Consider the following 115,343-nt stretch of genomic DNA (forward strand, 5'->3'; position numbering starts at 1 on the left):
TTCTTCTACCCACCCTCGGCGGTGCTCATACGATTTACCCGTGAGTTTATCTTCTCCGCACAAAAATGCACGGCGAACACAACGTGAAACACAATGATAATATCGAGTATCTGACAAACTGATTTGCCGCTTCCTTGCTAATCCCATCGTTCACTCCTTGAACTTAGAATTTGAAATAATTTTGAAGAACTCAAAGCTTAGACAAAACACCCAAACTAACAAGTTAAAGTGGGTGTCCTTTTAAGTTATCTTCTCCGCACAAAAATGCACGGCGAACACAACGTGAAACACAATGATAATATCGAGTATCCGACAAACTGATTTGCCGCTTCCTTGCTAATCCCATCGTTCACTCCTTGAACTTAGAATTGAATGTAAATTTTGAAGAAACTAAAGCTTAGACAAAACACCCAAACTAACAAGTTAAAGTGGGTGTCCTTTTAAGTTTCCATCGTTCACTCCTTGAACTTAGAATTGATTTAATTTTGAAGAACTCAAAGCTTAGACAAAACACCCAAACTAACAAGTTAAAGTGGGTGTCCTTTTAAGTTTTGGTGTCCTTTTAAGTTTTCTTTTAAGTTTTAGAAGTTTTAGCAAAGCCCACTAGAGTGGGCTTTGTATCATCAATTGTCGTTTAAGTTGCAACTGGGTGCCAATTTAACCCCGTTACTGTATTGACTTACTATAGAGCGCATAAAATCATGCAGTGCTGGATCAGTAACTTCATTTTGCAACTCAATTAAAACGCCTATGGATTCTTTGGTACCTATAAGATCCAGAGAGCGAGCAGCATGCTGAGACCAACCCTCTAATTGTTTTTTTACAACTTTTGATAAATATTCAATGTCTTGATTGTTGCCTACAAATCCAAGGTTTCTTATGGCAGCAATCCTCATTCTGGCATTTCGGTCTTCCAGATAATTAACAACAAAAAATCTAAGCGCATTTTTATCGTAAGTAACTATGCACTTATCAATGCCAACTCCTAGGTAGCCCGCCAATTCAATTTTAAATCGAGTAGATTTTAGTAATCCTTTTGAATCAAGAGTATTAAGTTCAGATTGCCCTTCCCATAGCTTAAGTAACTCATTAGACGTATCTTTCTTATTACCAGAAGACCAGTCAATACTCAGCGCGTTGGATGCCCTTACTGCATAAGTAAAAACAAACTGTTCATTAACTTTATTTGTACCCGTTTGAAGATTAAACTCTTCCAAAACTGAATGTACGTTTTTCAAATTTCCCTCATACCCTTGAACAGAAAAACTGTTCAGTAATATGAGTAAAAGCAATGTTTTTATCATCTTCATATTAATAACCATTTGGTGATATTGATGGTGACATATTAACTTTAAGTGGCAGACTATTCGTTCCCAACTTAGGCCCCACCTTGTATTGTCTTAATGGGCCCCTATCAATAGGTACTCTAATAAAATCTGTTCTGAACTTCTGCTCTTCCCACTTGATTGTACGCTTTAACTCAGGACTAAATGCAGACCAGTATCGAGTCCAAGAGTATGTTGTGGCCGTGACGTCATAGGTTGTATATTCACCTAATGTGAGGTCGACTTTTTTCCAATCAAATTGTATTTCAGGTCCAATAGGCATAGATGGGAGCCTCATCATAGGCACACTGGGTAAATTTCCCCCTGCTGTTGGTTTGGGGTTAGTTGGCAAAACTATTGAAGCTTGATCTGCCCCCGGATCTATTTCTGTTTGTTCGTAATTATCAACACTTACAATCTCTTTCTTTCCGTCAACATAATCTGGTATCGCAGAGCGACGGCCTGTAATACCTATTCCCGCAAGATCATCAAAATTCTCTTTATCTGGAGATTCATTTCCGTGATTCGTAATTGATTGCCCAACTTGTTGAATGTTTTGAGAGCTTTGCGACATTAGATCTACTGTCTGACCATTTTTCATGGTGGCAGACATGCCCGTGATTTGAGCACCATTACCCAACTTGCTAGCAACATAACTTGCTACATTTCCTGCAAAGTTACTGTGTTTACTATTCATAGATTTAGTGCCTAGAGATTCCCCTGTATCAGCATCCTTCACTTCAACATCAACACAAGACTTAATCAGAGTTCCCGTTTCAGCCTCACAGTATCCTGTCGGGTCAGTTCCTGCTAATGGATTATTTCTTATATAACTATAAGGGTTAATCCCTTGTGAATCCTCAAAATTCATCAATAGTGGATCCACACTCATAAACCGACCAAGGTTATAGTCGTACACCCGACCGTTCATATGAATAAGCTGTTGCTCATCCAAATGCTCATGGTCGGTAAAACCTCGGTTGGTTTTAGTCAGATCTTTATCTCCCAGCTGTCCAAGTAGTTTTAAGTCACCGCTACTTTCCCTAGGTTTACCAAATGGGTCAAAGTTACGCTCGGCAATCACCTTACCGTTTTCATCCGTGAACAAACGTGCGCTGCCTAACCTATCTCTGTGTGTATAGCGAATGCTATCACTTTCACCGGTAGTACCACTTACAACTGCGATATTACCAATATAAGCGCGCCATGTGATTTTTTCACCCTCTAGCTCTTCTTCATACGCCCCTGCGTAATAGGTTGTTCTACCTTCGCTGGTTTGCTTAAAGCGCATATGGTCAGGGCCATACACAAAAGTACTGGTTACATTCTCTTTGGTGATGAGCGTTGGTTTATCCATAGCGTTATATTGAGCCAGTGTTAATCCATAGCCTTTTGTCATATTACCGCGCGTGTCGTAGCTATACCCATGCCATACACCGCCTTTGTTAATACGTTTAACGGCATTGGCACCACCACCAGTATGGCCACTTGCTCTAACTGAATAATCATAAGTGGATGCAAAATCAGACTTTTTAGTCAAATTACCAACAGCATCATAATCATATGTGATAGTTACAATATTATTCACCGCATTTTGCTTTAAACGGTGTAAGTCATCGTACGTATAGCTTTCACTAAAGCGATGTTGCTCACCCACAGCACCCGTGGTGACGTCCATTTCTTTTAAGTTACCAAAGCCATCGTAACGGGTGTATTCCAACGCCATTAGGTTACCGACATCAGAAACCGTATAACTGGCTTTCATTTGGCTTGACGCTAAGCTGAAATACTGTTGTTGCACGAGTCCATTGCCCAGCTCACTTTCTTCAATATTGCCCAATACGTCCAATTTATCAATCGTTTGATAAACGTAGTCATTAGCCGCATTTTTAACTGCGGTTTGGTAGCCACGCCAATCATAGATGTATTCCAAGGTTAGGTTATTTGGGTAAAGTAGCCCTTTAACACGGCCGTAGTTGCTATCGTACATGGTTGTTGTGGTGTAGCTTTTACCACTCCCCGACACAGTATGCGCAACAGGGCGACCGAAGCTGTCATAACTATACTCATGACTGACACCATTACCACTGGCACTCGTCATTTGACCATAACCATTTTTACTGCTGTTGTCATAGCTATAGGCGAGATCACTTTCACCCGTTGCAGTACGTCGTGTCACACGACCCAGTGCATCGGTATAAAACTTAACCGTATTACCATTACCTCGTGTTTCTTGTTGCAACTCGCCAAAACCATTGTATGCAAAATTAGTGGTGCCTTGGTTTTCATCAAGCACGGTAATTTTTCTACCCATAGTGTTATATCTGGCTTTGATCTTGTTGCCAGCTGCATCTTGAATAACAACTGGTAAACCTTGGCTGTTATAACTGTAATGCGTCTCACCTCCTAAGGCATCACGGGTTTTAACCAACTGCTCTAAGCTGTTATAAGTGCGAGACATTTGTCCAAGCGCAATGCCATAACAGGTTTCTCGGGCATCAATATTGGTGTTTAGACCATCATAGTCATACTCCACTATCATTTGCCCTGTGTGTGTAGGTCCACATTGCTGGTCAACCGTTCTGGTAGCTGGTCGCCCTAGCACATCAAAGCCTGAGTAGTAGGTTCCATAAACTGACTTACCCTGCTCGTACGGCATAGATTCAAAGACTTTTCTTCCTAAGCCATCGTATTGCACGTCCTGAATAATCCAGCTATCGTTAAACGCTTTACTGATGGTACGTACCGTTCTACCCAGTTTATCTTTATACTCTCGGATTTCAGGTGTGCCCGCACTACGACGTACAACTTTGAGCACTGATCTACTCGGCGCTAAGCTGTCATAACCTTTGGACTGCGTCGCCATATATACTGTGGGAGAGCCATCAGTTTTTTGGCTGTAAGGGCGGTTAAAGTCATCATAGCTATACTCTGTTGTCAGCCACTGCGAACTTGATACTTGTACCTGCTGTTTGCTCGGTTGCCCTGTCGCACTAATGGTTTCAGTTCTAGTCATATGCCCTTTCGCATTGGTAACGCTATAAGGGAAGTAGCCATCGCTGGTATAGGTCATCGACGTAAGTCGAGCACTGTCCACCCAGCTTCCTGAAGTATTGAGGACTTTTGCAGTTTCAGTAATAGACGTCGGTAAACCATAGGTGTTAAACACCGTATTCACTCTTTTACCTTTGCCCACTTCTTCGCTCTGTGCACCACTATCTGCAATTTCGCTTGATACGACTAAAACTTGCGGTTTGCGGTTTGCGTGATAACTACTAAAAGCGGTTGTCACTTTATAGGTTCTGTCCAAGCTCGTATCAGCAGATGATAAAGGATCTTCTCCTTTTTTACGTTGAACCTTTAACTTAGCAACGGTTTGGTCATCAAGTTTATTAGGCCACCACGGGCTGGAATCTGCGTAGTCACAGTTAGCATCCTCCGATACCGTGCGTTTTGTTGCGGACGTATAGGTTCCCCACTCATCCTCGCGGATGCTCTTTTGGTGGGTTACGTTAGTACAAACATCAATGCTTTCAACTAACGTGGTATCAGTAAATAACCATGCGCCTTGTTCATCTCGGTGTGTGGTAGTTTGCTCTTGTAAATATACATGGCGACCCATTTCCTGCCACGTACTTTCTTGGTAAGTCAGAGCATTGCTCTCATTTTCAGCCCCAGCCAACGCGCCATCGCCACGAATCGCATAGTCAGACTCTTGGAACTTTGCCTGACGCTTTATACGCCCTTGTTTAGGATAAATTTGGTTAAAATCAGACTGGGTCACCGTGCCAGCGGCAACATCGCGTTCAATGATGCGTTCAAAGCCCATAAAACCACGACCTTGAGTGTTGTATACCGCACCACGATAGGCGAACTGGTACTCACGCTTGTTACCTACCCCATCATCTTGTTCAAACTTGGTGACTACATACATGCTAGAAGCAAAGTTCTGGTAACCTTTTTGGTAATTGGTTCCTTTTGCATAGATATCCCGCGCCCCAGCGATACCAGAGCTCATGCCTGATGACAGTGGGCGGTATTCCCAACGGCTCTCATGCCCTACACCATTCTCTACAGCTTTGAGGATATCAATAGGTGCATAGTAACTACCACTCGCGCCCGTGCCTGAACCATAATTGCGACTGACATTCACGCGTTGCTCTCTAAAGCCCGAAGGCTCAGCACTTTCGAATGCACATCCTGGAGTGCCATTACCGTTTATACTACAGCCATAGTTAAACACCATGTCAAGTAGACCGTCACCTTGTGCATCAAGCAGCTGAGTATGGGTTTTAGCACCATGCATCCCAGTTTCTATTCTAGTAAAACTACCATTTTCAAGCTGTTTGATTGCCCGATAGACATATATATTATGGTTATAACGTTCTGAAATCGAGTTGTGTACCTCTTCTCCATCTATATTTTCGATCAGCTTGCCGTTTACTCTACTGCCACATACCTGTACTGAGCCTGCCCCTTCCCTTACATATACACAGGCCTCAGCCACCATACTCGCAGGGTATAGAATTTCATCTTTACCATCATTGTCGATATCACCAATTCGAACTGAGCCCGCATTGCCATACACATAGTAAATGCTGCCCGATGCTCTTTTTTGATCTTGAACTGGTTTATAATACTTATAGTAAGCACGCTTTCCGGTATATATATCTGTTGCAACTGGGCTGGCAAAACTGCCCCCAGTGTTATAGCGCACAAACAGCATGTCATCATTGGTTTTAGGACGATACCAACCCAACCAATCTTTTAGACCATCACCATTAACGTCTGCAAACGTGTAAAAGCGTGACCAATCCGGTTCTTTTTCGTTTGGCGATCCTGAATCAATATAGTCATCGTCATCATCTCGGGGGAAATTCCGCACAGTGAATACACTAGTACTTTGAAGTGAATGAGGTTTGGTATAATAGACTTTGTTGATCACACCTTGTGATTTTGATGCACTGCCATCACGTTCTCGCTCGTCGGTGATATAAAAATCCGCCAAGCCATTGCCGTCTAAATCTCCAGCATTGACAAAACTTGCAAAGCGACGAAACGCTTCACTTGCGTCGGATTTTGAGATTGTGTAAAGAACTCTTGAATTTGAGGCAGTATAGGGATTCTCGACATTTTTGGTATGGTAGTAGGCAGTTATTTTATCACCCGCAGCTACCGCTGAGTTATTCTCATCAATAACAATATCAGGGTAGGTATCACCATTTAAATCGCCCGCATAAATAATTTCAGCCGAGCGGTTAGGATAAATATTGGTTGGGATTGTTCTTAACACACCCGACTTACTGTTGAGTTTTATCGACAATCTATCATTAGCTCTATCAAGACTATCGGTGTAACCATCAAGGTTCATATCTAAATTATGCGTATAACAATTGACAGCGTTACCACTTGCGCCAACCCCTGTACAATTCGTTTGAGGGTGTGAATTCGGCGTTGACTGCCCCTCTGCATTGATATATTTACCCGGCCAATCAAGAGCTCCATCACCATTTCTATCACCTTGTGGTAATATACTATTGATGCTGTGTGTTGAGTTAAGGCTCAAGTACTCATTTTTAACCGTGATAGCACTGTCTTGCCAAGTAAATTCTGTAGCAGGTAAACAGCTACCGTTATAACCACATAGCTGCACATTACGAAGTAAGTCTCTTTGTGTGGCGTTACTTGGGGCATAGTTAAATGACAATGTGTTTACTAACGAAGAATCATCATGTGTTGTGTATGTTCTAATCTCAGCCAAGCGCATGGTTGATTCATAGAAACCACCTGCAAAATAGCCCGAACGCTTATCTGCTTTTTCTTCGTAATTGAATTTAACCCGACGATGACCTACTTGTGATGCGTCGTTGCCAGTGTAGTAAATTTGACTGATTAAACGCTCGCCCGCACCATACTCTGCATAGGTGTAGTGAATAAAGTTTTTGCCCGTGGCATCGTGTTGGCGTCTTATCAACCAGTTATAAGAAGCGGTTCTACCTTGATGTTTGGTGCGCGAAATTGTGTCAATACCAAACAAAGCAACTGTGCCGTTAGCATATTCAACTGTAAATGACGCGTAGCTAGAGTTTAAAGCACCTGATTGCGTCACTCGCGTCAAGCTTTCTTGCTCAGTGCGGTATATAGTGCCATCTTGTCCGTATACTCCACTTGCCGCAATCAAACGCTGACCATCAAGACATAGCTTGTCATTATCATTATATTGTGGATTTTGGGTTAAACCATCCTGAGCATAGGTAGCGCCACAACGGCTAATTTGCGACCCTGCTGATAGACTAAAACCAACCCCCGCAATACCTGAACCTGAGCGTGATGAATAGTTCACGGAGACACTTGGTTGCACACCATTACGACCCGGAGGTAACGGCATCGGGATGCGATAACTTGCACTACCACCTTGGGCCGTTGCTTCACCAGCTATCGTACCCACTGCGTCTGCAGAAGGAGCAAATACATCAGTAAACGCTGCATCATCAACATTAACCGCTAACTTCTCGCTGAATAGCGGTGGCTTAGTGCTGATCACGTTACTCCAAGCGGCACATACGTTTGACCCAAAGCAAGGCTTAACTCTGAACGCTGACTTTCGGAAATCTTGCTCTGACACGGTGTATGTAAGCTGGTTTAACTGACCACCAACAGGCTGCCAATCTTGTGCTGGAACTTGACCGCAAATTGTACACATCGCCTTTTCAAGTACATAGTACTGGGCGTTTGGAGACTGGGTCCAAGACAACTGACGGTTATCTGGATTAAAACTCAGAGTCACGGGTGCTTTTATTTCAACACTGTTTGACTCTGTCCAGCTGTCCGAGCAATTCATCGAGTTGCCCTTGCCTGAACAAGCTTTCACGCGATATTGGTAGGTGCTGGGCGCGGCATTATAGTAGCTTCTATACGCAATGTTTTGTTTTATTTCGAGATTGTCATCCTCTTCGCTTAAGACTTCTGTGTTGACCCAAGTTGTTCCGCCATCTGTTGAGGCTTCACGCAAGAAGCGATCAGCTCCCATAGGTATATTCCAGCTTATTCTGATTGTATTACCATCATGAACAACCGCTCTCACTTCACCTAGAGCATCCGGTTTAAAATTAACGGTGATAGGGTCAGACTCTTTCCAAAACGGCGAGCAGTCTTTAACATTATCAGGTCCACTACAGGCTTTCACGCGGTAGGTATAGGTATTTGAACCCACATTTTGATAATTAGCTTCAAGCCCGGTATGGTAGCTAAGATTACCCCATGCCCCATCGTTGAGTTTACCTTCACGGATATAACGTGTGGCGCCTTGAGAGGCTGACCATGACACCGTGATATCATTACCATTGTAGATGGTCGCGTTCAAAGTACTCGGTGCGGGTGGTACATAATCGAGATATAGCGGGCTTGACTCAGTCCACTGCACAGAACAGTGGGTGCCATTTGCATTGCTACATGCTTTAACACGATATTGATAGGTATCTGATTTCGCATTGTGGCGAGAAACACTGAGTTTATCTGTAATAACAGCACCTTCCCATTCCCCACCGTTTACTCTTGCTTCACGTACATACGCTTTAGCGCCATCAGCTGACGACCAAGAAATTGTAATATCGTTGCCGTTGTAAACGGTTGCGGTTACCCAATCTGGGCTCTCAGGTGCTGCTACTGTTACCGCATTTGACTCAACCCAAGCTGTACAGCTTTGTGCGTCACATGACTTTACTCGATACTGGAATGTCGCGTCATACGCATTGTCATAATTGACTACAACCTTGTTTTGAGCATCTTTCTCACTGTGTTGTGTTTCATTTTCCCACTGGCCGCCATTTACTCTGGCTTGGCGGATATAGTGAGTTGCGGCATTATTGCCCAACCAAGACAAAGTAATAGTATTGCCGTTGTAAACCGCGGCTGTAACGTTTTGTGGTACACCCAAAACACTCACTTCGTTTGAAGTAACCCAACTAGAACATCCAACTTCATTACAGGCATTAACACGGTACACATACTTGCCAACCGCTTGATTCGCATCTACATCGGACTGAGTTGTTACCGTTTTCGTACCAGTAAACGCCCCCCCATTAAAGCTTACTTGCTTTTGAAAGTTATCAACATTGGTGGCCCCAGCGACGAGCTGCCATGATACAGTGATATCGTCACCACTCACAGCGGCTGTAACAGAAGCTAGCGGCTTTGGTTTTAACACCACCGTTAGTGCGTTGGATTCAACCCAATTTGTACAACTTTGGCTGTCACAGGTTTTGATACGATATTGAAATTTACCATCATAAACATTGCTATAGGTAAAAGAGGTAATGTTATGGCTTGTTTCATTCTTCCACGCACCATCATTTTCTCTCACCTGACGAAGGTAATGCGTAGCATAGGTGCTACCGCCCCAAGACAAGAAGATATCTTCTTTCCAGTCCAAAACAGCTTTTACATTCGTTGGAACAGGCAACACTCTAATTTGTGAGGAGTACGCCCATTCAGAGCAACCAGCGCTATTACACGCTTGTAGCCTATATTGATAAGTGCCCGCTGCACGATTATTCTCTGTTTCGCCAAGCCCATAGACAATCTTTCTATTGGCATAACTGCCACCGTTGAATCTGAACTCTTTATAGTAGTAGGCGACATTCGTTGTATTTTCATGCTTCCATGACGTTTTGACGTCATCACCATTGCTTATCTCAGCATTAACATTCGTTGGAGCTTTAGGCTTCACCACAACAGTGACTGAATTCGAATAAGTCCACGTATCAGGACATCCCTGTGCACTACAACTCCTAACACGATACTGGTAGGTTGCAGGCGGAGCATCTTGCATGGTCACCGTAGTGCTGGTATACGATGTATCATTAACCCATGCACCGCTGTTTACTCTGGCTTGACGAGTATACCTAGTCGCACCACTGACGCTCGACCAGTTTATGGTTATGTCGTTACCATTGTAGATTACAGCCGACACCTGACTTGGTGCCGGTGGAAAAACGGTGACTGAGTTTGAATATGTCCAGCCGGAACATCCCGTTGAATTACAAGCCCTAACCCGATATTGATAGGTATTGAGTGGTGCATCTGGCACAGTTACTGAAGTACTTGTGTATTGTCTATCGTTCACCCAAGAGCCATTGTTGACTCTAGCTTCACGTGTATATTTTGTTGCACCGCTTACACTCGACCAACTAATGGTAATGTCATTACCATTGTATATTGTGGCCTTCACCCAGCTTGGAGCCGAAGGTGCTGCAATAGCGGACGCAGAGAAGCATATGGCGACAAACAAATAGATGCCCGCCAAAATTCCTTTAAACATTTTTTGCCTTTATTTCTATCAGGTTAGGTCTACCACCCAAGATTATCCCAATTTACGGACTAATCACAGGAACACAAAGCGCGGGATTGTACATTATTGGTACAATGCTGGCTACATAATATTTAACCATGTTGAAAAAATGTGATGTTCAGCCGAAATGCCCTACGCACAAAGCGTTACACACAATGATAATACGCAGTATCTAACAAACTAATATGCCGTTTCTTGGCCAATCCTACCGTTCACGCTTTGAACTTAGAATTTGAAATGATTTTGGGGAACCAAAGCTTAGGCAAACCGCCCCCAACGTGTAAATTTGAGTGGATGTCCATGTGATTTGTAGTATTGTTTTGTATAGAAATATGGCTAATACATTGCCATGTCTTTCCATAGTTTACCGAGTAAAAATGGGGTTTACGCACACGTCCAACCATATCCCATTTCAGTGCAACAACCTCTCGAAACCACGGTGACTTATACCCTGCATCCGTAACGATAATGGGGCGGTAACCTTGCGGTAACATGGTCTGCAATATTTCCAGAAAAGCCTTATGCGTCGCGGGTTTTTCCTTGGTTTTATTGGTATGCACTTCTTGATAGAGCGTAATCGGTCGGCCCTTCACGGTGATCGCCGCTCGTAAAAGAAAATGCCTTTTACAATCGTCTAAATCTGACCAATTAACTGAGATAACCGGACGCTTAGCGGTACAAAATAGATGGCACAACACGGCGTAAATACGCGGTATTTCTCGCTGTAAATGGGTATTCGATAACAATCGGTCGGCACGCTTGATGCGGTGCTTTTCAAATGCTTTAGAAAAGATCCCTCGGCCAATACTGGTGACCGTAGCGGCATTCCCATGCAAAAGGCTGTTTACACAGCTGATCAACGCATTGCGTCGCGTTTTGCGCATTTTATAGCTGACAAGTGACAGGATATTGGTCAATATAGTTCGGGCATTCATGGCGTTTTCTGTTTTGATGTTTTTGGCGAAAGATCTGATCACCAAATGCCATGAATGTTCCCTAACCATATGAATTTATCTTGTTTATTTGTGGGGATGCCTCAGACTCTGACCCCATTGATTGCAACTTCTCCTCGTTTCGCAACATCACTCTGCGACAACAGACAACATATCTGTCGTTGACTTCGCACTATTAACATTCGCACTCTGCTGTTGCACACCATTATTCAGATTCGCATAGGTCGCAGCCATGGCATTTGCCACAACAGACTCGCCCATCATGCTCGCTTGCATACCTGCACTTTGCTCTTTAAAGCCTCCCTCACTGGTACTGAGTTTCGCACTGCTTGTTCTACACAAATAGCAACGCCATAAGCCTCTGGGCCTTGCAAATGATGAAATCATTAAACCCCTTCGTACACTTTAATACCCCTAGAGCGGCGGATACTATTACCTACCACCTATCCACAAATGGGGATATCTAATACGGCGAATCTCTCTAAAATAAAATGACTCAATGAACAAAGGAGCATGAAATGAATATAGCGCAAAGTACTATTCAAGAGCTCGCTGTAAATATCCCAGGTGCTACCGAGCTATTTGACTCTTATCAGATTAATTATACAAAGCAACAAGGATTGTTATTAAAAGACATCGCTGAAACAGCAAAGATAAGCCTGTTCGATTTAATCGATAAATTGGAGTCTTTACTACGAGCTGGTCCTCACTCTGATAATGAACAATGGCGCACTCGCCCTGTTTGCGATCTCATTGCACATATACTTGAGAATTTCCATGAAAAACATAGAGTTCAACTCTCAGAGGCAATCAGATTAACGCAAAAAGTAGCAAATGCACATGGTGATCATCCAAACTTTCCATATGAACTTGAAGCCCTACTGACAAGTATGCAATTCGATCTTGAAGAGCATATGATTAAAGAAGAAAGGATCCTATTTCCCATGATGGAATCAGGCATGCATCCGAGTGGACCAATTTCTGTGATGATGTCTGAGCATGTTGATCATGCTAAAACTCTTGAACAGCTTAAACTGACAACAAACGCATTTTCTCCTCCCGCTGAGGCTTGTAATAGTTGGACTACATTATATAAAGATTTACAAGCACTCTATTTCGACTTAAAAGAGCATATCCACCTAGAAAACGATATTCTATTTTCGTCAAAAAGCGAACTATTTCAAATATAAGAGGGAAAAACACAACCTATCCACCTGCGAATAAATAAGTAGCTAAAGGAGTGAAGCAAATTATCGCTGACAAAGAGAAAGGCCACCCAATTAATTGCGTGGCCTTTCTCTTAGCTAATTTTGAGCGTGACTTTGTCGATGATAATGTCGCAAGGCGTGCTCACACCTTCTTCCCTGACTAAATGCAGAGACTCGCTTGAGGTAACCAATAACACGGGTCCCAAAATCAACATTGGCTGAACCACACTCTTTACACAGAGTCCGAGTTTGTTTCTCAATATGCCCACAACTGTTACATATTGTAATTTTCACATTGATACAGAAATAGTTACATCCCGTCTTTGCGGCAACCTTAAACAAATGCAGATACTGCTGCTCGTCTAGGTGCTCTTCTAAATTTAAATGTAGCGCTGAGCCACCATCTAAGTATTGAGTTAACGCTTTGCCATGTAATATAAACTTATCTAAGTGATTTAAGTTGTCATCTTCGACTCGATAGAAATAGCTGTTATAACACTGGCGAGGCACAACATAGCCTGCTTTTGCATCCCATTTTGCATTCTTGATCCCTAAATTTTCTGCCGGTACAAATTCCGTATTGAACAAAAACCCAGTCTCTTGTGATACTGCGCGATTCTCTTGGTAAATAACCTTTAACTGCGATTCAACCCATTCGATATAGTCATCATTTACACTCACATCGATGCCGAGAAACTCAGCAGCCTCAACTAAGCCATTAATCCCTATCGTTAAAAACTGTTTATCGAAAGAAATAAAGCCAGCATCATACACAGGCAATAGCCCCGCCAATTGGTATTCTTCCATCAATAAGCGATAAGCAATTTGATACTTATGAATTTTTCTAACTTCTGTCGCGAGATCCCTACCATCTTGGACAAGTCGATTCATGTTTAGCGTGATCACGTTGATTGACCCAGTGGCAACGCCTCCAGCTCCTAGGCTATACGAAAAACTATGGTCATTGATTTCGTTTCTTAACCGACAGCAAGATGCCAAAGAATCTGCATTTTCAGACTGATACACGAAAAATGCGCCACCCTCGCTGAGGTTTTTCGCACACATTTTCGAGAACTCTGTATCCACTGGCTCGCCCTCTTTTACTAACATAGCAGCGGTCACAACAGGAAACGTCAAAATCGCTTTATTTCGTTCATCATTAAACCAAGATAAGAAAAATCGCTGCAATGTTTTAACCGACAGCCAATTTGCAGAGCTCATATCTGGGAATACGAAATGGCCAAACATGGCTTCGAAATAGGATTCATCATATAGTGAAATATTCCAAAATACGCTTTGATACCCTCGCGCAGCAGCAGGCTGATTTAGTGCATACACAACGTGCTGTAAGTGGTTCTCAATTTTCTTTCGACTGGTTATTAAATAATCATCACCATAGTCCTTGCGGGCGAAATAATCGAAATACATTAAAAACTCAACCGTTGCCACGGCACCTGCAAACTGCGCGCTGATGGCAAAAACCAAATTAACAAAACTGCCGCAAAACGACTCTAAATGCTTTGGCGCTTTGGACTCTCCCCCTAACTTAGTCAGACCTTCAAGTAAAAATGGATACATGGTAATGGAGGTGCAGTAAGGTTTGAGGCTAGTTTCATCATGTACATAAATTTCATGTTCATTGATCTGACGCTGATATTCGTCACTCAACGTTTTTCCATATAGCTCTTTAATCTTTTTAGCTAATTTTGCTCGGTTTACTTGGATAAAGTAGTCTTTCATTAATTCTGATTCTAAGGTTGCGATATTCTTTAACGTCACATTGGCATTAGCATCCATTGCAGAGCCATCCGCAGCGTTGTGCGCCTCGCAATAATCATCAATGAAGCGACATTTTCTTTCTAGTTGTACCGCAGACAATAAAGACATGATTTACCTCCTATAGAAATATGAATTGAGTAATTGGCCAGAAGCCACGTCGATGAAGCGTTGATTACTGTTAGGTTGTTCTAGTCCACCTAATGCTTGAATATAGGGTCCGGTTTTTAAGTAAGTGAGCTGGGCTTTTAACTGCGCCGACACATCTAAAAGCCCCGTGTAGAGACAAGTTTTTAACCCTTTTTCTTTGGCAAATCGCAGCAGTTCTATTAACAAAGTTTCTTGCCACTCCCCGCCAAAAAACACAACACAGGTGATAAGACCATCGTATCGCCTCAGCCAGTCGGCAAATTTAGGCCGCGATAAAGGCACCCCATACTTTGCATTCCATGTTTGCGGGCTATGGCACCCCCGACATCCGATTTGGCAACCTGTACACAAGAACCCTAATGCAACTTCATTTGGCACTTCCTGAAAACAAACCTGAGGGGTTAACACTTTCAACATAACTATATATTGTGTTTTTTATTTCGCGTAAGCACAATATATAGTAAACATTGATATTCCTGCTAGTAAATGAATTGATCCACATCAAGTTTTCATGGCATAACGGGAAGCAAAAAATAGGTAATAGAAAAGCCAAGCTTGCATGTCAATTAATTGCCTGTAAAAGCGCTTTTTAGAACCTTTATGAGTATTGAGAACCTACCTATTTTGGAGGAGTTCCCTAAGGCTCGTTCTTTGTTAGACTGATATTTTAAGTTTTTAAAAGAGTAACGATGGAAGCTAAAATCGGTATTTTGACCATTAGTGACAGGGCAAGTAGAGGACAGTACGATGACCTCTCAGGGCCTGCGATCATTGAAACATTAACGGCATATCTTTCTTCCCCTTGGCAAGTGGTATATAAACTCGTTGAGGATGAACAACCCTTGATTGAGCAAACCCTTCGCGCTCTTTGTGATGAGGAAGGGTGTGCATTAGTGATAACGACCGGTGGTACGGGCCCTGCCAAGCGCGATGTGACACCCGAAGCGACTGAAGCGGTATGCGATAAAATGATGCCAGGGTTTGGCGAATTAATGCGACAGGAAAGTTTAAAGTATGTTCCAACCGCTATTTTATCTCGTCAAACCGCCGGCATTCGCAATCAAACCCTTATCATTAACCTACCAGGCAAGCCTAAAGCGATAAAACAATGTCTGGATGCTGTTTTTCCAGCTGTGCCATATTGTATTGACCTATTAGACGGGCCCTATCTCACCTGTGATGATTCTGTCATCCAAGTATTTCGTCCAAAATCCTAGCCAACAATAATGACAAACAAAAAAGCCAGCGTGATCACGCTGGCTTTTTTGTTATTGAATATTTAGGCCTTCTTATGCGACACATCAATCAATTCAACTGTACCGTCTTCTCTTACTTCTGCTATTTGCCCTCTGGGTTCATCCATTAAGAATAATGTCACAAAACCAATTAACGCGGTGCCTGCAATAACATAGAAAAACGTAGCATAATCGACAAATGACAGCACGGTTAAAAAGGTCACCGCACCCACATTTCCGTATGCACCTGTCATTCCCGCGATTTGCCCAGTTAGGCGGCGCTTTATCAGCGGAACCACGGCAAATACAGCACCTTCACCTGATTGAACAAAGAATGAACATGCCATTGCGGTTGCAACAGCCAGCCATAGAGGCCACTGCGCATTGACCATACCCATTAAGAAATAACCCGCAGCTAAACCAGCAGTTAGAATCAGAAGCGTTGTCTTGCGACCGAATTTATCTGAGATCCAACCTCCAGCAGGACGAGACATGAGATTCATAAAAGCATAAGCACCTGCGACCATCCCAGCCATCACAGGATCTAATGAGAAGGTTTCAGCGAAAAACAATGGTAGCATTGACACTACAGCTAATTCGGAACCAAAGTTGGTGAAATAAAGAATGTCTAACACTGCAACCTGCTTGAAGTTATAGCGGTGTAACTCTGGCACTTCCTGTTCAAATACGCCCTTGTTTACAGACCAAACCTTCTTCACTTCAAATAAATACAGCAGCACTAATACCGAGTAGATCACGTTAACGACTGTGCTATCAAGCATGCTCACACCATTTGGTGAAAGTTTCCATGCTAGCAGTGCCAATGCTGCGTACATTGGAATTTTCATGATCAACAGTAGAAAGAAGTCACCCTTTGATGTTACTTCCATTGCCCCTAGGTTTTTCGGACGGAAATATGTAGACCCTTTCGGTGTATTAGTTACACTCGCGTGATAAATAAAGCCAAACACTAAACTCATAACACCCGTCACTCCGATTGCATAGCGCCAACCGTCTTCGCCACCAAAAACTAACGCAAGTGTAGGAAGCGTGAATGCAGCCGCGGCAGAACCAAAATTCCCCCATCCACCATAAATCCCCTCTGCGGTGCCAAGTTCATTATGCGGAAACCACTCAGAGACCATGCGAATACCTATTACAAAACCAGCACCGATAAAGCCCAGCAAAAAGCGCGCTATCGCAGCTTGTAAAAAGCTATCTGCAAGGGCAAACATAAAACACGGTATAGAGCAGAAAATAAGTAAACTCGAATAGACCACTCTTGGTCCATATCTATCGGTCAGCATCCCGATGATCACACGGGCAGGAATGGTAAGTGCAACATTAAGAATAAGTAGCGTTTTTATTTGTTCTGTTGTCAGTCCAAGCGTTGTTTTTACAGCCTGCAAAAGCGGGGCAAAGTTAAACCACACAGCAAAGGTGATAAAGAATGCCATCCAACTTAAATGCAAGATTTTCATTTTCCCATTCATGGAAAAAAGATTGAATTTTTCACTTGCCATATTTCTCTCCAAACGATTTGTTCAAAGCCATTCTGGACCGAACGAGGTAAAAAGAATTGATGCAAATCAAGTAAATTCTGGCTGTGAAATTAGCTGACTTAAGACTCTACCTATTTGTATTTTTTGCAATAAAGGGGGAGGTGTTGGAAATTCAAGGCGTACTACCTATTAAGGTGTACATTATCTATCACCTTGCAGATCAGTGAAGTAAATAGTGATAGATAAAATATCTGTTATCATGCAGTTAGCAAATAAAAAAGCCTCCTAAGAGGCTCAAACTATTGCAGGGAAACCGTTTGCGTAGTTCCACGCTTTAAAATTTATGGCTCAGCATCAACCACAGTTTGTCCGTGTCTGTGGCGACCTCATCGGCATCGTACATAGCGTATTTGAGTAGCAAGTTGCACCTGTCTGAAACTTTATAAGTCGCAGTGAAATCAATTTCACTACCGTAATCAATATCATTTTTCACACTATCAAATTGATGATAAGTAACCGCCAATTTGACGCCTGACAGGGCTCCATTTAAGCCAAAATACCAATCTGCAACGCCATTTGGTGGTGTACCAAGGAACTTATCGGCGAAGCCCTGAAATTTATGTGCCGTTGCCAGCGGCGTGCTAAATCCTACGCCATTGTCAGAACCCAATGACTCATAGCCAATCGTCCAGCCCAAATGGCTGAGTTTACCTTGCACTTGCGCAAGCAAATAATCCGCGCTGAAGTCATTGGGATTATCTGCGTACTCTTGTTGATTGGCATAACTCAATGTGTAGGCTACCTCATCAAATAGCTTGCCTGAAAAGCGTATGCCAAACGTTTGCGTTGATATTGCTGGCGCAGTGTCAAAGTCAAATAGATAAGCAAATCCAGTTATTGAAGTGTCGGGGTTGGCTTGATACGAGATATTGCCCAAATGCAACTTTCCATGCAAATCACTTGCTGCACTCTTTTGTCCAAAAATGCGATTAACATTATAGATGTAGCTGTAATCCACTCGCAGCGCTTCGTGCGCTTTATAGATTGCGCGATAACCGTCATATGTTTGCTCATTTTGCCGCCAAGCTACTGCGCCCACAAAGCGCTGATCATCTAAGTTGATCCTTTGCCTTCCCAAAATAAAAGAAACATTTTCCCGATTAAATTGCAGGTGCGCCTGATTAACTTCTGTACCAGTGGGGTCTGCAACCACAGGGTGGCCAGTGACGCCATTGACTGTGCTATTGTAGTTTTCAGCGCCGATGCTCGTTACATTATCAACTTCAAACACCGCTTTAACGGCGTTTAATGTACCGCTTGTATAATTCAAACGAGTCAATAAAGTTGAGGCATGGGCTTTATTTGCTACACCATCCTGATCAACATTTTCGTATCGGTACCTTAAAAGGCCACTCACCTTTCCCTCAGAGAGCATGTTGTCTATCCCTTCATGGACAGCAGCGTGAGACTGGTGGCTTAAACCAATTAAGACTAATGTGGTGATTACAGAAAGTTGTGTCTTCATACTTAATACCTTGCTACGCAGTGATGTTGCATCTAGCCTAAAGTCATGATCTTTTGTTTCTTTTGATTTAAATCAAGGTCTGTTTCTCACTACCCACTCTGAACGAACACCTCCCTTTATGGGTATAACAACTCTGCCACAATTAATGTAGGCTTTAGACAGAGCAATTACCTAAGTTGAATGTATGATGAAATTAGATAAGACCAATACAATGCGCTATTGCCGACACATTCTGCTTCCTTTAGTGCAAGAAGAAGGGCAAGAAACCTTCTTACAAAGCCATGTCGTTGTTGTTGGTGCTGGTGGACTGGGCTGTGCCGTATTACCTTATTTAGCTGCATCTGGCGTCGGTACGATCACCCTATTTGATCACGATACTGTTGATATCACTAACTTACAGCGACAGATATTGCACGACGAGAGCAGTGTAGGGAAAAACAAAGCGCAGTCTGCACATAACTCGCTTACTCGGTTAAACAGCACTATCAGAATTAACGTTTTTGACACAGCTTTGTCAGAAGCCCATAGTGAAACCATAAAAATGGCTGATGTGGTAGTAGATTGCAGCGACAATCTGGCCACGCGATTATTGTTGAATGAACTGTGCTGGCGCTATAACACGCCTTTGATTTCAGGATCAGCCATACGCATGGAGGGCCAAATTATTCATTTCCCTATGCGTGCACATGACCCTTGCTATGCATGTATGGCGAGTTTATTTGGTGAGCAGTCATTGAGCTGTATGGAAGCCGGTGTGCTGTCTCCCGTCGTTGGCACCATTGGCAGCATTCAGGCCACCGAAGCACTCAAAAGCTTATTAAATATCGCTCCTGAACAAGTCACGCTGATGTTATACGATGCCCATCAGCTACAATTTAAGCCATTTGTAATACATAAACGAGCAAACTGTCCTGTATGTTCTCATCAACCAATTAGCCGTCAGCACAGGGAAACAGCGCAATGATATTAGCGTCTCGGTCAGACTCGTCAACTTCGTGATTAGATGATAGTGAGGTCGCGAGCGTTTTACTGATGCGCGTTGTCACTTGCAGCCCTGCCTGTAATACACTTTGCTTTGACTGTTTTGGTAGTTCATTGAGCAACTTCGTTATATCAAAATGGATGAACTTATTTATACCGCTGCGGGTTAAACAATGTTTGATACAACACAGCGAGCACCCATCGAAAACAATGAGTTGCTTACTTAGAGCAATGCGTTGCAGGTGCAGCGGAGACCGCGCAGCAATTGCAGCTATCGCGATGCGCTCGGCTTTACCTTGCTGCCTATAGAGGGTGGCAATATCTTCTGCTAACTCTCCACCTTGACAACAGCCAGAGCAGCTCACGATAAGCGGTAAGTTATTGTTTCTCATACTAAGCCAATCTCTTTTTGGACCATAATTTAAGCTTAGCTAGCAGATGAATAATCGAATTGATCCACATCAACAAACTTTTTCAGGTAATGAAAGCATTAGAGGTAGCGGGTAACCTCTTAGGGCTACCACTTTTTAGAGTTGCTCAGCCGGGTCGTCCATCGGCCCGGGGAGTCGTCAGAATAGGATAGTACACTAGGGTAAATAAACCATAGGCAACACACCAAGACACGATTGATATTATGATTAAGGCAGTACTAAATTCTGCGAATAGAATCACCCCAAACACCCTTATCAACGCACTGATAAGTACCGCGCCAAAGGCACAAATAACCAAATGCTTGACGATGAGTTGACGCCCCGTGTGCCCTAAACTGACTCTCGACATCATACTCAAAATCATATTACCCATAGCCCCCACGGTAAGCGCATGAAAAGCCGTCGAAAGTGTGATCACATCAGATAAATAAGACAAACCCATCAATGCTATTCCGATGGGAATAAACCAATAAGCAGCATGAAGGCTCCACAGCAAAGGAACCTTCAGGGTCAGGTGCATTTTCCATCTTAGAACTCTAATAACATGGGTCGCGGCACATAGCACCAACGCGCTGCCAATAAATATATTCGACATATAGTAAACAGCACCGGTGATGTACAGGGCAAAAATTGCCCATGTTGACCCTAACGCCAAATACTCCAATCCAGAAATTGGTGTGACTTTTTCTGTTTGAGTACCATTTGCAGTAAAAAATGGAATAACTCGGCCACCTAAAACACTCATCAACAATGTAATCAACCAAATAGCGGAAATGAAACCATGTTGGTACAAATCAGGTATGTTTAGCGTTATTCCCAAATGCATCAAGAGATTGGTAGCGCTCAGCAGCACCAAGATTGGCACGAAAAATAGATTGCGTGTTTGCCCAATGGCAATAATTGGCTTGGCTAGGAAGTAACCTGATAATGGCAAAAACAACAAGTCAACTGATATAACCAGCCAGCTAGGGCTTGAAGAAAAAAGCATCAAAACTCTCGCTGCTAGCCATATCGCACAAAGCAAAGCGAGCCTGCGACCACGAATACTAGGAATTCCTGTCCAATTCTGAACCGCGGTTAATAGAAAACCAACCACAATTGCGCCGACGAAACCAAACAACATTTCATGACTGTGCCAAAAAAACACGTTGCCATAAGGGGCAAACTCAATGAAACCGCTTAGCACTCCTCCCCATAGCATCAATGCCAAACAGCTAAATCCACCTCCCAGTAAAAATAGTGGTCTAAAGGCCAATCGAAAAATGGCGGGCACTTGATCTTCCTTTTGTGCATCTAATATTTGCATCATAACTCATCATCTTCCAAAAAATTGTAGCTTGCTGCTTCTTTCAACTTACGGCGATAACGTTCTGAGCGAATAGCAAAGTACATTGCCATCATACAGATAGCCAACACCCCATACAGCAACATAAAACTGGCGCTGTAAAACCCTGAAAGTTCGACCGCAGCACCAAATAAAATAGGAAGCGTAAACCCTCCCAACGCCCCGATGGCTGCAACTATCCCACCGGCTTTCCCCATATTATTTGGGTAATGTTCATGGATCATTTTAAACACACTCGCCCGACCAAACCCTTGCGCTATACCAATCACGAATAACAAAAAAGAAAAGAGCCACACGTTAATAGCTATTTCAATGTGTACATCATGCTTAGCGCCATGAATGGTCATTGTTGTCGGTGGGTAACTTAAGAAAAACAAACAAACTAAGCACACCCAAAAGACGCTCCAGTTGACTGTTCTGCCACCATATTTGTCTGCAAACCAACCACCCAGTGCTCTTACAACCGATGATGTAGCAACAAAAAACAGTGTAAAAGCCATAGCCTGAGATAGTGGCAGTTGATACGCCTGCATGTAGTAATATGGTAGCCAAAGCAACAAAGCGAGAAATGAGCCAAATACAAAGTAGTAATACAGACCAAAGCGCCATATCTGAATGTTTTTCAATAACGTATACCAAGGTTCATCAGTGTACTCGTAACTTACCGCATCCGCGGGACGCTCTGGCGCTAATAGCCAAAACAGCAACGCCACAAACAACAGCCCCACCGAATAGATGAGCCCCACCCAGTGCCAGCCAAACTTATCAACAAGCAAAGGTACCAGCACTAAGGTGATCGCAGCGCCTCCATTACCGACACCAAAAATCCCCATGGCTGTGCCTTGCTGATTGCGGGAAAAAAAATCATTGATGTAACGAACTCCTAAAGTAAACGAACTACCACTGATCCCAAGCCAAAAGCCGAGCAGCAACAGCTCCAAATAGCTGTTGATCACAAATAGCAACGCCAATGGCGCAAGACATAGCAGCATCTGTATTACAAAGAGCATTTTGGGCTCGCCTTTATCAGCCATAATCCCAGCCGGAATACGTGACAAAGCACCACTGAGCATGGGCGCTGCGAGCAACGCAGCAACTTCTATCACCCCTAAATTCCACAGTGATGTAATTGGAATAACCAGCGCAGCATAAAGCGTCCAAACGGAAAAGTTAGCCGCAAACGCAAGGGTAGCTAATAACAATGCACGCTTAGCAATTTTCTCAGACATATAGCGAACCAACTTGGCTTTAAAAAAATTGTCGATTTAAAGTATGGTTTATATTCTACCTAAGATGTCATGAGATAGTGGGCTTCTACCCCCAATGCCCTGCCGTCAATTTCAATACCTTACCCAAAGTAATTATCAATAAATTTATTGTTTAATTTCAACACCTTACCAATAAACCTCCATACCTACTATTGGGTATTCCCTCGATATGGTTTGCCGAATAGTTTTTATTCTTTGTTCGTTTCATTCTATTTTAAGTTGAACAACAGTATGCTTTTCCAGCACAATTTTTATCACTATATGAGTTTAAAGTTAGTATAAATGCAAAATACACTCGTTCAGGCAGGGGCAAGAGCCACTCAGGGGATCAAAAAAATTAATGAAGATTATGCAGGCTTTGTTATTCCCTGCGATCCCTATTTAGCAAACGTTAAAGGCATGGCATTTTGCATTGCCGATGGTGTCAGCTCTGCTGAGGCGGGAAAAGAAGCGAGCGAAACAGCGGTAGAACGCTTTTTATCTGAGTACTTTAAAACCCCCGACACCTGGTCTGTAAGCCGATGTGGCGAGCAAGTGCTTTCTGCGATAAACCTCAGGCTATACCGCAAGAGTCATGAATTTAAGCAAGATCATAAAGGCTATCTAACCACACTCAGTTGTTTGGTCTTAAAAGGTGTTCATGGTCATTTATTTCATGTGGGAGATAGCCGTGTGTTTCGCTTAAGGGCTGATAGCTTCGAACAACTCACTACGGACCATGTTACTCATCTGGGCAAGGGTAAATCTTTTTTGTCTAGAGCAATTGGCATGGACAACAACCTCCATATTGACTACTGCAATTTCGAGTTAATGGTCGGTGACATTTACCTGTTAAGCACCGACGGCCTCCACGATTTCGTTTCTACCGCCGAGTTGATCAGAGCTTTGCTATCGAATGCCAGCGTTGACGAGATAACATCAACGCTGTGTGATAAGGCATATGCAAATGGTAGTGATGACAATGCAGCTGTGTGGTATTAAAAATAGACCAGCTCACACATTTGGAGGAAGACGAATTTAATGCCGATTTAACCAAGCTACCTTTTCCTCCTCCACTGAAAGTCGGTATGAAGCTAGATGGCTACCGTGTAATCGAGGAGCTTTTCGCCTCTCCCAGAAGCCAGTTGTATTTGGTCGAAGAGGAAGAAACCGGGCACCGCTTTGCGATGAAAACCCCCTCTATTAATTTTGAAGATGATATCCACTACATCGATCGTTTTTTAAAAGAGCAATGGATTGGTAGTCGGATCGATTCGCTTCATGTGGTCAAAATCATACAGCATACCCGACCTAGAACAGCGCTATATTACTTGATGGAGCATCTTGATGGCGAGAGTCTCGATAATTGGATGCAAACTCACTCCCCACTTAAACCAAAGCGCGCCATCGCTATCGTCAAAGACATTGCCGAGGGACTAAAGGCGTTTCATAACAATGATGCGGTACATCAAGATCTTAAGCCGGGAAACATCATGGTGCTGCGTGATGGCTCGGTAAAGCTGGTTGATTTTGGCTCCGTGTTTGTTGCCGGTGTGGCTGAACTGTACAGGCCCATAGAACATGTTGGCGCATTGGGCACCGCCAGTTATTCAGATCCAAATTATCTAGTTGGTAAAAACTCAGCGGTTCAAGGTGATGTATATAGCTTAGCCACCATTTGCTATGAACTTTTTACTGGAAAATTACCTTATGGCGAAAAAATCGAAGAATGTAAAAGCATGTTCGACTACGATAAATTGCGTTATAAAAGCGCGACAAAACATAACCCAATCATTCCCGTTTGGTTTGATAAAGCACTACAAAAAGGCGTCAACTTTGATTTAACGAGCCGCTATGAAACCGTTGACGCGCTGTTAAATGATTTAACCAAACCTAATCCAAACTTTTTAAAACCTGAGCCTGAACCACAAGAAGCCAGTAGCCTGGTATTTTGGAAAATTGTCAGTGGCTTTTGGTTTATTACTTTGATTTTAATGCTATACCTGTTTAGCCAGTCACAAACTTAAGGTTACTTTCTAGCTCTAATCAACAACGTGCATACCGGCAATACGATGCCAAAACCCATTGATATGCGTGGTAGGTCTGAGGGTTTTATGATGGCCCTTAAAGTGGTCTACCCAGTCGAGATCTTCAAATTGGTGCACGCTTATCCGCGCGATATCGGCTAATTTCCCCAATTCTGTTATCTCTTCGCACAAGTTATAAACCTGTCCAGACATGGTTTGAATCCCATTAAGGGTAAACAGCTCCTTGCCATCTTGACTCGATACTTGCAAACCTTGTGGATGTGTTTGGCATATCAAATTACATTGGTCTTTTGCCAAGTTGTGATGCCGAGCAGTAAAACACCGAGCACTATAGGCCAGTGGCAAATAGCCATAACTAAAGACCTCATATTCCATTGGCAGGTCACACAAAGAGTCATATTCTTTTTTTAATGCAAATAACCAGTCTTTTGACAGCTCTACCGGCATGACCCACCTTTTTGCCCCCAGCTTGGCAAACTTTGCCAGCGTGTAGCCATTATATACATTGATGGCCGGACCAATAATAAAGGGCCGATGCAATTCACTGAGCACTTGTATCGTCGCTACGTCATTGGCTTCAAATAACATACTATCGTTATTACACATGCGTTCAAGCTCGCGAATTTGCTGTGGTGATTCAAGCAAAGCCAGAGTTGATAGCACCACTTGCTTGTCACAACGCGCGAGCCGTTGTGCCCAACGCAGATAATCTTCATGATTTGATAAACGACGTTTACCACACACATTTTCGCCAAGATAAACAATGTCTGCATCTGAGAGTGCGACACGCTCATAAAATGCATCCATTAAGGGCTTTTCCCAAAGAAATAGCATGGGTCCAACGGAGGTTTTTAAGAATGACATAGTGGCTCCTATTTCCATTTGCGATGATATGCGCCGAGTGTGGTCTGTTGACCTTCTGATAATCCTGCAAGCGTTTCATTCCAAGCTGGTTTAACATCAAAATCCTGCGCACTGTGTTTCGCAGCATCAATTGCCTGTCTCCACACTTTGGTCACTTGCGCCACATATGCGGGACTACGTTGACGACCTTCTATTTTTACCGAAGCGATATTCATTTTTAGCAGCTCAGGGAGCAAGGCCAGAGTATTTAAACTCGTCGGCTCCTCTAAGGCATGATAAGTGCTCCCTTGTACCTCAAATCGTCCTTTACATAAGGTGGGATATCCAGCCTGCTCATCTGCTGAAAACGAATCAATTAACACCCCATTTAGGCGAGCGTGTAATGTTTGTTCATTTTGCTCCCAGCGCACAAATTTTGCGGGAGAGCAAACCCCCGCCGTATTGGGAGATTCCCCAGTCATATATGAAGATAAATAACAGCGTCCTTCAGCCATAATACAAAGACTGCCAAAGGCGAAAAGCTCCAGCTCAATCGTGGTATTGGCTGCCAGCTTTCTGACCTGTTGTACACTGAGTACTCGGGGTAAAACAATACGTTTAACCCTAAACTGCCGCTGATAAAAATCGATGGCTTTGCTATTGGTCACGGAAGCTTGAACGCTAAGATGCACTTCCTGATCTGGGTGTTGCTTCGACAAGTAGTCCAGTGCGGCTATGTCCGCTACTATTAGAGCATCGACGCCTTTATCTACTGCTAGATCAATCGCTTGTTGCCAGCGAGGGAATTGATTAGGGTGTGCAAAGGTATTGATTGCGACATGTAATTTTCGCTGGTGTCGATGGCAAAATGTCACCGCTTCTTGCAATTGCGTGTCACTAAAATTGAGACCCTTGAAGTGACGAGCATTGGTATCATTGTTCAATCCAACATAGACCGCATCGGCGCCATGCTCAATTGCTTTTCTCAACGAGGGAAGATTTCCCGCGGGGCAAAGTAATTCCATACCCATTCCTGATTATTTTAACTTGCTAGTAATTAATCAATAATGCTAGAGGAATTAGTTGATGCAGGTAATCTACAAAAATGATTAGTTTAAACGATTTTATTGAGCATAAGACAGGTATTTTTTTTACTCCAAAATGGTTAAAAACAATGATTCATTATACTCCAAATGCTGTTATTAAGATGCTTATGGAACAGCAATTGAACGCATTGTTTGAAACGCAAATAGCGTCTGGAGAACTCGATTTTTTAGTAGATAAATGTATTTGTATAGAAGTAAATAACCTCTCTTTATATTTACTGTTCTCGTTAGACGCACAAACAAAAAAAATGCGTTTACTGGTATTAAAATCGACATTTATCTGTGAGCAAATGGCACGCTTTGATGGCAAGCTCAGCGGCAGTAGTGACAGCTTTTTGATGCTTATAGCGGGTAAGTATGACCCCGATACACTGTTTTTTAGACGACAACTTTCAATTGAAGGCGATACCGAGCTGTGCTTAATGTTCAAAAATTGGCTTGATACGCAAGAACCACAGGACCTGCTACCGCATCAGCTGTATGCTGATCTACAACGTTATGTAACCCAACTGCCATAAAAAAGGCAGCTTTCGCTGCCTTCTATTCACCCTATAACAGGAGGAATAAACTAAAATCAATTAGCTGGAGACCATTTCAACCAAGTTGTCTTGGCGGTCCAGTACAACATACATTGAGGTGTTTTTACCCGTTTGAATATCACTAACCATAGATTTCATACTTTTATCAATAATATCGGTGTCGGTATTGGCGCTTATACTGGTTAAAAATACCAAATCCCAATCAGTGTTAATCGCGTCTGCTTCTTGACATAACGAGGCGTAGTCAGCCAATTCATGAGGTAGTTTATCAACGCACATAACCGGTTGAATAAATCCTTTATTTACGTCTTTGCTTGCACTTTCAATGTTGGTTTTGGTGAACAACATTAGTAATTTAACTGGCTCCGCCTGATAACGTGCCATGGTTAATAATTCTTGAAACTTACTCATTTTAAATTCTCTGCAATAATAAAAAAGAGCCACAACACGAGGTTAATGGCTCTAGGCTCGTGGAGACGATTAAGGATTGTAGAACTCGCCATCTTTCCTTAAATAAAACCACCAATTGACGAGCACACATAGGCTATAGAATACGGCGAAGCCAATCAGTGCTACTTCTGGTGTGGTCGCCTTTATTTGCTGGCCAAAGACCATTGGGATATAAAACGCACCATATGCTGCCACCGCAGAAGTCCAGCCTAAGACAGGGCCTGCTTGCTCCTTAGGAAAGACCATAGCGATGGTGCGAAAAGTTGAGCCATTACCAATACCGGTGGCTGCGAATAACAGCAAAAATAACGCGAAGAAAGGCACAAAGAACTCTTCTGGTGTCGCTGATTGATATGCCGCCTGCATGTAATAAGCCGCGCCAAGGGATGAACCAACCATCACCAACGAACAAACTTGTGTTACAAAAGCCCCACCAAATTTATCGGCGATCCAGCCCCCTACAGGGCGGATCAACGCACCGATAAAAGGTGCCATCCAAGCATACATTAACGCGCTAGGACCATTGGGATTAACCGTGTTGTGCGTCATTACGCCATCTACAACTATATGTTGAAAACCAAATATTACTTTAATCGCCAAAGGAAATGCCGCAGCAAACCCGATAAAGGAACCAAATGTCATGGTGTAAATCACACTCATCACCCAAGTGTGTTTGTTATTAAAAATTTGATATTGTTTGGACAGACTTTCACCTATGGCACCGGGTAGCATTTTTAACAGAAATACCGTACTGGCAACGACCAGTACTAGCACCAACTCTTTCGGCACGCCAAACCCAGAACCATTTGCAGATTCCGGTAACATCAGCCACAAACCAGCCCCAGCAGTGGCTAAACCAATGGTAAGCATCACCGCAATCATCATGAATGCACTGATTGGGCTACCAACATTGGGGGAGACCTCAGGGGTGCGAATATTGTTCATACCAAACCAAGTTGCAAAGAATAAAGGCACCAGCAATAACAACCATAAGAATCCACCATTTTGGATCCACGTTTCTGACCCCGCGGGAATTTTACCTATCAAACTTCCTGAAGGACTGGCTAAGGTAACTGGGTCGCCACCTAACGCACCAAATACTCCATAGGTCATAAATAAAGGAATCAAAATTTGCATGGTCGTTACACCAAAATTCCCAAGCCCTGCGTTCAGCCCCAGCGCTAAGCCCTGTTGTTTTTTGGGAAAGAAAAAACTGATGTTAGACATTGATGAAGCAAAGTTTCCGCCACCAAAACCAGAAAGCAACGCCAACAACTGATACTGCCACAATGGCGTTGTTGGGTCTTGTAGTGCCAAACCGGTAAAGAATGCCGGTATAATCAACAACGAAGTTGTAAAGAAAATCGTGTTTCTGCCACCACAAAACCGAATAAAGAAACTACTTGGGATCCGTAATGTCGCGCCAGATAACCCTGCTATTGCAGTCAAAGTAAATAATTCTTCTGCGGAGAATTTAAAACCCGCATTCATCATTTGAACCGTTAATATCCCCCAGTAAAGCCAAACCGCAAAGCCACAAAGCAAGCTTGGAATAGATATCCACAAGTTTCGCTGTGCAATTTTTTTACCTGTAGATTCCCAAAAAGCATCATTTTCGGGTTCCCATTTTTGTAGATCAGCCATATCCAGCTCCTCACGTTCTAATTACCATCACTATGTGCGTTAAAAATCAGAACAACAATTCACATTGATGGGTAACACCAAGCAATAGAGGAATAGAGAAACATACCACCATGTAGGTATAAGAACTCACAACAGACTGATTTTAAATACAAATTAATCTTACTGCTTAGGTCATTTGGAGTAGCAATGGGTGTTTGTAGTGAATACTGTGTTAATCCAAGTTACTATAACTGAAAAGGTAATCCTACGTTTTCACATAAGAGCTAATTATGAATGATCTATCTGCCACTATCTTACTTGTTGACGACCATCCCTTGCTTCGTAAGGGGTTACAACAATTAATCGACTTAGAAGATGAACTAACCGTTATCGGTGAAGCTGCAAGTGGTAAAGAAGGACTTAAAGCCGCTCTAGAAAGTGACCCTGATTTGATCATCCTTGACTTAAACATGCAGGGAATGGATGGCTTAGAAACGCTTAAAGCAATGCGCGCCAACGATGTGACATCAAGAATTATCATGCTGACTGTATCAGATAATGATGAGGATGTTTTGACTGCAATCAGTTATGGTGCTGACGGATATCTGCTTAAGGATATGGACCCTGAAGATATTCTAGAAAAAATTAAGCAAGCTGCACTGGGTAAAATGGTTCTCAGTGAAAAACTAACAGGTGTACTGGCGCAAGCCATCCGAAAACCAGACGTATCACAAAAAGCCAATATCCTAAATTCTCTGACCAGCCGTGAATTTGAAATTTTGAAACTCATTGCCAAAGGCTTATCAAATAAACTAATCGCAAGAGAGCTTGATATCTCGGATGGCACCGTGAAAGTGCATGTTAAACACTTGCTGAAAAAGCTCAGCCTTCGCTCCAGAGTTGAAGCAGCAGTTTGGATGATAAATCAACAAAAAGGAGCATAGCGATGAATGAGCAAAAGCTCTCTCTTTTATCTTTCGATGAGGCGGTCACTACGCTACTAGAAGACAACATCCCTTTTGTTGGAGCCGAGGCTATCCCTTTGCACAATGCCAAACAAAGGATCTTGGCTTGTGATATAAGCGCCCCTTTTGATGTACCTGGGTACAATAACTCGGCGATGGATGGCTATGCCATTCGACATGAAGATTTGCAGCAATTTACTCAGTTTGAACTTATCGGCAGTGCGCTTGCGGGCCACCCATTTGAAGGTAAGTGGCAACTGGGCAGCTGTATTAGGATCATGACTGGTGCCGCAATACCAGAGGGTTTTGACACTGTCATTATGCAAGAACAAGCCATTTCGCAAAGCGAGGGAGATAAAACGCTCGTTCAGTTCAGTATCACGCCTAAACGTCTAGACCATGTTCGCCAGCAAGGTGAAGATATTGCCTCTGGTGCTATTCTCTTTGAGCAGGGAAAACGACTCAAAGCGACCGACATTGGTATGCTTGCGTCTATTGGTATCGCGACCGTTTCTGTTTTCAATCCCTTGAAAGTTGCCATATTATCCACCGGTGATGAGTTATGTGAACCAGGCACACTCAAACGAGCAAGCGAAATTTATGATATCAATCGTTACACAACCAGAGCCATTTTAGAAAATTTAGGTTTTGAGGTAGTCGACTTGGGCATTATACCTGACGACCCTGCGGCAATTACTAGCGCCTTCAAACTTGCTTTATCTAGCGCGGATGTTGTGCTCTCATCCGGTGGTGTTTCAGTCGGAGCTGCCGACCATACTAAAACTGTACTCAATGAACTGGGTAATATGCAGTTTTGGAAAGTAGCAATAAAGCCGGGCAAACCTTTCGCGTATGGCCATTTCCATACGTGTAACCAACAAGGTCATAATAAGCGCTTTTTTGGCTTACCCGGTAACCCTGTATCAAGCGTGGTGACACTACACCAACTTGCACTTCCGGCGCTGCGAAAAATGGCAGGAGAAAATACGACTCTGGTGCCCTCACAACGCTTGCCATTGGCGGTTTCCATAACCAAAAAACCAGGCCGTATGGAGTTTATTCGCGCAGCCTTGGAAACAGGCCCAACTGCTACTAAGGTGACCCCATTACAAGGGCAAGGATCCGGTATATTAAGTACTTTTTCCCATAGTAACGGTTATATTGTTTTAGAAGCAGAAGGGACTCACTGGCAAGAAAACGACTTAGTAACCTATATTCCTTTTGATCAGGCTTTGAACTAAAGTACCGATGAAAACACCTAAACCTGATAGAGTGACTGCAATGCGGTTACTCATCGAACAAGTCAAAGCAGAATTGCCTCTGTATGAACCAGATACATTTTTTTGTGGCACCAATACATCGTGTGTAGGTTGCCCCAAAAAACTCATGGAGCTGGTTGATACAGATCTGTGCTATTGGGAACACCAACTGAATTCAGGGGTGATCCCAAGCTTTGATGAGATATCCCGATTCGCCAAACTATGTAAAAATGTCAAACGAGGTTTGGTACGCAACCATTTAGTTTAAACAACTTAAGCTCACAGCGTCCGCCTTACTGATAAGATACCAAGACTCACCGATTTTTGGGTGTAGTTGATTGTAAGACAAACGAGTGATCCACACCGACACAACATCTTGTTGTGATGTTGTCAAAGCCCCTTGGTTGACCAGCGTAACATCAATAAGCATGCCATGCTCCCCTTGGCAGCTGACAGGACGAATACTTACTATTTTCGCTTGCCACTGATTAACAAAGCTACTTTCTGGTAATAGTGATTTAGATATAGCGACTCGATTTGCTCTAAGCACCAACAAGACGCTTTGCTTTGCGCTGATGTGTGGCGAATAAGCGCTGAAGCATGGTTGTCCAGCCACTCGATATTCACAAAGGCCAAGCTGCGGATCATGAGAGATAGTTGTTGCATGTAACACTGAAAGAAACGCGCTCGCACACACAGTCTGTTGGTCCTGTGCGGTGTCTGCGCAATCATTTAACAGCGACTGTTGATAGGCATGTATACCATTACTTATCGGCATTACCTGCCATTGTTTTATACCCGCTCTTTGTTGTTGGAGAAACGCAATATCAGCCAGCGCTAGTGCATCTTCTAACTGGTGACACGCAATTAATGCCGCCGCTTGATTACGCTTTAAATACGTCTTAATGACGGTGATACAAGCCAGCTTTGTGCTGGGGTCTTGTCCGGTTAACACCTCATCTAGCAGTAGTAAGGTCGCGCCTTTGATCATTGCCAATAACAACGCCAGCCGCTGTCTCTGACCGCCACTTAAAGACAAGGTTCGCATATGTAATATAGTATCTAGCTTCAATGGCTCAAGCGCCCACTTGATGTCAAAAGGCCTAGCTTGTTGTGCCGAGACAACATCTAGCAAAGCCCCAACACTAAGATGGCCAAATAGCACTGGAGTTTGCGTAACGTAAGCGATATTTCGCTTGTACGTGGCAAGCTCAATTTGCTCCGTATCATGCTCACCTATTTTGAGAAAACCACTTGCCTGATTTATTCCAGCAATCGCATTGAACAGTGATGTTTTTCCAGCACCACTGGGTGCTAGCAATACACCCACCTCGCCTACCCTTAAGGTACATGCAAACTGCTGTGAAACAGGCTTACTGATAGCAAGTGATATTTGCGCCACCATCCCTGTGCGGTAGAGTTGTTTTGTGCTGTGCTGCAACTGGTTGCAAAGCAAGTCTTCAGTTAAAAGATGCTCCATCTACAGTCCCTCAACATGATTGTTCACGACGTATCCATTTTGCGAACTTTGTGTTTGCCACCACTGGCAAGCAAAAACCACAACAAAAGAAAAAATTAACATAAGCAATGCCAACTGCTCAGCAGCTTGTGAGTTGAAACTTTCCACATGATCAAACAGTGCCAGTGAAAGCACTTGCGTTTCACCTGGGATGTTACCTCCTATCATAAGAATCGCGCCAAACTCGCCAATGGTGTGAGCAAAGCTTAGTGTTGTCGCAGCAAATAAAGCCGGTTTAATCGCAGGTAAGATCACTAAGTGAAACTGCTTCATTGGAGAAAAACCTAATAATGCAGCGGCATGGTGTAAGTCTTTGGGGAGCTGTTCAAAGGCACTCTGCAACGGCCTAAAAGTAAAAGGTAAACTATAGATCATTGACACCAGCCAAATTCCTGAAAAACTAAAAACCAACTCAATTCCCAATACATTTCGCAACCACAAACCAAGTCCATCATTGGGTGAAAACAGCACTAAAAAGTAATAGCCCATCACAGTGGGTGGCAGAACCAGAGGCAAGGTGACGATTGTTTCAATAAATGGTTTCACAACACTGCGGCTACGAGCCAAAAAATAGGCGCAAGGCACGCACACCAACAACAAACAAACCGTGGTAAGGCTGGCCAGTTGTAAAGTGAGTATGATCGCTTGCAAATCGGTTTCTGACATGACATTTACCTGTAACCTGAGTCACTAATGAGCAGCTGGGCAGCATCACTTTTTACATAGTCAAAAAAGGCGTTCGCATGAGCGTTATCAGTCAATAACAATGCATGTTGCTCAATAGGTTCATACCAGTGGGTAGGTATCGCAATCCATTGCCCTGAAAATGTAGTTTGCAGTAAGCTCTTTGCTATAAAGGCATATTGCGCGTGGCCATTTTCAACAAGTTGAAATGCATGTAACACCGATGTCCCATTTACCAACCTTTGTGGTGTAACACCTTGATGCTGTAGTATCGAAGCAGCCGTTCGGCCATAAGGGGCAAGTTTAGGGTTTGCTATAGCAACCGTTGCGTCTTTCATTTCATTCAACCAAACAGATAACTCAGTCTGAGATTTATTTAATGAATATAAAACCAGTTCGCCACTAGCATAGGCGTATTTTTCACGACCTATTCCTGCTTGTTCAAGCAATTGCGGAAATAGTGTGTCAGCAGAAAAAAATAGATCGTAGGGCGCACCATGTAAGATTTGAGTTGCTAAGGAGCCTGATGACCCAGTAGATATTCGTATCTCAATCTGATGATTACTGTGCTGTTTAAACGCACTAACCAGTTTGTTCATCGTTGGACGAAAATTTGCAGCACACGCTATCGTCAGTTTTGACGACTGGGCCTCACTGCTGGAAATAAAAAATAACAATGTAAGCAAAAATAGCATGAGCTGTTTTACACTGTTAATGTAAGATTTCATCGCATTTACCTCGCCCAAAAATCAGCACTAGCTCCACTGAGCAGCGGCTATTTTGTCTTTATGGTTGGCATTAACCCACCTGTTTTTGCCGCCGTCTACTAGCTCTTTTTTCCAAAATGGGGCGTTGGCTTTGAGTAAATCGATAAGATATTGTGCCGCTTCAAATGCAGACTCTCTATGCGTGCTGGAAACGGCTACCAGCACGATTTTATCCTCTAACTTCAGTTCACCGACACGATGAATGATAGACACGTTTTCCAGTGGCCAAAGCTCCATTGCTTGTTGCTCTAATTGCGCTAAGTACTTTTCTGTCATCTGCGAGTAATGCTCTAAAAAAAGTTGACTAACCTGATGTCCTTGGTTTAAGTCCCGTACACGGCCTACAAATAGAACCACCGCACCTGAGCTGCTGTCATTGTTAAGCAATGCTTGATATTCCTGATTAATATCAAAATCTTGTTCTTGTACACGGATCATAATTAACCTCCAGTAACTGGCGGAAACATAGCGATTTCATCGCCACTGCCAATATAAAATTCAGCCGGCGCGAGCGATTGATTGACAGCAACGAGTACATCTTTTTCCAGAATCCACTTTCGCCATCGCTCGTTGCGCTGCGCTAACTGTTGGCGTAACTCACTTACTTGTAATCCCGCAGCATCAAGCGTTACTTCATCGCACTGCAAACGCTCGCGCAATTGAGCAAAAAATAAAATCTTATTCATAATGTTTTCCTACATTATCTCGTTGATAAACTCCACGTCGCCCACCAGACTTATGTGTGACACATAAGTGGGAAATGCACATGTCTTGATCTACCGCTTTACACATGTCAATTATCGTCAGCGAAGCAACAGATGCGGCTGTGAGGGCTTCCATTTCAACACCTGTTTGCCCAGCAAGCTTGCAGTAGCTAAAGACCCAGACTTTTGAGCCTTGCGTATCAAGCTCAAAGTCAACAGCAACTTTGCTCAGCGATAGCGGATGGCAAAGCGGAATTAAATCAGCGGTTTTTTTTGCAGCTTGGATGCCCGCGATGCGTGCAACCGCCAACACGTCACCTTTTTTGAGCTGATTTTGACTTATCAACCTCAGCGTCTGAGGGGACATTTCAACACATGCTTGTGCTCTCGCCTCTCTGACAGTGACAGCCTTATCAGCAACATCTACCATGGCTGCTTGCCCCTGTTCGTTTATATGGGTTAACTGCATACACTGCCCTCTCTAGATTCACACAACTGAGTATCGCTGGTGTGCAAATGCGCAACAAAATTACATGGCCCTTGTCGTGCATCCAGTTGCGAACTTAGGATTTCATCCCAGCCTATTTGACAAGCTCTGGGGCTACCCGGCATCGCAACCACTAGGGTTTTGTTAGCTAGTCCCGCTGTCGCCCGCGATTGCAAAGTAGAGTAACCAATCTGAGGCAGTGAACTGTGGCGAAACAACTCCCCAAAACCATCAACTTTTTTATCAAATAAAACTTCTATGGCTTCCGGTGTCACATCATCATGTGTAAACCCAGTGCCACCTGACACCAAAATGACTTGAATTTCCTCACTGGCTATCCAGTTACTGACAGTGGCGCGAATCTGATACTTGTTGGCAGGGATAACCTGTCTGTCAGTTAGGCTATGCCCAACAGCTTCAATGCGTTCCTGTAATAAATCACCGGCGCTGTCGTTTTTTAGTGTTCGCCGATTATTGACGGTCAAAATTGCGATTTTAAGTGGTACAAAGTGCTCAAGTTTTGAACGGCTCATGCTATCTCCTGTTGCATAATTTGATTTGCGAATGCCCATTGCTCAGGTGTATTTGTGTTCATTAAAGCGCACTCACGGACGTGTTGAACACGCTCAATAGCACACGCATCTATCGCACTAAGAAACCCATGAACGGACAGTTGATTCTGGATTAATCGACTGTGAGTAGTGGCTGTCAGTTGTGGTAGCCCCGTTAAATAACAAGGCAAAACAGACGCACTGTAAAAACAGCTTTTTTTAAGCGTGCTACCTTGCGAAATAAGATCTGATAAACAAGCAGATGACAATAAGGGCATATCTATGGGGATCACAATGGCTTGATCACATTGGCACCTATTTAAGCAAGCATGTAACCCAGCCAATGGCCCCATATCAGGATAGATATCCTGCACATATCCTGGCGCGTTACGGCTCACTAACACTTGCTTACAACCCACATCGACCAGCAACTGTTTGGCATGCTCTAGCATCGTGCCACCTTGCCAATGTAACAAGGCTTTATCGGCTCCCATGCGCCGTGAGCGACCACCTGCTAGAATAATTCCCGTTAACATATTAGCCTCCGAGCATAGCCAAATGTTTGGTTAAGCCCGAGCGTCCCTGATGCAACTGATGCCCTTGCCATTTTTTCAATACACGCTGAGTTAAATATGTCGCAAGCCCAGCCGCATCGTCTTCATCGAGCCACGGAGTTAAGTCATCGTTCGCTTCACCAAACAAGCACAAATGTAATTTACCATCGGCTGAAACCCGCAACCGGTTACAGCTGGCACAAAAATCCTTGCTATAGGGCATGATCAGACCAATTTGACCCGCATAGTCGGGATGACAGAACTCCAACGCAGGTCCCGCGTCCACAGCTTTTGGTTGTAGTGTCCACCCCTCATTTTCCAAGATGGTACGAATACCTTGTCCAGGCATATGCTGCTGATTAAAATACAAAGCGTTGTCATGTGTGCGCATCAGCTCAATAAAGCGAAAAGTGACGGGTTTATCTTTAATAAAATTGAGGAATTGCTGTAGTTGTTTGCCATTATATTGCTTTAACAACACCGCATTTAATTTGACTTTTTTAAGCCCCAACTCAAAAGCAAGGTCAACACAGCGCAACACTTCATCTAGACTATTGCTTCCCGTGATCTGAGAAAACGTATAAGGATTTAGACTGTCAGCACTGAGGTTTAATGCGCTTAGTCCAGCCTCAATCAGTCTGGGTAGCTTGCGTTTTAAGTGATATCCATTGGACGTTAATGCAATGGAGTCGATTCCTGAGGTTGCTTTGCACAGAGCAACGATATCAGGCAGCTCTTTACGTAAGCTTGGCTCACCTCCCGTTAGGCGTACTTTTTTTGTTCCAGCCAACGCAAATGCCTGTAACAAGGTTTTTGTTTGTCTAAGCGTCAGTGTGCTCGCACGCGAATGACACTCATAGCCATCCGGTAAGCAGTAATTACATTTGAAATTACACACTTCAGTGACCGACAAACGCAAATAGTTAAATTTTCGGTTGAACGAATCTTGTAGCATTGTAGCCTTTCCAAGTCGGGAGGCCTGCCAATTTCTTGGCAAACCCGGTGGTAAACCACGGTACATTCTCCATGCCTGATTTGGTTTAGGAAAATGTACTTCGGCGTATGATGCTCAGAATAGTCGCTCTCGCTTTGCTGCACCATACAAAAGAAGGGGCAGCTAACGTACCCCTAAATGAGTAGATATCAGGCTCTTGCCATGTTTTGTTTGCTGGTTAAAACCTTTGCAAAATGGGCGAGGCTGGGGGTCATACACCCCTTAGGAATTTGCACATCAATAAGGTAAAACTGACTCGGATCTTCAAAGGCACTATTTAGAGCTTGCTGCAAATCATCTGGCGTAGAAACGCGTTTTCCCACACCACCAAAGTGTGTTGCCATGTCAGCAAATGGCCATAACCCCAGATCAGCGGCCTGACTGTCAGGGGCAAATGCCCGGATCATTTCCCAGCCCTGATTGTTCAACAGTACTATGATGGGCGTAAAGCCATAGCGGCGACAATGGCCCAGTTCCATCCCTGTCATTTGGAATGCGCCATCGCCAACGAGCACCACGGGTCTTCGTCCTGTGGTGGCTTGGATACCAAACCCGGCGGGCACACCAAATCCCATTGATGCATAGTAGCCAGGTGCAATGACGGCTGTATTTCTCAACCCTTGGCTGACAAACAGACAGTCTCCAACATCACTGGCAACGGGCAGGCGCCCGTATTGCTCAAAACAACGATTTAATGCGTCTGCTATCATCATTGGTGCAATCACCCCCTCAGGCACGTCTGAGTGTATTCTTTCTTCAACGTGATGAGGTAAATGAAAATCCCAGTTCTTGGGTTTTGCACTGGTTGCCAATTGCGATAAAACTGTCTTCAGCGCAATGCCGTGATAACTGTAATGCCCCAAATTCACTTCTCGATGTTCAATAAAAATGGCCTTTGTTCGAGAGAGCGTTTCTGCACTGATAGCAAAATTACTGTCTGACAAAATGGCGCCGACCAAGATCACTAAATCAGATTGTTCAACAACCGCAGCGATACTCGGATCACCTGCCTCACCAAGATAGGTGCCCTTAACTGGACTATTTGGTAGCTCTGCCGCAATCCCCGTCCCCATCAACGTAGTAAAGCAAGGCACGTCAAGTGTATTCACCCAACTACAAAGTTGTTCTTCTAAGTCATAACGCTTCACTTCTACACCGGCAATTACGACGGGTCTTTGTGCGTTAGTAATTAGACTTTCAATATCGGCGAGACACTTGTCGGTTGCAGTAAGTTTTGGTTCTTCTTTAGTAACATTAATAACCAAATCATCACATGCAACGGAGGACATATTACGGGGGATTTCAATCAGCACGGGTTGAGATTGCTCTTTACAAATTTGTAATACCCGAGCGATTTTATCCGCAGCGCTATTCACATCATCTAAACGAACCTGAGCACAGGTTATTTCTTTAAAAATGTGCACCTGACTGTCAATGGATTTAACCTGATGGTGAAGTTGCAATCCCAATTCCATTTCACTTTGCGAAGGCATACCAGCCAGCACTACTAACGGTGAGCGCTCAGCATATGCTTGTGCTACTGCATTCACGCTGTTTAAAGCACCAGCGCCATATGTTACTGCCAGTACTCCTATACCATCGTGTAATCGCGCGCTTGCATCTGCGGCAAATGCCACGCACGGTTCATGGCTAAGGGAATACACAGGTAAGATTTGACTTTGTTCCATTTCACGAAAAAACGGTAAAATAAAGTCACCTGGGATCCCCCAAGCCTGTTTGGCGCCAAAGCTTTTAAGTGCTTGCAGCAAAGTGTGAGCTAACGTCATAAGTACCTCGCAAAGTCATTTTATTGAAGTCACCTTGCCAAAGCGCATGGAAATATTTATTGATTTAGCTCAAGCAATTCTTGCCTAACCTTGCTTCTACTCATATTGCGCTCAATATACCGATTGCTATACCCATAATGAGGCAGCATGTTTGATAAACAAGCCAAAGTAGTGGTAGTTCTGATTTCCACCTAGTGGCTGAAACACTAATTTGACTTCGGTACCTTTACCTTGATTTGATCTAATTAACAGCTCACCTTGCAAGTGCTTGGCTCGCTCCTGCATGATTGCCATACCATAGTGATTCAGTTTTTCGCAGTCACCTTCCATACCCACACCGTCATCTGTCACAGTTAACTGTAATCCTTTTTCTTGTGTGACTTGTAAATCAACCCAGACATTCTCTCCTTTGCTATGGTGGACGGTGTTTTGACACGCCTCACGCGCGATTTGCAATAAGTGAATTTCCTCCATCGGAGAAAGCGGTATTTGCTTAATGGCGAAATTTAGGTGGAAGTGCATCGGCGATTGCTCTGACAACTGCTCTATAGTTTTTTCTAACGCAGCTTCCAAGCCATCGCTAACCATTTTTAATCGGAAGGTAGTTAATAGCTCTCTTAGTTGGCGGTATGCCGAGTCTAGCCCTGACTTAAGCTCATCGATAATTGGTGGCTGTAAATCAAATTTCTGCTTTTCCTGTGCTTTAGACAGACGTGTAACTTGAATTTTCAAATACGACAACGCCTGTGCTAAAGAATCGTGCAGTTCTCGGGCTATCACCGTACGTTCATGCAACAATGCAATACGCCGCGCTTGATCTTGCTGAGCTTCTAAATTCAATGACAAAGCAACCTGATCCGCAACCGATTGCACCAATTGCATTTGCCAAGAGTCCTCCGCAAAGCTTTTTTTGCCTCGCACAACAATGACACCATAGTTATTTGTGCCATAAACTAAAGGAAACCGGATAACCGTAGGTTGTGTAATGGCAACAAAAGCACCGCTTCCCTCACAGCTTTCACAATTTTGGGCAACACAAGGGCCAACTTGATCCGTCTGAGGCTTTATTTGAGCATAAGGCTTGTCACCACTGGCCGTCATCAAACAAAGCTCTATATCGTCCATCTCAATGAGTTGCGCCAATTCATCAAGAATTTGTTGTAAGTCCAACTTCTTCTCTCGCGTTTCTAGCAATAACCGAGCTGTTTTGAACAAAAAAGTCAGCGCTTGGTTATTCACTTCTAGCTCTTGGGTCTGCTCTTTCACTCTTGCTTCAAGTTGCCCATACATTGAGGCGATAGCTTTACAAGTGTGGTTAAATGTCGCTCCCAATAATGCAAGCTCATCATCCCCTTTCAGGCTCACATGGTGGGTAAAGTTGCCCTTGCCAATAGCATAAGCAGCATGAGTCAATTCGGCCAAAGGCTTTTCTACACGAAGGCTGATTAAGTGCAGCGTAAAAATACCGACCAACAAAGTAATAAAAAGAGCGGCTAGTTGTATGGAGCGAAGTAATCTAATTTTACTTTCTGCGTGCATTTGTACAGCAAAAACAAATTTATCGGCACTATTTGCAAGCGTGGTTACGTGTTCATTGAATAAACGATGGTCGTCTATTGGTAAATTGAGTAACTGCGGTTTGAGTTTCTTTTCCCACTGCTGAATAAGTTCCAGCCACAAATGACCCAGAGCTTCGTCATTTTGTAGCTTTTGAAAAATAGGATCCGCCAGTTTTGCTTCAAAGCTGGCTATCCTATCCTTAACTTCCTGTTCGTAACCTTCTACGCCATACATTCCAAGCTGGTAAGATTCCATTCGTAAAGAGCCACTGAGGTTAATTGCTCTAGCATCTAAATCAGCAAGGTCTGTGATCCAGTAGGATGCAAATAGTGTACAAATTGCCAAGCTAATGACACCCACAATTGACCCTTTGATGTAAACCATCACCGAACCATTAAAACCACGTTTTAGCTCTCTGAACTGAATACCCACAATGACTACCTGCCTATCTTTATCATTTGAACGATAACGCTTGAATGTTATCAACACCAGTAATTTCGCCACAAACCGCTGGAAATAGCTCTACCACCTTGTAGGTATTATGAAATTTTTCAGCATCTTAGAGCTATTGAGTTCTTGATCACCATCAAGTTATTTTGCTGTCACATCACTATATTTTGATGAGCAATGTAGCTGCCTGCCCATTTAATGTGCCATTTGGCAGCGCGCATAAATCGAGCAGGATAGGAGAGTAAATATATGAGCCATTTCTTAAACAAAATGCGCTTTTTCAAGACCAACAAGCAAAGTTTTGCTGGGGGTCACGGTGTTACCACTGATGAAAATCGCGATTGGGAAGACGGTTATCGCCGTCGCTGGCAACACGATAAGATTGTGCGTTCAACCCATGGGGTCAACTGTACAGGTTCTTGTAGCTGGAAAATTTACGTTAAAGACGGGTTGGTTACTTGGGAAACCCAACAAACAGATTACCCACGTACTCGTCCTGATTTACCAAACCATGAACCCCGTGGCTGTCCTCGAGGAGCGAGTTACTCTTGGTATATTTATAGCGCGAACCGCTTAAAATACCCCAAAGTTCGTCAAGCCCTCCTTAAGCTTTGGCGAGAGGCTAAGCAAAACTATTCCGATCCGGTTAAAGCTTGGGAATCAATCATCACCGACCCTGAAAAGGCCAAAAGCTATAAGTCAAAACGCGGCCTTGGGGGCTTTGTACGTGCGCAGTGGGATGAGGTGAATGAAATCATCGCAGCATCGAACGTCTACACCGCGAAAACCTACGGGCCAGATAGAATTATGGGCTTCTCACCAATCCCAGCAATGAGTATGGTCAGCTATGCGGCGGGGTCACGTTACTTGTCACTCATTGGCGGCAACTGTTTAAGCTTCTATGATTGGTATTGTGACTTACCACCAGCCTCACCACAAATTTGGGGCGAACAAACTGACGTACCTGAGTCAGCCGATTGGTACAATTCAAATTACATTATTGCATGGGGTTCGAATGTACCGCAAACCAGAACTCCTGATGCACACTTTTTTACCGAAGTGCGCTACAAAGGCACAAAAACAGTCGTCATTACCTCTGATTATTCTGAATGCTCCAAGTTAGCAGACATGTGGCTTGCGCCCAAGCAAGGTACTGATGCTGCACTGGCTATGGCTTTCGGCCATGTCATTTTAAAAGAATTCCATATTGATAAACCGAGTAGCTATTTTACCGATTATGTTCGCCGCTACACCGATATGCCCATGTTGGTCATGCTTGAGAAATCAGAGCAGGGCTACACTCAGGGGGCGTTTTTAAGAGCATCCGACTTGGCAGACAACCTTGGTCAAGATAACAACCCCAAATGGAAGACCATTGGTATCGACGAAGCGTCTGGCTCATTGATATCTCCAACTGGTGCTATTGGTTATCGTTGGGGCGAGAAAGGCAAATGGAACATCGAACAACGCGATGGGAAAACAGGAGAAGAAGTTAAACTGGCACTGAGCCTAAAACAACATTCAGATAAAATTGAATCCGTCTTATTTCCTTACTTTGGCAGTCAGGCCCACGAATTAGGCTACTTCCAGCACACTGAACACGATGAAATTCAAGTACGCAAAGTACCGGTTAAAACCATCACACTCAAAGATGGCAGTGAGGCCCTCGTTGCGACGGTGTTTGACTTAATGGTTGCACACTACGGTGTAGACAATGGCCTGAACGACGCCGCTGTAGCTAAAACATTATACGATGATGTGCCCTACACGCCCGCATGGCAGGAAAAAATCACCGGCGTTGATGCAGACCATGTGATTCAAGTTGCCCGTGAGTTTGCCGACAACGCGGATAAAACTCGTGGCCGCAGCATGGTTATTGTCGGTGCAGCCCTCAACCACTGGTACAACATGGACATGAATTATCGTGGCCTTATCAACATGTTGATGCTGTGTGGCTGTGTCGGACAATCTGGTGGCGGCTGGGCCCACTACGTAGGACAAGAAAAGCTTCGTCCTCAGTGTGGCTGGCTCCCCTTGGCATTTGGTTTAGACTGGCAGCGTCCTCCTAGGCAAATGAATGGCACTTCGTTCTTCTACAACCATGCTGATCAATGGCGTTATGAAAAACTAGAAATGACCGAAGTACTCTCCCCGCTTGCTGATAAAAGCAAATGGACTGGGTCTATCTTAGATTACAACACCCGTGCCGAACGTATGGGCTGGTTACCCTCAGCTCCTCAGTTAGGAATGAACCCGTTACAACTGTGTAAAGACGCAACCGCAGCGGGTATGTCAGCAAAAGACTATGCTGTACAACAGCTAAAATCTGGTGATTTAAAGTTTGCCTGTGAAGACCCAGATAATCCGCAAAACTTCCCTCACAACATGTTTGTTTGGCGCTCAAACCTACTTGGTTCGTCAGGTAAAGGCCATGAGTATATGCTGCGTCATTTCTTGGGCACCAAGCACGGCTTACAGGGTAAAGATCTCGGTGAAAGTGGTGATACAAAACCAGAAGATGTGGTTTGGCACGACAAAGCCCCTGAAGGCAAGGTTGACCTTTGGGTAACACTGGACTTTCGTATGTCGACCACCTGTTTGTATTCTGACATCGTCTTACCAACCGCAACTTGGTATGAAAAAGATGACATGAATACCTCAGACATGCATCCGTTCATTCACCCACTATCAAAAGCCGTCGACCCCGTGTGGGAATCTCGCTCTGACTGGGATATTTTCAAAGGGATCGCCAAAAAGTTCTCCGAACTATGTGACGGTCACCTCGGTGTAGAGCGCGACTTAGTGACACAGCCATTGATGCACGATACTCCAGCGGAACTCGCACAGCCTGATGGTGTGAAAATGTGGTGGAAAGGTGAATGTGATCTCATACCAGGTGTGACCGCTCCGAATATGATTGAGGTGGAACGCGACTATCCAAACACCTACAACCGCTTTACGTCTTTAGGCCCATTAATGGATAAGCTTGGCAATGGGGGCAAAGGCATCTCTTGGAACACCGAAAAAGAAGTCCACTTTCTGGGTGAGCTTAACTACAAGCACACGGATGAAGGCCCGCATAAAGGTCGTCCAAAAATAGAAACGGCTATCGATGCTGCGGAAGTTATTTTAAGTCTTGCGCCCGAAACCAACGGTCAGGTTGCATTGAAAGCTTGGGAAGCATTAGGCGAGTTCACTGGTCGCGACCACACTCACTTGGCAAAACCAAAAGAAGAGGAAAAAATTCGCTTTAGAGATATTCAGGCACAACCGCGTAAGATCATTAGCTCACCCACTTGGTCTGGTCTGGAAGATGAGCATGTATCGTACAATGCAGGCTACACCAACGTGCATGAGCTCATTCCTTGGCGCACAGTAACAGGCCGCCAACAGTTCTATCAAGATCACCAATGGATGCGTGATTTTGGCGAAACCATGGTGTCTTACAAGCCCCCAATTAACCTTAAAACGACTCAGCCAATGCTTGGTAAAAAACCAAATGGCAATAAAGAGTTAACCCTAAACTGGATCACCCCCCATCAAAAGTGGGGCATTCATTCAACTTACTCTGACAACCTGTTGATGCTGACTCTAAGCCGTGGTGGCCCAATCGTTTGGCTGAGCGAAATTGACGCCAAAGAAGGTGACATTAAAGACAACGATTGGATCGAAGTCTTTAACGTGAACGGTGCCATCGCCGCGCGGGCCGTTGTTTCGCAACGTGTACCTCAAGGGATGAGCATGATGTACCACGCGCAAGAGCGCATAGTGAACACCCCAGGCTCAGAAATATCTGGCACTCGCGGGGGTATTCATAACTCAGTCACACGTGCGGTGATGAAACCAACCCACATGATAGGTGGCTATGCGCAGCAGTCATACGGGTTTAACTATTACGGCACCGTAGGCTGTAACCGCGATGAGTTTGTAATCGTCCGCAAGATGGACAAAGTTGATTGGTTAGATAACGAGTAGCCGAGGATAAAATTATGAAAGTACGTGCACAAATAGGCATGGTCTTAAATCTAGACAAATGTATCGGCTGCCATACCTGTTCTATCACCTGTAAGAACGTGTGGACCAGCCGAGAAGGTGTTGAATACGCCTGGTTTAATAACGTTGAAACCAAACCGGGAATTGGTTACCCCAAAGAATGGGAAAACCAAAGCAAGTGGAACGGTGGCTGGCAACGCAACAGCAATGGCACACTTGAGCCTCGTCAGGGTAATAAACGCCGATTGCTGGCAAATATTTTTGCTAACCCTGATTTGCCTGAAATCGATGACTATTACGAGCCATTTGATTTTGACTATCAACACTTGCATAACGCTCCCGATAGCAAGCATCAACCGGTGGCGCGTCCACGCTCGCTAATAACCGGCCAGCGAATGGAAAAAATCAACTGGGGACCAAACTGGGAAGAGATCCTCGGCACTGAGTTTTCTGAGCGCAAAAAAGATAAAAACTTTGACGAGGTAGTACAAAAAGACATTTACGGTCAATTTGAAAAGACCTTTATGATGTATCTCCCGCGTCTGTGTGAGCACTGTATCAACCCTGCGTGCGTCGCGAGTTGCCCCTCTGGCGCCATCTATAAACGTGAAGAAGACGGTATCGTACTTATCGACCAAGACAAGTGCCGCGGCTGGCGCATGTGTGTGTCGGGGTGCCCTTACAAAAAAATCTATTACAACTGGAAGTCAGGTAAGTCTGAAAAATGCATTTTCTGCTTCCCTCGTATAGAAGCAGGCCAGCCTACCGTGTGTGCAGAAACCTGTGTGGGCCGTATTCGTTACCTTGGTGTGCTACTTTATGATGCCGATAAAGTCGAAGAGGTAGCCAGTGTACCTAATGAGCAAGACTTGTATCCTGCGCAACTGAGCATGTTCTTAGACCCACACGACCCAGAAGTGATTGCCGCCGCCAAAGCAGAGGGGATACCGGACAGTTGGCTGGAGGCTGCACGCCAGTCGCCGGTTTATAAAATGGCCATGGACTGGAAGGTGGCATTGCCGCTACACCCAGAATACCGAACCTTGCCAATGGTCTGGTATATCCCGCCGCTTTCCCCTATCCAAACTGCAGTGCAGGCAGGACATGTGGGCATGGCGGGTGTCATTCCTGATCTAAAATCATTGCGTATACCACTTCGCTACCTTGCGAATCTACTCACAGCGGGAGATGAAAAGCCGGTAGTCAGAGCGCTTGAGCGCATGATAGCCATGCGTGCATTTAAACGTGCGCAACAAGTCGAGGGAGCAGAAGATCTTGAAGTACTGAATCAAGTGGGCTTAACGGCACAGCAAGTGGAAGACATGTATCGCTACATGGCCATCGCCAACTATGAAGATCGCTTTGTTATTCCAACCAGCCATAAGGCCTATGCAGAAAATGCCTACGATATGAAAAACGGCTGTGGATTCAGCTTCGGCAATGGCTGTAGTGACGGCAACAATGGCGTGAACTTGTTTGGTGGTAAAAAGCAAACCGTTAAGCAAATCATCCCCGTTGAGATGAAGGAGTGATAACAATGCAAGTTTTAAGCGTACTATCTCATTTACTCGACTACCCAACGGCAGAGTTTGTTGAAGCCAAAGATGAGTTGCTCAGCATCATTGCTGAGAGTTCGTTGCAAGCAGAGACTAAGCACAGGCTGATAGGTTTTATTGAAACCCAATGCGCAAAGAATTTGATGGACTGGCAAGCCCAGTACGATGGTTTGTTTGAACGCGGACGCGCACTGGGGTTATGGCTGTTTGAACACGTGCACGGCGAAAGCCGTGACCGAGGTCAGGCGATGGTGGATTTAATCGAACAATACAAGCAGGCAGGTTTAGAGCTGTCACAAAACGAACTGCCTGATTACATTCCGTTGTTTTTAGAGTTCTTAGCCACACAAGGACAAGCCAATGCACAACAATGGCTTAGCGAAGTGGAACATATATTGGCCTTGCTACTATGCCGCCTAGAAAAACGCGAAAGTGATTACTCGGTTGTGTTTGCAACCCTGCTTGAAATCGCACAAAGCAACATTGATTTAGAGGCACTGCGCGAGCAAGTCAATGGCGAAAAGCGTGACGACACAAAGCAAGCCATTGATAAAGAATGGGAAGAAGAAGCTGTTACCTTTGGTGCGCCAGATGCCAACAGCTGCCCTAGTGCCGTAAATCGTCCCAGCGAATCACAGCGCAAAGACCAATATGTTCCAGTTACTTGGACTGGCTTTAATCAGCAAGCCAGCTAAGGAGTACATTATGACTTACTTAAATACATTATTATTTGGGATTTATCCCTACATCGCACTGACGATTTTTATCATCGGCTCCATCGTGCGCTATGACCGCGAGCAATACACATGGAAAACAGGCTCCAGCCAGTTATTGGAGAGCAAGCAATTAAAGCAGGGCAGCAAAGCCTTTCACATTGGTGTAATCATGGTATTACTCGGTCATTTTGTAGGTTTACTGACCCCAGCCGAGGTGTGGCATGTCGTTGGTATTGAAGCCAGTCACAAGCAACTGATCGCTATGGGCTTAGGCGGATTCTTTGGCATCATCTGCTTTTATGGTCTCACCATATTACTGAAACGCCGCCTGTTTAACCCTCGCATCCGCGCAACCAGCAGCAATATGGACATTGCCATCCTGTTGCTACTGTATGTGCAACTTATTTTAGGACTGGCGTCGATTTTTGTATCGGCAGGCCATATGGATGGCGCAGAAATGCTTAAGCTTATGAGCTGGGCACAAAACATGGTTACCTTTAACGGCGCCGAAGCTGCGGCAGCTATCGCACATGTGCACTGGATCTATAAGCTACATGTGTTTTTAGGCATGACGCTATTTGTGGTATTCCCATTTAGCCGTTTAGTCCACATTGCCAGTGTGCCGCTGCAATACCTAAGCAGAAACTATCAAGTAGTACGTAGCAAGTAAGTATAGAAACTAGCCCCGCTAAGCGGGGCTTAAGTTGAGGCCATTATGATCACCGTCAACCAAACAACTATTAGTGAAGCGCAGATCTTACAAGAGATGCAATATCACCCAGCAAAAGACCATCGTGCTGCTATGATTGATGCTGCCCAAAGCCTGATCATTGGCGAGCTTTTTAACCAAAGACTCGACGAGCTTGGACTAGCTCACATCAATGCTGAAACTACTAACGACAGCGAAGAGCAAAAGCAAAATGCGCGCTTAGAACTATTGATTAAAACCGAAGTAGCAATTCCGAAGGCTTCAGAACAAGAGTGTCAGCACTATTACACACAAAATCGCAGTAAATTTTGCACTTCTCCACTTATCGCTGCGCGCCACATTTTAATCCCCGCCCCTATTGAGGACGAAAGTGCCAGAGCACAGGCATTAGAGGCCGCGGAAACCATTCTTAAGGCATTACAAAATGGCGAATCGTTCAGCGACTTGGCCGCGCAATACTCCAAATGCGACTCAGCCAAACTGGGCGGTCAGCTTGGGCAGCTCTCAAAAGGACAAACGGTGATTGAATTTGAGCGCCAAGTATTCGCTGCAGAAGAAGGCTTGATGACTTACCCCGTAGAAAGCCGCTTTGGTTTTCACATTGTTTTTGTCGACTTTAAACAGGCAGGTAAGCAATTACCTTTCGATGCGGTAAAAACCCGTATCAAAGACTATTTAAATAAAAAAGTAGAGCGCAAAGCCATTGCACAATATATCGAATGCTTAATCGCTAATGCTGATATAGATGGCTTTGATTTCAATGTTAGTAACAGTCCGTTAGTACAATAGAGAAGGAAACCATTATGGGATGTTGTGGCGCATGTGGTGGGCAAGATAAGCCCCAAACCGAAGAACCAAGTGACGTTAAGGCACATACCGAGACTCGCAGTGAATCGAAAAAAGAGGTCCCTGTAGAACAATACGTACCTCCTATCACTGGTTGTTCAGCAGAAGAATAATCAGCAAGCTGACCAGCTACAGTGCATGGCTACAAGCTAGTTATGTACGGTTTCAAGCCATTTTAAAAGGCAGCTTACTAAAGCTGCCTTATTGCACCGTATCAGCCAAGATAGTTTTTACACTTTATTGCTGATAGGGCTTTACCCTAGTTTCAAGTTTGAGTACTTATAAGTATAAGTAACTATCCTTCTTAATTTGTCGAATAAGTTCTTTGCAATAGATGTAAAAAGTGTTGTTAAGTGATTTAATACCAACAGAACAAATTGAGACCAGCCCAATCATTTTTCCGTCGGAAATACATTTCGACTGGTTATTAATGGCAATAGCGCAAGTTGGACTTGATAACATTGACAGATGCCTAATGAATGTATTCCACTCTTCTGGTATACGATTTGCGTAAACATTACTTTATCGGCGTCAATTTAAATTAATAGTCATTTGCAGCTATGATCTTCCCCTAAAACAGTAGACACCTAGTTAGCCGATTTATATCGGATTTCATATTCTTCAGGGGACTGATGGCCTAGATGGCTATGCAGTCGAACTCGATTGTAAAATACTTCAATATAATCAAACAAGTCCGCTTTTGCTTCATTCCTTGTCGCGTATATTTTTCGCTTCACTCGTTCTGTTTTTAGTGAATGGAAGAAACTCTCCGCTACCGCGTTATCTAAGCAATGACCTCGCCGACTCATACTGCTCGTTAAATTGTTGGTCTTTAAAAAGGCTTGGTAATCGTCACTGGTATATTGGCTACCTTGGTCGCTGTGTACAATGACATTAGATTTAGGCTGTCTGCGCCAAACGGCCATCAATATGGCCTTGATGACGATTTCTCGCTTCATCGTTGGCTGCATTGACCAACCAATCGCTTTACGCGAGAACAAGTCCACAACTACCGCCAGATACAACCAACCTTCATACGTTTTAATGTACGTGATATCCGTTACCCACGTATTATCAGGTTCAGCTACCACAAACTGCTGTTGCACATGGTTACTTGAGATGGTGGATGGTGATGTCGATTTAAAGTAACGCCGTTTGTAACCAAGGTTTGCCTTAAGTTTTGCGACCCTCATTAAACGTGCAACTCGGTTCTCACCGACATGGGTGCCGTTACGTTTTAGTTGCGATGTTATTCGAGGGCTACCATAAACACCACCAGACTCAATAAACGCTTCTTTTATCTCTCTTAGCAACTGCTGGTTTTCAATCGCTCTGGGTGATTCTGGCTCATTTAGCCAAGCATAAAAACCGCTGCGATGAACATTCAACACAGAGCACATACGAGTGACTTTCCACTTATTGAGCCGTGACTTTATGAACGCGTACCTTTCCTTGACTCGCTTGCAAAGAACGCTGCGGCCTCCTTTAATATGTCTCGCTCTTCCGTCACTCGTTTAAGCTCTGCCTTTAGGCGCTTGATTTCGTCGAGTTCATCATTCTTAGCGGGAGACTTCTTTGCTTTAGCCACCCAGTTATATAGGGACTTATCTGTGATACCTAGGCGCTTAGCCACATCACAAACACCATAGCCTTTTTCGATTACTTGTCGAACGGCTTCATCTTTAAATTCTTGGGGATATTTATTTCTCATAACACCTTCTATCTTACTTCATTTTGAAAATAAAAGATGTCTAGTTGTTTGAGGGAAGATCACTTCCACAACTAAGGAATTGATAGACACTGCAAAATCAATTTCGCCCACAAAGTGAGTAGGATCAACGCATGAGAGATAAAGACGACTCAGGGACAATTGCCCCCCTACACCCGACCGTTCATATGAACTGATTGACTAAAGGACAAAACTTTGCGGTTAATTCAATTGTAGCGGGTTGAAGCGTTCTGTTGCCTGCTTGATGCGTTCGATAAGTGAACTACCCTGTTGATATAGTTCGATTTGAAGGGTTATTTGCTCAATTTGTTCATCATTAAAGCAAACCGTGTTATGGGCTTGAATATGTCCTGGAGCGTCTAAGTATGTGCATACTTCGTTGGGCATAGGCGTTCTGAAATACACATCTTTAGGGAACACCACACAACCGTATATATGGGTATTTATGTCCAATAACTCCCTGAGCACGGCTATTTTTTTATTCAAAGCATCAAATGGGTTTTCAAAATAATGTCTTTCATCATCAATACTTTGAGTCCAATACTCTGAGTGGCTATCAACCCAAATTGCCCCTGCTTGGCGTTGGTATTGAACAACAAACACGCCAAACTTTGAAACAATCAGTTCATCAACATCCAACACATGATTGCGCGTACCTAATCGCACTTTACCCAGTGCAAAATAGTTGTCGTCTAAAGACTGCTTAAAGAATCGATGCAACAGTAAGCGACTCGTGAAATGGCCCAAAGCTCGCTTTGTATAGGGCCATAATGTTACCGATACCACTGCGATACTTGCTATCAAAAGCGCAACCCATACATAGCGACCAACCTGTTGCCATTTCGAAGGTTCTGACTGAAGTTGAGCCACGGGTGCAGCAACGTGTGTGGTGTGTTGCACCTGAACGGGCTTATCATTTTCAACGCGCTTTGAAGACAATTGTGTCTGCTCAGCTTTCACAATTTCTTTATCTGCTTCACCATCAACTTGTTGTTGCTTGGCGTTTACGTGCTGTTGTTCAGAGTGTTCTTGCCAGTACTGTTCAAACTGCACGCGACTTTGCGTAGCTTCTTGGTTGCAGCTTACATGCTCTTGGGCTGTTTTGTTGACCTTGCTGCATTGCGCTGATGGTTGATAATACTCCTGCCAAGCGGCTTGTTTTTCAGCATTTTTATAACGCTCTGGCGCTTGATTGAGTTGAGTTGCTGCAACTTGTAATACGGGCTTGTTGGCATGTACTGCAACTTTTGGTTTGTCCTGTTGATGAGGAGTATAAACCACCATGTCTTCACAAAATAACCTCAATCGCTCATCCAAGCGCTGCCAACGGTTGTAAGAGTCATGGCCTTTTTGGTTGGCTCCAACGCGCTCAAGTGAACGAGCTTCTGTTAAAAAGCTTTGACAAACTTCTTCAGATAATTGCATTTGTGCATGACTGAACGCTGACCAGCAGAGTAACAAAAACGCACAGCACAGCGAAAGCAGCCCGGCTCCAATAGGCATGGATGTTCTTCTGTGAGCATGTAAATATTGAGTGTTAGAAGTTGTCATGTGGCCATTATACAAACAAATAAATTTTGTTTAAAGATCTGCAATCATCTCATTGAGTGCCCAGCTTTCAACCACGCCTTCGCTGCTAAGTGTCAGCAAAGTGTCATCTACAATGACCATATCCAGTAATGTTGTTCCAGTACTATGCGTGTCAATTTGCCAACTCAACTTTTCTTTGCCAGTTGAAGTATCCCAGATGCTTAATTCTGATTTAGGGGTGGAGGTGATCAATAAAGAGGTCTTGGGAATAAATAAAGACTGTCTAAACCACTTAAAACGGGTGATATATTCCAGCTCGTTAAGCACCCGCCCCCCATCAACAGCGAGTACCTGTTGTGTTTTCAAACTATCAGCAACAAATATCTTATCGCGCTCCTTCGATACGCTGACACTACTTAATCTAGACGTATATTCTTGCTGATAATAGCTTTGCCCCGTTTGTAGATTCCAAGCGTTTACAACACCATCGTGTGATCCCGTTACAATCATGAGCCTGTCCTCGATAATATGTATCGCTATCACATTACTACTGTGTGGCATAAATTGGTTCATTTTCTCAGTTTTTCTATCGGCGATAGATACTGAGCCATCGGTAAAGCCAATAACAACTAGCGATCCGTTATCTGACATAGCTACTTGTGATATTCTCGCAAGCTCGTCTACCCCAGACACACTCAGCGTGCCTTGCAATGTACCATCGGGTGTGTTCCAAAATTGAACTCGGTCGTCCCCTGCCACCAGCAGTTGTTTGGATGGTTTATGTAACACTAGCGCGCGGATCTGCTCTGGTAGCTGTGTTTCGCTCAAACTCATTAGCACACGTTTTCTGGTTGTATCCCACAGCGCAAGATTTGGCCCTTCTACAACAAGAAGCACCTGCTTTGCATCATGTGATAACTGGCCACGTAATACCAGTGCATCACTATATTGATACCTAGCACTTGGATTGGTGCTGGCTGGGTCACTACACCCCATCAGTATTAAAACAATCAGACTTACCAGTAACCACCTAAACATGTCATTTTCCCTACACTTAAAGTGCTTTTAGCTGATTAAGATCCCAACTTTGCAGCATTGCATCGCTATTCAAAGTATATAACTTACCCGCTTTAGTGGCGTGCATCGACATAATGGTGGCTCCCTCTCTTTGCGTAGCTATCGTCCATGTGCCTAACTCATCGCCCGAGCGTGTATTCCATAGACTTAAATGTGACTTAGAAGAAGAAGTTGCCAACAAAGGTGCATTGGGAATAAATTGTGACTGTCGAAATACTTTAAAACGCGCTGAATAGTTTAGTTTGACCACTTCCTCACCACCGACCAGAGTTTTAATGTGCTGCGCATTTAAGCCATCAGAAACAAAAAAGCGTGAAAAGTCTTGGTCGGTTGTTAAACTTGTCACTCGATGAGCAAACTCTTTTTCAAACAATGATTTTGGTGAACCAAATTGCCACAAACCCACTTTGCCATCCTGTGCGCCAGTTAAAAACAGCTCTCCTTGTTGGCCAAAAGCCATAAAGTCAATCGGTCTAGAATGGGGCTTAAAACGGTTGTTTAGGCGCGTATTTAGGTCCGCCATGTTCAAAGAACCGTCCGTCATTGCTATCAAAGCCCGACCATTATTAGGTGAAAGTGCGATATGGCTAATCGTGGCCATTGGGTCAACGCCCGTAAACTGTACCTTGTGAATAAAAGTTCTACCCGAGACAGACCAAACGCCTAAGGTGTCGTAGTTGGCTACCAACAATAATGAATTGTCTTTAGATAGTAGTGCGTGACGAACCGGCTTAATTAATTGCTTTTGAGGAATTTGATACTCAACTTGTCTTGACGCTGTTCTCCACACTGTCACCTGTTCAGACACTGTGACCGTTAATAGCAACCGACCATCGTCAGATATTTGACCGACTAATAATGGTTCTTGCTCAAACTGATGGACGACCCCTTCTGATAGCTTGAGATTTTCTCCACATCCAGCTAATAGCAATAAAAACAATGTGGTAATGACGGTATACCAACGCATATTACACCTCTAAAAAGCTTACCGCATAGCAATACTCGCATATTGCTCAAACAACTAGCTGGAAAACTGCAAGCACAGTGCCAATCTCATCAAACAAAAAAGCATCGTTTGACCTTGCATCATCTACAACAATCAACATAATGTGTGAATTTTAGTCAGACGTCGTGTAGATTACCACGTTAACACCCCACAAGCACACTCAAGACCACATAGAATGAACTAGCTTGCGCTATGCGATTCGAAGGTCCAAAAGCGTTAGCTTTTATAAATTACCGTTCTGGTTTCGCTGCGTAAAACCAGTCATGAAAATCTTGTTCAAAAGTCGTGGCAGTGCGCTGTAAAATGTCATAGCTTTCATCGCTACCGAGCACATCACAAGGATTGGTACTTTCTCGCCCCAGTAAGTGCGCTAACATCGCCATGGTGGAATCGTTACTGACTATATAACTGAGCCAAGACCAACCGCTGTAGTACAACCGCCCCATATCCACACTGCCCCACTGGGATTCCGACTCCAACAATGCGTAAATATCGTATGGTGGTTTTTGCTGCGTTCTTGGCGCTACATTAAAGGTCAGTGTGTCACCGTGTCTGCTTACTCCTTCAAACAATTGCGCCATCCCTTCGTTTAACCACCTTGGGGTTAAACCAATAAGCCTTAAGTTCATTGCATGAATGGCTTCGTGAACGGCGGTTGCAATGACTTGCTCATCATTTTTATACTCAATGAATGCTGAATTGCTACCATGAAAAAACACACCTTGGCTGGCACGAGGATCAAACCCGAAACGGGATGTGTAGTCTTCATACTCTGCCCTGTTGGATAAAATCACTAAGTTCAGCTGCATAGATTTATATGCACGCTCCCCTAACAATTGGCCATATAAATGATGAACCAGCGCGAGTCGTTCGATCAACATATCAATCGTCTCTGTGGTTATATTTTTATGGTAAACCGTCAACTGTGAATGTGAGCCAAACACATGCTGTACCTTGCTGAATTCCTCTGCGAGCGAGTCTAAATGTTGTCTCGATGCGGCTGCTTGTCGTGCAACAAACCCAGCCATGTCACATTGTACTTGTTGAATTGGTTGATGGCTTTCACTACTTGACGGGGGCGACAGTGTATCTTTGATAATACTGAGTTGCTGTCCTTGTTCAAGGTTAACCATTGACTGCACATCAGTGGATTCGGGCAAAGCATTATCACCTAACCACTGTTCTCCAAAATAAGCAGTAAACATTGCAAGCACGACTAACAGAACATAAAAAGGCCGCCGATTGTGATTGTTCGCCAAGCTGTATTGCCTAAAATGAGAAAGTTCACCCTAAACTACCACCTAACACGACGAAATCAAAGTAGATGTGAGCGGTCGATTCTACTTCAATAGCGTTGATATACCTGTTGTATAAAATTAAAACCAAATAGAGATTGAAACCCATATCGGTACTTACATACAATCACCTATCAACGCGGATGTTTAAACACCGCAATTTCAATCATGCAAGCTCAGCAAATACACGTACCATAGCAGCCATCAGCAACCAACAAGGATATAAATGCAAGATCTAACACGAGGGCCTATTCACTCACATATACTCGCAATGGCGGTTCCCATTGCTTTAAATATGCTTGTGCAAACACTCTATTTTATTATCGACTTATACTTTGTCAGCGGCCTTGGCGAGGCCGCTATTGCGGGGGTTAGTACCGCTGGGAACTTATTCTTTTTGTCTTGGCGCTCACCCAAGTGTTTAACGTGGGCTGTGCGACACTGATCTCCCACGCAATTGGACGAAAAGATAAACCACAGGCCAATAAAATATATAGTCATAGCCTTTTTTATGGCATGTGTGCAACCATGTTTACGCTGGTTATCGGTTATTTATTCGCGCACCATTACTTTGCTGGCACCGCGGCGGATCAAGCCACTTATCAAGTGTGCCTTGAGTATTTCTACTGGTTTTTGCCCTCTTTAGCGCTGCAATTTATTTTAACGGTGATCGGGGCCTCCATGCGTGGCTCAGGGCTGGTAAAACCCTTTATGTTAATGCATATCGTTGCCTTACTTATCAATGCACTGTTATCCCCTATTCTGATCACAGGTGTAGGTTTATTTACGCCAATGGGGGTCAGTGGTGCTGGCCTTGCAAGTTCCTTATCAGCTCTGCTTGCGCTACTGATGACGGTGATTTATCTCACTAATAATCGCCGTACTTTACAAGTCGATAAGACCAACTTAACGGGTGATTGGACAACGCTTAAGCAGATCCTAAAAATTGGTGTTCCGGCTGGTAGCGAATTTATGCTGACCTTTTTCTACATGGCAGTGGTTTACTGGGCATTGAGCGACTTTGGGGCGCATCAACAGGCGGGATTTGGGCTGGGTAGTCGTATTATGCAATGCTTATTTTTACCCGTCATGGCCATCGCATTTGCGGCTCCCGCTATTGCGGGTCAAAACTATGCGGCGGGTAAGCTAAAACGTGTTTATGTGACCTATAAAATAACGACTTTAATGACGGTGTTATTTATGGCACTTATCAGCGTGCTTTGTATTTCAGTACCTGATGTCTTTTTTACGCCTTTTAGCGATGATCCTGATGTACTCAATGCCGCCACCACGTTCTTAAGCTATGTGGGTTTTAATTTTGTTCCTGCCGGATTCGCTTTTGCTGCGGGCGCTATTTTTCAAGCGTTTGCGAACACCTTACCAGCCTTGCTTGGCACAGCGATACGAGTAGGCAGTTTTGTGACGCTACTCTTGTACTATTTGAGCCAACAAGCCTTGACCGTCACCACTATCTGGACCATTTCTGTCGTGACCGTTTACATCCAAGCACTTGTTGTCATGTTGCTACTGCGCATAGTGTTAAAAGACAAAATCTTCAGTAAGGCGCACAAACGAATCAACAAGCCAGTTTCAGCTACTGCTTAGTGTGTTATTTAGGCCCTTATCACTCAGGGCCTAAACTGGTTATTCACATAAAGCGGCGTCAAAATTATCAACGTACTCAGAGATATGGTCAAAATAGCCATCGCTTAAAATAGCCGTTGTGCCGTAGTGTCCAGCATCACCGCCAATGGTAAAGCTGTTTTCGCTACCAAGTCCTGCTTTAATAAAGGCTTCGGCGTCTGTTTTGGCGTTACCATAAGCACGTACTATGTTCAGACCCTGCGCCTTAAACTTGTTGATTTGATCAATTTTATATTCCGCAGTCTTAAACAAACTGGTTTCATTACTTAAGGACGTTCTCAGTACCCCCTCTGGTAAACCCATCCAATCTAGCCAACTACGCGTACCTTTGGCATACCAATATACGCGAGCGGTCAAATACACCGGCTGGTAACCTAGGTCCATATAGCGACGAACTAAACTGTAGGCACCATCACGAGGATCGGCTCGGTCAATCCCAGTGTAATCGCCAATTTGTTCCGCATCTGACTTAGTCAATGTACCATCAATATCAAACAATACCGCAGGTGTGTTTGGGTCAACAACGGTAACAAACCCCTCTGTTCCTGAGCCATCAGCAGGCACACCTGCGTAGATACGATACTGCCCAGCAGGAAGCTGAGGTAGTGTCGCAAATGCTTTACCATCGCTGTTTGTCACCGCCTCTGATAAAAAATGCCATTGGTTATCTTGCTGTGAGCGAATGTAAAAACGCACGGTTTCATATTCCAGATCTTTGTGAGAAACCGCGCCATAATCAAACTTTGCTGTAATAGTTGCATTGTTGCCCTTAGCAACGACTACATCATGGATCATATGAAAACTAGGTAGCCATGTAATAAAACGGTTAAGTCCGTTGCGATAGCCAGTGTCAGGCAATTGGGGTTTGGGATAGTCTACTTCCATCCAAGTTGGATCCGCACATTGCGGCAATGCTTGTAGGTTAAACGCTGAAATTGTTAATAAAGTTGCCACTGATTTGGCTAAGCACGAAGTCTTCATTTTTAATCCTATGTATTCTATTGGAGTAAATACACTATAGACATAAGATTAAACTTTTATTAATGAAAGGTGAAAAATTCAGCATTTCATATTAGTGTCATAAACGATATAACAAAAATTTATGAGATTATGCGCCCTTCACTAGCCCAAGGTGTTAATCACAAAAAATTTACAAGCTTCTAGGTAAACCATACAATGGCAAAACGATGATATTTTGAGCGCAAACATGGACTTTAACACTAAAATAAATGGCCAAAGACTTTACGGCCAAAATGGCACTGCGAACGTAACCATGAGCTTGGAAAGTGATCGCGGCCGAATTATTAATAGTGCAGCGCTGCGCAGGTTGCAGCAAAAAACTCAGGTTTTTCCACTGGAACGCAATGCAGCCGTCCGTTCAAGACTTACGCACTCTCTTGAAGTACAACAAAATGGCCGCTTTATCGCACAATCTATCGTCAGAGAGTTAAAAGCACGCAAGCTTGCGCCATCGCTACACACAGAGCTTGCCAGCGCGCTTGAAACCTTAGTGGAAATGGCCTGTTTAATGCACGATATCGGCAACCCCGCATTTGGCCATTTTGGTGAAGCCGCAATCAATGATTGGTTTAGTCGTTACCTCTCACAGCATGATGTTTATGGCACTTATGTGAATCAATTTAAAGACGTGGCGCAGCCTACTTTGAGCAGTATTGAAACTAAGCTGCTGTTTGATTTATGTCATTTCGAGGGCAATGCTCAGGCGATCCGAATTGTTCATTCACTCTCAAGCTTAAACCTAACCTATTGCCAAACAGCAAGTATTTTAAAGTATACGCGTTGTGGTACAACACCACGCCCGCTGCCAGCTCACCCACAAAGCTATCTACAAAAAAAGGTTGGCTACTACTACAGTGAGCAACATTACGTACAAACCATGTGTGATAACTTAGACATTGAACTGGGTAATCGCCACCCTGCTTCATACATCATGGAAGCCGCAGATGATATCGCTTATTGCCTTGCCGATATTGAAGATGCGGTTGAAAAAGGCCTTATCTCTGTTGAGAAGCTAGTCGCCGCCTTGAAAGAGGAATATAGCCGTGCGCTAAGCGAGCTGCCCATCGAGCATCGACAAGAGCCTGAACTGATGGCCAAAAAATGTAAAAAGGCCATGGAAAGGGCTACCAATAATCAAGCCAATTTCGACAATGAGTTTTTCATTTGGCTGCGTGTTGCTCTAGTTCACCCTTTGGTGCAACACGCTACGACACGCTTTGTTGATAACCTCCAATGTATTTACGATGGCAGCTTCAACAGCGCGCTACTTGAAGATAAAAGCTACCAATTTGCCATTACCAAAGCCCTCAAAAACGTCGCTTTCAAACACGTATTTTGTCACAAAGAAGTCGAACAACTCGAACTACAAGGCTACAAAATCACTTCTGGGATATTAAGTGAGTATCAAAGACTGTTGGATTTAAGCGCCGATCAATTTGCTCAAGTGGTCAATAAGCGCAATGGGCTGCCTGTCGAAAGCAGGTTGCTGAATCGTATTTCTGGCAAATTTGTTGCGGTTTATCAGAATACCGTAGCCAACCTCAGCGACGAACAAAGACAAAACCCTATTTTTGAGTTTTACTATCGTTGTCGGCTCCTGCAGGACTTTGTCAGTGGTATGACAGACCAGTTTGCCTATGATACCTATCGCACCTTATTGGTGGCAGATTAGAGCTGCAAAAGAAGCGCGTAGCTGTGCTTAGTCCTTGCTATAAAAACTGACCAGTTGAAACTACGCAGCGACAACCAGATACGCTCGCAATAGTTAGTAGGTTAAAACCATGGAGAAGACACCGTCACCATTGGCTTTCAGATTGAGCTCAAAAACAAATGCGTACCGACCAAAAGCGTACATACGACGACCGTTGACAGCAAACACCGGTAACACCTAAACCATAGAAGCTGTTGAGTATTCTACACAGCTCCCGTGGATGAACGCGACTGCTGGCTATACGAGCTGAAAATAAAAAGAGGCTGTATGTTAAACACAGCCTCTTCAACAAATCTATCGATTGAATTTTAAACCGTTAGCAAATATCAATTTACCAAAAGCATCATATTTTCTGTCGCTAACTGTAAAGAAAGCTTCCCTTCATGCATTCTTGCTCTGATACTGCCCGATGAAACATAGCCAGTTAATTTAGCGCTTCGCCAAAGCATCTTACCTTCATTATTGACACTAATAACGTTACTCCCATACATAGGGTTACTGACAGACACTAATAACCCTTGATAATCACTGCTTCTCGGATCGACTTGATAATCGGATAGAGAAAAATCCAGCTTGCGTTCTAGTTTTAGAACGAGCTTGTCATTGACGATTTCATAAACTTTGAAAGTATCGGCCACTGATTGCTGATCTTCGTTCAAGCACAATAGCTCAGGGTCACTATCTCCATCTTGGTTAAACGAAGTAAGCTCTGAGCACTCTTGACCTTGCTGAGAATCCAGTAAGCGTAACTGTCCTGACTCTAGATGATATAAATTGAGCACTGTGTTGTCGATAGATACAACATAGGTCTTAGATTCAAAGAACATAAATTCGTAGCGCTTATATCCGCTTCCAAACTCTGCGGCTAAAATCGATTCTCCATTAATGACATCTCTTACAAATACACCATCTTGATTCCACGTTACGTGGTCAACATGACCATCTTTATTCACGTCTCTTGCAATATATTTGCTCTGATCGGCAAAATGATTACGGGTACCAGGGTTTTGCCAAACATAAGAATAATCGAACAGTCGAATAATACCGCGCTCAACAAACAACTCTCCAAATCCATCACCGTCGTAATCAACAGCACTACCATGTAACATGATGTCGAGTTTAGTATCTTTTATGTCAACTTTGCCTTGTGGTGAGACCGTCGCTATCTTTGAGCCGCCCGTAAATACAGCATATTCAGACTGACCGTCTATTGATGTCCACCCCGCAGCGGTTTGAGCATCAAATATAGTAGGTAGCGCATATGTTGCTTGTGGCTGCATATATGAGTGCGATAAATCATAAACAACCAAATTAGGTTCACCACCATTATTTGCTGTAAAAATGAACTTTGCTTTGCCATCTGAGTTCACATCAGCAACAAAAGCTATTCTAGGGATCATTGGATTGGTTACGATTTGACCTTTAGATTCGAGCTGATAGGCGTCGGTCAGACTAAACACATCGAACACCGTTTCTTCATCGTTCGCAGCTCTGATCAACTCGTCTCTTCCATCGTTATCTATGTCACCAAACTTCGCCTGGAATATTTCATTGGCTACATCAAAATCAATGGTACGCAACTTACGGTCAACAAACGAATAGAGTGCCATGCTATTTAATGACGGCAAGGAAACAATTTCATCTATTCCGTCGGCGTTAAAATCTGCAACAGATAAAGAATTTGACATGACTGGTACATCCAACACTTGCCAAGAACCTGCTTTATACGCTTTACCAATATCCAAAAATATTGTGATACCATCATTGTTATCTGATCTAGCTGTAACAAACTTGTGTGCTCGCTCTGTGGTTACTTCGAATAGCACGTCATGTGGCGCTAAAAGGCTGATCACAGTTAATTTGGATGCCCTGCTCGACCAATTGTCAGACGGCAGATGTTCCAGCACGACAAGCTCCAAATCACCATCATGATTTAAGTCAATCGCTTGAGATTGTACTATGTGGTTCTCAGTACTATATATTTCTTGTGCAACTTGATTTAGGTCGAAGAGCAGCGCGATACTGTTTTGATATTGCAATAGCAATTCTGTGGCAATATCCTCATCTGCTTGCAGACTGCTTGCATGAGTAAGCAGTCCATCTTGGCTAGTATATGGATAACTCCACTCGTATTGAGCACGCTCTGCGTTTAAGTTAAAAATGGCTAAGTTATATGGCGACTTTAATGAAAGTAACTCTTTGTTACCATCGCCATCGACATCAACAAACTCTAATTTCTCTGAATAGTATTCACTTCGTTTAAGTGCTCTTGCTGTCAAATTGGTGCTATCGTCTTTAAGTGTTACTTCAACAAGGTGTTCGTTAATAACCATACCATCGCTATCAACAATGCCAAATGTAAATTGATATGTTTGTTGAGCAAATAACAAGCTCTTCGGTGGCTGCCAAGTCACGTTACCATGCTGATCTAGGTGCCCCCCTTGCGGTGCAGATATTAATGTAACCTGCAATGAGTCGCTGCCTTGATCTGGGTCGAGAGCCTGTACTTTAAACTCTACCAATTCACCAACGTTGAGCACATCAGCAGACGCATGAGTGGAGCTCAGTAAAATTGGTGCCTTACCAATTGTCACAGCATCAGACAGTTCGCTACTAACTGTATTGCTAGAATCAGATACGTCATAGGCAACTTGCACTAAGTCGTTTATTTTAGCTATACCCGCAGGTAATTCTTTATTTTGATAACCAGATACAAGTTCACCATTGATGTACCATCTATATTTAAACGAAAACTGTTCAAATGAAGTATCTATATCTTCTATATCATCCTCAGAAACCAAAGCAACGATAGGGTCTAGCGTTGTTAGTGCTTTTGCTGGGTCTTGAACAATAGATGGCGCATTTTTAACAACTGGCGGCTTTGACAAAACCTCTACAGGCATCAACGGAATGCTACTCAGATTAGCATCCCAAAATGCTTGGATATCTTTAAAGTAAATCCCTTGATCCCTCTGTCCGTCAAGGTTTGAGTCCTCTGTGTACTTCACCCATGGACGATTAATTTCCACTTGAACTTGATTAGTTGACTTAAACTTAACCAACCTTGAGGAAATATTTTCAGAGCTATCTGATAACGTTTGTGCTTCAACCGATACGCGTCCAACACCTTGGTATCTTATCTCTCCATTGTAAGATGTAGACAAACCAGAACTAGTTTCTCTTTCTGTAGTTGTAGTGCTTGAAACAAACGAAATTGATTCTGACTTAAAAGCGATGTATTCGGTAGACACTTCAGAGCCAACATCATCATAGGTATTCAAATAACCTGTAAACTGTTGAAACCTATTGCCTTGTCGCATTTTAAAATTTTCGACAAAAATAGTCGGTGCTGGTCCATCAATAAATGCGGCCAATACTCCAGATAATAAGGGGTCACCTGATGACATTTTGCAATCCACAAAATGTAATGAGAACTGTGTGACAACTCCCGAAACTTTTATGTTCCCAGAGAAAGGGCAGTTAATTGAAGTCGTTAGTTGGTTATTTCCATCAACTAAATTTAAGTCGTCTAAATTTATACTATCTAGCGAATCTTCAATATCATAAAACAGTGTACGCACCATATCACGCGCCATGCGCAGATCAATGACTTCATCATTCTTATTACCTGTATATGCAGCATTCGCGACTTGTCGCGCATACTCTTTAACGTCATTTAATTCATAGTGCTGTATATTAACAATCTTAGATTGTGGGCTGGGGGTCGAACCCGAGTCTGTTTGATCTGATGAATCATTGATATCCGCGCTACCGCCACCAGAGCCACCGCACCCAAGCAGCAATAATGGTATCAATAGCACAATTAAAAGATTGATTGGCATTTAGTTTCTTCCTGATTAATACTCAGACTAGAGCAAATAAATTGTATATAAACCAGCCATTGTACCGCGTATGGGTGTGACACATCTACTTATCCAAAGTCTTTTCTCACGTTTCTATCGCAACATCATTCATGTGATTTATTCAAAAGCGTCCCTCGATATCAAAAAAGTCTAAGACTTCTGCATCCTTAAATTGCTTTTCTCTGTTGTGACATGTTGGAAATAAATTTTGATGACAGTTGTGCGCACACTTTATGTGGAACAAAAAACCTGCAAATGAAAGAGTTTGGTGTTTCCGATGTGCTGAACAAAGGACCGAATCACACAGCTCTAGTAGAAGGAAAATAGCTAAATACCTTTACAACAAAGCATTTGTCCAAAATAGATGCTCTTCCCTGAGCAACTGGATTTGGAACTGCTTTTGGGCAATAAGCATTGCCAAGTACATTTTTGCAGGTAAATGTGGATAAAAAATGGAGACGTTAATACCGGGCTCATTTTACAAAAAATTTATGACTTTATCTAAAAGGTAAACAAATAAAACCCTGCTATCCACTTGATTTGTTTTGAAATATATATTGGATATAAATTATTTCATGATTCAAGTTAAATTAATGTTTACATTTAATATACATAATTGTATTATCTTTCTCGCATTAAAAGCATTATCTCCTTAGAAAAGTAGATATCGCTAATACCAATAAGGACGTTGGTGGTGTTTTATCTTCCTTAAAGCACACTGTTTAGGTGTTGTTATTTTAGCAGGCCCATTTTTGGGCCTGCTTTTTTTTGCCTTCAAAACTTCATATCTAACAAATGTATATAGTGATATTATAGCGGTAAATTGTTAGCCCTATTGCCACTATGCCTCTAAGAAAACCCGTTTCAGTACTGGTCGTGATTTATAACGATATAGGCGAATTCCTGCTTATTCGCCGAGCTGATGATGCAAGCTTTTGGCAGTCCGTTACGGGCGGTGTTGAACAACATGAATCCCCCTTACAAACCGCATATAGAGAGCTCGAGGAAGAGACGGGCATTGATGCAAAGGCACTTGGTATTGAAGTTGTCGACCACCAACATACCAATCAATACGAGATCAGAGAGTGTTGGCGACACCGCTATATCGCTGGGGCCAAAGTTAATACCGAGCATGTCTTTAGTGTCTGTGTACCTGAGGGTATTGAGGTTAAACTCGACCCTAACGAACATACCCAATACCTGTGGCTAAGTCAGTCTGAAGCGGCTAAAAAGGCATGGTCACCCAGTAACGCCAAAGAGATAAACGATATAAAAGTATAAAGCCTAAGAGATTGCATTTTCATCAATAACCCACCTATAATGAACCCAAATGAGATACACAAAAATACCGTGTAGTTAATTACAACCAGTTGTCATTCAACTAACTTGGCGCTTAGCTGCCGTTCTCATTTTCCCAGATTCTATAGAAGGGATAACACGCTTTTTTAAAATACCCCTATCGTCGTTTTAGCATTGGCTACTTTAGATGCAATACACAATAATGAAACGTCAAAGCGCTTTTTGCGAGGAATATCATGGAACCACTTAGTCAGATTTTAGAAATCTTATTTAACATTGAAGTTGTCTTGCTTATATTTGTGGTGGTGGTGCTCAAAAGCAGTATCAAATTTGTACCACAAAACCGGGCATGGCTGGTTGAACGTTTTGGTAAATACCAATCAACTAAAGAAGCGGGCCTTAACTTTATCGTACCGTTTATAGACCGTGTAGCGGCCGACAGAAGTTTAAAAGAACAAGCTGTGGACGTGCCTTCTCAGTCAGCTATCACCAAAGATAATATTTCACTGATTGTTGATGGCGTACTGTATTTTAGAGTACTCGACCCATACAAAGCCACTTACGGCGTTGATGATTACATTTTCGCTGTAACCCAGTTAGCACAAACAACGATGCGTAGCGAGTTGGGTAAAATGGAATTAGATAAAACCTTTGAGGAACGCGACTTATTAAACACCAATATTGTGGCTGCCATCAACAGCGCTTCTGATCCATGGGGTATTCAAGTATTACGCTATGAAATAAAAGACATTGTGCCACCTAATTCGGTGATGGAAGCAATGGAAGCACAAATGAAGGCAGAGCGGGTTAAACGTGCTCAAATACTTGAGTCTGAAGGTGACAGACAAGCTGCCATCAACGTAGCTGAGGGTAAAAAGCAAGCCCAAGTACTTGCAGCCGAAGGTGAAAAAGCGGAGCAAATCTTAAGCGCAGAAGGTGAAGCCCAAGCTATTCTTGCGGTTGCACAAGCTCAGGCTGAAGCGCTACGTAAAGTGGGTGAAGCGGCCGATACGCAAGCTGGGCAAAAAGCGATACAGCTAGACCTTGCAACAAAAGCTATCGCCGCCAAACAAGCGATTGCTAAAGAGTCTTCAGTGGTTTTATTACCTGATTCTGGCACCGATGCCAGCTCGCTGGTTGCACAAGGTATGGCTATTATTAACTCTATAAATAAACAACAAAAAGGGTAAGTAAATGGCGTTCGTATTAGACAACTTAGCACAATCGCTCATCATCATTGGGATCTTGGCGTTAGTGATTGAAGTTGCAGTGCTTGGATTTGCCACATTTGTTCTACTGTTCTTGGGATTATCACTGATTTTTAGTGGCACCATGATGTACGCAGGATTACTGAGTGAAGATTGGCTCACTGCACTTTGGGTCAACGCTGTATTGACCTTTGTACTGGCGCTAATACTTTGGAAACCCTTACTAAGGCTGCAACAATCATCAAGCGAAAAAACTCTGGGCAGCGACTTTGCTGATATTGATTTTGTGCTTGAAGCCGATTTAAATGAGCAAAACAAGCAATATCACAGTTACTCTGGTATTCAGTGGCAACTCAAAAGTGACCAACCTATCAGTAAAGGCACCCGCGTTAAAGTGGTCAAGAAGGAAGTTGGTGTAATGTGGGTCAAAGCCATTTAGCTTTGCCGTCATCACGACAAATAAAAAACTGGCAGCACTGCGCTGCCAGTGTTTGCGCTAAAGGTTAACTCGCTATTGTTCATGTGAGTGTAACTCACTGTGATCATGGAGTAGATTGTTTAAAGCGTTTCCTGTGGGTCTAAACGAGTCATCGACTTGACCGCGATAACACCCTACCACCCACGGAAAACTATCGGTAATGTAATATCCGTACTGCCCATTATTCTGCATGCCATTGCACTCATCTAAGTCTCCTGAGTCCGCAACATACTGCCAATCGGAGCGAAATTGACCATCATAGTTGTCACTTGCAACCTCCCCGACCCCACCTTGTGGCGTTTGATAGCCGCTGACATCTTGTCTTTTTCCGCCATTATTTTTAAGGGTGTAGCTGGGTGTTGCTTTGCGTATTTCACCATTCACTTCTATACACGGACCATAAATTGGGAAACCATCCGCGGCAAAACCAATCACCGGCGATACCACCTGACAATCTTGGTTAAACATGGCGTTAGGATTGCCATGATAGTGATAACGGCCATTAGGTTGTGGGTGCGCATTGTGACTGTCGGTGCCAAAAGAATTCAGCGGTGACATGGGATCATAACGCCACGGATGATCGCTTTGGTTTGCGCCACATCCGATTTTTTCTCTGCCTAAAGGCTCATTACCAACGTCGTAGCAGGCGGCAGCCATGATATCTACACTTACCCCATTTAAAAAAATTCCGTTTGACACACCGATTTCAACCGCCGTGGTATTACTGGAAAAAATAGGCGCTACAGGTACGCTATAACTGGCTGATTGCTCGCTAACATCCGTAGCAAATTGTGCTTGGGCGTCATTAAAATCATGGTTAGGAATTTCATTGACGCTAAAAGTACAGGTATTGCCATCACTGGCAATAGATACCTCACCACTAAAGTCCAACCCTCTTTGTATATCAATCACATAAGATTCATAGCTACCAACATAGGACGCACAGGATGCCTCTTGCTTGGTGAATACCTGATTCGTGATATCTTGAGTCTGTGAGGTCACTTGGGTCGCGTTGATGAGGATTTCATCTTCGGTGCTCTCTTTACCGTCCGATACGGTTAAACTAATTCGGTATGTTCCGAGTGTATCTGGCACCACAGAAGCACTAACCGAACTGCTATTTTGAATGGTTGTTTGGCTATTTGCTGGGCGCTCCTGCATGGTCCACTGATAACTTAATGCGTCACCATCCTCATCACGACTGGCACTGCCACTGAGCATCAATGTTTGACCAACGCTAACATCTCTATCTACACCGGCATTGGCCACTGGCGCACTGTTGCTAACATCACTAGGCTGCTGCTCATTATTATCTAACGATGGCGCAGTGCTTGCACTGTTTGAACCGCCACACCCGCATAAAGTCGCTGCGCTTACAAGTGCAATCAGCAGCGCACGAAACTGAAATTTGTCTATCACCTTAGCTTTCATAACCCCTCCAAAACAGCTTCGATTGTTTGTCGATAAATTAAAGCTAGTGCGAAAATGAGGAATAAATAAGGAAGTGCATTACCAAAGAACAGATTGTTTTTTGAACGCCCTTAAAGCGAGGAATTTAGAGATTAGCGACGGTGTTGTATTGATATTCACAACCACACCGTCGAACGTACTTCTTCTGAGTTTACAGCAATTGTTTTGCGTTAATAAAATCAACTAGTTGTTGAGCGATTTCTTGATGCTCTTGCTTTGTTGGGTGCCAAATACAGCCACTCAATGCTGAGCTAAATGGTTGTGAGTATAATTCACCCTGCCCTTTTTCATTCAGTAATGCGATGGCTTCATTGGTAGCGGGAATGATCAAGTCATATGGATAAGCTGGCCTTGGCATCATCAGGATCGGTTGGTTTGGATAACGGCCACGTAACGTCGTTACAAATTCTACCATACGCTTAACCCATGCTTGTTTTACCTCCTGAATATCAGCCCAAGGTTCGTGGGCTTGAGGGTCGGTACTAAAATCGTTGGTGCCCACTTCCAAAACAATTAGGTTGGGAAACTTATCTTCAAAGCTACGTTTATCCTCAAACACCGCGCCTGCTTTATCGTAATAATAAGGTAAGTTATGGTGTGGCTGGTTACCGCTCCAATTACGAATAAGACCAAGGCCCGATGCAGACAATTGCGTAAAACTGGCACCTAGCATTTGCGCACTCACGTACGGAAACGCGAGTCGTGCATTACTGGTCTCAACGACTTCTGGCCATGAACAGTCTCGTTTATTTGACTCACTGCCAAAGCCTGCACTAATGGAATCGCCAATGTATAAAATGTGTTTCTGCTGCTGCCAAACACCGTCTATCGAACCGTCCACCTCAAAACTCACGATTTGGCTGAAATTTACAGGGTCTTCTGAGCGTTTTACCACCTCAATTTCAACGTCAGCAACATCTTGTTGATGGAATAAGGGGTAAGTTTGCGGTTGACCGCTGTAGTCGGTAACGATCTTTTTGTGTAGTTTGCCATCAACCAGTACATCAAACTGGTTGCCTAATCCCACCATAGTCACAGAGAGACTACGGCCTTTAAGTCGGGTTTTAAAATTCGTGCCCGGCCAATTAATATTGACCTGACCCAAATCGTAATGCTTGTCCGTTCGGCCTTCATAACCAATCGCGTGATGAGTTGCGGGTAAAGTGGCCCCATAAGCCAACGAACTGCTAAGCAATAACGAAAGTAAACCTGCCTTGTACATGTTGTTTGTTCCTTTGTTAGGTTAAAAATACAACATAGATTTTACTTCCCTGCGAGGCAATCGAGTTTTCTTCATGTTAAAAACATTCATTCACTTGGCGCTTATAAGTCGACAAGCTTGAATATCAACATAACCCTTTGAAAAATTTAAATAACATGAACAACAGGGATACTTAATTTATGTTTAGGGACAAAAGCGGCGTACCTTTTAAAAAAACAGCTGTGTGTTACAATTCGGTTAGATATATTTGAAGCAAAATTTGTAATGATTAAAAAATTATTTATCGTATTGATTACATTAGGTTTAACAGCCTGCGGCGGTGGTTCTTCTGAACAATCAAAACCAGTGCCACCAACAAAGTCAACTGCACCTACGGAACCTGATACATCTACAGAACCTGATACATCTACAGAACCTGATACATCTACAGAACCTGATACATCTACAGAACCTGATACACCTACAGAACCTGATACACCTACGGAACCTGATACACCTACAGAGCCTGATACACCTACAGAACCTGATACACCTACAGAGCCTGGAAACGGAAACCAAATCAAAATTGTAGAAATAGGCGCACCAACCGAGGTCAATGAGCGTGACACCATAACCATTCAGCCAACAGTTGAGGCTCAGAACATTGAAAATGTGTTTTATATATGGAATCAAACTGATGGCCCATGGCTCAATATCCCCCATTCCGATAAATATGCTCAATCCCTTGAAATAGTCGCACCGAGTATTTTCGAAGACACCACACTATCATTTGAATTGATAGTCGGAGGTGATAACGTCCCCAACACCATCACCGCTTTTGATATTGAAGTAAATGCCTATCCTGATCTTGCTTTAGAGCTTATTACGGATGAAAACTTGCACGACTGTATCTACTTTAGAAACCTATATCATCCGGTTCCCGCAGCGGTAGATGCACATATTAAAGTACTAGAGTGTGAGTATTACGACATAAAATCCCTTGCAGGAATATCACAGATTGCAGGCTTGGAACAATTAACTATCAGAAACGCTGAGCTTGAGGACATTTCTGAGCTGATTAACATACCAACATTGAACACCTTAGAGCTTGATTACGCAACTGCAGACGGTGCCGACACAACCACACTTCTCACGCAACTTGAACAATTAAGTCAACTAAGTTCACTCACAATAACAAACCGAAACAGCACAGATATTAGTTGTGCCAATATTAACTTCGACAAACTATCAGGGTTAGATACGCTTAAACTGAACCGTTGTGGCGAGTCCGAAACAAACGGTGTCGTCATTTCTGATAAGACTCTTAGCAAGCTCAAAACTCTTGTTCTGAAGGGGGTTCAGCTCAGCGATGATACTGACCTAAGTAAGGCCATAGTTTTGAGAGCGTTATACCTATCCTATTCTAATATTTACGATTATAGCTTTTTAGAAGCACTAACTAACCTCAGAGCATTGAGGTTAGAAGAAGATACTTCACTTGATATGCGAGTTTTTCCTGCGGACAGCAAACTAAAATATCTATATTTTAGAGATCTTCAGCTTACCCATACAGACACAGCTGAGCCTCTTACGAATGTAGAAGTAATAGATCTTATGGCTGTCGAGGTAAATTCAATAGACTTTTTAGCTGGCTATCAAAAATTAAAGGTAGCCGAACTATATGGCAATACAGGCATAACTTCTCTTGCTCCCCTAACCCATACAAAAGAGCTCAGTAAATTAAAGATTGTTCAAAGCAATCATATCGACTTTTCAGTGATACAGGAAATGACATCACTTACATATTTGTCGACGAGATCTGGCTCCATAGGAGAAAAGAGCAGTATTGATACAAATTGGTTAGCTGGAATGCCAAATTTAGCTTATGTTGACATTGACCCTGAAATTTTTGACGGCAATGCTTTCAACGGCGTACAAACTATGCGTCAGCTTAGTGTTACAGCTAATACCATTAGCTCGCTACCCAACCTCAGCACGATGCCCCTTGTCACAAAATTAGAGTTAGAAGCTGACAACCAGCAACATACCATATCATCTTTACAAGTCCTTGGTAAAAACGAGGTCATCCGCACTCTAAAACTTGCCGGGTTTAAGGACTTAACTGATTTAACTGGCCTTGAGCAGCTCACTAGTCTTATATCTTTAAGGTTGGAAGGTATGCCCGTCTCAGATCTCGGTGCAATTGCGAAGTTAGAACAGCTAGATACCATCAGTATCAAGGGAGCAGCAGAGCTTTTCAATGTTGATGTATTCATGAACCTGCAGCAACTAAGCTATCTTGAAATTCGCAACAGTAAAATTACCTGTGAAGATGAAGAAAAACTACGCAATTTAGACAACGTGACAGTGTACTTAGATAACACCTGCGTTTCATCCAAAGAAAATTAAACATGATGGAACTTTTTATTAATTTGGTAGCCTATTAACACGATGCTACTAGATTTCTAATCTATAAATTAAACGCCAGAGCTTGCTCTGGCGTTTTTGTTTTTTACAAGTCGACCCATATAAAAAAGCCACCTTAACTCCTAAGGTGGCTTTACATTGCTGGGTGTTGCCAGCCACCTAACAGGCTGGCTTGCAATGATTAGGCTGCCTGCTCTTCATCATTTTGTTGCGCGTGGCGAATTAAATAATCAAAGGCCCCTAGGCTTGCTGTTGCCCCTGAACCCATAGCAATGATAATTTGCTTAAATGGTTCAGTGGTTGCGTCCCCCGCGCCATACACGCCCGGCATCGAGGTCGCACCTTTGTTATCAATTTCTATCTCACCAAATTTGGTTAGAGTCACCGGTGAGTCCTTTAAAAACTCGGTGTTTGGCACCAAGCCAATCTGCACGAAAATTCCCGCGAGTGTCAGTTCATGGCTTTGTTGTGTCACTCTGTCTGTGTAACGTAATCCCGTCACGCGCTTACCATCTCCTAGCACTTCGGTGGTTTGGGCATTTTTGATGATGGTAATATTGCTCAAGCTATTGGCTTTTTTAATCAGCACCTCATCTGCGCGCAATGTATCAGCAAATTCCAGCACGGTGACGTGCTCAACGATATTAGCCAAATCAATTGCGGCTTCAATACCTGAATTACCCCCACCAATTACGGCCACAGGTTTACCTTTGAATAATGGACCATCACAGTGCGGGCAATACGCCACCCCACGTCCTTTGTATTCGGTTTCACCTGGTACATTCATATTTCTCCAACGTGCGCCTGTGGCCAGAATAATTGACTTGGCTTTAAGGATCGCGCCGCTCTCAAGCTCTACATTAAGCAACTGATCTCGATAAATGTTAGCCGCCCTTTGTCCTGCCATCACATCCACATCGTATTGCTTGACGTGTTCCTCTAGTTGAGCCACCAGTTTCGGCCCTTCAGTGGCTTTAACGGAGATAAAGTTTTCGATACTCATGGTGTCAGCAACTTGGCCGCCAAAGCGTTCAGCAACCACCCCCGTGTTTAAGCCTTTGCGAGCTGCATACACCGCCGCTGATGCCCCCGCAGGTCCACCACCCACAACCAATACATCAAACACTTCTTTGTCATTTAGCTTAGTCGCTTGTTTAGCAGCAGCGTTTACATCCACCTTATTAAGAATGTCAGTGAGTGTCACTGCGCCTTGCGAGAATAGTTTGCCATTTAGATAAACCGCAGGTACGGCTAACACGTTACGCTCATTCACTTCGTCTTGAAATAGCGCGCCATCAATCATCGCCGTCTTGATAGACGGATTAAGTGCCGCCATTAAGTTCAGCGCCTGAACCACCTGTGGACAGGTTTGGCAGCTCAATGAAATGTACATTTCAAAATTCAGTTCGCTATCTAGCGCCTGTATCTGAGCAATTTCATCTTGAGATGCCTTCGTCGGATGTCCGCCACTTTGCAGTATCGCCAGCACCAATGATGTAAATTCATGACCCATCGGCACGCCCGCAAACTGAATATGTGTCTCACGCTTTGGTGAATAGAGCGTCATACTTGGCCTGCGTACTTCGGTATCAGGGTTGTTTGTTACAGTGATTAAGTCACTTAGCGAAGCTAAGTCTGCCGCTAACGCCTCTAACTCTTTGGCTTTATTGCTGTCATCGAGTGCAATGACCAGCTCAACAGGATCTTTTAAGGCGCTGAAATGGCTAGTAAGTTGATTTTTAATATTTTGGTCTAACATGCTTGGTCATCCTCACAGCAATTGAAAAAGTAGGGGTGGGTTTACCACCCCGTTCTATTTAGATTTTGCCTACAAGGTCAAGTGAAGGTGCGAGTGTTTCTTCACCTGGCTGCCAAGACGCAGGACATACTTCACCATCATGGCTCGCGATGTACTGTGCCGCTTGTACTTTACGTACTAGCTCTTTGGCGCTTCGGCCAATGCCTAAATCGTGTGTTTCAATCACTTTGATTTCACCCTCGGGGTTGATCACGAATGTACCGCGCAGTGCTAGGCCTTCTTCTTCAATCATTACCCCGAAGTTACGAGTAATGCTGCCTGTCGGGTCACCAATCATTGGGAACTGAATTTTTTTGATGGTTTCAGAGGCATCATGCCAAGCCTTATGCGTGAAGTGTGTGTCTGTCGACACTGAGTAAACCTCTACACCCATCTCTTGTAGCTGCGCATAGTAATCTGCTAAGTCACCTAATTCTGTTGGACATACGAAGGTGAAGTCAGCTGGGTAGAAAAACACAATTGACCATTTACCAAGTAAGTCCTTTTCACTCACTTCAACGAAATCGCCGTTATGGTAAGCAGTTGCATTGAAAGGTTGAATTTTTGTGTTGATCAATGAAGTAGTCATAATTTTACTCTCTTAGTTTTGTTTAATGTCGATGACGAGTTAGGTCGTCCTGCTCGCCTTGCTTGACTACTAAGATAGAGATGTTGAATGATTAAATAAAATGGATTGTTTGGATTGATTCAATCAATTTTTTGGATTGAATCATACTTAGTACATTGCGAAGTGATCTTTTATCGATTGTTTTGCATAGAAATTATAACCGTGACCGTGGCTGCGTTATACTCGCAGATGTTCACTGTTACACAACCTTATAATTGAGGAAATCATGCACCCTTTCTTAAATCATATTCAATTGGGCTACTACGGCGCGCTGCCATTTTTAGCCTGCGTATTTTGGCCTCTGTTACTTGGTTCTTCCATCCAAGCAATTGAGGCATTCTCTCTCTATAGCATGGGAATTTTAGCGTTTATGTCTGGCACCTTGTGGCGTGCAGGAGAACAGTCCTATACTCACGCGGTGATGGCTGTACTGGTGGTGATCCCCTTCCCTTTACTGGTGTTCGCTTCAGCAACCAACACCTTGATATATCTAGCTATCTGCTTCCCTTTGGTGCTGTTGTTCGAACGTGGTATGCCAGCTTGGCAGCAATATCACAAGGATTATCACAGAATGCGCTATATTTTGACATCCGTCGTATTCGTTTGTCACTTGTTTATGATTGCGCAAAGTATTGAGCTAACAAGAGTTTAAATTCTCTGCTATACCTTTAAAAGGTGAGCTAAAGCCTGTTCGTTGGCCAAAGTGTGAGTAACAAATGATACAAAAACTAGTCATTGCGCTGATTTGGGCCTTCGGATTTGCCCTGCTGGATTGGGTATTTTCACAAACGACTGTAGATATTGGTTCAGTAGAAGAAATATTATGGTTTTGCTTATCAGCCTCGGCCATTACATTAGTCGCACAGCAACTAAACAGCAAGCCCTTGGTATTTGGCTGGTCATTTTATTGTTTAGGACTACTGCTCGATATCTTTGATGAGTTCTTAGGCCATGACCTAGTGCCGCTTTTAGTCCTAGATACCTCACTGAAAAGTTTAGGGTTTGTGCTCGTTTGTTACGGCATGTTGTTACTGCTATCGTCTAAAAAAGTCACGATAGCTAAACTCAATTTAGAAATAGCCAGCCGTAAACAGCTAGAAGATAAGCTTCGTTATGAAGCTCATCATGACCCACTCACTCAGCTTGGCAATCGCAAAGCCTGTTTTGCACGCTTCTCAAATTTAAGCGAGCAATATCAATGGCTTTATTACTTTGATTTGGATAACTTTAAGCAAGCAAATGACACATACGGACACCATGTAGGCGATGAAGTACTCGAAAAGTTTGCACATGCACTAATAAAGCAATTTGATAAGGAGAGCGTGTTTCGATTAGGTGGCGACGAATTTGTGGCATTTAGCAATCACAGCCCTGATGAATGTAAAGCGCTTAGAAGCCTTATTAACCCTCCACTGCTGGAATATCAAGTGGATGTGAGCATCGGAAGCGCTGAGACTGATAAACATCAAGAGCCAGATAAGATATTACAAATGGCTGATAACAAGATGTACAAAGACAAATCAAGAACCTCCAGCCGCTCTCGCAGCGCGAAAACTAAACCTTCCTAACGCCCCCTGTTTGCAGGTATTAAAATCCTTGTAAGATTTTCACGCACAGCAATGCTATAATCGCCGCCGTTTTTACTATGATGTTTTTTTATGATTTTAGATACACAATGGCGCATACTCACGGTAGGTGACGGCGACTTAAGTTTTTCATCCGCTCTTGCGTCACGCTTAAAAGCAGGCCTGCTCACCGCCAGTACCTACGACAGCGAACAAACCATTCGTGATAAATATCAACATCATGCGTTAGATCTATTGAGTACATCCAGCGCCGAATATCTGAGCGAATTCGATGTAACCGCTGGTGAAAGCTGGCAACGCCTTGCAAAACCACAATACGATTTGGCTATTTTTCAGTTTCCATTATTACCAGCGTTTAGTGACCAAACAGAATTTGAGCAGCAGCAATACTCAATTAATACCCTCAATCGCAGGCTATTGCGCCAGTTTCTCGATAATGCTTATCGCTATGCGCTAGACCCAGCAGGCCCAATGCTATGCTATATCACTTCTAAAGATGTTAAACCCTACTGTGAGTGGGATCTCGAAGGGACATTGAGCTTAAATAGTAAAATGAACTACCTAGGCCAACATCCATTTGATATCACACAGTTTCCTGGATATAAAATTCGTAATGTAGACAGAGACAAACATGTCAAAGACACCAGTGGCACTACTTACGTTTTTTCTGCCAAAGCAAACCCAACGATACAGCAACAACTCTACATCCCTAATTATTTGCAAGACAATCATTGTAGTTTTTGCAGAGCGGGCCCGTTTCATAGCGAAGCGGACACACAAGCACACCAAAACTCAAAAAAACACCGTACCATGCAACAGCACCAGCAGCACTGGCTACGCTTTTTAGCATCCTATAATTCATGAGAGAAAGCTGAGCGCTCATAAAACTGAGATTTGCGTGCGTGGAAACCTGATCCAGAAACATTAGTAACTAGAAAATCGCAATAAAGTTACCTAATGTAAATGTAGAGAAACTTAGCCGTAAAACCAGTGAATAATGTATACAAAAACCTTGCTGCGCTCTTGTGAGGCCTTTAGAATAGGCGCCTTGCGTAAAAAAGTGTGATAGAGAATCAAGCTGAATGAAACTAACCAATCGAGATTTCCTGTTTGCAGTATTATGTTTACTGATTGCAATGATCACCATTCAATCAGGCGCTTCAATTGCAAAGCAGTTATTTCCTCATGTTGGACCTGAAGGCACAACGGCATATCGTTTGGGTTTCTCTGCACTGATTTTATGCCTGATATTTAAACCTTGGCGATGTATACCCGCCAACAAAACGCCCATCTTGATCTACGGATTGTGTTTGGGTGGTATGAACATCACTTTTTATTACGCGATAGAACGTATTCCCCTTGGTATTGGCGTGGCACTCGAATTCACAGGGCCTTTAGCCGTTGCTTTGTTTGCTTCTAAACGAAAACGAGACTATGTGTGGGTATTGTTTGCCTTGTTAGGAATTTTACTGCTGCTTCCTGACATGAGCAGTGCACAAGGGCTTGACCCTATCGGTGTGTTGTTAGCTCTCATCGCTGGCGCTTGTTGGGCTGGCTATATTCTATTTGGTAAGAAAACTGGCAATCAAGGGTCGGGCGGCGCAACCGTTGCCTTAGGTATGAGTGTTGCGGCAATTGCGGTCGTGCCATTGGGCGTTGCGTCTCAAGGTGTAGCCTTGTTGAACTGGGAGTTAATTCCTTTAGGTATAATGATCGGAGTACTCTCAAGTGCACTTCCATACAGTTTAGAAATGGTCGCCCTACGTAATATGCCCGCACAGGGATTTAGTATCATGATGAGCCTTGAGCCTGCAATAGCTGCACTAGCTGGACTGATGATCCTCGGTGAGCTGCTAAGCATCTGGCAATGGCTGGCAATTTTTATGGTGATCATCGCATCAGTTGGTAGCTCGCTGTCTAGCAGCAAAGCACACTAAAGCTTTATTGTTAACGCTGTAAAATAACCATAAAACAAAAGGTTACACCTAAGTGGCAACTTAAAATGCGGTGACGATGGTCGCCACCGCAAATCCATTACTCCTTGGCAAGTGCCCTAGCTAGCGCTTGCTCTTTCGGCACCACAATATCAGGCGTTACACCCACTTGCTCCCAATTGGAGCCTGTTTTTGGGTTGATGGGTCGCAACATTGGTAGCCTCAACACCAACCAATCGTTGATTTTTCTAACCCCTGTTGCATGAGCCAGTCCTTCTGTTTGTTCACCAATAACACGCGCTCTACCTAAATGTTTCAATGTGTAGGTGAAAAACTCAGCGGCACTGATCACTTTACTGCTTGTTAGAATGGTGACAGGAATGACTTTTAGATTGTTTTCAGCCGCCACTGAATAACTGTCAACTCGATAACTAAACCCATCTCTTTGATATATATCCCACAAATGGGTGTTATCCTTCACAAAATGACTGATCAAATGTGCCACCAATTCCATAGACCCACCAGTGCACTCCCTTAGATCGATGATCAGCTCAGAAGTATGACTCAAAAAATTGAGAGCATGTGTAGCCACTTGTTTCGCGCGCTCGTCGGGATGAAATTTATTGAATTTTAAGTAGCCAACATTGCCACTTAGCACTTTGGCCTGCTCAAAAGCAAAGTTATTTACCCGCTTCTCATCAGACTCTTGTAGGATATGAGTAACCACTTTATCAGGTCGCATCGGTACAAGACCAAGATGACCATCTTTACTTAGAATGCGCAGCTGTTGTCCCACTTCATCGATAAACTGCGCACGCGTAGTAATATGGCTAAAATGACCTTGCACCTCTAATTCGAGCAACGCTAATACAATCTGATTGGCCACTTTGGGTAACACATAACCTTGCTCAATTTGATTGCTGAGCAAATGAATCGTCTCGACGCGTTGTTGCGCGCTAATGGCTTCGTCTAAACTTGCATTCGCGTCACTAAATAAACACATCACCAAGCAAAAAACGCTCAGCACGCGGTTAAAAAAATTGTATTTTGTATTCATGATTTTTCCTTTAATTTGTTAATAATTCAAAAAGTTAAATTACAAACTAAAGGGATAAAGAATGGCTGGTGTGTCTTTTGAGGATATTGTTATTACGCCACAGTGAAAAGCGCAGTTTGGCGAGAGATTGGCACCGACAGTACCAAGGTATTAAAGACAAAAAAAGTTTTGGCAAATACGGGATACAACTGACACAAAGCAAAGCAAAAACAAATAACAAAATCGCTTGTGGCATATTTTGGTATACATGCAAAAACTGCTGTGCTTGGCTGGGAGTCCTTGGTTGCGCTTGGCTTTTTTTTGCTTTTGCTTCGAGCTGGACTACCGTGGTATCCACTACCAATGTATTTCCCCGTAACTCGCTGCTGTCTAGCGGTGCAGATGCTAACAGCCAACCACACAAAAACAGAGCTGACGCAACCGCCAGCACTGTATAAACTTGGTGAATCAGCCGTTTGCAAGACATAGATTAATGAACAGGCTCAACAGTGGTGTCATCATCACCTGAGACGAGGTTGTCAGGCTGTTGTTCACCTTCTGTACCTTCCTCTACAGCAGGGGGCTTTGGAAACAGATACGTGTCTAACCACTGCTCCTGTTCCCACAAAACATGCATGATACTCTCGCGTGCACGATAACCGTGCCCTTCATTGGGAAGCATCACTAAGCGCGCTTGTTTACCGAGTCCTTTGAGCGCCGCATACATACGCTCTGACTGCATTGGGAAAGTCCCCGAGTTAGGGTCCTTATCACCGTGGATCATCAGCATCGGCTCATTGATTTTCTCTGCGTGGAAGAACGGCGACATATTCGCATACACATCTTGTGCTTCCCAAAAATCACGTTCTTCGCCCTGAAAACCAAACGGTGTCAAACTACGATTGTAAGCACCGCTGCGCGCAATACCGGCGACAAACAAGTCCGAATGAGCCAGTAGGTTCGCGACCATAAAGGCACCATATGAATGGCCTGCTATCGCTATTTTATTGGCATCCGCCACCCCTTTGGCCACGAGCGTATCAACCGCCGCTTTGGCACTTGCAACGAGCTGTTTTCTAAAACTATCATTGGGTAATGCTTTACCCTCTCCCACGATAGGCATTTTAGGGTCATCAAATACCGCGATACCTTTGGCTAAATAAGGCATTGGGCCCCAGTAGCCAAAATATGGAAACTCATAGGGTGACTCACGCACCTGAGAAGCTACGCTTTTATCTTTGTATTCAAGTGGATATGCCCACATCAACACCGGCAGCGGTCCTTGGGTAACATCATAGTTAGCTGGTAAATAAAGGTTGCCTGTCAACTCAACACCATCATCTCGAGTGTACTTTACCTGCTCTTTTGTCACGCCGATAAATTCCGGGTATGGATGCTCATAACGGGTAAGCTGAGTTAACGTATCAAAATTTAAATCGCGAATGAAAAAGTTGGGTTGCTCGGTTTGTGACTCTCTGACAGTAATAAAACGCATTCCCTCATCATCCAATAGACCTTTTACGCGCTCGTAATAAGGGGCTTGTGATTGCCAAATACGTGTAGCGCTATTGGTTTTGACATCGTAACGGTCTAAGAAAGGCTGGTTACCTGTTTTGGATGCACCATCACCATGTAAGAACAGATAGCGCCCGCCGATAAGCTTTAATACCCTAGAACCTAAATCGCTGCGCGTATACACAAACTGACCAGGATTTTTGTAAGCGTCGTTATAACTGCGCTCAGAAAATATCACACGGTTTTGATCCGCAGCTCTTGGGGCAATAACCGAAGTACGAATGCTGCGATCACTAAAACGCCATTCACTCAGTAAAGCCACTTCATCATCGGCCCACTCTATTGACGAGAAACGACGTTCAACCTTGGCAAATAATTCTGGCTCACGCTTAAATGGTGCGCTAATGGTGTAGAGGTAATCATGATGTGGCACATCTTGTTTCATATTGCCGCCATCTTGTGCCTCTGCCCATAATACGGTAGCACCTTGATCAGCACGCCACTGAAACTCTCGTGGGCCAGTGCGCACACTATCAAACCCCTTTGGTATATTGTCAGCTAAAGGCTGTCTGGCAAGCTCATATAAAGGGTATCCTGTCATGCCCCAAACTTGCCAAACACTGGCAAAACGCTGATAAGGCACTTGGTAGGAAAAGGGTTCATCTATCATACCCACGATCAAGCTGGTTGAGTCTGGCGATACTGTAAACGATTTCACCAAATTAGGCTTGCCGATGCCTTTAATTGGACCATTCAGTGGTACCTTTGCCAGTTGCCCTTGAGCGTAAAATTTAAATTCCGCTTCATCAAATGGCGTTTTCAGTAGATTTTGATAGGTTCTCGCGGGCGCTTTTTCGCCACTACTTTGCTGAACGATAGGTACCACAGACTGCGCTTTTGGTTTCAGTGCTGGTTGGCCATGGTTAACTGCAAAATTCACGACGATCGCGTGACTATCAGGTAGCCAATAGTAAGGAGTCGCTGTGACCACACCGTTTAGTGTTGATTCGGTAAGCTGCCGAGCTGCACGCTCTTTGATGTCGTAAACCCACAAAGTGGCGTCCGCTTCTTGTTCAACAATAAAGCTCAGATATCGACTGTCCGACGACCATTGTACCGATCGTATAACCGCCCCCGCAGGGATCCCTTCAGGGCGAATTACCGAACCGGTATCGACATGTTTAAATTCTAACGATAAGTAAGTACGGCGAGACTCCCGCATAAACGTTTTTGGATTAAACTTAATCCCCGCCAATGCTTTTTCTGATAATGTGAGTTCGTCCAGTGTTAGCACCCTTTTACGCTCTAACAATGCCAACCATTTACCATCATGACTTAATATACTGGTGGGAAGTAATTTTGCATCCACTAATTTTGCCAACGCAGGAGAAGGCACTTGGTACCCTTGCTGCTGTGCAACAACACCCGTGATTGGCGCCAATACGAAAATCACTAGCCCTATAAGCAAACGCTTCATTTTATTTTATCCTACCCTATCCATACAACCGAGCATCATATACCTAATTATCCAAAAATTCAGCTATATCAGTCAATCTTCAGCAAAGCTTACACTTTTGTGACCCAACAATTTACGCTAAAATACCGACCACTTCTATATTCCAACGCTGCTGCCTGACCATATGAGCAATCATGACAAAAACTAATAAGTCCGAAAAAGTAACAATTTGGGACGTTGCCGCTGCAGCTGGAGTATCTAAATCTACGGTATCTTTGGTACTTACGCACAGTGATAAGGTCAGCGATAAAAGTAAGCAACGAGTGCTTGATGCCATTGAGCAGCTCGGCTATGTGTACAACCGTGATGCCGCAGCCCTTAGAAGTAAACGTTCAAATCTGGTTGCGCTGGTTATTAATGATCTTACCGACCCGCTATGTGCGCAATTGGCCATCGCACTAGAGTCTCACCTTTATGCAATAAACATGTTGCCAATGCTGGTCAATACGGGGGAAAACCTTGAACGGCAAAAGCAAGTTGTCAACACACTAAAAGAATACAATGTCTGCGCGTTTATTATGTGTCCAGCCCCCAATACCGACCAAAAATGGCAAGAACAACTGATCCAAGCTGGGTTCCCAGTGATCAATGTCATGCGTGAGGTAGACTATTCTAGCGCGCCAAGCATCCTGCCTGACAATAAAAAAGGCTCACATATAGCGACCTGCCATCTATTAGAGCAAGGACTCACACAACTGGCTTTTTTGGGCGGTACAGCTGAGATTTCCGAATATCAAGAGCGCGTGGCTGGATTTACGTCCGCACTTGAGCGGCACAGCATCAATCATAAACAGCCCATCATCACCGCCCCGAGCAGCCGTCAAGGTGGACGTGATGCTTTTCAACAGCTCATACAAGTCGCGCCCACCACCAAAGCTATTGTCTGTTTCAGCGATGTGATTGCCTATGGCGTCATAGATGCCATGCACCAACAAGGCTTAGAACCGGGTAAAGATATTAAAATCATCGGCTTTGGTGATTTAGAAGACTCACAACTTATGCAACCAACTCTGTCATCTGTGCATATTGATTTCCATGAAATTGGCAAGCGCACCTGTCAGACACTTTCTGAATTATTGGAACAATCATCCCCTGCGGTTCGTACTTTGGTTGATGTGTCGCTAAAAATAAGAGAATCATCTTTGTGAACAAACAAGTTTTAATCATCGGCTACGTTTGGCCAGAACCTAATTCTTCGGCTGCTGGCAGTCACATGATGTCATTGCTGCGCTTTTTTAAAGCACAGCAATGGCAAGTCGAATTCGCAAGCCCAGCGCAAGTCACCGAGCATATGGTGGATTTAACGAAAGAAGGTATAACAAGTAAAAGTATTACTCTTAACTGCAGTAGTTTTGACGAGTATATTCAAGCATTACAGCCTGATATCGTCATGTTTGACCGTTTTATGATGGAAGAACAGTTTGGCTGGCGAGTTGATAAATATGCCCCCAATGCACTGAAAATATTAGACACTGAAGATCTACAGTGTTTACGAAACGCCCGCCACGAAGCACATAAAGCCCAGCGGGAACTAACCGTGAACGACTTACACTCCGACCTAGCTAAGCGTGAGATGGCAGCAATCTTACGCTGTGATCTCAGCCTCATTATCTCCAGCTTTGAAATGCAATTGCTAGAAGATACCTATAAGATTGATAGTTCACTGTTACATTACTTACCGTTTATGGTTGACCTCAACAGCCTACCACAAGATACACCAGCCTTTGAGCAACGTCAGCACTTTATGACTATCGGTAATTTCCGACATGCGCCGAATTGGGATGCGGTACTGTATTTACAGCAAATATGGCCGCTCATTCGTAAGCAACTACCAAAAGCAGAGCTGCATATTTATGGCTCCTATCCCCCACCCAAAGCAACGGCACTACACAACCCAAAAACAGGCTTTCTTATCAAAGGCTGGGCTGAAGATGCTCTGGAGGTAATGAAAAATAGCCGTATTTGCCTTGCACCGCTCAGATTTGGAGCTGGCATAAAGGGAAAGTTGTTAGAAGCGATGATCACCCAAACGCCCAGTATTACCACTACAATTGGTTCCGAAGGTATGCATTTAGATTTGCCATGGCCTGGGGAAATTGCCAACAATCCACAACAATTTGCTGATGCAGCAGTCGCCCTTTATTGCGATAAACAAGCCTATCAGTGCGCACAAAGCAACGCACAGACAATCCTCGCTCACGTGTACCAAAAAGAACAACTTGAGACGTTGTTAATTAATAAAATCAATACAATAGCTGAAAATTTAGCGCAACATCGACAAGCCAATTTCACAGGTCAAATGCTCAAACACCATACTATGCGAAGCACACAATATATGGCGCAATGGATTGAAGCAAAAAATGTCAATAAAAATCGTTAAATAGCCTAGACTTTGCAATGAAAGCGATTAGAATGCGCAGCAATTCCAATCGCTACATTTATCATCAAATAACACTTTTGTCTGATATTTGTATTGTCATTCTTTTATTTTAGGTTTCACGCAGTTGAACACAGCTACCTTTACCCAAAAACGCAAGTTTATTGTTAAACTTGGAAAAATGTTGCACAAATACGGTACGCCCGCATACCGACTTGAGGCACACCTCATGGAAGTGGCAACACACTTGGGTTTAAAATCATCATTTGTAATGTCCCCTACATCCGTAACATTTGTTATCTGGACAGAGGGTCATGAAGAAGAATACACCCACGTCGCACGTGTAGACCCTGGCGATCACGATTTAGGTTCCTTAGCTGATACTGACGATGTGGTGAGTAAGGTACTAACTGGCCAAGTTACGATTGAACAGGCAGACGCCGATTTAGATAAAATTAGTAAGCAAAAAGCCCCCTACAGCAAGTTACTAACTGGCTTTGCATTTTCAGTATCTGGTGCTGCTTTTGCGATGTTGATGGGTACGAGCTGGAATGATGTGCTCTGGTCAGGCGTGTTCTCAATTTTGGTTTTCCTGTTTGTACTTTGGTCTGCTCGTTCAAAACGAGTGACACACATGCTTGAACCATTGGTTGCCATTGTGGCAGCTATTGGTGCGTGCGCGGTGAGCAGTTATGTTGACCCCAGTATTAATATTAGATTAGTCATTTTGTCAGCCATTATCGTGTTCATTCCAGGTCTCGCATTAGCCTTAGCATTTGCGGAGCTTTCATCACGCCACTTAGTGTCAGGTACAGCGAGAGTTATGGACTCGTTAATGTTGTTGTTCAAACTCTATTTTGGCGCATTCTTAGGCATCAGCATCGGGTTTTCTCTGTTCGGCACCACAGACTTTGTACAGCCAGATCCATTACCAAAATGGACTGCGTGGCTGGCTATACTACTGCTGTGTACGAGCTTAATCATCATTTTCAGAACGAAGCTCAAACATGCTAGTTGGTCAATCGCATCTGGGTTTATCGCATACGCTGCGAGCATTAGTGCCGCCGTATATTTTGATTATTCGATTGGTGCGTTCGTCGGTGCTTTTGCTGTAGGAGTATTTAGTAACCTGTTTAACCGTATCGTCAATGCCCCCGCATCAATTGTGGCAATGCAAGGTTTGATTGTACTGGTACCTGGCTCTAAAACATATATAGGCCTCAATTCCCTCATTGAAGGGCAAAGCTTTATTCATGCTGATCATATCGGACAACAGACATTTCTAATTTTTATGTCTCTAGTAGCCGGTCTCATTTTCGCAAACGTAGCACTGCCTCCGAAAAAAGCCTTGTAGATAAAGGGACGCTATTGCGTCCCTTTTTACTGTGCTTGTTGGTAATGCAGCGCCCGTTCGATGCGAGATTCAACTTGCGGATGGGTGGACAAGTACTTGGACCAATCATCCTGCTCGCTTTTTCTTTCTTGCGATATAAGTCTAAGTGCAGTGGCAAAATCAGCGGCTTTATAACCATGTTTCTCTAGATTATATAACGCAAAATCATCTGCTTGGCGTTCCATATCTTGCGAAAACTGCTGCTGCATAATGGCACTTCCTACGCCCAAAGTGAGCTCAGCAATACCCTGCAGATCACCGAATACCACCGCAAGTGCGACCGTTGAAGCAACCGATTGCGCTGCTATCCGCATACTGTGTTGATGTTCAACATGCCCTATTTCATGCAGTAGCACCGCTCTGAGCGCCTTCGGATGGTCTGCCAACTTCTTTACCAGTGCATCAGTAACCACAATTTGCCCATGGGGAAGCGCAAAAGCGTTCGCTCCAAAATAGTCGGAACGATAAAACCCTAAACGGTATTTTTCATTATCTAACTGTAATTGGGCCAAAGAATGCTGCCATAAGACATTAATTTCAACCTGTTGCTCGGGATTTAGTTCACTAGGCTCCAACGCCAGTTTTTCTATCATCAACATTGACTGTTCACCGGTTTGTTCCGCAACACTTTGCGGCAGTAAAGTGACCGCACTTGCTGCCATATTTGGCACAGCCACAAAGAACAGCCAATATAACAGCAATGGGCACAAAACAATGGATGAAAGCACCAAAACTTTGTGCTTTTCACAACGCTCAATAAACTCCGAACCTGAGTTTAGACGAAAATTTACATCATCAGGCAAGAAACGCCGCGCATCAGGCAATGTAATATCTTGTGCCTGACCCGATATTGCGATACCCAGCCGAACATCAGCCAAAGGCATAAGCAACTCAACGCCATCATCACTAACAAGCGTGAGCTGTTCACTGCAACAATGCATAGTGCAGTTCGTGCTGGCGTTACTGCCAGCACTATATAGCTTACCCGTTATTTTCTGCATATTATGTTAAAGAGACATCAACATCGAAAACGTTCGCAGCTTCTTGCGCAAATGATGATTGCTGTGCTTGTTGAACGTTAATGACCTTCTCAGCGTCAGGCTGAAGGTGTACAACCGTAGCAGCGGCTAGCATTTTAGCCTTGCGCACTTTAGCCCAAGGAAAAGCCAACCCGAGTGTCAACACAATTGCCACTGTATTAGTCACAGTCAACGTAACGTAATCAACAGGCTCAAGACTCGATTCAAATTCAGCTATACCTTCAATATGACTATTGCTATAGATGTGATTTCGTACCATCGCTTGATAGGCAGGTGCCAAAATTGTAATCACGCTGACTTGCATTAACAGTATTAAGCCAACAATCATTTGTGGGCTCTCAGTAAAACTCGCCCCCGTGACCAACGCGAGAACACCAACGGCAATCACAATCCCTATTGCAATACACAAACATGCAAAAGCGATTAAATAATATTCTCTTGTAGATAGCTGTGTAATTACCTTCTTATTACCATAATGAATATTGTTGTGGATATAGCTATCAATGCGTTTGAGTACCCATGGCAGCAATAGATACAAAGTGAAAATACTCAGCACTGGTAACAATACAAAATTAACGAACGCATCTTTATAACAACCTTTAAAAGAGAACTGAACATTGCGATAGCGTGTCATTCTCAAATTAAAACGTAGTCCTTGATTTATTACCCACGGCAGCGCAACAAGCCAAGTCATCACAAGTAGTATCCCAACCATTGGATAATAACTACTAGCCACAATATATAAAGTAAAACAAGCAACTGCTAGCAGTCTACCTTTTAAAATTTGTAAGGGTGTAGCCAGATAATCAAACCTATGACCATTGATCAGCGTATGACCAAAAAAATACTGTTTGTTTCTTACCGTCGCCCACGCCGAGTAGATACCCAATGTGGCAATCGTCAAAAGAATATTGACTATCCAAATACTAAAGTAGCTACGCACATTACCAGTAAATTGCACTTCATGTCTTTGCGTTGACATGTCGGCGTTTTCAGCCATTTCTTTAGACTCTAAGTCCATTTAAAACTCCTAAAAAATAATAACAAGTACCATATTTGGTACAATGGCGGAATTATAACCATAAGGTAACAAGAGGTACAATAAATTACTGCTACATTTGCAACAAAAAAGCCAGCGGTTCGATCCACTGGCTTTTACTGATATTACTGACGTGCTAGGGCAAACACTTTGACTCCATAGCTATGTTGAACTTAGCAGCAAACGACTGCAAACTTGCCATTTGCTCGCGCTCTTTGTCACTGTTAACAACGTCATTTGATGCGGATAACAGCCAAGTCTGGCATCCTTCTTTGAGTGGTAAAGGCTTGCGTGCCATACCCACTTTAGGATAGAAATAGCCGCGTCTGTTGAGCGCAATTAAGCCAAAGCTTTGTTCCGCCTCATGTGCTTCTAGCACTTGCTCCAACGAATGTTTCATGAACCATTCCATACTTCTTTGAGCATTCACAAGTGGCGCCTCCGCTTTGCTATCGGACGCTGTTTGTAGCGTTTGACAGCCAAGCAACAGGCCGCTGAACAATAGTGTTATACACAAACTACGCATTCTTCGTTCCCCATGTCACTCGTCGGAAAAGTAAGCCTAAGATCAGAGCATATAGCCAATATCCAAAACTACCACTCCCTCCATCATCTATATTATTCGCTGGTGGAGGTGTGCGTACATTAACTGTAACCGTTGCTTGAGCCGATTCACCATTGCCATCACTGATAGAGTAAATAATTTGCTCTTGGCCTGTGAAGCTACTAGCTGATTGATACATAATGGTGTTTCCAGAGACGGTTGCGGTGCCCGTTCCTTCATACAGTAGTTCTACAAGTGTCAATGTGTCACCATCAACATCACTATCGTTGGCAAGCACCTCTATGGTTGTTTGCACACCTTGAGTGGCTGAAACAGAGTCATTACTCGCCACTGGCGCATCATTGACCGCCGTTACTGTAATTTGTGTTGTAAAGTTGGCACTAGCACCTTGCTTATCACTGATTGTAAGGGCACTTCTAATAACCCATTAAAGTTGGCATCGGGCGACACCACATTTGCGTTAAAGGTGTATTGCTCCCCAGCCAGAATGGTAAGCGTGAACTCACTGCTGTCTACATCTAATACTTCAAACTGCGACACAGCAAGCGTGATCGTCTGATCTTCATTCATTGTCAAGGCCACCTGAGTGAGTACCTCAGGTGCATCGTTAACTGGCGTGACCTGTATCTTCGCCGGATAACTTGTGGTGGTTGTGCCATCGGTCAACGTAATATTTACGGTGAGTTCACCATTGAAGTTTGCCGCTGGCATGATGGTGTTGCCAGAGAAGGTATAATTAGTACCGGCAATCACACTCAACGCCAATTGAGAATCGGCTTGTTGATTCACCACACTAAACTGTGACGCCTCCAAGGTGACGCTCGTATCTTCAGCTGTTGAGATCGTTTGCTGAGAGGTCACGGCAAGACTTGGCGATAAATCAAACTCAGGAGACAGAGCGTAAAAAATGCTGGTGGCACACATAACCATCACCCGTGCTTTATTGTCTTGACTGCCAATCAAAGTAACTTGCTGCTGGCCATCATTAGGCGTACCAGATAACAATAGCTGACTTTGCGAAGCATCACTGTTAGTTTGCATAATATCGACATTGGCACATGACACTGGCGCCTGATTGGTCCCAGCTACATTCCAGCTTACAGTAATTTGATTATTTTCATCTGCCGAGCTGCTTTGATCTGGGGCAGTAATAACAAATGGACCTGCCGCCGAAACGGTCGTCACACTTGCAGTATCGAAACTTACCCCTCCGTTACCATCTCGAACAACCAATCTAAAGGTCATGGTTCTGTCTGTGGTTGGGTAGCCATCCCCTTTGGTAACTTGACCAGAAATCACATCAGCCAATAATGGAAAGTATCTTGTTGCTGAGGTGCTTGGCAGATAAGGTCGGAACATCGGCCCTTCACCATTGTCTTTCAAATCCTCAGCACTTGAAGTCGGTGAGCCTAAATCCAACTGTTCCCACGAGTATGTCAAAGTGTCATTACTATTGGCATCAGTTGCCGAGCCTGTAAGCATAAATGGCGTGTTTATTGGGATCACATGATCAGCTTTAGCGTCAGCTACTGGAGCTTTATTGCCGTCATCTTGTAACGAACCACATGTCGCTCCTGAGCCTTGCGTAAGGTGGGAGTGTATCTCATCAATGCTGTAGGAATGGAACATCGCAATGGAGTTTGAGTCTAGATTTTCCGACCCGCAAATCCCAGCGTAGGCCATAATGGTAATACCACTGCCTGGTTCATACGCTGCGTTGCTAACGCGAGTCGAGCATGACCCTGCTGAGCCATTATAGGTATGATTTGCACCAAACTGGTGGCCTAATTCATGGGCAACATAATCTACATCGAATGCATCACCTTCTGGTGTCCCAATTCCGGTCATCCCCATCGCTTTACCACTGTCATCACAAATAACACCCAAAGCAGCTAATCCAGCTCCTGAGGTTGCCATCAGATGGCCAACATCATAGTTACTTGAGCCAATGATGGTGTCTATCTGATTTTGTACTTCTGTGAGCGTATCATCTAATTCGCCGTTATCGTACGGGTCATTCTCGGTAAAAATCAGTGCATCATTATTTGCTACTAGTTCGAGTCTAACGGCAATATCTGTTTGGTATATTTGATTGACTCGGTTAATCGTCGTCACGATGCCATTTAACGCTTGAGTCTTGCCACCAAAATAGCTGGTATATTCATCACTGGTGGTGACTGCTAATCGATAGGTCACCATTTCTACTGTACCACCGTTACCAATTAATGGGCCTCTTTGCTGCAACGTATTTAGGGGCATATCGCTTTGCAGCGCCACGACTTCATCATGCCAAGGAGCATCACGATTACCCTTTTCATACACTTTGTAGTTACCATAGCTCGGATCTACATATAAAACGCGCTCGTCGGTCTGATAAAAAGCATAAAAACCGTTTGGTCCAATATCGAAACGACCGGTATTTTGTGCAACACCAACTTGGTGCCCTGAAAAACTGCGGATCATGGGATATTTCTGTGCCAACGCAGGGGCCATAATGGGGTCATAACGTATGACATATTCGAGCAACCCACCACTACCATCAGGCAATGCAATAGTCATGTTGGCACCTTTTTCGGCAAGCGCGATTAGATCACTCGTTAATTTTTGATGGTTTACGCTATAGTGCTGCCCTATAGCCGATTTAGATTCACCTTGAGCATGTACTTGCGTAGTTTGCCACTGCCAACTGTTGGCATAACTGGTGATAGAAACGAAAAAGGAACATAACAAAAGCAAAGAACGGTTCATATGCATCTCCGCATAAAAGACATTAAAGCACAGTATAGACTTGGCTTATGAATTTGCGCATATTTGACGTTCAATGCTGTGTTAAAAACAAGTGATTAGCAATCGTTGTAAAGCTTCTGCAAGCGGCTAGTAACACCGTTTGTCCAACCAAAACCCTGTTGCACTTGATACTCGCCCCCACCAGCTGTTTTTTGTGGCTCGCACACATTGTATTTTTCCAATAAGCAATGGCGAGTGACAAAATCCTGTTTCACCATATTTAGCCACCGCAGGGCAATAGTTTGCGCTAGCTCAAATTGACCATAATCTCTCAACCCTTTTATTGCAAACCAATGTAGTGGAGCCCAGCCATTAGGGCTATCCCATTGCTGAGAAGTTTTACTTAGGCAACTGACCAATCCACCTTGGCGTAGAAACTTGCTATTGAGCTGCTCTCCAATCAATTGCGCTTGTTGCACACTGGCAATACCCGCATAAAGTGGCACACATCCCGCTAAACTCAATACCTCAGAACGCTTATTGTTTGCTAAGTCATAGTCACAGAACCAGTTATGTTCATCGCTCCACAGTAGTTGTTCAATTGCTTTTTTTCGTAATTGTGCACGCTTTTGGAAAGCGTCGGCATGTGTGGTTTCATCGAGCATAGTTAGGCACTGTGCTAGCGTGCCTTCCAACAAATAAAGTAAAGCGTTTAAGTCAACAGGTACTCGGTTTGTAGTATTAATACTGAGTAAACTTGTTGGGTCGTCTAGCCATCGAGCGCTAAAGTCCCAGCCTGACTCACATGCAGCCCTAATATTACGAAAAAAAGATTCACGTTGTGGCTGTGGTAATTTGTTCGCATCAGTAATATCTTCAGCATATGACTCTGGTCGAGGTTCAGGCTTATCATCCCAATAGCGATTCAGCTGCATTCCATTAAACATCTTTACTACTCGGCGATGAGCACTATTATTTTGCGCTAATTGCTCCTCTCCTTGATGCCAAAAGCGATGTTCTTGGCGCATTGCTTCAACCATGCGTTCAAGCCATTTAGTATCGGACTTTTTGTACGGTAGTAGCAACTTGATCATCAGTGCCAATACAGGAGGTTGAGAACGGCTGGTATAGTAAATTCTGTTGCCATTAGGCACACATCCATAACGCGCAATCAGGCTCACAAAGTTCTCTACCATGGCTTCAATAAGTGCAACATTGCCACTATCTTCTAGACCCAGTGCGGTAAAGTAACTATCCCAATAGTAGATTTCATTGAATCGACCGCCAGGCACCACATAGTCATGCTCTAAAGTTAACAATGAATTATTGGTGGTATTAAATGCCGTTCGCTGTAGTTTTGGCCAGAGCGTCTTAATATACTTAGCAACAGAGTTCAGCTCTCCAAGCGCTTGTAATTCAGGCTGTGCCGCAAAGGTAAAATGCGCATCGACAAAACGTCTCAGAGCCTCACTGTCCATAGGTAAATCAAGCTGTTCATAAGCTTGCTGTGCATTGGCCCAGCTACTCTTGGGAATGGCATCAGCAAACACCTTACTATCAGCAAAAATACCGCTTAGCTGCACATCTTTAAACAAGGTGCAATATTCAAACTTCATGAAAACCTCTTAGGCAGCAATAGGATGCGCAGGCGTACTACGCTGTTTAAACAGAAACACTGACACTACCAGCAAACACAGTGGGACAAGCGCGCTATAGAATGCATGCTGACCACTAAAATGCTGAAAAATATAGCCTGTTAGAATGGAGCCCGTGGTGCCGCCAAGTGCTGAGAAAATAACAATCATCCCAGTCATAGACGCATGTTGGTGTTTCTCTAAACTACTCAAAATAACTGAATTTAACACCGGATAAATAGGAGCCATAAGTAGCCCAATCATGGGCATCAAGTATGCTGCCAAAGGCGCGTCAAATACAGAGCTGACCGTTTGCTGTGTGATGCCCTGTGTTAAAGGTAGAGTTAATAAAATTAATCCCCCCATTGCCACCAAGCAGATATTAAGTAACACATACCAATGGAGGTGTTTAAGGATTTGGCCCGCGAGTAAACGCCCCACAGCCAAGCTTGCTGCAAATATACTGGTCAACTGCACACTCACATCCACTGGTAAGTGTAAAATTTCATTGTTAAAGGTGGGTAGCCAAGTGCCTACTCCTTGCTCTATCAAAACGTATAAAAATGCAGAGATGATAAATACCAGCACCAAAGGTTGAAAGCTAAGTTTCAACATTGCGGCGAATTCGCCGACTATACTGCTATCCGATGGCAATGTTTGTTTTGCGATTGGCGCAAGACTAATAGTTAATACACACACCAAACTCAGCAAGGCGAGTATGTAATAAACGCTTAGCCAATCTAAAGCATCGCTTTGCGGCGTAATAAAGAAGCTGAAAATCCAATAGCCGCTGAGCACACCAACCATAAAAATACCTTCAATGGTGTTCAGTAGCGCGGAATGAGACGAAGGTGAATCACTTAACTGCCCAACTAAGGCATACACACTAATTTTCACAACAGCAAAAGCACAACCCACAACGGCAAACAATATTTTAAACGCATAAAACTGGCCGATTTGTGGCGTAACCAAACATATTAGCATCACGGCAGCCAAAGCCATCAACAGCGCTAGTTTATAGCCAAAACGTGGGATCATGGAGGCTACCAAGAATGACATGATGGCAATGGAAAGGTCTTTAAAACCTTCTAAACTGGCGGCCTGTGTTTTGCTCACGGCAAAACTGTTTATTGATTGCAGGATCACGGTTCCCACGCTGTTAAGCAACACCGCGAATAAAAAGTAGCAGGCCATCATAGCCAGTATGATCCGTGCTCTTGATGCATTGCTTAACGTAGTTGGTGCATCTGTCATAAGCTTGAACTCATTTATATTGAATGAATCAAAGTCTAGCCTTGCAAAAATTAATTTGCAATCGTTTGCAAATTAATTTCTGTCATTACAAGTTTAGCTAGTGTCGTTGCTAACTGGATTGACGACACAGCAACTCAATATCAATTTCTTGAGAATCAACAACTTCGTTATTCAACTGTGCCAATAGTTTAACCACTAGCATTTTAGCGGCTAACTGCGTATTTTGCCTGATGGTAGTCAATGACGGATGGCTGACATCCGCCATACCAATGTCGTCAAAGCCAACCAAACGTACGTCGTTTGGTACGCTGATATATCTTTCTTTCAGTGCCTTAAGTGCGCCCAACGCAACCATATCACTGCAGGCAAAAATACCATCAAAAGTGAGCCCTTCAGTTCTAAGTAATTGATTAATGGATTCATATGCAGCATGACTGGTGATATCTATTTTAACGGTTTGCTGTTGGCACTCACCTTTCACTTGTTCAATCGCGGCTTTAAATCCACGATATCGCTCGCTTATCTCAGCGTGACCAGGATCGCCTAAAAACAATAGATTAGATGCCCCTCGCGCAATCAAATGCTCAGTGGCCAACAAACCACCTAAATAATTGTCACTGCCAACAATTGGATAATCGCTCGGGGTTTTAGGATCGCCCCATACAACCAGAGGAGCCCCCTGCTTAGCCGCCTGCTCAATACGCCTTTGTTGCTTACCTTGACCGACCACAATCAAGCCATCGGCTCGGCGTCCATCAATAAAATACCCATACCAATCATCCCCAGCCATGTAGGAATTAGACAGCAAAAGCTCATAACCTTGACGGTTAACTGCTTGATTAATATCACTAACAACTTTTAATAAGAACGGGTCATCAATCGACTGCTCGGTATTGGCCTCTAAATTTATGACCACTGCAATTACTTTGGTTTTTTGCAGCCTTAAACGACTTGCTGCGGTATTGAGCGTAAAATTGTGCTCTTTGGCAAGCTGTTGAATGTGCTCTCGGGTTGCTTGTTTGATCACAGGATTATTATTTAACGCCCGTGAAGCGGTTGAGGTTGATACCCCAGCAAGCTTTGCTAAATCCACCAGCTTTAATTTCTTCTGCTCCACTGTAACCTCTTCGATTCAAATCTCACCGCTTCACTAACTTATTGAGAAGATAGCATATTACTGAGCAATACTGATTAATTAATTGGCATTATATCGCAAATGTGCAGCGGTTATTAGCCACAACAAAACAAGGTATGTGCAAAAAGTTGCATAAAAGTTATTGCAAACGTTTGCAATAACCTCTATTTTAATTTCAGCGCCATCTATAAACTCCCTATTGCTGGGTTACAAACTTAGTCTTTAGCGCTAAGTTTAGGGAGTGGCGCACACAATTATATGAACCATATGACAACAAAAGGGGCTTTCCCATGCGCAAACTCAAGCAATATTCGTTGCTCGCTTCAGCCATAGCTGCGGTTTTGAGTAATCAAGCGATAGCACAAGACGAACAAGCTAAAGAACAAAAAGTCGAAACTATCGTAGTATCAGGTACAGCCGGTGGACGCGGTATCAGAAAGATCGATGCCGGCTTCGCCGTTACCAACATTGACGCGGTTAAGATAGACAAACTCGCGCCAAAAAGTACCGCTGATCTATTAAAAGCTGTACCGGGTATTTGGGTAGAAAGTTCAGGCGGTGAGTCTGGTGCGAATGTGTTTGTGCGTGGTTTCCCAGGTGGTGGCGACGCGCCATTCTTAACCGTGAGCCTACAAGGTTCACCCGTTTACCCTGCACCAACACTTTCATTTTTAGAAAATTCTTCAATTTTCCGTTTAGATGAAACCATTAGCATGATGGAAGCCCTACGCGGTGGTCCAAACCCTGTAGTCTCAAATGGTCAACCGGGCTTAACTACCAACTTCCAACTAAAACGCGGTAGTGAAGACACTGAAGGTACGTTTAAATATACCACCAGCGACTATGGCCTACAGCGCCTTGATGCCGTGCTAAGTGGTGAATTAAGTGACGATTTATATTACATGGTGGGCGGCTATATTAAACGCTCATCGGGCATTCGTGATGCTGGTTTTACCTCTGAACGCGGCCAGCAGTTCACCATCAACTTAACCAAAGAGTTGGATAACGGTGAAATTAATGTTTATACCCGTCAGACCGATGATACCGGCGCTTGGTACTTACCTACTCCACTTAATGTAGACGGTGTTGACGCTGAATATACACAACTGGGTACCCTAAACCGCCAAGCCGTTATTTATGCAGGTAGCGATGAGGCGATGGAAATCGACTTGGGTGAAGGTCGCGGCTGGAAAGGTCACATCTCTGGCGGTAGCATCAAGCTAGAACTAAAAAATGGCTGGCACTTAATTGACCGCTTCAACCTAACGCAGGGTGAAGCAAATACTTATGGTCTAGTACCTGCGGGTAGCGCAGAACTACTTAAAGATATTGCTGACAATGGCCAAGATGCAAAAGGCGCTGTTACGGGCACTATGTATGAAGGTGATACCTATGTACAAAGTATGGGCCGTTGGGTCGTATTAAAAGATATCGAGTCATTTACCAACGACTTAGCGTTTAGCAAAACCTTCGACAGATGGGATAGTGCTTATGGCCTTTACAGCGCATCAACGTCGGCAAAAGACTGGTGGAGCCTAGGTAATGCGGCCTATTATGTGCTCGAAGCTGGTGGTGAAATGCTGGATGGCATTGAGTGTAACACCAGTGTCGATGGCTGTGCTTGGAACTACGACATCAACAGCACGGGTGATGCGACAACGCTTGCGTTTTATACCACGCAAAGCTACCGAGCTACCGATGAACTTACATTCGATCTAGGCCTGCGCTCTGAGCGCCATGAAGTGAATTATTCCGTCGATGAAGACCTTAACGGCACTATTGATAAGTCGGTTGACTACAGCGCCCGAAAAACATCTTGGACGCTAGGTGCTGACTACAAGCTAGCCGATGACATGGGTGTTTTTGCGCGCCTTAATAAAGGCTATAAAATGCCTTACTTCGATGATTTTAGGGATAACTTTGGCGTCTATGAAGCCGGCGAGCAGCTAATCAAAGAAATCACACAAGCAGAGCTGGGCTTTAAGTATATGGGTGATAACACCGACTTTTTTGCCACTGTGTTTAGCAATGAAGTGCAAGGCGACACATTCGTTCGCAGACCTGGTGAGCCTGCTGAAATTTTAACCAACGAAGCTTTGGGCATCGAGTTTGATTATAACTACAACCATGAGTCTGGATTTTCAGTTAACTTAAACGCAACTGTGCAAGATACCGAAATCACTGAAAGTCCTGACAATGAAGGTAATGAGAGTCAACGTCAGCCTAGTTGGCAAATTCGTGTTACGCCAAGCTATGACTTCGAGCTAGCTGGTATGTTTGCCACAGTTTACGGCACATTCTCAGCAGTCGATGACCGTTACGGCAACAATGAAAACACCGTTACGCTTGAAGGCTATGAAAAGCTTGACCTTGGCTTGATAGTCGAGCCAGCAGAAGGTGTAAAACTGCAATTGGCAGCGGACAACCTCACTGATGAGCAAGGTATCACCGAAGGCGACCCTCGTAATGTCAATGCGCCAAATGGTCGCTATATTATGCCTCGCAGCATCAAATTTAGCGTCAGCTACAGCTTTTAATTAACCCCCTCCTTGGATCACAAGCCCAGTTGCCCAAACTGGGCTTTTTTATTTTTAGCGTTCCTATTTGAAACCTATTTCTCTGTCTTAAGAATGGCCAAGTTCCCATAACCACTGTGTTTACGATTTGGCTGATATCGCCGAACACGACTATAGTCTTGCTGTAGCTGAAACTAGTAGTTAAGGAATCAGCGGTAGGCGGCCTGACAGAGCTAAATGCTGAGTTAGAAATGTGTAGTGACTCGATTCACAAAGCAAAAATTAAATTTTATTGCGATTACGGTGAACTTTCAGGCGATGACTTTCGTAAGTCTGGCTACGGATGATTTTTTATCATCCTTTTTAACCCAATCTACAGGATGAGTATAATGAAAAAGTTTATAGTAAGTGCTAGCCTAATGCTGCTGGTAGCATGTAGTGATAGCGACGATAACAACACGGTAACACCGCCAACAACACCGACTCCAGAGTTTTCAGCGACTAAAACCTTCGAGCTAACTTTAAGTGGCAAACAAGAAGTTCCCATGAATACCTCCATGCAAACTGCAACAGCAAACATTGAACTAGATGAAACGCTAATGCAGTTTAGAGCAACATTGGACTACAGCGATGTTGATGGTTTTAGTGCTGCACACATTCATGATGGTGATTTAGGTGAAAATGGTGATGTGGCTTTTGCTTTTGAAGCATCAGGCGACAACCAAGCAAGTATTCCCATCACAGATCTAACCGAAACGTTGATGGCCGATATGCTAGAGGGTGATTGGTATATCAATCTCCACACAGAAAGTTTTCCAAACGGAGAGTTACGTGCCCAAATCGTACCGGACACCACCAGTATTATTACCTTTAAACTCAATGGATCACAACAAGTCCCTATGAGCGACTCCAGTGGTATGGGTGATGGCTACGCATCCTACGATAGCACCGATGGCGAGCTTTACCTGCGCGTGGTGACCTCAGGCGTTGACGATGCGACTGCGGCACACATTCATACTGGCCGCATTGGTGCCAACGGTGATGTATTAGTGGTACTTGAGCAAGACGATGAAGTAATGACTGACTGGGTGACTCCAGAGGGGACCATGATTGATGAAGCGACACTCAGTGTGCTGCTTTCAGGCGGACATTATGTGAATGTTCATACGCCAGCCCTACCTAATGGGGAGATCCGAGGCCAAATCCTCACTGACAACTATGCGGTTGCCACATTCGGGCTATCTGGGTCGCAAGAAGTACCAGCGGTTTCAACCACCGCCTCGGGTGATGGCTACGCGTTAGTTGATACTGAAGATTACAGCGTTGAACTGCGTGTGGTAACCTCAGGTGTGGAAGATGCAACGGCCGCACATATCCACACAGGTCGCATTGGTACCAACGGTGGCGTACTCGTGGCACTAGAGCAAAGTGCAGATGACATGAACGTATGGATGACCCCTGAAAACACCATGATTGACGCCGATATTTTCGCCGTGCTCACCTCAGGTGGCCACTATGTGAACGTCCACACGCCAGCGACTCCTAGCGGAGAGCTTCGTGGTCAAATCCTTACTGACAACTATGCACTAGCAACATTTAAACTCTCAGGCGCGCAAGAAGTACCAGCGGTTTCAACCACTGCCTCTGGTGATGGCTACGCGTTAGTTGATATGGACGATTACGGTGTTGAACTGCGTATTGTGACCTCAGGTGTGGAAGATGCAACGGCCGCACACATTCATACAGGCCGTATCGGCACCAACGGTGGCGTACTCGTGGCTCTAGAGCAAAGTGCAGATGACATGAACGTGTGGGCGACCCCTGAAAACACCATGATTGACGCCGATATTTTCGCCGTGCTCGCCTCAGGTGGCCACTATGTGAACGTCCACACGCCAGCGACTCCTAGCGGAGAGCTTCGTGGTCAAATCCTTACTGACAACTATGCCTTAGCAACATTTAAACTCTCGGGTGCGCAAGAAGTTCCAGCGGTTACAACTACCGCCTCTGGTGACGGCTATGCCTTAGTTGATACTGACGATTACGGTGTTGAACTGCGTGTGGTAACCTCGGGTGTGGAAGATGCAACGGCTGCACATATCCATACTGGTCGAATTGGTACCAACGGTGGCGTACTCGTGGCACTAGAGCAAAGTGCAGATGACATGAACGTATGGATGACCCCTGAAAACACCATGATTAACGCCGATATTTTCGCGGTACTTGCCTCAGGCGGTCACTATGTGAACGTCCATACGCCAGCGACACCCAGCGGCGAGTTACGTGGACAAATTCTTACTGACAATTTCACCTTGGTGGCATTTCCACTAAGTGGCGAGCAAGAAGTACCAGCTGTCACTACCACAGCAACTGGCAGTGGCTATGCATTAGTCAATGGCAACGACTTTAGCTTAGAGCTGCAAGTGTTAACAAGCGGTGTAGCAGATGCAACAGCGGCCCATATCCACACTGGTATGGCCGGAGAAAACGGTCCAGTACTATTGGCGCTTGAACAAGATGAAAGCGACGTAAATCGCTGGATGGCACCAGCAAATGCAGCACTAACTGCTGAAATTTTTGCGATACTGGCAAGTGGCGGACACTATGTAAATGTACATACTCCAGCGAACCCAAATGGAGAGTTAAGAGGTCAAATTCAATAATATAACGCGTTAGGCCCGCGCTCAGCGGGCCTATCACTACCGTGCAGTTGTTACAGAAAGCTTATGCAGACTAACTATGCCACATCGTCAGCTAGCGCAAGTTATGGTGATATTATCACTGACTCTCAGCAACTGGGTTGCCTAGCAAATCTGTGTGTATAAAAATAGTCTTGTTCGGCTGCTTATCGCCTAGATTTTCCAATTGAATATGAATCGTTCTATAAAATACACTACCATCTGCAAAAACGACCTTCACTTTGACATAAGCTGGGTTCGTATTTCCACTTAAGTTAAAACGCCAACTGTTTCCAGCAGTCCTTTGCGCATTACTCCAGTTCCCACCCGTTTCCATATACTGGACAGTATAACTTGAGCTTGGGCCATCTACAGTAAAATTAAACTGAATCGGATCACCGTTGTAATACTGGACAGTATCTGACGCGAACTCAACGGCACTTGATGCCTGAGAGTCTATACGTATTGCATCTATCGCGATATCTCCTCGATAACCTCCGTTTGCTGTCGCCAGAAATCTCAAATAACGTGTACCAGATGGAATAGCGGCACAAACATTGCTCCACTTACTACTTTCACTACTGTGCTGCTGACGATTGAACTCCATCAAAGTCACCCATTGTGAATCATTTGGCGAAGACTGAAGTGCAAGCGCCCCAACATCAGCTCCGTACATATGAAACCAGTAACAAATAACGCGTTCATTTCCTAACAGGCGTGGGCTTTTTAAAATTGCTGAGTTTCCCTGATTGTAAGCAGCACCATAAGAGGTTTCAAACAAGGCATAATAGTTGCCTTCTTTCGCTCCAGAAGGCCCTGTATAGCTCGTCGGGGCCACCCCCTGCTGACGAAGCCACATGTAGTTTCCTTCATTTTGCCAGTCTATCCCCCCCTCTAGACTCGTTGATAGATCTTGCAGTTCGGGCGGATTAAACGCAATCTCATCTATTGCTATATCACCCAAATAACCCCCTGCCGATACGAGTTTAAATCTAATTGCCGTATAATGGCTCAGATTTAAGTACACCTTATGCCAGGGGTCAGTAGAGCTCGTTTGAACTTGGCCTGATTGCTGCCAAACTTGTCTCCAAGTACCGTTTATGAGTGCCTCTACGGCGATAGTTCCGGCATGTGAACCATACATATGGAAATAAAAGCTTAGCCTTGAACCTGAAACATTTGCTTGTAAAATACCAGTGTCTCCTGCGCTATCTGCAGCACCTGTTGAGGTCTCCAGAAATGCGTAGGTTGCAGTGCCGTTTGCCCCAGATGAGGGACCCGTACTAGCAGTAGGCGTATAACCTTGATATCTACTCACCAAAAATGGTGTCGTGTTGGTAAAAAAGCCGAGGCTATTCTCAAAATCGGCTTTAATTAACGATGGAAGCGTAGGAGTTTGTATGAACTTCACCTGATCGAGAGCAATATCCCCTTTGTAATCCCCTTTAGCCGTTACTACAAAACGAATATTTGTCGGCATAGGAAAGCCACTTAAGCTCGCTGAGTGAACTTTCCAAGCCGCAGAGTGGCTTGCCTGCTGTTGCCCTTCAATTTGAGTAACTGTTTCCCATATTCCGTTTTTTACCGCTTGAAGCTCTAGTTTTCCTATGTGTTCACCGAACATATGGTAATAAAATTCTATCGAATCAGCTTCTATACCGTCAGCCTGTAAGATTGCAGTATCTCCGGCATTAAAAGCACCCCCTGTAGAGGCTTCAACAAAAACATACCCTCTGGTACCATTTGCGCCAGTCAGTGGCCCTGTATTTGGAGAAGGCGTTCCACCTTCTGCTATTGTTTCAAAGTTAAACGGCCCTTTATTCACAAAAGGTGAGAGCTGATGATTCTCAAATGATACCGTTTGATTGGTGAAGGCTGGGAAGCTAAAGATTGCAATACTTGCCAACAGTAAAGTATAAATAATACGCATTTTATTCCCTGATTAATTACAAATATACTCTGCCGCGGCTTCAATGCTCCAATTATCTTCAGTATCACACCTATTTTTTAAGTTGCCTTTAGAGTAAGCACATATATTCGTTTCTTCCCTTGAAATAAAACCCGTTGCGCCGTTAACACACTCCACTTTGTGGCTAGAGTTTTTCTCTTTTGAAAGCTTTTTAACCCCTGGGATACCCGTACCAGCGACCACTGAGAATGTTAAAATTAATGCAATTGATGTTAGTTTCTTCATGATGTTAAGTAATCTTTAATATTCTGTAAGGAGGAGGATTCTATTTTAACGAAAGCCTTTTGTCTAGGTATCAAACTGGACAGGCACTCTTAAAAGAAGCTTTAGGGCACTTCCGATTGCAATTTATTGCCCTTTCTATTGGCTATGGTAAAAACAACTTTGAAACAATGAAAAATGACGAACTCGATCGTCGGGTTTTTTGGTCATTTGATTAAATTTAGATATGCGAGCCCTACTTGACTCAAATCAGGTAACTGGCTCGTTCTATTAGGCATTTAAGCCTGCGCTAAAGTTAAGCAAATAACGTTTCGCTGATGTTGAGGTTTCGCCGTCGTTTGTGTTGTAGTTTTTCACAATACATATCTAAGCTATGTGGCTTACCCACTGCGCCATGGAAAACTTTTTCAAATTGAGTGGTCAGTTTTAGCCAGTTTTGGGCTTTGATATTCAATCGTTCAAGTATCGGGGCTTCGCTTTTTGTTATATACCCTCGTTTATCTGTACGTATACATTTTCCCGTTAATTCAACGAGCTCTAAGTAAGACTTAAGCTCAAAAGGCAAGCCCTTGGGCATGTGCTTGCGGGGACTGCCTATAAAGCGTGCAAGTAATTTGGATTGTTTAGCCATTTTGGCTTGTTCACAACGCATTTTGATACTGGTATGTTCTGACTCTTCGGGAGTGTTTGCCATTTTGGCTCGGAGCGGGTTTAAGTCAACATACGCCATGCACGCCATCAGTGCAGGTTCATCAAGTAGAGCTTGCGATTTAAAGCGTCCTTCCCAAAAATGCCCAGTACATCCATCTTCTTTGTTCGCTCTGCGCGCTATGTTTTCATTCAGTACACGCATAAACCAACTAATACTTGATAAACGCTGTCGGTATTTTTGTATTTCTTTATCTAAAAAATACCGTTGACCTTCGTCCAAGTACTCGCCCTTTAAGTACATATGTGCACATGGTGAGCCTTTAAAGAGCTTATGCCAGCGTATCAATATTGCCCTATCACTGAGTCGCTCAGTTTTTTTATCATCCACATACAATACTACATGAGTATGATTGCTCATCACCGCATAGGCACAGACATCAATACAAAAGACTTGGCCTAAGAACAGTAAACGCTCTTCAACCCAACTTCGCCGATGTTCATACGACCTACCCGTTAACTTGTCTTCGCCACACAAAAACGTCCGCCTCACACAACGAGAAACACAGTGATAATACCGAGTATCTGATAAACTGATTTGACACTTCCTTGCTAATCCCATCGTTCGCTCCTTGAACTGAGAATTTGAAATGATTTTGAAGAACTAAAAGCTTAGACAAGTCACTCAAAGTTTCAAGTTTGAGTGCCTGTCCACGTTTAGTTTACTCCAACCAGCAAGTTAGGGTGACTGTCCAGCTAATTTTGAGCCTCTCAAGGTATCAAGTTTGAGTGCCTGTCCACGTTAGTTGGTCGTCTAGCTATTAAACTAGAAATTTTGAAATGATCACGAAGAACTTAAAGCGTAGACAAGCCACTCAAGGTTTCAAGTTTGAGTGACTGTCCACGTTATTTTTAGTCCACGTTATTTTTAAGCTTAGACAAGTCACCCTTGGTTTCAAGTTCGAGTGACTGTCCACGTTAAATTATTAGGTTTCAAGTTCGAGTGACTGTCCACGTTAAATTAAATTACCTGTCCACGTTAGTTGGTCGTCTAGCTATTAAACTAGAAATTTTGAAATGATCACGAAGAACTTAAAGCGTAGACAAGCCACTCAAGGTTTCAAGTTTGAGTGACTGTCCACGTTATTTTTAAGCTTAGACAAGTCACCCTTGGTTTCAAGTTCGAGTGACTGTCCACGTTAAATTGATATTCTGGCTTAGAGAAGCCGCTAGTTTCGAAAAGTTCTGCTCGTTTACGGAGCTTAGATGATAGCTCAGATGCCAATTCAACAATATTTTCACCAAGCTCATTTAGCTCCTTAAAGTCACTTCGAGCTTTCATAACATCATTTTTACTGAAATCTGCACTAAACCAAATGTGCTCAAGTATTAACCAGATGTAAGAATTCTCAGGAGGATAACCTTCAAATTTATCAGCGTAATCAAATCTATCAATTAACTCGCTAAATGGACGTTTTAGCTCTTCTGCACGTTCAATCAATCGCTCCAATATAGGCCAGTAACTCATCCAAATAGGTTGTTCACCTTGATAACTTTCCAGCTCTCGTTGAATGAAAGCTTTGCAGAATTCCGTCGGGGTACTTTTTGGTAATGTCATTTTTATGTTTCCTTCATTTTGATTTTCCAACAGCATATCTTCTCCTATGAGTACGTCCGTATCCAAAGAAAAAATAATTCACCACCTTTAGATCGAAGCATAAAAAAGCCCCGCATTAGCGAGGCTATAGAATAAAAGCTCGTTTAGAAATTATCGTTTCTTTTCGGTGTAATCAATGACGAATAGAATTAGAGCTAAAACAATTGAAGCTGGTAATATTGCATATATAAAGCCATCAAGTATTCGTTGAAAACTTAATTCATACATTTCTCCATTCAAAGCTACTTTTAAAAATGTAAGCCCTGTTAAAATTCCAATGCAAACAATTGTCAATCTAAAAAATATTCTAAAACTAGTTCTAACACTCATTTTTAACACTCGAACATGACTCGCTAATTATCTTTTCACTACCTTGCGTTGCAGCTTCAGTACCAAGTTGTTTAGCCGTATCTCCGACCCCAGTCTTACCAAACGCTTTGTTTGCCGCAGCTCCTGCTATTTTCCCAACAGCTTTAACATGTGGTGCCAAGCTTTCCACAGCATTTTCGACTGCATTATCGACAATTTGCCCTGACGAAGTACCATCTAAAGAATCATTTACCATACCCGCACCAGTATTTAATACAGCTCCTCCCCCAACTGCCATAGTACCAGCAAGGACCTTTTCAGTGGTAGTCGCAACAATTTGCCCACCTGTCGAGATTGTCGTTTTTGCTAAGGAACTCAAACCACCTGTTGCAGCCCCCGCTAGCCCTGAAACTGCGGCTTTGGTTAAGCTAATCTCTTTACCAGTAAAGTATTGAGAAGCAAGTTCAACACCCGCACCTACTACAAAGCCTATTGCTAAATGAGCAAATTCTCCATCAGGATCAACATATTTATACGGATTGTTGTTCGCATAAGCATAACGATTGAAGCCATGTACAGCATTACCACGCCCAAGATGTCCTAAAGCATCAACAGGATCATTCGAATAGAAACGCCCGATAACTGGATCATAGTATCGTGCCTGCATATACATTAGTTACATGTACGATCCATTGTCACATTCTATAAAACAATAACCTCTCTCTCATTAAACCACGTCTCTAATGCTTTATTTTTCAATCCATTAGGATCACTTGTGTAAGCTACAACAGCTAAGCTTTTTTGCGCCCGACTACAAACAACGTAGAAAAGTCTCCGTGTTCTAGATACTGCTGAATCCTTATTCTGCGACTCATTCTCTATATCTTTGTTACTTTTTTCGACAGTCCCAAAAAGCTTCTCATAGCTAAACATGAAACCTCTAGCCTCTTTGTCATCAAGCACAGCCATTACTCTGTCAAACTGCAACCCCTTTACTCCTTGGTGAGTCGCAAAACCTAGCTGCCCGTTAGCATACAAAGCATAATTGACCAGTTGATCTACAGAGGCTGAAAGCGCTTGCTCCCATGCACTAGTAATTTTATCTTCGTTATCCTCGCTATCTTCATCGGATAAATCACTTTCTATGAGATGAATTGATATCTCACTGGGTATATCTATTAACCCTAGCTTCTTTATTAGCTTTAAAGCATTGAAAGTCGTCACCCCATTCTCCGCCAGCAATTCCTTAAGCTCTGTTGTCTTTGCTTTCGTATCTCGTAGTGAATCAAAGGGCGTACTAACAAATTCCACATTTGTTTCCGAAACTAGACTCCCATACGTTTTGACGATCTTCATGATGCCAAAATCATCATCCTGCTTAATAGAATTAATAAACGGAACTGCAACGTTAATTAAGAAAGCAAATTCTTTTCGGGAGCCGTCAATAGCACCATCTCTATATTTATCTATAGCGAATAGAGGAAGCAAAAAATCAGAAAACTGACCTCGTATAGCGGCCATTGCATGTTCTAATATCAAACACTTAACGGTTTCGGGAGCATCGATGCCTTCTGGGTTCTGAGAGGGCTTTTTCCACAATAAGTCATCTGTATCTTCCGCCATCTTCTCCCTGACATAGTTCTCAATGCTGTCTTTATCAGTCCGTGTCGAATCAGCTATAAAGAGTCGAACATGACCTGACTCTTCCTTGAAAGCGTCCTGTTGCCAACCATCATCGTCCTTCCTAATTGAATTAATAAGTTCAATTATTCTTCTTGGCGAACGGTAATTGGTTTTCTTATCAATGATTTTCCAGTCTTCGCTTAAGGATTCGGCGATATTGTTTTTCCCACCACCATAGATACGCTGCATTTGGTCTCCAATAATTCCAAAGCCAAAACTCTGTTTGTGCACCTCTCTTACATGAATAAATGCTTCAAGGAGGTTCTTAAAAGTGTCTTGGCTTTCGTCTATCAGTAATATTGGAAACTTTCTAATCAAAACTTGCTGTAGTAAAGGTTTATTGAGCAAAAAATAAGATGCTAATTCGATAACTTCAGCGTGATTTAAAGCTGCTTTACCACCAAGCATTTCAGTTGGGCTATATATAAAGTTCCGAACCTGCTTCAAGTTATCAATTCGCTCCAACGTTTTTTCCAATCTCGCTTTATTTTGCAGTGCGGTTTTATTATTGGGGTTTCGAGCCTTTGCTAGTTTTTCTTCCAACTCAATAACTTTATTGTTGAGTATTTCGGTTAAATACTCTTTTATATCTTCAGTATGTGAATATATTAAAGACCACGCAAAACTATGAATTGTAGAAACCGAAAAGCTTGCATCATAATTGAGGCGCTGTTTGATTTCCTCACAAGCTGCGTTTGTATAAGTTATAACGGCGACTCGTTGACCTAAACTAATCAGCTTATCTAGATCATTTTTCTTAATCTGCTCTAAGACATTAACTAAAGTCTTAGTTTTTCCTGATCCTGCTCCGGCAAATAGTAAAAAGCTCTGTGGCTTATTTAGATCTAGTAATCTATATATTTCACTGTCAATTTCATCTAGTTCATATTTAGTTTTCATGGCCTTCTCCACTACTAACTGGGAACTCTTTCGTTTCTGACAATATTGCACCAGAAAGCCAATCCAATCCCTCTGCTATATAATCAGGAACACTCAATTTCTCTGGCTCTATTTCATACAAAATATCCAACGCCATCTTAGCCTTTTGCCCCTTTTCAAGGGCCTTGAACATTGCCGTAGCACATTCGTCAAGAGTTTTCTCATCACATGCATCTTTCATGTGAGACAACATACCTGTTGCAGATTCCAACTCTTTAAGGGTTGATATGTTGGCTAATGCAAAGGCATCCTCAAATGTGTAAGGTATTGCTATTTGGTTATCAAATTCTCGTACTTCAGTTTTATTTTGGTATACAGCGCAGACATTGCCTTTTTGCTTGGCGCTAAACGGCAACTCAACTATTTCTTTGAAGTTTTTATCATCAAATCCAAGCCACAAGTTCAAGGTGTCACTGCCTGTGGAAAATTCTTCGGAAAGCTCAGGCTGTGCTTTTTTACCTTCTCCATTTTTTGCGTCAGCATCGGTAACGATTAGAGTCGGCATACCTAACAGCTCTATAAGAGAGCGCAATCGATGTGCATGAGCGCCACCAACTTCTAGTACAGATATGTAGCTGTTGTATAAAGTATCTGCGTAGTTGTTTTTAATAAAGTGTGGCAGGAGCACACGCTCGGCTGCTCCTTCTACTAGAATTATTCCATTCGCGAAAAATAGATCGCAGTGGGTAGTTTTTATATATCGGGAAACGAATTTTGCAGTCTGTAGCTCTTTAGGTTCTCGACGACGATCCTGTGAGAATACTGTTGCTAGATTCATCACCTCTGATGTAGGAACACTGAAAGAATCCTTAGCTGCCAACCTTTTGAAGTATCTTAATTTGTCAAAGTCAACTTCATGAGCTAGATAGCTTGAATGACTGCTAACAACCATCTGTGTTTTAAAGCTATCACTAACTTCATTTGACAAGACTTCGTAAGCTTTGCGAATAAATACCTGCTGGACTTGGGCGTGCAAGTGCGCTTCAGGCTCCTCAATCAGCACCAAATGTAATGGCTCTATCGAAGAGTCAGTTTTTAATCTTGCTTTGCCTTTTAATTGCCAACCATCTCTAAAACTGATGAGTTTAAAGATCATATAGATCAAATTTTTATATCCGAGTCCATTTAGGTTTTCTGGCAATTCAAGCTCCGCTCGCAAGGCTTCTGGTGCGGAGTCTCCAACCGAGAACTTAACCGCAGCTTCATGACTTAGTGACTCTATAGGGTCTAATTTTGAAGACAGCAAAATATGGGGATCACTAAAACCTGGATAACCTAAGTTCTCAATTTCTCCTATTGCGCTTCTAAAAGAACTTCTTAAACGATTATCAAATTCGGTTTGTGCGGAATCGATTGCCTTTAGCGCTTTCACATCTTCTTTATCTGGTAGGTCATTTGGATTTAAATGAGTATCAAAATATTCACTAAGTAACGGTGAGAGTGATTCTCCTTTGTTCAACCCTTTACTAGAAAGCGCATCAGAAAAGCCTCTTTGAGCATCTATTACGTTTACTTTAAATAAATTAGAAAAGGGGTAGCTATCTAGCTCTCGCCTTAAGTCCACGCTTGCTTCTGCGCGTTGATGCTCTGATGGTAAGAGAAAGCCTTTAATTTCAAAAAACCTATTTAGCTCTTTGCTCAGAAAATCTTTTAAACTTCTGGGCCATAGCTTGAATTCTTGAGAATCTTCACCTTCGATTGCGGTGCTCGCTTTATTAAAGCTTTCAATGTATTTGTCTCTTAACGACTCCGTATTCTTCGGTACGAATGCCAGTTTTACCCCTAATGGTTCACCATTCCAGTCTAAAGTTGGTATGAGGTGGCTTACGGCTACAACATCAGCGATAGAGGCATCGAGCCAAACATCTACAGAAGGGCACAATGATACCCATTCATCTAATGATTCAGCTTCAGATAAGTTCCCATCAACCCACATCTCTCCAATGGAATTAAGTTTAAGCCAATTACTTACCGTAAAGTCCGTAACATTCAACCGTCGTCCAGATTTTCCTAAACCAGACCTACTAGCGCCTGAATACTTATCTCTATCTAAAAAATATATGAGTGCATCCATTGCGGATGTTTTGCCACTATTATTTGCCCCAACAAAAACGGTTTGTCCCGACGATAATTCCACTTGAACATTTTCTAACTTGCGAAAATTGCGGATATCGAATCTTTTTATTTCCATATTTCACACCCTTGACAGCGAAGCGATTGGTCTCCAATTAACCTTTCTACAGTAACATACAAACCTTTTGTTTTTAAAAGCTATTTTTTACTTTAACGAACAAGCCACTATCGCTTTGTGCAGATGGGTGGGTATCAGAATACACGGCACTCAATTTAGCTCTGCTAACATGGGTATATATTTGGGTGGTGGATATGTCGGCGTGTCCAAGTAATTCTTGGACATGTCTTAGGTCTGCATCATTTTCAAGCATCTCGGTTGCTGTTGAGTGTCGATACAGGTGACAAGCTCCAGGGCGTTCGATGCCAGCTAACTTCACGTATTGAGATGCCATATCAGAAAGTTTGCCTGGTTTATAACGTTTACCATTGTTGGCAAGAAACAACGAGTTACCAGAGCCAATAAAAGCGAACATTGGCCTAACCTTGCCAATATATAGAACTAGCCATTCCAATGCTCGTTTACTGATGGGGATTAGCCTTTCTCGCTTCCCTTTGCCATGTACTCGAATTAGCTCGTTCTGAAAGTCAACATCGTCCAAATTGAGTTTTATAAGCTCCCCTCTGCGTATCCCAGTGGCAAAGAACACCTCAAGAATGACTCTATCCCTCAGCCCTTTAATACCAAACAGTAACGTTTGTCTGAGGATGCTTTCAATTTCATTGACGCTGTATAGCGCTTTAGGTAATTGAAACCCACGGCTTGGTAATTCGATGCTTGCTAACGAGTTTTCAACTAACAACCCTTTTCGATGCATGTATTGGACAAATGTTTTTACGAATGTCAGTAGACTTCGTTTCTGTGCATCACTTAATGGTTGGCCGTCAAGCTCCTTCCTGTAAACATTTAGATAAGCGTGGTACTCATCCATTAAATCTAGGTTTATTTGATCTATATAACGAACACCTTTCTCTACAGCCCAGTAATAGAACTTCTTCAGACCACTTCTTTTTCCTCGAATAGTATCTGAGGCTTGTCCCTTGGCAAGACAAAGCCACAGATAGTAAATGACACATCTCCAGATGTGCTTAGTGGACGGTTTTTCCATGAATCAACTCGCGTGCTACATTCATTCCTGTAACCTCAAAGTCCTCCGGTGATGGACGTGTCCAAATTACCACAGGCTTATCCCAGTCCCGAATACGTGGTGCAACCCGGTATCCAATTGCAGATACAATCTCACCAGCTTCGTTCATAGATGGGAAGACTACACAGCCCCTGAAGAGTTCATGTCCCGAAGCTCTCACCAATCCACAGCGTTGCAAAGCTCCACGAATTGCTCCGCCTTCAAATGAGCGGCGAGGTGGGATACTTTTTCCCATAGTTCGATCACAATAACCAATGAACTCACTGTGCCTAACATCTTCAGGAATGCGCTCAGATTCATTCACAAAAACACGAGCTAAATCATTATGCACAAATCGTTGATGGTAATACTCGAAAGCCTGATTGATATGTATATCATCTAAGCTGAGTTGACCAATTACGTTGGCAAACTCTGTCGGTAAGTTTGTTAAAGCCATTACGAGTCCCCTCTAGCATTTTTGCGACGGAAGTTGTCGCCTTCTAGTGCAATTTCAGTAGTACAATGATAGATGCGATCCATTAATGCATCAGTAGTACAATCTCTTTTGAATACGTCGTACCAAACATCCTTCTGATACTGCGAAGTGAGTATCAACGACGACTTTTCTGCACGTAAGTCTATAAGTTCAAACAGCAACTGGCGTTGATTGTTGGTAAGAGGCGAAAGTCCCCAGTCATCGATAACTAGTACCTTCACACGACAAAGCTTCTTCAAGAAAAGCTTGAGCTTTTCCAAACCTTCTCGCTCCTTTATCTCCATATCCCTGAGTAGCTCACTGTAACGATAGAAAAGCACCGAATGTCCATGCAATATTACTTCGTTCGCGATAGCACAACCTAAACGAGTTTTACCCGTCCCAGCCTTACCTGTTAATCCTAAGTTTTGTCCATACTTCATCCATCCTAATGTCGCTATATTATTGAGCTTTTCAACAGACAAATTTTGTGAATTGTCACCAGAAAAGTCGCTAAGGTGGGCATCAGGAAATCTCAATTTAGCAGCCTTTTGCAACCGTAGAATAAGTGCATCCGAATCAAAGTTAATCTGCTCTTCAACGGCCTTTTGAATACGCTCACTAAAACTGACATCTGCAAACTCAACGTTGTCTTCTTGAAGAGTAATTTCATTAAAAAAAGTGCTAAGACGCTTTTGAGTAAAAAACGCCTCCAAATGTTCTGGATTATTAAACATCTTTGCCTCCTTTATAGTATTCTGAGCCACGTAGATTGCTTGAATTAAGTAATTCAACAGGTACTTGATAATCTTCCTCATCCTCCAATAAGTCAGACTTAAGCAATAACTCGACATCTTCTACCTTTGTCCATTGGCGCTGTAGTGCATAGTTACAAGCTGCTTCTAATTTCTCACCGTACTTCTTGTAGAGTTTCTTAAGCATTGTGCAGCGCTTGCCTGCATGTCTGGATTTATCAGAACGGTGACCTTTATATTGAAGCTCAACAAATTTCATAACAGATTCACCAACAGCAAATGCCCAACGCAAAAACTCCAGTTTATTTTTCTTGGCTTCGTATTGGTGGCTTTCAGGCATACAATCCATAGGACGAGTCATGCCCATGATTTCGTTACTTAGCTTGTGTCGTATGACTTCCTTAGAGCCGCAATAAGCAATGAACTCAGTTGCCGTAATACGAACCTCAACCGTTTTACTACGGTATTGGTGGGGAATCGCGTAATCACGACCTTTGTGGTTGATCAAGTAATTGGCAGGTACTTTACGGGTATATCGTTTTATGTATGGCTGGTATGGCGTCTCTGGTAACCTTCCCAGTTCCTCTGACTGAAACCTAAAATCCCGACTGATCCCATACTTTTGCATTGTTGCAGCGTTAATTTCATTAACGCTTCCCAACAAACGAGCATTCAAGTCTTCATCGGAATAAAAGACTTCCTCCCGAATCCAATTAATATCCCTATCTTCAACGAACTGGACACCTTTTTCAGCATTTGCATTGTCCGGTGGAGTGCCAACTCTGGATGTGTCACAAAAGTTACCGTAATATCTTGCAAAGTCGTCCATGCGATCTGAAATTTCTGCTAATAGACCAGCTTTCTTGACCATCGCTTTAGCATTATCAAAATGAATCACTTCCGTAGTACCACCGAAAAATTCAACGGCTTTGATCAAGCAAGTAACCCATGAAAAGCCTGTCATGTCAGGAGTTGCACAAGCAAAAACTTTCTTTGAATAACCTAATACAGCCACAAAAACGTAACGCTTTAGCTTCTTTCCACCGCTATGAACAAACACAGTTAACCCCATGTAATCCACAAACATGACTTCGCCAGGTTCATATTCCTGCTTCATTTCCAATTTATGTGACTTAAGAAAGACTCGCACAAGCTCAAACCACCAAGAACGCCCCAAATAATTCTTGGCTCCATATTTATCCCTTTCTCTTAGAAAAATACTGAGCAGTCTCTTTCTCATCTTTTTAGGTTTTTTCCGGCACTCTTTGAGTATGAGAGCAAATGGTGGTCTAGGTTTACTTGAGGTTCGAGATTTTCGGCTTGGGTACAATAAATCAAGCAATGGATCGTCATCCATCTTGTCAAAGTCAGGTAAAGGCAATGACAAAGCGAATACCCTTACAAACAAACGCCCAACAGATTGATGTGAAGTGTTAAATAATCTGGCAATTTTTCGAGTAGACTTGTACGCATACAAATCTTCTTTTGTAATAAATGCTCGTTCAATGCCGTCTTCAACGGCTTTTGCTACTAATAATAAAAAAACACGGATAAAATCCTGTACAACTCCTATATCTACAGTTTTCATGGTTCACCTCTGTATTAATAACAAAGATGCAGACTGCACCGTATCGCCATCAAAAGTGGCAACTTGACAGTGCGCGGATATGAACCATACTTACAGCATCGGATGGAGATTCGATAAAGTATTTAGAGCCTCGCAGCTGCAACTGCGGGGCTTTTTCATTTCTGCACCAAGTTCATTTTCAATTGATAAATAGTGTTAGATTTACGACATCATGAACCTCCTTCCTTTGATTTGGCCTTTATTCGTTCTTCTGCTAACCATCTGGCGACATCTCGGCTAAGCGCAAACCTGCCGCGTCGATTTGGTAGCGAAAAGATTTCGACAGGCACCGAGTTTCGAAATATTGCCTGCCTGAATGCATCGGCACTGGGGTAACCAAGCGCCGAATAGAGTCTTTCACCAAACAGTAGCGGGCCGATATGCGTATATAACTCTGCTTCTATTTGTAGTCTTAGCTGTTCAAGCTCATCGGTATATTTGTTCATCACGGTCTGTCACGGTTACTTATTACTTGGAACATAGATGCTCGTACAGAGGGTTGCCATGAGGATGGTTAAAACAAACGATCCTCTAATTCATGGGCTATAATTTACGGATGTTTTCGTGACAGAACGTGACGGAGGACGGCATGTCCCACTCGATGTTCAAAACGGAAGAAATAAAAACACTAAGGATTTCAAGCTATCTCAATTTCGTCTGTAACAGGGCTGGAATAGAGCTGACGGGGTATCAGTTTGAGCGTTACTTTGAGCCGGAGAAAGTAATCCGTGATGAG

General features: G+C 43.5%; 89 protein-coding genes, 2 pseudogenes and 1 riboswitch (1 of these 92 running past the window's edge). Of the genes and pseudogenes, 31 read left to right on the plus strand and 60 right to left on the minus strand.

From position 1 onward, the window contains the following. The 5 genes and pseudogenes from C2M32_RS18150 to C2M32_RS18175 form a co-directional block, all read right to left on the minus strand. Positions 1-147 (minus strand): annotated as a pseudogene (locus C2M32_RS18150) (transposase); the annotation flags it as partial. Between the two features lie 476 nt (positions 148-623). Then, positions 624-1,310 (minus strand): HEAT repeat domain-containing protein, encoded by a 687-nt coding sequence (locus C2M32_RS18160; protein ID WP_105169718.1) that lies wholly within the window; start codon positions 1,308-1,310, stop codon positions 624-626. A gap of 1 nt (position 1,311) precedes the next feature. Beyond that, positions 1,312-10,644, minus strand: coding sequence for an RHS repeat-associated core domain-containing protein (locus tag C2M32_RS18165; RefSeq protein ID WP_105169719.1), 9,333 nt, complete (start codon positions 10,642-10,644; stop codon positions 1,312-1,314). A gap of 242 nt (positions 10,645-10,886) precedes the next feature. Next, positions 10,887-11,651 carry an IS4 family transposase gene (locus C2M32_RS18170; RefSeq protein WP_234401340.1) on the minus strand — a complete coding sequence of 255 codons (765 nt, stop codon included), beginning with the start codon at positions 11,649-11,651 and terminating at the stop codon, positions 10,887-10,889. Positions 11,652-11,756: 105 nt separating this feature from the next. Next, the gene (locus C2M32_RS18175; RefSeq protein WP_105169720.1) at positions 11,757-12,014 is read right to left on the minus strand and encodes a hypothetical protein; all 258 of its coding nucleotides are present in this window, start codon (positions 12,012-12,014) and stop codon (positions 11,757-11,759) included. Positions 12,015-12,145: 131 nt separating this feature from the next. On the opposite strand from C2M32_RS18175, the gene C2M32_RS18180 reads away from it, so the two are divergent. Next, positions 12,146-12,817: a hemerythrin domain-containing protein gene (locus C2M32_RS18180; RefSeq protein ID WP_105169721.1), complete on the plus strand. Its 672-nt coding sequence runs from the start codon at positions 12,146-12,148 to the stop codon at positions 12,815-12,817. Positions 12,818-12,931: 114 nt separating this feature from the next. Here C2M32_RS18180 and nrdD read toward each other — a convergent pair whose 3' ends face one another. Further along, positions 12,932-14,722, minus strand: coding sequence for an anaerobic ribonucleoside-triphosphate reductase (gene nrdD / locus C2M32_RS18185; protein ID WP_105169722.1), 1,791 nt, complete (start codon positions 14,720-14,722; stop codon positions 12,932-12,934). Between the two features lie 3 nt (positions 14,723-14,725). Beyond that, positions 14,726-15,178 (minus strand): anaerobic ribonucleoside-triphosphate reductase activating protein, encoded by a 453-nt coding sequence (gene nrdG / locus C2M32_RS18190; RefSeq protein WP_105169723.1) that lies wholly within the window; start codon positions 15,176-15,178, stop codon positions 14,726-14,728. Positions 15,179-15,450: 272 nt separating this feature from the next. Here nrdG and mog point away from each other — a divergent pair, with 272 nt between their 5' ends. Next, complete coding sequence (mog, locus tag C2M32_RS18195) at positions 15,451-15,978, plus strand: molybdopterin adenylyltransferase (protein WP_105169724.1); 528 nt, start codon at positions 15,451-15,453, stop codon at positions 15,976-15,978. 62 nt (positions 15,979-16,040) lie between these two features. Here mog and C2M32_RS18200 read toward each other — a convergent pair whose 3' ends face one another. Both C2M32_RS18200 and C2M32_RS18205 read right to left on the minus strand, forming a co-directional pair. After that, positions 16,041-17,519 (minus strand): NarK family nitrate/nitrite MFS transporter, encoded by a 1,479-nt coding sequence (locus tag C2M32_RS18200; RefSeq protein WP_105169725.1) that lies wholly within the window; start codon positions 17,517-17,519, stop codon positions 16,041-16,043. Positions 17,520-17,832: 313 nt separating this feature from the next. Next, positions 17,833-19,023: an alginate export family protein gene (locus tag C2M32_RS18205; protein WP_105169726.1), complete on the minus strand. Its 1,191-nt coding sequence runs from the start codon at positions 19,021-19,023 to the stop codon at positions 17,833-17,835. 184 nt (positions 19,024-19,207) lie between these two features. Between C2M32_RS18205 and C2M32_RS18210 the strand changes: the two genes are divergently transcribed. Continuing rightward, positions 19,208-19,987: a HesA/MoeB/ThiF family protein gene (locus C2M32_RS18210; RefSeq protein WP_105169727.1), complete on the plus strand. Its 780-nt coding sequence runs from the start codon at positions 19,208-19,210 to the stop codon at positions 19,985-19,987. On the opposite strand, the gene C2M32_RS18215 is transcribed toward C2M32_RS18210, so the two are convergent. From C2M32_RS18215 to C2M32_RS18225, 3 genes are all read right to left on the minus strand, one after another. Further along, positions 19,956-20,396 (minus strand): putative zinc-binding protein, encoded by a 441-nt coding sequence (locus C2M32_RS18215; RefSeq protein ID WP_105169728.1) that lies wholly within the window; start codon positions 20,394-20,396, stop codon positions 19,956-19,958. The two genes, C2M32_RS18210 and C2M32_RS18215, sit on opposite strands and share 32 nt — an antisense overlap. 145 nt (positions 20,397-20,541) lie before the next feature. Then, entirely contained in the window at positions 20,542-21,744 is a 1,203-nt protein-coding gene (locus C2M32_RS18220; RefSeq protein ID WP_199886188.1) for an NnrS family protein, read from the minus strand. Continuing rightward, on the minus strand, positions 21,741-23,009 hold the full coding sequence (locus tag C2M32_RS18225; RefSeq protein ID WP_105169729.1) for an MFS transporter: 1,269 nt from the start codon (positions 23,007-23,009) through the stop codon (positions 21,741-21,743). The genes C2M32_RS18220 and C2M32_RS18225 overlap by 4 nt, the downstream gene beginning before the upstream one ends. 321 nt (positions 23,010-23,330) lie before the next feature. Between C2M32_RS18225 and C2M32_RS20915 the strand changes: the two genes are divergently transcribed. Together C2M32_RS20915 and C2M32_RS20920 are read left to right on the plus strand one after the other, a co-directional pair. Further along, positions 23,331-24,029, plus strand: a complete 699-nt coding sequence (locus C2M32_RS20915) for a PP2C family protein-serine/threonine phosphatase (protein WP_234401341.1) — start codon at positions 23,331-23,333, stop codon at positions 24,027-24,029. Continuing rightward, on the plus strand, positions 24,020-25,054 hold the full coding sequence (locus tag C2M32_RS20920) for a serine/threonine protein kinase (RefSeq protein ID WP_234401342.1): 1,035 nt from the start codon (positions 24,020-24,022) through the stop codon (positions 25,052-25,054). The genes C2M32_RS20915 and C2M32_RS20920 overlap by 10 nt, the downstream gene beginning before the upstream one ends. A gap of 15 nt (positions 25,055-25,069) precedes the next feature. Here the strand turns inward: C2M32_RS20920 and C2M32_RS18235 are convergent, their stop codons facing one another. Together C2M32_RS18235 and ubiU are read right to left on the minus strand one after the other, a co-directional pair. Then, positions 25,070-25,939, minus strand: a complete 870-nt coding sequence (locus C2M32_RS18235) for a U32 family peptidase (RefSeq protein ID WP_158678270.1) — start codon at positions 25,937-25,939, stop codon at positions 25,070-25,072. A gap of 8 nt (positions 25,940-25,947) precedes the next feature. Next, entirely contained in the window at positions 25,948-26,943 is a 996-nt protein-coding gene (gene ubiU / locus C2M32_RS18240; protein WP_105169731.1) for a ubiquinone anaerobic biosynthesis protein UbiU, read from the minus strand. 149 nt (positions 26,944-27,092) lie between these two features. Here ubiU and ubiT point away from each other — a divergent pair, with 149 nt between their 5' ends. Continuing rightward, complete coding sequence (gene ubiT / locus C2M32_RS18245; protein WP_234401343.1) at positions 27,093-27,542, plus strand: ubiquinone anaerobic biosynthesis accessory factor UbiT; 450 nt, start codon at positions 27,093-27,095, stop codon at positions 27,540-27,542. A 60-nt stretch (positions 27,543-27,602) separates the two neighbouring features. On the opposite strand, the gene C2M32_RS18250 is transcribed toward ubiT, so the two are convergent. Beyond that, the gene (locus tag C2M32_RS18250; RefSeq protein WP_105169733.1) at positions 27,603-27,974 is read right to left on the minus strand and encodes a ribonucleotide reductase subunit alpha; all 372 of its coding nucleotides are present in this window, start codon (positions 27,972-27,974) and stop codon (positions 27,603-27,605) included. Between the two features lie 69 nt (positions 27,975-28,043). Next, entirely contained in the window at positions 28,044-29,657 is a 1,614-nt protein-coding gene (locus tag C2M32_RS18255) for an MFS transporter (protein ID WP_105169734.1), read from the minus strand. 269 nt (positions 29,658-29,926) lie between these two features. On the opposite strand from C2M32_RS18255, the gene narL reads away from it, so the two are divergent. From narL to C2M32_RS18270, 3 genes are read left to right on the plus strand one after another with little or no spacing between them, the layout of a single operon-like run. After that, the gene (narL, locus tag C2M32_RS18260; RefSeq protein ID WP_105169735.1) at positions 29,927-30,580 is read left to right on the plus strand and encodes a two-component system response regulator NarL; all 654 of its coding nucleotides are present in this window, start codon (positions 29,927-29,929) and stop codon (positions 30,578-30,580) included. A 2-nt stretch (positions 30,581-30,582) separates the two neighbouring features. Next, a complete protein-coding gene (gene moeA, locus C2M32_RS18265) occupies positions 30,583-31,842 on the plus strand; it encodes a molybdopterin molybdotransferase MoeA (protein ID WP_105169736.1) in 1,260 nt (419 codons plus the stop codon). Positions 31,843-31,849: 7 nt separating this feature from the next. Then, the gene (locus tag C2M32_RS18270; protein ID WP_105169737.1) at positions 31,850-32,128 is read left to right on the plus strand and encodes a hypothetical protein; all 279 of its coding nucleotides are present in this window, start codon (positions 31,850-31,852) and stop codon (positions 32,126-32,128) included. Here the strand turns inward: C2M32_RS18270 and C2M32_RS18275 are convergent. The 11 genes from C2M32_RS18275 to C2M32_RS18325 form a co-directional block, all read right to left on the minus strand. Beyond that, positions 32,120-33,340 (minus strand): ATP-binding cassette domain-containing protein, encoded by a 1,221-nt coding sequence (locus C2M32_RS18275; RefSeq protein WP_105169738.1) that lies wholly within the window; start codon positions 33,338-33,340, stop codon positions 32,120-32,122. The two genes, C2M32_RS18270 and C2M32_RS18275, sit on opposite strands and share 9 nt — an antisense overlap. Then, complete coding sequence (gene modB / locus C2M32_RS18280) at positions 33,341-34,045, minus strand: molybdate ABC transporter permease subunit (protein WP_105169739.1); 705 nt, start codon at positions 34,043-34,045, stop codon at positions 33,341-33,343. A 5-nt stretch (positions 34,046-34,050) separates the two neighbouring features. Next, positions 34,051-34,791, minus strand: a complete 741-nt coding sequence (gene modA, locus C2M32_RS18285; protein WP_105169740.1) for a molybdate ABC transporter substrate-binding protein — start codon at positions 34,789-34,791, stop codon at positions 34,051-34,053. 27 nt (positions 34,792-34,818) lie between these two features. Continuing rightward, entirely contained in the window at positions 34,819-35,268 is a 450-nt protein-coding gene (locus tag C2M32_RS18290) for a molybdenum cofactor biosynthesis protein MoaE (RefSeq protein ID WP_105169741.1), read from the minus strand. A 2-nt stretch (positions 35,269-35,270) separates the two neighbouring features. Further along, positions 35,271-35,516 (minus strand): MoaD/ThiS family protein, encoded by a 246-nt coding sequence (locus C2M32_RS18295; RefSeq protein WP_105169742.1) that lies wholly within the window; start codon positions 35,514-35,516, stop codon positions 35,271-35,273. Next, positions 35,509-36,003: a cyclic pyranopterin monophosphate synthase MoaC gene (gene moaC / locus C2M32_RS18300; RefSeq protein ID WP_105169743.1), complete on the minus strand. Its 495-nt coding sequence runs from the start codon at positions 36,001-36,003 to the stop codon at positions 35,509-35,511. The genes C2M32_RS18295 and moaC overlap by 8 nt, the downstream gene beginning before the upstream one ends. Further along, positions 35,994-36,554 carry a molybdenum cofactor biosynthesis protein B gene (moaB, locus tag C2M32_RS18305; protein ID WP_105169744.1) on the minus strand — a complete coding sequence of 187 codons (561 nt, stop codon included), beginning with the start codon at positions 36,552-36,554 and terminating at the stop codon, positions 35,994-35,996. The genes moaC and moaB overlap by 10 nt, the downstream gene beginning before the upstream one ends. Then, entirely contained in the window at positions 36,551-37,108 is a 558-nt protein-coding gene (locus C2M32_RS18310) for a molybdenum cofactor guanylyltransferase (RefSeq protein ID WP_105169745.1), read from the minus strand. The genes moaB and C2M32_RS18310 overlap by 4 nt, the downstream gene beginning before the upstream one ends. 1 nt (position 37,109) lies before the next feature. Beyond that, positions 37,110-38,081 carry a GTP 3',8-cyclase MoaA gene (moaA, locus tag C2M32_RS18315; RefSeq protein WP_105169746.1) on the minus strand — a complete coding sequence of 324 codons (972 nt, stop codon included), beginning with the start codon at positions 38,079-38,081 and terminating at the stop codon, positions 37,110-37,112. Beyond that, positions 38,070-38,199: riboswitch (molybdenum cofactor riboswitch) on the minus strand. Its footprint overlaps the gene before it by 12 nt. Positions 38,200-38,269: 70 nt before the next feature. Next, positions 38,270-39,907 (minus strand): indolepyruvate/phenylpyruvate decarboxylase, encoded by a 1,638-nt coding sequence (gene ipdC, locus C2M32_RS18320; RefSeq protein ID WP_105169747.1) that lies wholly within the window; start codon positions 39,905-39,907, stop codon positions 38,270-38,272. Between the two features lie 126 nt (positions 39,908-40,033). Further along, positions 40,034-41,971, minus strand: a complete 1,938-nt coding sequence (locus C2M32_RS18325) for an ATP-binding protein (RefSeq protein WP_105169748.1) — start codon at positions 41,969-41,971, stop codon at positions 40,034-40,036. A gap of 195 nt (positions 41,972-42,166) precedes the next feature. On the opposite strand from C2M32_RS18325, the gene C2M32_RS18330 reads away from it, so the two are divergent. Genes C2M32_RS18330 through C2M32_RS20585 form a run of 6 tightly spaced genes read left to right on the plus strand, consistent with a single transcriptional unit; the run spans position 42,167 to position 49,850 of the window. Continuing rightward, positions 42,167-45,892 (plus strand): nitrate reductase subunit alpha, encoded by a 3,726-nt coding sequence (locus C2M32_RS18330; protein WP_105169749.1) that lies wholly within the window; start codon positions 42,167-42,169, stop codon positions 45,890-45,892. A 14-nt stretch (positions 45,893-45,906) separates the two neighbouring features. Next, entirely contained in the window at positions 45,907-47,442 is a 1,536-nt protein-coding gene (gene narH / locus C2M32_RS18335) for a nitrate reductase subunit beta (RefSeq protein WP_105169750.1), read from the plus strand. 5 nt (positions 47,443-47,447) lie between these two features. Then, the gene (gene narJ / locus C2M32_RS18340; RefSeq protein ID WP_105169751.1) at positions 47,448-48,161 is read left to right on the plus strand and encodes a nitrate reductase molybdenum cofactor assembly chaperone; all 714 of its coding nucleotides are present in this window, start codon (positions 47,448-47,450) and stop codon (positions 48,159-48,161) included. Positions 48,162-48,171: 10 nt separating this feature from the next. Next, complete coding sequence (gene narI / locus C2M32_RS18345; protein ID WP_105169752.1) at positions 48,172-48,852, plus strand: respiratory nitrate reductase subunit gamma; 681 nt, start codon at positions 48,172-48,174, stop codon at positions 48,850-48,852. A gap of 45 nt (positions 48,853-48,897) precedes the next feature. Continuing rightward, the gene (locus tag C2M32_RS18350; protein WP_105169753.1) at positions 48,898-49,680 is read left to right on the plus strand and encodes a peptidylprolyl isomerase; all 783 of its coding nucleotides are present in this window, start codon (positions 48,898-48,900) and stop codon (positions 49,678-49,680) included. A 14-nt stretch (positions 49,681-49,694) separates the two neighbouring features. Beyond that, positions 49,695-49,850 (plus strand): hypothetical protein, encoded by a 156-nt coding sequence (locus tag C2M32_RS20585; protein WP_158678273.1) that lies wholly within the window; start codon positions 49,695-49,697, stop codon positions 49,848-49,850. A gap of 474 nt (positions 49,851-50,324) precedes the next feature. Here C2M32_RS20585 and C2M32_RS18355 read toward each other — a convergent pair. From C2M32_RS18355 to C2M32_RS18375, 5 genes are all read right to left on the minus strand, one after another. Continuing rightward, positions 50,325-51,448, minus strand: a protein-coding gene (locus C2M32_RS18355) for an IS3 family transposase (protein WP_105169754.1) whose coding sequence is annotated in 2 segments (ribosomal slippage) — positions 50,325-51,217 and positions 51,217-51,448 — 1,125 coding nt in all. Because the reading frame shifts where the segments join, the coding sequence is not laid out codon by codon here. Positions 51,449-51,667: 219 nt separating this feature from the next. Continuing rightward, a complete protein-coding gene (locus C2M32_RS18360) occupies positions 51,668-52,891 on the minus strand; it encodes a nuclease-related domain-containing protein (RefSeq protein ID WP_234401345.1) in 1,224 nt (407 codons plus the stop codon). 156 nt (positions 52,892-53,047) lie between these two features. Next, positions 53,048-54,034, minus strand: a complete 987-nt coding sequence (locus C2M32_RS18365; RefSeq protein WP_105169756.1) for a WD40 repeat domain-containing protein — start codon at positions 54,032-54,034, stop codon at positions 53,048-53,050. Between the two features lie 16 nt (positions 54,035-54,050). Further along, complete coding sequence (locus C2M32_RS18370) at positions 54,051-55,040, minus strand: WD40 repeat domain-containing protein (protein ID WP_105169757.1); 990 nt, start codon at positions 55,038-55,040, stop codon at positions 54,051-54,053. Positions 55,041-55,309: 269 nt separating this feature from the next. Then, complete coding sequence (locus C2M32_RS18375; RefSeq protein WP_234401346.1) at positions 55,310-56,284, minus strand: DUF1570 domain-containing protein; 975 nt, start codon at positions 56,282-56,284, stop codon at positions 55,310-55,312. A 385-nt stretch (positions 56,285-56,669) separates the two neighbouring features. On the opposite strand from C2M32_RS18375, the pseudogene C2M32_RS18380 reads away from it, so the two are divergent. Beyond that, a pseudogene (locus C2M32_RS18380) lies at positions 56,670-57,979 on the plus strand (MATE family efflux transporter). Positions 57,980-58,018: 39 nt separating this feature from the next. Here the strand turns inward: C2M32_RS18380 and C2M32_RS18385 are convergent. Continuing rightward, positions 58,019-58,999, minus strand: coding sequence for an LNS2 domain-containing protein (locus tag C2M32_RS18385; RefSeq protein ID WP_234401347.1), 981 nt, complete (start codon positions 58,997-58,999; stop codon positions 58,019-58,021). A 226-nt stretch (positions 59,000-59,225) separates the two neighbouring features. On the opposite strand from C2M32_RS18385, the gene dgt reads away from it, so the two are divergent. Beyond that, positions 59,226-60,710, plus strand: coding sequence for a dGTPase (gene dgt, locus C2M32_RS18390; protein WP_105169759.1), 1,485 nt, complete (start codon positions 59,226-59,228; stop codon positions 60,708-60,710). A 365-nt stretch (positions 60,711-61,075) separates the two neighbouring features. Here dgt and C2M32_RS18395 read toward each other — a convergent pair whose 3' ends face one another. Continuing rightward, on the minus strand, positions 61,076-64,591 hold the full coding sequence (locus C2M32_RS18395; protein WP_105169760.1) for an FG-GAP repeat domain-containing protein: 3,516 nt from the start codon (positions 64,589-64,591) through the stop codon (positions 61,076-61,078). An 864-nt stretch (positions 64,592-65,455) separates the two neighbouring features. Between C2M32_RS18395 and nudB the strand changes: the two genes are divergently transcribed. The 3 genes from nudB (at position 65,456) to C2M32_RS18410 (ending at position 67,558) form a co-directional block, all read left to right on the plus strand. Further along, positions 65,456-65,893, plus strand: a complete 438-nt coding sequence (gene nudB, locus C2M32_RS18400; RefSeq protein ID WP_105169761.1) for a dihydroneopterin triphosphate diphosphatase — start codon at positions 65,456-65,458, stop codon at positions 65,891-65,893. A 254-nt stretch (positions 65,894-66,147) separates the two neighbouring features. Then, complete coding sequence (locus C2M32_RS18405) at positions 66,148-67,101, plus strand: SPFH domain-containing protein (RefSeq protein ID WP_105169762.1); 954 nt, start codon at positions 66,148-66,150, stop codon at positions 67,099-67,101. A gap of 4 nt (positions 67,102-67,105) precedes the next feature. After that, positions 67,106-67,558 (plus strand): NfeD family protein, encoded by a 453-nt coding sequence (locus C2M32_RS18410; RefSeq protein WP_105169763.1) that lies wholly within the window; start codon positions 67,106-67,108, stop codon positions 67,556-67,558. Between the two features lie 72 nt (positions 67,559-67,630). Here the strand turns inward: C2M32_RS18410 and C2M32_RS18415 are convergent, their stop codons facing one another. Further along, positions 67,631-69,028, minus strand: coding sequence for a YHYH protein (locus C2M32_RS18415; protein WP_105169764.1), 1,398 nt, complete (start codon positions 69,026-69,028; stop codon positions 67,631-67,633). 190 nt (positions 69,029-69,218) lie between these two features. Beyond that, on the minus strand, positions 69,219-70,289 hold the full coding sequence (locus C2M32_RS18420) for an SGNH/GDSL hydrolase family protein (protein WP_105169765.1): 1,071 nt from the start codon (positions 70,287-70,289) through the stop codon (positions 69,219-69,221). A gap of 264 nt (positions 70,290-70,553) precedes the next feature. Between C2M32_RS18420 and C2M32_RS18425 the strand changes: the two genes are divergently transcribed. Beyond that, positions 70,554-72,677: a hypothetical protein gene (locus C2M32_RS18425; RefSeq protein WP_105169766.1), complete on the plus strand. Its 2,124-nt coding sequence runs from the start codon at positions 70,554-70,556 to the stop codon at positions 72,675-72,677. A 199-nt stretch (positions 72,678-72,876) separates the two neighbouring features. Here C2M32_RS18425 and ahpF read toward each other — a convergent pair whose 3' ends face one another. Further along, positions 72,877-74,454: an alkyl hydroperoxide reductase subunit F gene (gene ahpF, locus C2M32_RS18430; RefSeq protein WP_105169767.1), complete on the minus strand. Its 1,578-nt coding sequence runs from the start codon at positions 74,452-74,454 to the stop codon at positions 72,877-72,879. A 58-nt stretch (positions 74,455-74,512) separates the two neighbouring features. Next, positions 74,513-75,082: an alkyl hydroperoxide reductase subunit C gene (gene ahpC / locus C2M32_RS18435; protein ID WP_105169768.1), complete on the minus strand. Its 570-nt coding sequence runs from the start codon at positions 75,080-75,082 to the stop codon at positions 74,513-74,515. Positions 75,083-75,347: 265 nt separating this feature from the next. Between ahpC and C2M32_RS18440 the strand changes: the two genes are divergently transcribed. The 4 genes from C2M32_RS18440 (at position 75,348) to C2M32_RS18455 (ending at position 78,644) form a co-directional block, all read left to right on the plus strand. Then, on the plus strand, positions 75,348-75,773 hold the full coding sequence (locus C2M32_RS18440; protein WP_105169769.1) for a DUF3429 domain-containing protein: 426 nt from the start codon (positions 75,348-75,350) through the stop codon (positions 75,771-75,773). 64 nt (positions 75,774-75,837) lie between these two features. Then, positions 75,838-76,689: a GGDEF domain-containing protein gene (locus C2M32_RS18445; protein ID WP_105169770.1), complete on the plus strand. Its 852-nt coding sequence runs from the start codon at positions 75,838-75,840 to the stop codon at positions 76,687-76,689. A gap of 90 nt (positions 76,690-76,779) precedes the next feature. Continuing rightward, positions 76,780-77,571 (plus strand): class I SAM-dependent methyltransferase, encoded by a 792-nt coding sequence (locus tag C2M32_RS18450; protein ID WP_105169771.1) that lies wholly within the window; start codon positions 76,780-76,782, stop codon positions 77,569-77,571. 218 nt (positions 77,572-77,789) lie between these two features. Next, positions 77,790-78,644, plus strand: a complete 855-nt coding sequence (locus C2M32_RS18455) for an EamA family transporter (RefSeq protein WP_105169772.1) — start codon at positions 77,790-77,792, stop codon at positions 78,642-78,644. A gap of 97 nt (positions 78,645-78,741) precedes the next feature. Here the strand turns inward: C2M32_RS18455 and C2M32_RS18460 are convergent, their stop codons facing one another. Together C2M32_RS18460 and C2M32_RS18470 are read right to left on the minus strand one after the other, a co-directional pair. Next, complete coding sequence (locus C2M32_RS18460; protein WP_105169773.1) at positions 78,742-79,698, minus strand: S41 family peptidase; 957 nt, start codon at positions 79,696-79,698, stop codon at positions 78,742-78,744. A 469-nt stretch (positions 79,699-80,167) separates the two neighbouring features. Next, the gene (locus C2M32_RS18470; RefSeq protein WP_105169775.1) at positions 80,168-82,669 is read right to left on the minus strand and encodes a S9 family peptidase; all 2,502 of its coding nucleotides are present in this window, start codon (positions 82,667-82,669) and stop codon (positions 80,168-80,170) included. A gap of 173 nt (positions 82,670-82,842) precedes the next feature. On the opposite strand from C2M32_RS18470, the gene C2M32_RS18475 reads away from it, so the two are divergent. From C2M32_RS18475 to C2M32_RS18485, 3 genes are all read left to right on the plus strand, one after another. Continuing rightward, positions 82,843-83,856 carry a LacI family DNA-binding transcriptional regulator gene (locus tag C2M32_RS18475; protein ID WP_105169776.1) on the plus strand — a complete coding sequence of 338 codons (1,014 nt, stop codon included), beginning with the start codon at positions 82,843-82,845 and terminating at the stop codon, positions 83,854-83,856. Beyond that, positions 83,853-85,088 carry a glycosyltransferase gene (locus tag C2M32_RS18480; protein ID WP_234401348.1) on the plus strand — a complete coding sequence of 412 codons (1,236 nt, stop codon included), beginning with the start codon at positions 83,853-83,855 and terminating at the stop codon, positions 85,086-85,088. The genes C2M32_RS18475 and C2M32_RS18480 overlap by 4 nt, the downstream gene beginning before the upstream one ends. A gap of 124 nt (positions 85,089-85,212) precedes the next feature. After that, positions 85,213-86,439: a threonine/serine ThrE exporter family protein gene (locus tag C2M32_RS18485; protein WP_105169777.1), complete on the plus strand. Its 1,227-nt coding sequence runs from the start codon at positions 85,213-85,215 to the stop codon at positions 86,437-86,439. A 26-nt stretch (positions 86,440-86,465) separates the two neighbouring features. Here the strand turns inward: C2M32_RS18485 and C2M32_RS18490 are convergent, their stop codons facing one another. The 8 genes from C2M32_RS18490 to C2M32_RS18525 all read right to left on the minus strand — a co-directional run bounded on the left by C2M32_RS18490 (position 86,466) and on the right by C2M32_RS18525 (position 95,854). Beyond that, positions 86,466-87,479, minus strand: coding sequence for a M48 family metallopeptidase (locus C2M32_RS18490; protein ID WP_199886189.1), 1,014 nt, complete (start codon positions 87,477-87,479; stop codon positions 86,466-86,468). A gap of 1 nt (position 87,480) precedes the next feature. Beyond that, on the minus strand, positions 87,481-88,539 hold the full coding sequence (locus C2M32_RS18495) for a YjgN family protein (RefSeq protein ID WP_105169778.1): 1,059 nt from the start codon (positions 88,537-88,539) through the stop codon (positions 87,481-87,483). A 154-nt stretch (positions 88,540-88,693) separates the two neighbouring features. Beyond that, positions 88,694-88,957 (minus strand): hypothetical protein, encoded by a 264-nt coding sequence (locus tag C2M32_RS18500; RefSeq protein WP_158678275.1) that lies wholly within the window; start codon positions 88,955-88,957, stop codon positions 88,694-88,696. A gap of 118 nt (positions 88,958-89,075) precedes the next feature. Continuing rightward, positions 89,076-89,543 (minus strand): Ig-like domain-containing protein, encoded by a 468-nt coding sequence (locus tag C2M32_RS18505; protein ID WP_325047887.1) that lies wholly within the window; start codon positions 89,541-89,543, stop codon positions 89,076-89,078. Next, positions 89,474-91,870: a reprolysin-like metallopeptidase gene (locus tag C2M32_RS18510; RefSeq protein ID WP_158678276.1), complete on the minus strand. Its 2,397-nt coding sequence runs from the start codon at positions 91,868-91,870 to the stop codon at positions 89,474-89,476. Before C2M32_RS18510 ends, C2M32_RS18505 begins: the two co-directional genes overlap by 70 nt. 95 nt (positions 91,871-91,965) lie before the next feature. Beyond that, positions 91,966-93,465 (minus strand): alpha,alpha-trehalase TreF, encoded by a 1,500-nt coding sequence (gene treF, locus C2M32_RS18515; RefSeq protein WP_105169782.1) that lies wholly within the window; start codon positions 93,463-93,465, stop codon positions 91,966-91,968. A gap of 9 nt (positions 93,466-93,474) precedes the next feature. Continuing rightward, complete coding sequence (locus C2M32_RS18520) at positions 93,475-94,737, minus strand: MFS transporter (protein ID WP_105169783.1); 1,263 nt, start codon at positions 94,735-94,737, stop codon at positions 93,475-93,477. A 109-nt stretch (positions 94,738-94,846) separates the two neighbouring features. Beyond that, a complete protein-coding gene (locus C2M32_RS18525) occupies positions 94,847-95,854 on the minus strand; it encodes a LacI family DNA-binding transcriptional regulator (RefSeq protein ID WP_105169784.1) in 1,008 nt (335 codons plus the stop codon). A gap of 308 nt (positions 95,855-96,162) precedes the next feature. Here C2M32_RS18525 and C2M32_RS18530 point away from each other — a divergent pair, with 308 nt between their 5' ends. Next, positions 96,163-98,409, plus strand: a complete 2,247-nt coding sequence (locus tag C2M32_RS18530) for a TonB-dependent receptor (RefSeq protein WP_105169785.1) — start codon at positions 96,163-96,165, stop codon at positions 98,407-98,409. 368 nt (positions 98,410-98,777) lie between these two features. Next, positions 98,778-101,051: a CHRD domain-containing protein gene (locus C2M32_RS18535; protein ID WP_105169786.1), complete on the plus strand. Its 2,274-nt coding sequence runs from the start codon at positions 98,778-98,780 to the stop codon at positions 101,049-101,051. 115 nt (positions 101,052-101,166) lie between these two features. Here C2M32_RS18535 and C2M32_RS18540 read toward each other — a convergent pair whose 3' ends face one another. From C2M32_RS18540 to C2M32_RS18595, 12 genes are all read right to left on the minus strand, one after another. After that, positions 101,167-102,996 (minus strand): hypothetical protein, encoded by a 1,830-nt coding sequence (locus C2M32_RS18540; RefSeq protein WP_105169787.1) that lies wholly within the window; start codon positions 102,994-102,996, stop codon positions 101,167-101,169. Positions 102,997-103,008: 12 nt separating this feature from the next. Next, positions 103,009-103,260: a hypothetical protein gene (locus C2M32_RS18545; protein WP_105169788.1), complete on the minus strand. Its 252-nt coding sequence runs from the start codon at positions 103,258-103,260 to the stop codon at positions 103,009-103,011. Between the two features lie 292 nt (positions 103,261-103,552). Further along, a complete protein-coding gene (locus C2M32_RS18550) occupies positions 103,553-104,527 on the minus strand; it encodes a transposase (protein WP_105169789.1) in 975 nt (324 codons plus the stop codon). 498 nt (positions 104,528-105,025) lie between these two features. Then, on the minus strand, positions 105,026-105,523 hold the full coding sequence (locus C2M32_RS18555; RefSeq protein WP_158678277.1) for a hypothetical protein: 498 nt from the start codon (positions 105,521-105,523) through the stop codon (positions 105,026-105,028). 358 nt (positions 105,524-105,881) lie between these two features. Next, positions 105,882-106,544 carry an RHS repeat-associated core domain-containing protein gene (locus C2M32_RS20925; protein WP_234401349.1) on the minus strand — a complete coding sequence of 221 codons (663 nt, stop codon included), beginning with the start codon at positions 106,542-106,544 and terminating at the stop codon, positions 105,882-105,884. Between the two features lie 29 nt (positions 106,545-106,573). Then, positions 106,574-108,454: a UvrD-helicase domain-containing protein gene (locus C2M32_RS18565; protein WP_105169791.1), complete on the minus strand. Its 1,881-nt coding sequence runs from the start codon at positions 108,452-108,454 to the stop codon at positions 106,574-106,576. After that, positions 108,444-110,684, minus strand: coding sequence for an ATP-dependent nuclease (locus tag C2M32_RS18570; protein WP_105169792.1), 2,241 nt, complete (start codon positions 110,682-110,684; stop codon positions 108,444-108,446). The genes C2M32_RS18565 and C2M32_RS18570 overlap by 11 nt, the downstream gene beginning before the upstream one ends. A gap of 73 nt (positions 110,685-110,757) precedes the next feature. Further along, a complete protein-coding gene (locus tag C2M32_RS18575; RefSeq protein WP_105169793.1) occupies positions 110,758-111,732 on the minus strand; it encodes a tyrosine-type recombinase/integrase in 975 nt (324 codons plus the stop codon). Then, positions 111,713-112,207 carry a hypothetical protein gene (locus C2M32_RS18580; protein ID WP_105169794.1) on the minus strand — a complete coding sequence of 165 codons (495 nt, stop codon included), beginning with the start codon at positions 112,205-112,207 and terminating at the stop codon, positions 111,713-111,715. Before C2M32_RS18580 ends, C2M32_RS18575 begins: the two co-directional genes overlap by 20 nt. After that, positions 112,207-112,962: an ATP-binding protein gene (locus tag C2M32_RS18585; RefSeq protein WP_158678278.1), complete on the minus strand. Its 756-nt coding sequence runs from the start codon at positions 112,960-112,962 to the stop codon at positions 112,207-112,209. The genes C2M32_RS18580 and C2M32_RS18585 overlap by 1 nt, the downstream gene beginning before the upstream one ends. Next, a complete protein-coding gene (locus tag C2M32_RS18590; protein WP_105169796.1) occupies positions 112,955-114,568 on the minus strand; it encodes a DDE-type integrase/transposase/recombinase in 1,614 nt (537 codons plus the stop codon). Before C2M32_RS18590 ends, C2M32_RS18585 begins: the two co-directional genes overlap by 8 nt. Positions 114,569-114,777: 209 nt before the next feature. After that, on the minus strand, positions 114,778-115,053 hold the full coding sequence (locus C2M32_RS18595) for a hypothetical protein (RefSeq protein ID WP_105169797.1): 276 nt from the start codon (positions 115,051-115,053) through the stop codon (positions 114,778-114,780). A 155-nt stretch (positions 115,054-115,208) separates the two neighbouring features. Here C2M32_RS18595 and C2M32_RS18600 point away from each other — a divergent pair, with 155 nt between their 5' ends. After that, positions 115,209-115,343 carry the start of a hypothetical protein gene (locus C2M32_RS18600; RefSeq protein ID WP_105169798.1) on the plus strand. Its footprint extends 774 nt past the window's final position, so only the first 135 of its 909 coding nucleotides appear in the window; the start codon lies at positions 115,209-115,211; its stop codon lies off the right edge, out of view.

It is taken from the genome of Pseudoalteromonas sp. T1lg23B (assembly GCF_002964665.1).
GTDB lineage: Bacteria > Pseudomonadota > Gammaproteobacteria > Enterobacterales > Alteromonadaceae > Pseudoalteromonas.

What these genes read in the sequence shown, in the direction of transcription:
- C2M32_RS18510 (WP_158678276.1), bottom strand. Translation starts at nt 91,870, where the DNA reads ATGAACCGTTCTTTGCTTTTGTTATGTTCCTTTTTCGTTTCTATCACC.
- C2M32_RS18200 (WP_105169725.1), bottom strand. Translation starts at nt 17,519, where the DNA reads ATGGCAAGTGAAAAATTCAATCTTTTTTCCATGAATGGGAAAATGAAA.
- C2M32_RS18570 (WP_105169792.1), bottom strand. Translation starts at nt 110,684, where the DNA reads ATGGAAATAAAAAGATTCGATATCCGCAATTTTCGCAAGTTAGAAAAT.
- ahpF (WP_105169767.1), bottom strand. Translation starts at nt 74,454, where the DNA reads ATGTTAGACCAAAATATTAAAAATCAACTTACTAGCCATTTCAGCGCC.
- C2M32_RS18220 (WP_199886188.1), bottom strand. Translation starts at nt 21,744, where the DNA reads ATGATGCAAATATTAGATGCACAAAAGGAAGATCAAGTGCCCGCCATT.
- C2M32_RS18535 (WP_105169786.1), top strand. Translation starts at nt 98,778, where the DNA reads ATGAAAAAGTTTATAGTAAGTGCTAGCCTAATGCTGCTGGTAGCATGT.
- C2M32_RS18475 (WP_105169776.1), top strand. Translation starts at nt 82,843, where the DNA reads ATGACAAAAACTAATAAGTCCGAAAAAGTAACAATTTGGGACGTTGCC.
- nrdG (WP_105169723.1), bottom strand. Translation starts at nt 15,178, where the DNA reads ATGTTGAAAGTGTTAACCCCTCAGGTTTGTTTTCAGGAAGTGCCAAAT.
- C2M32_RS18275 (WP_105169738.1), bottom strand. Translation starts at nt 33,340, where the DNA reads ATGGAGCATCTTTTAACTGAAGACTTGCTTTGCAACCAGTTGCAGCAC.
- C2M32_RS20915 (WP_234401341.1), top strand. Translation starts at nt 23,331, where the DNA reads ATGCAAAATACACTCGTTCAGGCAGGGGCAAGAGCCACTCAGGGGATC.
- C2M32_RS18590 (WP_105169796.1), bottom strand. Translation starts at nt 114,568, where the DNA reads ATGAAAACTGTAGATATAGGAGTTGTACAGGATTTTATCCGTGTTTTT.
- C2M32_RS18530 (WP_105169785.1), top strand. Translation starts at nt 96,163, where the DNA reads ATGCGCAAACTCAAGCAATATTCGTTGCTCGCTTCAGCCATAGCTGCG.
- ahpC (WP_105169768.1), bottom strand. Translation starts at nt 75,082, where the DNA reads ATGACTACTTCATTGATCAACACAAAAATTCAACCTTTCAATGCAACT.
- C2M32_RS20925 (WP_234401349.1), bottom strand. Translation starts at nt 106,544, where the DNA reads ATGTATATGCAGGCACGATACTATGATCCAGTTATCGGGCGTTTCTAT.
- C2M32_RS18370 (WP_105169757.1), bottom strand. Translation starts at nt 55,040, where the DNA reads ATGCGTTGGTATACCGTCATTACCACATTGTTTTTATTGCTATTAGCT.
- C2M32_RS18420 (WP_105169765.1), bottom strand. Translation starts at nt 70,289, where the DNA reads ATGTACAAGGCAGGTTTACTTTCGTTATTGCTTAGCAGTTCGTTGGCT.
- C2M32_RS18250 (WP_105169733.1), bottom strand. Translation starts at nt 27,974, where the DNA reads ATGAGTAAGTTTCAAGAATTATTAACCATGGCACGTTATCAGGCGGAG.
- narJ (WP_105169751.1), top strand. Translation starts at nt 47,448, where the DNA reads ATGCAAGTTTTAAGCGTACTATCTCATTTACTCGACTACCCAACGGCA.
- C2M32_RS18450 (WP_105169771.1), top strand. Translation starts at nt 76,780, where the DNA reads ATGATTTTAGATACACAATGGCGCATACTCACGGTAGGTGACGGCGAC.
- C2M32_RS18270 (WP_105169737.1), top strand. Translation starts at nt 31,850, where the DNA reads ATGAAAACACCTAAACCTGATAGAGTGACTGCAATGCGGTTACTCATC.
- treF (WP_105169782.1), bottom strand. Translation starts at nt 93,465, where the DNA reads ATGAAGTTTGAATATTGCACCTTGTTTAAAGATGTGCAGCTAAGCGGT.
- C2M32_RS18565 (WP_105169791.1), bottom strand. Translation starts at nt 108,454, where the DNA reads ATGAAAACTAAATATGAACTAGATGAAATTGACAGTGAAATATATAGA.
- ubiU (WP_105169731.1), bottom strand. Translation starts at nt 26,943, where the DNA reads ATGGAATTACTTTGCCCCGCGGGAAATCTTCCCTCGTTGAGAAAAGCA.
- narH (WP_105169750.1), top strand. Translation starts at nt 45,907, where the DNA reads ATGAAAGTACGTGCACAAATAGGCATGGTCTTAAATCTAGACAAATGT.
- narI (WP_105169752.1), top strand. Translation starts at nt 48,172, where the DNA reads ATGACTTACTTAAATACATTATTATTTGGGATTTATCCCTACATCGCA.
- modA (WP_105169740.1), bottom strand. Translation starts at nt 34,791, where the DNA reads ATGAAATCTTACATTAACAGTGTAAAACAGCTCATGCTATTTTTGCTT.
- dgt (WP_105169759.1), top strand. Translation starts at nt 59,226, where the DNA reads ATGGACTTTAACACTAAAATAAATGGCCAAAGACTTTACGGCCAAAAT.
- C2M32_RS18160 (WP_105169718.1), bottom strand. Translation starts at nt 1,310, where the DNA reads ATGAAGATGATAAAAACATTGCTTTTACTCATATTACTGAACAGTTTT.
- moeA (WP_105169736.1), top strand. Translation starts at nt 30,583, where the DNA reads ATGAATGAGCAAAAGCTCTCTCTTTTATCTTTCGATGAGGCGGTCACT.
- mog (WP_105169724.1), top strand. Translation starts at nt 15,451, where the DNA reads ATGGAAGCTAAAATCGGTATTTTGACCATTAGTGACAGGGCAAGTAGA.
- moaB (WP_105169744.1), bottom strand. Translation starts at nt 36,554, where the DNA reads ATGAGCCGTTCAAAACTTGAGCACTTTGTACCACTTAAAATCGCAATT.
- C2M32_RS18235 (WP_158678270.1), bottom strand. Translation starts at nt 25,939, where the DNA reads ATGTCATTCTTAAAAACCTCCGTTGGACCCATGCTATTTCTTTGGGAA.
- C2M32_RS18540 (WP_105169787.1), bottom strand. Translation starts at nt 102,996, where the DNA reads ATGCGTATTATTTATACTTTACTGTTGGCAAGTATTGCAATCTTTAGC.
- C2M32_RS18165 (WP_105169719.1), bottom strand. Translation starts at nt 10,644, where the DNA reads ATGTTTAAAGGAATTTTGGCGGGCATCTATTTGTTTGTCGCCATATGC.
- narL (WP_105169735.1), top strand. Translation starts at nt 29,927, where the DNA reads ATGAATGATCTATCTGCCACTATCTTACTTGTTGACGACCATCCCTTG.
- C2M32_RS18545 (WP_105169788.1), bottom strand. Translation starts at nt 103,260, where the DNA reads ATGAAGAAACTAACATCAATTGCATTAATTTTAACATTCTCAGTGGTC.
- C2M32_RS18520 (WP_105169783.1), bottom strand. Translation starts at nt 94,737, where the DNA reads ATGACAGATGCACCAACTACGTTAAGCAATGCATCAAGAGCACGGATC.
- C2M32_RS18295 (WP_105169742.1), bottom strand. Translation starts at nt 35,516, where the DNA reads ATGAATAAGATTTTATTTTTTGCTCAATTGCGCGAGCGTTTGCAGTGC.
- C2M32_RS18290 (WP_105169741.1), bottom strand. Translation starts at nt 35,268, where the DNA reads ATGATCCGTGTACAAGAACAAGATTTTGATATTAATCAGGAATATCAA.
- C2M32_RS18330 (WP_105169749.1), top strand. Translation starts at nt 42,167, where the DNA reads ATGAGCCATTTCTTAAACAAAATGCGCTTTTTCAAGACCAACAAGCAA.
- C2M32_RS18225 (WP_105169729.1), bottom strand. Translation starts at nt 23,009, where the DNA reads ATGTCTGAGAAAATTGCTAAGCGTGCATTGTTATTAGCTACCCTTGCG.
- C2M32_RS18460 (WP_105169773.1), bottom strand. Translation starts at nt 79,698, where the DNA reads ATGAATACAAAATACAATTTTTTTAACCGCGTGCTGAGCGTTTTTTGC.
- C2M32_RS18375 (WP_234401346.1), bottom strand. Translation starts at nt 56,284, where the DNA reads ATGTTTACTGCTTATTTTGGAGAACAGTGGTTAGGTGATAATGCTTTG.
- C2M32_RS18555 (WP_158678277.1), bottom strand. Translation starts at nt 105,523, where the DNA reads ATGACATTACCAAAAAGTACCCCGACGGAATTCTGCAAAGCTTTCATT.
- C2M32_RS18490 (WP_199886189.1), bottom strand. Translation starts at nt 87,479, where the DNA reads ATGCAGAAAATAACGGGTAAGCTATATAGTGCTGGCAGTAACGCCAGC.
- C2M32_RS18550 (WP_105169789.1), bottom strand. Translation starts at nt 104,527, where the DNA reads ATGGGATTAGCAAGGAAGTGTCAAATCAGTTTATCAGATACTCGGTAT.
- C2M32_RS18395 (WP_105169760.1), bottom strand. Translation starts at nt 64,591, where the DNA reads ATGCCAATCAATCTTTTAATTGTGCTATTGATACCATTATTGCTGCTT.
- C2M32_RS18495 (WP_105169778.1), bottom strand. Translation starts at nt 88,539, where the DNA reads ATGGACTTAGAGTCTAAAGAAATGGCTGAAAACGCCGACATGTCAACG.
- ubiT (WP_234401343.1), top strand. Translation starts at nt 27,093, where the DNA reads ATGATTCATTATACTCCAAATGCTGTTATTAAGATGCTTATGGAACAG.
- C2M32_RS18580 (WP_105169794.1), bottom strand. Translation starts at nt 112,207, where the DNA reads ATGGCTTTAACAAACTTACCGACAGAGTTTGCCAACGTAATTGGTCAA.
- C2M32_RS18595 (WP_105169797.1), bottom strand. Translation starts at nt 115,053, where the DNA reads ATGAACAAATATACCGATGAGCTTGAACAGCTAAGACTACAAATAGAA.
- C2M32_RS18180 (WP_105169721.1), top strand. Translation starts at nt 12,146, where the DNA reads ATGAATATAGCGCAAAGTACTATTCAAGAGCTCGCTGTAAATATCCCA.
- C2M32_RS18405 (WP_105169762.1), top strand. Translation starts at nt 66,148, where the DNA reads ATGGAACCACTTAGTCAGATTTTAGAAATCTTATTTAACATTGAAGTT.
- C2M32_RS18440 (WP_105169769.1), top strand. Translation starts at nt 75,348, where the DNA reads ATGCACCCTTTCTTAAATCATATTCAATTGGGCTACTACGGCGCGCTG.
- C2M32_RS18455 (WP_105169772.1), top strand. Translation starts at nt 77,790, where the DNA reads ATGAAACTAACCAATCGAGATTTCCTGTTTGCAGTATTATGTTTACTG.
- nrdD (WP_105169722.1), bottom strand. Translation starts at nt 14,722, where the DNA reads ATGTCTTTATTGTCTGCGGTACAACTAGAAAGAAAATGTCGCTTCATT.
- C2M32_RS18350 (WP_105169753.1), top strand. Translation starts at nt 48,898, where the DNA reads ATGATCACCGTCAACCAAACAACTATTAGTGAAGCGCAGATCTTACAA.
- C2M32_RS18425 (WP_105169766.1), top strand. Translation starts at nt 70,554, where the DNA reads ATGATTAAAAAATTATTTATCGTATTGATTACATTAGGTTTAACAGCC.
- moaC (WP_105169743.1), bottom strand. Translation starts at nt 36,003, where the DNA reads ATGCAGTTAACCCATATAAACGAACAGGGGCAAGCAGCCATGGTAGAT.
- C2M32_RS18585 (WP_158678278.1), bottom strand. Translation starts at nt 112,962, where the DNA reads ATGTTTAATAATCCAGAACATTTGGAGGCGTTTTTTACTCAAAAGCGT.
- modB (WP_105169739.1), bottom strand. Translation starts at nt 34,045, where the DNA reads ATGTCAGAAACCGATTTGCAAGCGATCATACTCACTTTACAACTGGCC.
- C2M32_RS18575 (WP_105169793.1), bottom strand. Translation starts at nt 111,732, where the DNA reads ATGGAAAAACCGTCCACTAAGCACATCTGGAGATGTGTCATTTACTAT.
- ipdC (WP_105169747.1), bottom strand. Translation starts at nt 39,907, where the DNA reads ATGACGTTAGCTCACACTTTGCTGCAAGCACTTAAAAGCTTTGGCGCC.
- C2M32_RS18360 (WP_234401345.1), bottom strand. Translation starts at nt 52,891, where the DNA reads ATGCAATTATCTGAAGAAGTTTGTCAAAGCTTTTTAACAGAAGCTCGT.
- C2M32_RS18215 (WP_105169728.1), bottom strand. Translation starts at nt 20,396, where the DNA reads ATGAGAAACAATAACTTACCGCTTATCGTGAGCTGCTCTGGCTGTTGT.
- C2M32_RS20585 (WP_158678273.1), top strand. Translation starts at nt 49,695, where the DNA reads ATGGGATGTTGTGGCGCATGTGGTGGGCAAGATAAGCCCCAAACCGAA.
- C2M32_RS18500 (WP_158678275.1), bottom strand. Translation starts at nt 88,957, where the DNA reads ATGAAACATTCGTTGGAGCAAGTGCTAGAAGCACATGAGGCGGAACAA.
- C2M32_RS18415 (WP_105169764.1), bottom strand. Translation starts at nt 69,028, where the DNA reads ATGAAAGCTAAGGTGATAGACAAATTTCAGTTTCGTGCGCTGCTGATT.
- C2M32_RS18385 (WP_234401347.1), bottom strand. Translation starts at nt 58,999, where the DNA reads ATGAAGACTTCGTGCTTAGCCAAATCAGTGGCAACTTTATTAACAATT.
- moaA (WP_105169746.1), bottom strand. Translation starts at nt 38,081, where the DNA reads ATGCTACAAGATTCGTTCAACCGAAAATTTAACTATTTGCGTTTGTCG.
- C2M32_RS18410 (WP_105169763.1), top strand. Translation starts at nt 67,106, where the DNA reads ATGGCGTTCGTATTAGACAACTTAGCACAATCGCTCATCATCATTGGG.
- nudB (WP_105169761.1), top strand. Translation starts at nt 65,456, where the DNA reads ATGCCTCTAAGAAAACCCGTTTCAGTACTGGTCGTGATTTATAACGAT.
- C2M32_RS18205 (WP_105169726.1), bottom strand. Translation starts at nt 19,023, where the DNA reads ATGAAGACACAACTTTCTGTAATCACCACATTAGTCTTAATTGGTTTA.
- C2M32_RS18365 (WP_105169756.1), bottom strand. Translation starts at nt 54,034, where the DNA reads ATGTTTAGGTGGTTACTGGTAAGTCTGATTGTTTTAATACTGATGGGG.
- C2M32_RS18175 (WP_105169720.1), bottom strand. Translation starts at nt 12,014, where the DNA reads ATGATTTCATCATTTGCAAGGCCCAGAGGCTTATGGCGTTGCTATTTG.
- C2M32_RS18310 (WP_105169745.1), bottom strand. Translation starts at nt 37,108, where the DNA reads ATGTTAACGGGAATTATTCTAGCAGGTGGTCGCTCACGGCGCATGGGA.
- C2M32_RS18210 (WP_105169727.1), top strand. Translation starts at nt 19,208, where the DNA reads ATGATGAAATTAGATAAGACCAATACAATGCGCTATTGCCGACACATT.
- C2M32_RS18445 (WP_105169770.1), top strand. Translation starts at nt 75,838, where the DNA reads ATGATACAAAAACTAGTCATTGCGCTGATTTGGGCCTTCGGATTTGCC.
- C2M32_RS18255 (WP_105169734.1), bottom strand. Translation starts at nt 29,657, where the DNA reads ATGGCTGATCTACAAAAATGGGAACCCGAAAATGATGCTTTTTGGGAA.
- C2M32_RS18470 (WP_105169775.1), bottom strand. Translation starts at nt 82,669, where the DNA reads ATGAAGCGTTTGCTTATAGGGCTAGTGATTTTCGTATTGGCGCCAATC.